A 96,208-nucleotide genomic window follows, 5' to 3' on the forward strand; every position below is an offset into this window, starting at 1 on the left:
GATCTTCGATCTGGTCGATTACGGGGTCGTGGGCGATCTGTTCACGGTCGTGCCCCAGCTCACCGAAGAGATCAACAAGCGCAAGGGCTGACCGGCCCGCACGCCGGCGCCGGGGGCCGTACGGAGACCGACTCCGTACGGCCCCCGGCCGTTTCACGGGCCGTTGACGCGGCGAACGGCCGAACGCTAGCTTCGCATGGCGGATCACCGATTCCGGTGAGCGGAACGCGGGAGGGCGTCCTATGGCGGACCGGCGGCGGGCGGCGCCCGCGCGGGAACGGATCGCGACCAGCCTCCCCGGGGCGGTCGGCGCGGAGATCGAGGCCCTGCTCGCACCGGTCGACGCCGAACTGGCCCGGCGCTACCCCGGAGACCCCGGCACCCGGCAGCCCGTCCACACCGTCTACGTACCCGCCGACGCCTTCACCGCCCGGACCGTCCGCTCCTGGGGCGATCAGGCGCTCGCCGCGCTCGACGAACACGCCCCGGACGCCGCCGCGTTCGCCGCCGTGCTCGGACTCCCGGACCGGCTCGCCGAACCGGTCCACACCCGGATGCGGGCCAAGCTGGAGCGCGAGCCCGTGGAGGATCTGCGGATCGACTTCGAGGACGGCTACCGGGGCCGGACCGGCGCAGACCACGACGCGGACGCCGCCCGCGCCGCCCGCCTCGTCGCGCGGGCGTACGAGGACGGCACGGCCGCCCCGTACATGGGCATCCGGCCCCCGTGTCTGGAAGCCGCCGTCCGCGACCGCGCCATCCGGACGCTCGACATCTTCCTCACCGGACTCATGGCGGCGGGCGGGCTGCCCGACGGGCTCGTCCTCACCCTCCCCAAGGTCAGCTACGCCGAGCAGGTCACCGCCTTCGCCCGGCTCCTCCAAGCCTTCGAGTCCGCCCATGGACTGGCCGAGGGACGCATCCGCTTCGAGATACAGATCGAGACCAGCCAGGCCGTGCTCGCCGCCGACGGAACGGCCACCGTCGCCCGGATGATCGACGCGGCGGGCGGCCGGGCCACCGGACTGCACTACGGCACCTTCGACTACAGCGCCTCCCTCGGCGTCGGCGCCGCCCACCAGGCGAGCGACCACCCGGCCGCCGACCACGCCAAGGCCGTGATGCAGGTCGCCGCCGCCGGCACCGGCGTACGGGTCAGCGACGGCTCCGCCCAGGTGCTCCCCGTCGGGCCCACCGCCCAGGTCCACGACGCCTGGCGACTGCACTACGGGCTCGTCCGCCGGGCGCTGGCCCGCGCCTACTACCAGGGCTGGGACATGCACCCCGGCCATCTGCCCACCCGCTGCGCCGCCGTCTTCGCCTTCCACCGCGAGGATCTGGAACGGACGACGGGCCGGCTCGCCGCGTACGCGGCCCGCGCCGGCGGCGACGTCCTGGACGAACCCGCCACCGCCAAGGCGCTCAGCGGTCAGCTGCTGCGCGGGATCGACTGCGGGGCGCTGGACACCGCCGAGGTCACCCGGCTCTCCGGGCTGACCCGCGCCGAACTGGAGGGCTACGCACGGCCGCGCGGGCCCGGCGGGCCCGGCTGAAGGGCCGCCGAGGACCCGGGGCCGCTACGGCGGGACCCGCCGGGGTCCCGGCCCGGATCGGTACGACGGGATCCGCCGGGGTCCCGGCCCGGATCGGTACGGTGGGATCCGCCGGGGTCCCGGCCCGGATCGGTACGACGGGATCCGCCGAGGACCTGGTCAGGGCGCGCGCGGTCCGGGCCGCGTGACCCGCTGGAGGACCGGGCGGGGCCCGAGGTCAGGACGGCGGGATCTCGCCCGAGCCCCGGGGGATCAGCGCCGTCGCCAGCGCCACCCGCACCGGCTCCTCCTCCACCCCGTCCAGCCGCCGGAAGAGCTGCTCCGCCGCCCGGCGGCCGAGGGCCGCCGCGTCCTGGGCGATCACCGTTATCCCCAGCAGATCGGCGAGTTCGATGTCGTCGAAGCCCACCAGCGCCACCGGCCGGGCCTGCTCGGCGAGGACCCGCACCGCCGTCACCGTCACCCGGTTGTTCCCCGCGAAGACCGCCGTGACCGGGTCCGGCCCCGTCACCATCTCCAGCACCGCCGGACGCACCCGCTCCGGCGCGGTCGAGCCCAGCGCGACCCAGGAGCCGGCGACCGTCAGCCCCGCCTCCGCCATCGCCGCGCGGTAGCCGCGCAGCCGCTCGACGGACGTATGGATGCGCGGCTGGTCGCCGATGAACCCGATCCGGCGATGGCCGTGCGCGATCAGATGGGCCACCCCCGCCCGCGCCCCGCCGAAACAGTCCGAGAGCACGGTGTCCGCGTCGATTCGCCCGGCCGGCCGGTCCACGAACACCGTCGCGATGCCCGCCTTGATCTCCGGCTCCAGATAGCGGTGGTCGTCACCGGCCGGGATCACGATCAGCCCGTCCACCCGGCGGGCGCAGAGCGCGAGCGCCAACTCCTGCTCGCGGACCGGGTCCTCCGCGCTCGACCCGTTGATGAGCAGCGCGCCGTGCGCCCGCGCCACCTCCTCCACCGCACGGCTCAGCGGACCGTAGAAGGGGTCGGCCAGATCCTCCAGCACCAGACCTATCGAGGCGGTACGGCCCTTGCGCAGCACCCGCGCGCTGTCGTTGCGGCGGAAGCCCAGCGATTCGATCGCCTCATGGACCCGCCGTTCCGTCTCCGGGGTCACACCGGACTCGCTGTTGACTACGCGGGAGACGGTCTTGAGCCCGACTCCGGCACGCGCGGCGACGTCCTTCATGGTGGGGCGATTGCCGTAGCGGAGTTCAGGACTCCTGGGACGCGCGGACGGGTGCGGAGAGCGATCTGTACCGGCCACAGTGCGGAATCCTGTCGTCGTACGGCGTGCAGGCGAATGTGTAGCGGCGAGCATAGAGCTTGGACAACGTTGTCAGGGGTATGAAGACTGTTCCCGAAGCCGCAGACTCGACCCAGCTCACCGGGGGATGCCACGCCGATGCACAACGACCTCGTCGCCGCCCTCGACATCGGCGGCACCAAGATCGCGGGCGCGTTGGTGGACGGCGACGGTCGGATCCGGCTGCGGGCCCGGCGCCCCACACCCGCGCGCGAGGACGCCGAGACCGTGATGGCCGCCGTCGCCTCGGTCCTCGGCGTGCTGACCGCCTCGCCCCTGTGGGCCCGGGTGTTCGCCGTCGGCATCGGCAGCGCGGGGCCCGTGGACGCCTCGGCGGGCACGGTCAGCCCGGTCAACGTGCCCGCCTGGCGCGCCTTCCCGCTGGTCTCCCGGGTCGCCGGGGCGGCCCCCGGCCTGCCGGTCGCCCTGGTGGGCGACGGGGTCGCGATGACCGCGGCCGAGCACTGGCGGGGCGCGGCGCGCGGCCGCGAGAACGCCCTGTGCATGGTGGTCTCCACGGGAGTCGGCGGCGGTCTGGTGATCGGCGGCCGCCCCCACCCCGGACCGACCGGGAACGCCGGCCACATCGGCCACATCAGCGTCGACCTCGACGGCGATCCCTGTCCGTGCGGCGGCCGGGGCTGCGTCGAACGGATCGCCAGCGGGCCCAACATCGCCCGCCGCGCCCTGGAGGGCGGCTGGCGGCCCGGCCCGGACGGCGACGCCTCCGCCGCCGCCGTGGCCGCCGCCGCGCGCGCGGGGCACCCGGTCGCCGTCGCCTCCTTCGAACGCGCCGCCCGGGCGCTCGCGGCCGGGATCGCCGCGACGGCCGCCCTGGTGGAGATCGAGACGGCGGTGATCGGCGGCGGGGTGGCGGGCGCGGGGGAGGTGCTCTTCGACCCGCTGCGACGCTCCCTCCGCGACTACGCCACCCTCTCCTTCGTCCGGGGAGTGACCGCCGTCCCCGCGCTGACCGGCGCCGACGCGGGCCTCCTGGGCGCGGCGGCCGCCGTCCTGTCCGGCGACCGCGACGGCGTGCCGTTCCGGTCGGCCGACCGCCTCTGAACCGGCCGGTGCGCGGCTCGCGTCCGAGGGTCTCGTGAGCGCGTCGTACGGAGGGGGAAGGCGGTCCCGGTCTCCGCCGCCGTCCCACGGCCGGGGGTGCGGCCGAAGAGCGCGGCGGCGGTGGCCGATTGGGCCGGGCCGTGCGGGGTAGACGTCGCGGCGGTGCGCGGAGGCGGCCGCTCGCGGTCGTCCCGGCCGCCGGGACGGTCCCGGCGCGGGTTCCGACGGCGGTCCTGACGGCGGCGCGGACGACGGTCCCGGCAGCGGCGCCGACGGCGGTCCCCGGCCGGGCCTTTCGGGCGGCCGGCGCTTTCGCACGTCCGGGGACGGGCGGGCTCCGGGGCCCGGAGACCTGCCCGTTCCCGGGGCACGGCGTTCCGGATCTCGGCCGGGACCGGCGGCGGGTTTCCGTGGCAGGGTGTTCCGGGCAATCCACTGTGGGCTAGGGAAGAGGGGGACCCGTGATCGTTTGGATCAACGGTGCGTTCGGAGCGGGCAAGACGGCCACCGCGCAAGAACTGATCGACCTGATCCCCAACAGCACGCTGTACGACCCCGAGCTGATCGGCGCGGGACTGCGCCGGATGCTGCCGCCGAAACGCCTCGCCGAGGTGAGCGACTGCCAGGATCTGCCGATCTGGCGGCGGCTGGTGGTGGACACGGCGGCGGCCATGCTGGCGGAGCTGGGCGGGGTGCTGGTGGTGCCGATGACCCTGCCGCGCCAGGAGTACCGGGACGAGATCTTCGGCGGTCTGGCCGCCCGCAGAATCCCGGTGTGTCAGGTGTTGCTGCGATCGGAGGAATCGATCCTGCGCGGATCGGTTCCGTCCGCCGGGCGGCCCGGGGACGCCGGGCCCGTGCCCCCGGCCGACGGCCCCCGTCCGCCCGAGGGCCCCTGTCCGGCCGAAGGCGCCCACCTGGCTGGAGGCGCTCACCCGACTGACGGCCCTCGCCCCGCTGGAGGCGCTCACCCGCCCGCCGGAGCCCTGGCCGTCCCCGCACCGCGGACCGTCCCCGGAGAGGAGCCGGCCGCGTCCGGAGCCCTGACCGTCCCGGCATCGCGGACCGTCCCGGGATCCCCGGCCGCCGCCGGAGCCCGCCCCCTCGCCGAGCCGTCGGCCGACCCCGCCGGCGAGGAGTGGGCCGACGACCGGATCCGGCCCCTCCCCGCCGCGCCGGAGTGGATCGCCGACGACGCCTTCGTGATCGACACCGCCGGACTCGACCCGCGCCGCACCGCCCGCCGGATAGCCGACGCGCTGCGCACCGGAGAGGCCGCCGTCTGCGCGATCGTCCAGACGCCCGAGCCGACCGCCGAGACCCTCGCCGCCGGAGTCCTCCTCTTCGACGAGGAGGACAGGGTGCTGCTGGTGGACCCCACCTACAAACCCGGCTGGGAGTTCCCCGGCGGAGTCGTGGAGCGCGGCGAGGCCCCGGCCCGCGCCGGGATCCGGGAGGTCGCGGAGGAACTGGGCATCGAGCTGGACCGAGTGCCCCGGCTGCTCGTCGCCGACTGGGAGCCGCCGCTGCCCCCCGGATACGGCGGACTCCGGCTGCTCTTCGACGGCGGACGGCTGACCGGCGACACCGCGGCACGGATCCTGCTGCCCGGCGCGGAGCTGCGCGACTGGCGTTTCGTGGCGGAGCAGGAGGCCCAGCGGCTGCTGCCGCCCCTGCGGTACGAACGGCTCCGCTGGGCCCTGCGCGCCCGGGAGCGGGGGACCGTCCTCTACTTGGAGTCGGGAGTCCCGTACTGACCCGGCCCCCCGTCACTCCGGTGACGCGGACGCCGCGCCGTGGTCCCGTTCCACCGCCGCCCGCAGCACCGCCGACGCGCCCCGCCGCACCGGATCGCCATGGCCGAAGCACGCCACCTCCGTGTCCAGGGCCGCCAGCTTCCGGAAGGACTCGACCGTCCGCTCCCGGTCCAGGTTGAACACCCCCATCAGCACCCGGCCGTCCGGCGGCACGGAGGCGACGGCGTCGCCGGTGAACAGCACACCGTGCTCGGGCAGATGAAGACCGATGCTGCCGTCCGTGTGGCCCGGCGCGCCGACGACGCGCGCGCCGCCCCCGAAGTCCAGCACCTCGCCGTCCGACACCTCCACCACCTCGGCGGGGAGCACCCGCCGGGCCGACGGCGGCGGCAGCAGCTTCGCGGCCTCCGCGTGCAGGGGCCGTTCCCAGTCCTCGAAGAGGGGCGGCGGGCCGGGCATCTCTGACCGGACGAACGGCGCGTCCAGCCGGTGCGCCAGCACGGGCGCGCCGCTCAGCGCCGCGAACTCGCCCGCACCGCCCGCGTGGTCCTCGTGGAAGTGGGTCAGCACGATCCGCCGTACGTCACGGGGGTGCAGCCCCAGCCCCGTCACCGCCTCGGCGATCAGGGCGCCCGCGCCGATCGCGCCCGCGTCGATCAGCGTCAGCTCGTCCCCGTCGCGCCACAGATAGGCCTGGCCCACGGGAAAACGCAGCAGGGACAGTTCGGGAAGCAGCTCGATGATCTCCATGGCCCGACCGTAGGCAGGGCGTACGCGCACGGGTGAGGGCGTTCGGCCCTCGGCAGAGCCCCTCCGCCGCGGGCGAAACCCCGCGCACCCCCGCCGGCCGTCGCGACCGCGACGCGCGCCGGACCGCCCGTACCTCTCTCCGGGCCGTCGCGACCGAGGCCCGCGCCGGACCGCCCGTACCTCTCTCCGGGCCGTCGCGACCGAGGCCCGCGCCGGACTCCCGCGTACCCCCGCGGCCGCCGTCGGAACCACGGCGCGGACGAACCCGGCGTACCCCCGCGGACCTTCGGAGCCGCAGAGTCCCGCCGGGGCCCGACCACCGCACCCGGAGGCTCAGCCCGCCGCGTAGTTCCGCAGGAAGAGCGCCTCGGTGACCGAGAGCCGCTCCAGCTCCGTGGGCGAGACCGACTCGTTCACCGCGTGGATCTGCGCCTTCGGCTCGCTCAGCCCGATCAGCAGGATCTCCGCCTCCGGGTAGAGCGTCCCGAGGGTGTTGCAGAGGGGGATCGAGCCGCCCATGCCCGCCGTCTGCATCTCCTCGCCGGGATAGGCGGCCCGCATCGCGTCCGCCATCGCCGTGTACGCCGGGCTGTGCACATCCGCCTGGAACGGCTGCCCCTGCCCGACCTGGTCCACCGACACCCTGGCCCCCCACGGGGTGCGCGCCCGCAGATGCGCGGTCAGCAGCTCCGTCACCTCGGCCGCGTCCCGGCCCGGCGGCACCCGCAGGCTGATCAGCGCCCGCGCGCTCGACTGCACCGACGGCGTCGCACCGACCACCGGCGGGCTGTCGATGCCGATGACGGTGACCGCGGGCCGCGCCCAGATACGGTCGGCGACCGTGCCGGACCCGATCAGCTCCACACCGTCGAGCACCTTGGCGTCCCGGCGGAAATCGGCCTCCGCGTACTGGAGCCCCTCCCAGCTCTGCTCCGCGTCCAGCCCGTCGACCGCGGTCGAGCCGTCCTCCGCGCGCAGCGAGTCCAGTACGCGGATCAGCGCGGCCAGCGCGTCCGGGGCCGCGCCGCCGAACTGACCCGAGTGCAGATTCCCTTCGAGGGTGTCCACCTGGATCCGGACCATCGTCATCCCGCGCAGCGTCGCGGTGACCGTCGGCAGCCCCTCCCGGAAGTTCCCGGAGTCGCCGATGACGACCGCGTCGGCGGCCAGCAGTTCGGGACGCGCCTCCGCGTACCGCTCCAGACCGCCCGTACCCTGCTCCTCCGAGCCCTCCACGATCACCTTGACGGACACCGGCACCCCGCCGTTCGCCCGGAGGGCGCGCAGCGCGAGCAGATGCATGATGAAGCCGCCCTTGCAGTCGGCGGCCCCGCGCCCGTACCAGCGGCCCTCGCGCTCGGTCAGCTCGAAGGGCGGCGAGTCCCAGGCGTCGAGGTCGAGCGGGGGCTGTACGTCGTAGTGCGCGTAGAGCAGCACCGTCGGCGCGCCGGCCGGCCCGGGGAGGAGGCCGTAGACCGCCTGGCTGCCGTCCGGGGTGTCGAGCACGGCCACATCGTCGAAGCCCTCGGCGCGCAGCGCGTCGGCGCACCAGCCGGCGGCCGCCTCGCACTCGCTCCTCGGGAACTGCGCCGGATCCGCCACCGACCTGAAGGCCACCAGCTCCGCCAGTTCCGCCCGGGCGCGGGGCATCAGGGCGGCGACGGATTCGGCGATCGGATCGGCGGTCATGGGCACGCTCCCGGGGGGTACGACGTTGTGCGAGGTGTGTACGGCAAATGCGTGGTCGATCCTCCCACAGCGATGCGAGAGGGCCGCGCCGTAGGATGCCGTCGAGAGCATGGGGCACGCGTCGGATCGGGAGCAGAAGCACATCGTGAGCAGCGAGAACGGCGGCACCGGAGCAGAAGAGGCAGTGGAGCACGGCGAGACGGTGTGGGACGTCGTTGTCGTCGGCGCGGGGCCCGCGGGGGCCTCGGCGGCGTACGCGGCGGCGGTGGCGGGCCGTCAGGTGCTGCTGCTGGAGAAGGCCGAACTGCCGCGTTACAAGACGTGCGGCGGAGGGATCATCGGTCCCTCCCGGGACAGTCTGCCGCCCGGATTCGAGCTTCCGCTGCGCGAGCGGGTGCACGCCGTCACCTTCACCCTGAACGGCAGGATGACGCGCACCCGCCGGTCCAAGAAGATGCTCTTCGGGCTGATCAACCGCCCGGAGTTCGACGCGCTGCTCGTCGAGCACGCGCAGAAGGCGGGCGCCACCCTGCGCACCGGCGTCACCGTCTCCCGCGTGGAGCAGCACGGCGCGGCCGTGCCCGACCGGCGCACGGTCGCCGTGGTGACCTCCGACGGGGAGACGGTGCTCGCGCGCGCGGTCGTCGGCGCGGACGGCAGCGCCAGCCGGATAGGCGCCCATGTCGGGGTCAAGCTCGACCAGGTCGATCTGGGCCTCGAGGCCGAGATCCCGGTGCCCGACCCCGTCGCCGAGGACTGGGCGGGCCGGGTGCTCATCGACTGGGGTCCGATGCCCGGGAGTTACGGCTGGGTGTTCCCCAAGGGGAAGACGCTGACGGTCGGGGTGATCTCGGCGCGCGGCGAGGGCGCGGCGACCAAGCGCTATCTGGAGGACTTCATCGCCCGGCTGGGTCTGGCCGGCTTCGAGCCGGAGATCTCCTCCGGGCATCTGACCCGCTGCCGCAGCGACGACTCCCCGCTCTCCCGGGGCCGGGTCCTGGTCTGCGGGGACGCGGCGGGGCTGCTGGAGCCCTGGACGCGCGAAGGCATCTCCTTCGCGCTGCGCTCGGGCCGGCTGGCGGGGGAGTGGGCGGTCCGGATCTCCGAGGCCCATGACGCGGTCGACGCCCGCCGCCAGGCGCTGAACTACGCCTTCGCCATCAAGGCCGGGCTCGGTGTGGAGATGGGGGTGGGTCGCCGGCTGCTCTCCGTCTTCGAGCGCCGTCCCGGGGTCGTGCACGCGGCGATCACCGGTCTGCGGCCGGCCTGGCGGGCCTTCGCCGACATCACCCGCGGATCGACCACGCTGGCGGGCATCGTCCGTACCAGCGGGGTGGCGCGCAGGGCTCTGGAGACGATGGACCGGCGCGCCCGGAGCTGATCCGGCGGTGACCCGGCGCACGGCCGGGCGCGGGGGGCCGGGCGCCGTCTGCTGACACGGCCGGTTCGGCGGAGTGGTCCGCGCCGGCTCGGCCGGGTGGTGCGCACGCCGCCCGGCTCGCGTACGAGGCCGGACTCGGCGACCCCGCCAAGTCCCCGCGCGCGACGCGGTCCTGACCCGCGCCCCGGACGGCCCGGCGCCGCTCCCCAGCCGCCGCGCGCCCGCGCGACCGGGGCCGGCTCGTCGTACCGGCCTACGAGTCCGGGCCCCTCCGGCCGGGCTGGTTGGACTGGTCGGGCCGACGCGCGGGGCGGGAGCCGGTTGAGCCTTCCGAGGCGTCGGCGGCGTACGGGGGGCTCGGCTCGTCCCCGGGGCGGGCGAAGCGCCAGAGCACCGTCACCACACGGAGCGCGAAGACGATCGCGGCGGCGGCGAGGCCCGCGAGGAACAGCCCGCGCTCGACGGCGTACGGCATGGTGAAGGCCAGTTTGGGACCGGCGACGGCGCCGAAGACCACCGCGGCCGCGAACGTGGCGCTCACCAGCGCGTACCCGATCTCGACGGTGATCGCGTCCCGATCCCTCTGATTGCGTCGTCCCATCCCCGAAGTGTCACAGGGGCGGCGGCCGCCGGGCAAGAAAGTCCCGGTCGGCCGCCGCTCCCGGCCGGGGCGCGGTCGCTCAGCCCGGTGCGGGCCGTTCCGCCGCGGCGTTCCGGGCCGCGTATCCGATCAGGGCCGCGCCCGCCGCCAGGAGGGAGACCGTGGTCAGGGCCACGGGCAGCGACAGCCAGTCGGCGAGGAAGCCGATCGTCGGCGGGCCCAGCAGCATCCCGCCGTAGCCGAGCGTCGAGGCGGCCGCCACCCCGGCGGGCCCGGCGAGCGCCCCCGCCCTGGCCACCGCCACCGGGAAGATGTTCGCGAGCCCCAGACCGGCCGCGCCGAAGCCGAGCAGCACCAGTCCCACCGAGGGCGCGAGCGCGCCGAGCAGCATCCCGGCCGCCGCCGTCGTCCCGCCCGCGACGAGAACACGAGTCTGCCCGAGCCGCTCCAGCAGAAAGGTGCCCGAGAGCCGGCCGACCGTCATGGCCAGGGCGAAGAGCGAGTAGCCGAGGGCGGCGACACCGGGCCTGGCGTCGAGGTCCTGCTCCAGATGGAGCGCTCCCCAGTCGGCCATCGCCCCCTCCCCGTACGCGGTGCAGAGCGCGATCACCCCGCAGATCAGCACGAGTCCGCGGGTGCGGCGCGTCATCCGGCGGGGCGTGGTGTCCTCGGCGGCGCGCACGGCGGCCGGGGGCCGCGCGCGCAGCAGCACCGGACCGGCGACGGCGGTCACCAGCAGCCCGGCGGCGGTGAGCAGCAGCAGATGCGCGGTGGGGGAGAGCCCGCCCGCGATCAGCGCGCCGAGACCGGCGCCGACCATGCCGCCGAGGCTGAACACTCCTTGGAAGACGGGCATCACCGGGCGGCCGAGCGCGGCCGCCACCGTCACCGCCGAGCTGTTGAGGCTGACGCTCATGGCTCCGTAGCACGCGCCGAAGACGAGCAGCACCAGACCGAGGGCGAGCGGGGAGCGGGTCAGCGGCGGCAGCGCGATGCTCAGCGACATCAGGGCGGCGCTCGCGACGACGACCGGCAGGGAGCCGACCCGGCGGCAGAGCCGGCCGGTGAGCGTCATCGTCACCACACCGCCCGCCGACAGTCCGAGCAGGGCGAGACCCAGGGCGCTCGCGGAGGCGCCGGTCTGCTCCTTGATCGCGGGAATGCGGACCACCCAGCCGGCGAAGAGGAAGCCGTCGAGGGCGAAGAAGAGGGTGAGGGCTGTGCGCAGCCGGGACGGGGAAGAGGGCGCGCCGCTCCCGCGAGATCCCCCCGAAACAGCCGTGCCAGGTTTGTTTATTTTCGGCACAAATGGAGAATAGGCATGGGCGTGCGATCGGGACAAGACTGCTGCACGACCTGCGGATCATGGGAGACTCCCCTTCATGAACGGCAAGGCGACCAGCACCAGAACAAAGCTGGAAAGGGGCCGCGGCGCACTCGGCCCCGCTCTGGAACTGGTGCACACGGGCCGTGCGCCCACCCGTGCCGTCCTCACCCAGGAACTCGGCGTCACCCGGGCCACCGCGGGCGCGGTCGCCGCCGAACTGGAGGCGCTCGGACTCATCCGGGTCGACCACCGGCCCGCCGCCTCGGCCGGCTCCCAGGGCAGGCCGTCGCACCGACTCTTCCTCGACGAGGGCGGCCCGGTCGTCCTCGCCGCACAGGTTCACGCCGACGGTTTCCGGGCGGCGCTCGTCGGGCTCGGCGGCCGGACGGTGGCCACCGCGCCCGGCTGTGTCACCGTCTCCGCCGATCCGGCCCAGGTGCTCGGCGCGGTGGTCGACGCCGGGGCCGCGCTGCTGCGCGAGAGCCGCCGCCGCTGTGTGGGCGCGGGCCTCGCGGTGCCCTCCGCCGTCGCCGAACCGGACGGCACCGCGCTCAATCCGCTGCACATCGCCTGGCCCGCCGGTTCCCCGGTACGGGAGATCTTCACCGAGCGGGTACGGGCCGCGGGCATCACCGGGCCCGTCTTCACCGGCAACGACGTCAATCTCGCCGCACTCGCCGAGCACCGGCACGGCGCGGGCGTCGGCGCACGCCATCTGCTCTGCGTCGCCACCGGCCACCGGGGCGTCGGCGGCGCGCTCGTCCTCGACGGACGGCTCCACACCGGCAGCTCCGGTCTCGCCCTCGAGGTCGGCCATCTCACCGCCGATCCCGACGGCCGTCCCTGCCACTGCGGCGGCCGGGGCTGCCTGGACGTCGAGACCGACCCGCTGGCCTTCCTCACCGCGGCCGGGCGCCCGCCCGGCCCGGAGGTCTCCCTCCTTCAGCAGTCCCGCCGGCTGCTGCGTTCGGAGTACGACGACCCGGCCGTCCGGGCCGCCGGCGAGCGGCTGATCGACCGGCTCGGCCTCGGCCTCGCGGGGCTGGTCAACATCCTCAACCCGGACCGCATCATCCTCGGCGGGCTCCACCGGGAACTGCTGGCCGCCGATCCGGAGCGGCTGCGCGCGGTGGTCGCCGACCGCTGTCTGTGGGGCCGCAGCGGGGGCGTTCCGATCCTGCCCTGCACCCTCGACCACAACAGCCTGGTGGGCGCGGCGGAACTCGCCTGGCAGCCGGTCCTCGACGATCCGCTCGGCGCGCTGGCCTGAGCCCGCGGGCCGGTCCCGGCGCCCGTGCGCGAGGTGCGCGATCCGGAACCCGCGGGCCGGTCCCGGGCGGGCGGGCCCGTGCGCTCCGGCCCGCTCCCGTACGCCCGCTCCCGTACGCCCGCTCCCGCCCGGCCCGCGAGGCGCTCGGCCGCGCGCCGCCCGGCCCGAACCGCCGCCCGGCCCCCGGGCCACCCGTCCGGAGGCACCGGGGGCGGCCCGGCGGCCGCGAACGGGTAGGCGATGCGGGTATGAGCCCTCAGCCCGCCGGGGCGGAGCCCTCTCCGCGCCGGGTCCAGCGACTGCACACCAGGCTGCTCTCCTCCTCGGCGGCCCTCGCCTGGAACCGGGCCCGGGAGATGGAGCTGCTGCACCGCGCCATGGGCTTCGCCGCGCTCGGCTTTCTCACCCTCGTACCGCTGCTGGTGGTCGTCGCGGCGGCCGATCCGGCCAGCGGCCAGGGCTTCGCCCGCTGGCTGGGACAGGCCCTCGGGGTCTCCCAGGCGTCCCAGGACGAGGTGGAACGGCTCTTCGGAGTGCCCGGCACCGCCCTCCAGCGCACCACCGCCTTCGGTCTCGCCGCGCTCGCCGTCTTCGGGCTGACCTTCGGATCCGCCGTCCAGACCGGGTACGAGAAGGTCTGGGACCTGCCCACCGCCCGCTGGCACACCATGTGGCGGCATGTCGTCTTCCTCGCCCTGCTGGTCTTCTCGCTGCTGGTGTTCGTCAACACCCCCGCCCCGTCCGACTCCGCCGCCGGCACGGCGGGCGCCGCGCTGGCCGATGTGATCGGCACGTTCGTCTTCTTCTGGATCGCCCAGCGTCTGCTGCTCGGCGGCCGGGTCCGCTGGCGCGCGCTGCTGCCCGGGGCGGTGGTGACCGCGCTGGCCATGCTCGGGCTGCGGATCTTCTCCCAATTCGTCTTCTCCCCGCTGATCGCCTCCAACGCGGTGACCTACGGGCCGTTCGGGACCGTTCTGGTCCTCCAGTCCTGGCTGGTCGGCGTCGGCGTGGTCGTCTACGGCGGCGCGCTGGTCGGCCGTCTGGTCCACGAGGAGCGCCTGCGGCGGCGGCTGGAGCGCGAACTGCTGCCGCCCGCCTGACCGGGAGCGCCCGAGCCACGCCGCCCAGGCGTACGCACGGCGGCGCGGCTCCGCGTCACCGTGCGTACGTGCGTACGACCGATCAGCCCACGGCGGTCGACCGGGCCGGGGCGTGTTCGCGCGGCGCGGTGTCCGGGTGCGGGGCGAAGGGGTGGTCCGTCACCGGCGCGGTCACGGGCGGGGACGCCGGCTCGTGTCCGGGCGGCTCCGTCTCCCGTGCGGGCGGCGGGGCCGCGAGGGAGAACCAGACGGTCTTGCCGCGCTCGCCCCGGGGCAGCACGCCCCACTGCTCGCTCACGGCCGCTATCAAGGAGAGCCCGCGTCCGGAGGTGGCGAAGAGGTCGCCGTCCGGCGCGGCCGGCGCCGCCGGAACGCGTGGATCGTGGTCGTGGACGGAGACCGTGAGCCGGTCGAGCAGCAGCTCGATGTCGACGACGCACATCTTGTCCGGCTCGGCGTGCCGGTGGACATTGGTCAGCAGTTCCGTGACGCCGAGCGCGGCCTGGTCGATCAGAGGATCGAGATGCCAGTAGCGCAGTTGCGCCGATACGATTCTGCGGACCTGACCGATCCGCGACGGCAGGGCCTGAAGCTCCACCGTGCAGTGCCTGCTTGACTCGCTGATCACGGCTGCGACTCCCCGAAGTGGTCCGGAAGAAGACGAAGGTCGGATCCAGCAGTGGCTGCCTGCTGAGTCGTGCCCGGTGGTGCGGGCGATCCGCCGCGCTGCCGCAGTGTCATCGCGCATGCACCCTGAGTGATGTGACACCAGCGTGGACCAGCGACGACGGTCCCGCAACTCGGCGCTCCGCGAAGCACTGTCGCTCGGCGGCACTCAGGTGAAGGGGCGCGCTCGGGTGAAGGGTGCGTTCCGGCGGAGGGGTGCGTCCGAACGGAAGGACGCGCTCCAGGTGGAAGGGCGCTCAGATCGGGGCCGCGTGCTCAGTCCTCGGCGACACCGGCCCCGCGGACGGCCTTCAGGAAACGCCCGGTGAGCGTCTCCGGATCCGTCCGGTGGTCGCGCTGACCGAGGGTCAGCCGGTATCTCTTGCCGTTGACCGTCAGCGCCGTGCTCGCCTCGTCGGTGAACCACGCCTTCCCCGCCCGCACCGCGCGCACCGGGGCACTGTCGATCACGCGGCCGTAGCTGGTGAGCAGTTCCAGCTTGCCGTCCTTGATCAGGACCTGGCCCGCCTTGGTGAGCGAGCGCGGCCAGCGTTCGATCCGCACGCCTGTGGCACGGAACTCGGGCTCGGCCATCGCCATAGCCCTCCACCCCCTTCTTCGCTTTGCCTCCTCGCAGTCTGCCCAACTCCCGCCGCGGATACCAGTGGGAAGAGCGGACGCCGGGGCCAACTGAACCACAAGTACCTCCTATGGATTCCCCAAGTGAACATTTGTGCAGGTGGGGGGCTTACGCTGGCGACGCGGGCCGGAGCGGCCAGCAGGGCGAGGACGGCGGACATGGACAGCGACGAGAAGCGTGTGACGCACGGGGCGGCGGCTGCGACCGCCGACGTCGACCGCAGCGACCCGGAGTACCGGGCCTGGCTGAAAGAGGCCGTACGGAAGGTCCAGGCCGACGCCAATCGGTCCGCCGACACCCATCTGCTGAAGTTCCCGCTGCCCGAGCGGTGGGGGATCGACCTCTATCTCAAGGACGAGTCCACCCACCCCACGGGCAGCCTCAAGCACCGGCTGGCCCGCTCGCTCTTCCTCTACGGCCTCTGCAACGGCTGGATCCGGCCGGACAAGCCCGTCATCGAGGCGTCCAGCGGATCGACCGCCGTCTCCGAGGCGTACTTCGCGGGCCTGATCGGCGTCCCCTTCGTCGCCGTGATGCCGCGCACGACGAGCCCCGAGAAGATCCGCCTGATCGAGTTCCACGGCGGACGATGTCACTTCGTGGACGACTCCCGGAAGATGTACGAGGAGTCCGCGGCGCTCGCCGAGCGGACCGGCGGCCACTACATGGACCAGTTCACCTACGCGGAACGGGCCACCGACTGGCGCGGCAACAACAACATCGCCGAATCCGTCTACCAGCAGCTCAGGCTGGAGCGCTATCCCGAGCCCGCCTGGATCGTCGCCACCGCGGGCACCGGGGGCACCTCGGCGACCATCGCCCGCTATGTGCACTACATGCAGTACGACACCAGGATCTGCGTCCCCGACCCGGAGAACTCCTGTTTCTTCGACGGCTGGACCGACGGCGACCCGAACGCCTCCAGCGACCGCGCCTCCCGGATCGAGGGCATCGGCCGCCCCCGGATGGAGCCGAGCTTCGTCACCGGGGCCGTCGACCGCATGATGAAGGTCCCGGACGCGGCGAGCGTGGCGGCCGTACGGGCGCTCGACGCCGCGATCGGCCGGAAGGCGGGCGGCTCCACCGGCACCGGGCTGTGGAGCGCGCTGAAGATCGTCGCGGAGATGGTCCGGGACGGGGAGCGCGGGAGCGTCGTCACCCTGCTCTGCGACCCGGGCGACCGCTATCTCGACAAGTACTACTCCGACGGCTGGCTGGAGGAACAGGGCCTGGACATCGCGCCGTACGCCCGCCAGATCGACGCGTTCCTCGCCACCGGGCAGTGGCCCCAGCACGGCTGACGACGTCCGTGCCGACGGCGTCCGCGCCGGTCGTGCGTGCAGGCCGTCCATGCCGGCCGTGCGTGCCGGGCGGGTGCGTGTCGTGCGGGTGCGTGTCGTGCGGGTGCGCGCCGACGGCCCGCGCCCGGGCCAGGAGGGCGGGGCGCGAAGGTCAGCGCCCCCGCAGCAGTCCGTCCAGCGCCCGCCCGAACACCCGTCGGCCCACCCTGGCCACCAGCGGGTCCAGCCGCCTCGGCAGCCCCCGGATCCGCAGGTCCTCGGCCCAGACCACCACCGAGCCCGGACCGCGCGGGCAGACCTCGATCTCGGCCCAGCCCAGGATCACCCGGCCGCGTTTCTCCAGACGGCAGCGCCCCGCGCGCCCGTCCGCGGGCGGCTCCCAGCGGACGACCTCCATCGGATCGTCGAAACCGGCCCGGCCGACCGACGACCGCACCGTGAACACCGTGCCCCGGCGGGTCGGCCCCGCGGTCACCGAGGCGAGCGAGGTGGCGGGCACCTGTGCCGCGTGGGCCCGCCAGTCGGTCACCCGCCGCCAGACCTCGTCGGCGGGGAGCGGCACCGCGCGCGTCACCCGGAACTCGGTCACCGGCCGCACCCCTGCCCGTTCCCGCGCACGCACCCGCGTCCGTACCCCGACCCGAGCCCGTATCCGTCCGCGTACCCGAATCGGCGTCCGGGTCCGGGGCCGTGCTCAGGTAGGTGCCCGTCCTCGTACCGCCGGCAGTCGTTCATCCGTGCGTCAGCCGTCCTGCTCGCCGTCCCGGCCCTCGTGACCGCCCCGGCCGTCCTCGGGGGAGCCCGCCACGATCAGCCCCGGCAGATGCTCGACGATCTCCTCCCGGGCCCGCGCCGACAGCCCCGCGTCCGTCACCAGCGTGTCGACCTCGGACAGCCGGGCGAAGGAACTCAGCCCGACCGTCCCCCACTTGGTGTGGTCGGCGACCACCACCACCCGGCGGGCGGCCTGCACGAAACGCCGGTTGGTCTCGGCCTCCGCCAGATTCGGCGTGGACAGTCCGGCCTCCACCGAGATGCCGTGCACCCCGAGGAAGAGCACATCGAAGTGGAGCGAGCGGATCGCCTGATCGGCGACCGGACCGACCAGCGAGTCCGACGGCGTACGCACCCCGCCCGTGAGCACCACGGTCGCCGCGCCCGGCCGGGGCGCGCCCGCGGCCCCCAGCCGCTGCGCCGAATGGAACACATCGGCCACCCGCACGGAGTTGGTCACCACCGTCAGATCCGGCACCTCCACCAGATGGTGCGCCAGCGCGAACGTCGTCGTGCCCCCGGAGAGCGCGATCGCGCTGCCCGGCACCGCCATGCGCACCGCCGTTCGGGCGATGTCCTCCTTGGCGCTCAGCTCCAGCGCCGACTTGGCCTCGAACCCCGGCTCATGGGTGCTGGCCTCCACCAGCGGAACCGCGCCGCCGTGCACCTTCTCGATGACGCCCTGACGGGCCAGCGCGTCCAGGTCCCGCCGTACCGTCATGTCGGAGACATTGAGCTTGCGGGTCAGTTCATTGACCCGGACCCCGCCGCGCCTGCGCACCTCGTCGAGGATCAGTGCGCGCCGCTGCTCCGCGAGCAGGTTCTGATTGTCGGTCACTACCGGGGCCGGTCCTTCCACGTCGTCGTCTTCCGTCGTACGCTCCGCCAGCGGCTCGGGCGTCACATCCTCTCACGGTCCCTTCCGCGCGGACTCGCGAAGATTCGGTGAGAGCCGCGCGCCGAACCGTCCGGATCCGGGACTCTGAGGCGTGAGCGCCGCGCGGTCGCGCACCGGTCGATCCTCCCATCGAGAGAGCGAGGCACAGACGTGTCTTCCGCAACTCCGGCCCCGCAGAGCGGAGGGCCGGCGCTCGAACTGCTGGTCCACGGCGTCGGCGGAGCCTTCCCCCAGGACATGCTCGGCGACCCCCGCACGGTCCGGATCTCGGGAGACGCCCAGGCCGCGGTCTTCCGGCGCACCGACGACGAGACGGCCGAGGCGGACCCCGAAAGGCGCTCGGACCAGCCCATTCCCGAGGCGTACTGCTGGTCCAACCTCACCTCGGGCAACAGCGCCCGCGCCCTGTGGCTGCTGCTGCTCCCCTTCATGGTGGTCAATCTCGCGCACTGGATGCGCCCGCGCGCCCGGGGCCGCATCCGCACCACCCGGCTGTACGGGGTGCTGGTCCGGCTGATCGCGCTGAGTCTCACCGTTCTGATGACGGCCGCGGCCGCCGAGGTGACCCTCGATCTGATGGCGTGGCAGTGCGCGGGCACCGCCGAGTGCTCCCGGGACCGGGGCTGGCTCGGATTCCTCTCCGGCGAGCGCGGCGGCTGGTGGTCGCAGCCCGGCCGCCGTCTCGCGCTCGCCTCGCTGTTCCCGCTCGCGCTGGTGATCCTGCTCTGGTACCTCTCCAACCGCACCTGGAACGCCTATGAGTCACAGCGCCCGCCGACCGGCGCGGGCGTGGTGGAGGGCGACACGGGCGCGGACGACGACGAGGGGGGAGAGGGGGAGGGCGAGGAGGACGAAGCGGCGTACCACGCGGACAACACGACGGAGGCCACAGAGCACACAGAGCAAGCGGAGCACGCGGAGCACGCGGAGGACGACGACGAGGAGGACGACGAGGACGGGGCCGACGACTGCCGGGAGCGCCGGCGGACCGTCCGCCCGGCCCGCGAGACCGTCGTACGTCCCGCACTGGGACGCCCCGGATTCTGGTACGGCCGCCGTCTCGTCGCCCGGCTGCGCGCCGCGCACACCGCCGCCGGATTCCTCGTCATCGCCGCCGCCGTCGCCGGACCCGCCGCCCGCCACGACCGTGACGGCGACAGCACCCTGCTGGACATCGCCGGCCGGACCCTGGAGACCGTGCTCGCCCTCGCCTTCCTCTTCGTGGTCTGTGTGATCGTCCGCCGGGGCCGCAGCGAGCGGCGGTTCGACGCCCGCTTCGACCGGGCCGCCGTCAGCGCCCTCCCCGGCTCCGCGCTCGCGCTGCTCGCCCTCACCCTGCTCTACGCCCTCTGGGACCGGCCAGGATGGACCTCCGCCGGGACCCTGCCCAGCGAATGGGCCTTCCGTCTGATCGTCCTCGCGCAGGGCGCGCTGACCGTGGCCCTCGCGCTCACCGCCCTCGTCCTCCAGCGGCGCGCCCGCCATCCGCGCTGCGCGCTGCGGGGACTCGCCGGACCGGCCGTGGCGATGCTCGCCTGCGCGCTGGGCGGGGTGATGAGCGGCGGCATCGCCCAGCGGGTCGCCGACTGGCTCGACGGGCCGGGCACCCCCGGCATGGACGGCGACGGCACCATCCCCGGACCTCCCGTCCTCCTCAGCTGGCAGGCCTCCGTCATCCCCGTCCTGCTGGTGCTGCTGCTGATCCCCGCCGTCTGGCTCGGAGTCAGGACCTGGCTGACGGCACGGCGGTTCGCCCGGGACGTGGAGGAGGAGTACGGAGCCGCCGAGGCGCCGCTCCCGGGGGCCGGGGCCTGGCGGCCGGACCGGATCCGCACCCGGAGGATCGCGGGCGCGAGGGCCCGCGCCGATCTCACCGACACCGCGCCCTGGCTCGTCGGCCTGGTCTCCGGCGCGACCCTGCTGCTCGGCGCGGGCTCGCTCGCCGGCTCCTGGGCGAGCGGCGAGGTCCCCGGCGAGGCGTTCGGGGAGAGCGGGTTCGACGAATCCCTCGCCGAGGCGGCGCAGTCCCTGGGCTCCTGGCTGATCGGCTTCGGCTTCATACTGTTCGTCACCTGGGGCCGCCGCGCCTACCGCGACCCCTCGGCCCGCCGCACCATCGGCATCCTGTGGGACGTCGGCACCTTCTGGCCGCGCGCCGCCCACCCCTTCGCCCCGCCGTGCTACGCCGAGCGCGCCGTCCCCGACCTCGCCTGGCGCATGTCCACCTGGACCGAGCGCACCGGCGGACGGCTCGTCATCTCCGGTCACTCCCAGGGCAGTGTGCTGGCCGCGTCCGCCGTCTGGCAGCTGCCCGCCGCCACCCGTCGCCGGGTCGCTCTGCTCACCTACGGCTCGCCGCTGGAACGGCTCTACGGCCGCTGGTTCCCCGCCTACTTCGGGCCCACCGCCCTGGGGGAGCTGCGCGGCGAGGTCGAGGGCTGGCGCAATCTGTGGCGGCACACCGACCCGATCGGCGGGCCGGTGCTGGTCGTCGGCGAGGACGGGCGCGGGGACGTCGACCACGCGGTGCTCAAGGACCCCGTGGTCTACGGCAGGTCCCGTGCCCATCCGCTGCCCGAGCCCATCCTCGGGCACTCCGACTACCAGGCCGACCCGGTCTTCGCGCTGGAGCGCCGGAGGCTGCTGGCGCGGATCGATCCGCGGATCCCCCAGCAGTCCCCGCGGAGTCAGAACAGCTCGGGCAGATCGTCCGGATAGAGCAGCGTCAGAGCGTCGGTGTCCGCGTCGGCCAGCTCGGCGACCCGGCCCGCGTGCCGCTCCACCATCGATTCGAAGGTCTGCCGCGCCGTGCGGCCGTTGCCGAAGGCGGGTCCCTTGGGCAGCGCGGTGAAGTACTTCAGCAGTGATTCGCCGGTGCCCTCGGCGAGCCGGTACTCATGCTCCTCGGACTGCTGTTCCACGATGCGCAGCAGCTCGTCGGCGCCGTAGTCCTGGAAGGTGATGGTCCGCGAGAAACGGGAGGCGACGCCCGGATTCACCGACAGGAAGCGCTCCATCTCGGCGGTGTATCCGGCGACGATCACCACGACCGCCTCCCGGTGGTCCTCCATCAGCTTCACCAGGGTGTCGATGGCCTCCTTGCCGAAGTCCCGTCCGGAGTCCTCGGGGGAGAGGGCGTACGCCTCGTCGATGAAGAGCACTCCGCCGCGCGCCCGGTCGAAGGCCTCCTGGGTGCGGATGGCGGTGGAGCCGATGTGCTCGCCGACCAGGTCCACCCGGGAGACCTCCACCAGATGACCGCGCTCCAGCACGCCGAGCGCGGCGAGGATCTCTCCGTACAGTCGGGCCACGGTGGTCTTGCCGGTGCCGGGGGAGCCGGTGAAGACCAGATGCCTGCGCACGGAGGCGGCCTTGAGACCGGCCTCCTGGCGGCGGCGGCCCACCTCGATCATGTTGATCAGCGAGCGCACCTCGCGCTTGACGCTCTCCAGGCCGACCAGCGCGTCCAGCTCGCCGAGGACGGCCTCCGAGGTGCGCCGGGGCTCGGGGGCCGGCTCCGGTACGGGCGCCGCGAGGGGCGGGGGCGGCGGGAGCACCGAGACCGCCGGGGCCGCCGCCCCGGGCGACCGTATCGCCGCCACGGCCGGGGCCGCGGAGTGCTCCACCGCGCCGCGCACCGCGCTCTCGTCGCTGGTGCACTCCTCCACGACCAGCAGGCCCGGATCCGCGAACTCGTAGCCGCCGCGCGCGCACCGCTCGGTGCGGCAGCGGCTCAGCGTCGCCCGGCAGCCGTCCATCACATGGAAGCCGTAGCCGCCGCTGCCGGTGACCCGGCAGTTCCGGAAGGTGCCGCGGCCCTCCGCCGAGACGTAGAAGCCCGCCTCGGCGGGCGAGGTGACCGTACAGCGCTCGATCACCGGGTCGGCCCCCTTGGTGACGATGACCCCGGTCTGCGCCGCGTCGATGGTGCAGCCGTTCAGGGTGCCGCCGCTGCCGTGGTCGCGGAACCAGGCTCCGGTGGACGCCTCCCTGATCCGGCAGTCGTCGAGCTGCGCGGTGGCCCCGTCGCTCACCGACACCGCCGTGTTGCGGATCTGGGACAGATCGCTGTCGACCACGTCGACCCGCGAACCCCGGTCGAGGACGAAGAGCGCGTCCGGGACGTCGTGGACGCGGCAGGAGTCCAGGACCGCGGTCGCTCCGTCGCTGATCCACACCGCCGGGTAGTCGCCCGTGCTGTCGTATATCTCGCACTGGTTGGCGTCCACCCGGGTGCCCGGGTCCCACACCGACAGACCGTTGCGCCCGAACCGCCGCACGGTGGAGCGGGTGAGGGTCAGCACCGAACGGGAGCGCAGATCGATCGCGTTCTCCGGGACGTCGTGGATGTCGCAGTCGGAGAGGGTGAGCACGGCGTCGGTGTCCAGGGTGACCCCGTCCGCCGAGGTGCGGTGGACGGTCGAGTCGGTCAGATGGGCCGAGGCGCGCGAGGCGATCTGCACTCCCGCGCCCTTGATCTCGTACACCTCGCAGCCGATGGCCTCCAGACCGCTGCCCTCGCCCGTGACCGCCAGCCCGGCGCCCGAGGCGTGGTGCACCCGGCAGCGGTCGAGGCGGGGATGGCCGCCGCCGCGCACCGAGACGCCCGCCTGGCCCGCCGAGACCACCTCGCACTCCTCGAACACCCCGCCCGCGCCGTCCAGAACGGCTATGCCGACGCCGGCGGGATTGTCGACGGTGCAGCGGCGCACGGTGGGCCGGGCCGAGCCGCGCACCTCCAGACCGGCCGCGGAGCGCGTCGAGATCCGCAGGTCCGACAGCTCCGGCGTGCCCTCCTCCACCAGCAGCGCGGGCGAGGTCGTGTCCTGCCCCTCCACATGGAGATCCTGGACCGTGGCCGACGCCCGCACTGTCAGCGGCACTCCGTCGGCGGGGGCTATCCGCACCGAACCGACCGAGCCCTCGGGACCCCGGAGCGTGACCGCCCGCTGGATCACCAGATTCTCCCGGTACGTCCCCGGGGCGACGGTGAGGACGTCTCCGTCGCCCGCCGCCTCCAGGGCGGCCGCGAGAGAGGCGTACTCACCCGTGCGGCGCCGCCACCGAGATGTGCCGGTGTGGGTCACCTGGACCGTGCCCTGTGCCATCGTGCTGCTCTGCCCCCACCTCGGGATCTGATTCCGGCGCGCCTCGGAGAAGGGGGACGCCCCCTTGGGTCCTGCCTTCCGTGTCGTGTCCGGCTCGCCGGGAATCCGGGGAGCGGGCCCGAAAGATCTGCCTCGACCGGACGGCGGGTCCCGGGGCCGAAGGCCCCAGCCCCGTGACGGGGTCGCACCACCGTAGCGCGGGTGAGGGGCGGGAGTTGACGAGTCACGAGGTCAGCTGCCCGCGCCGGTGCGTCCCCAGTCCGGACCCGCGGCGGCCCAGGCCCGGTCCAGACGGGCGAATCTGCGCTGTGAGAGCCGCCAGAGAACCAGCCGTCTGACGGCCTCCACCAGACCGGCCGAGGCGAACGCGAAGCCCGTCCCGGCCAGGACGGCGTGGACGCGCACGGCCGCCGGCTCCATCGGGCGCGCGACGACCCGGCCCGCGCGGTCGGTCCAGACGGTCAGCTCGTCGCCCGCCCGGGCATCGCGCGGCGGGGCGGCGATCCGGCCGGTGCGCCCGACCCCGTCCACGGAGGTCCAGCGGGCCCACACCGTCCGCGGTCTCTCTCGCGCGGGCGGGGGCTCGGCCTCGGACGCGGGCGACCGGGGCGGCGGCGCGGGTCTCAGCACCGTCGCCACGACCGGATGACGGTGCATACGCTGCTGGCGCGCCGCCTGCCGCAGCGAGTCCTCGGTGGCGTTCCCGGCGAACCAGCCCACGGCCGGGGCGGCGAGGAGCAGCATCAGCGCGGCGGCGAGCGCCGTCCACGCCTCGATGAGATCGGTCGGCCGGCGCAGGGGATTGTGACGCCAGCGCCAGACTCCGGCGGCCGCTCGCATGGCCCGCACCCCCTTCCGCGTCCGTCATAGCCCAGTGCGGCGCGCACGGGCACGAAGTCGCGGGAAGAGAGAGGAACGTCACCCTCCTCTCGCCACGCCCTCGACCGCTCAACGCGCGGCGCACGCCTCGGAGTTCCCACAGACCTCGTCGGGTGGGAACCCCGCGGCGCGGCGGCCGGACGGACGGGAGGGAGCCTGCCGGGGCCGGCCGCTCGGACGCTCGGTGAACCCCCGCTCAGTAACCCTGGCCCGGGTGCGGGCGGTTGTACGGGTCCTGGTAGCCGGAGGGCCCCGGGGCGGGCGCGGGCCGGGCGGCCGGGCGCATCGCCTCGTAACCGGTGGGCACGGGGCGCTGCTGCTGGGGCTGGCCCGGCTGCCCCTGGTAGCCGCGCGGCGCGGGCGGCTGCGACTGCGGGATGTACGGAGCCGCGGCCTGCTGGAGCGGCATCGGCGCGTACTGCTGCGGATAGCCGTAGCCCTGGGAGGGCTGCTGGGCCGAGGGGCCCGCCGGGAGGGCGGGCAGCGCCGCGGGGAGCGCCGGCAGATGACCGCCGGTGTCATACGCGGAGGGCACTCGGATCGGGGCGATCTGAGGCGTGCCCCGCTCTGCGACGAGGGAGTCGTAGATCGGGGTGTCGGCGAAGGACGGTGCGGAGTAATAGCCGCCGCCGTAGGTGGAGCGGGGGGAGGTCATGGGACCTAAGGTAAGCCCACGAGTGCCGGTTGGGGAGGCCGGTATGTGGGTTGTTTCGGTGGATGCGCGTACCCATGGATCCCCAAAGCGAGCGAACCCGGGAAAATCGGTCGAACCACAGGGCAAGGATCCTGTAAAGAGCGAGCTGGGAGCGGGTTACTCGCGGGTCAGCAGCACGGCCCCGGGGCAGGTGGGGGCGAGAATGGCGCACGGCGACCCGACCGGGCGCCCCGCAGCGTGACAGGAGCCAACATGTCCATGTCCAAGGGAGCCAATACCCCGGTGACGGCCCGCCAGGTCCGGCTGGAGCTGGGCTGGCGCTCCGCGCCCTCCGCGCCCGCCGTCGCGGCGGCCGCGCTCCTCCTCGGCGCGGGTACGGAGAAGGTCCGCTCGGACGCCGACTCCGTCTCCCGCGCCCGGCCCGCGCACGCCTCCGGCGCGGTCCGCCACGAGGGGGCGGGCGCCTCCCCGGACGGCGCGAGCGAGACCGTCGCGGTCGATCTGGACGCCGTCGAGGCCGACGTGGAGAAGGTCGTGCTCACCGCCACGGCCGACGGCGGCAGCTTCGGCGCGCTCTCCGGACTCCACCTCCGGCTGGTCGACGCCGCCTCCGGCGCGGAGCTGGCCCGGTACGACAGCGAGGACGCCACCGTCGAGACGGCCCTGGTCCTCGGCGAGCTGTACCGCCGTCAGGGGGCGTGGAAGTTCCGGGCCGTGGGACAGGGATACAGCTCGGGCCCCGACGGTCTTGCGACGGACTTCGGCGTCAGCCCCGCCGCCCTGCGCGGCCCCGCGCCCGCCGCCGCCCCGGCCGCGCCCGCCGCGCCGCCCGTCGCCCCCTCGGCCCCCGCCCCCGTCACGCCTCCGGCGCAGGCCCCCGCCGACGCGGCCCCCGCGCCCGTCACCCCCGTACGCCTCACCAAAGTCACCCTCACCAAGGAGGCCCCCTCCGTCTCCCTCACCAAGCAGGGCGGCACCTCCGGGGCGCTGCACGTCAACCTCAGCTGGCAGATGCGCTCGCAGCCCAAGAAGGAGGGACAGCCCAAGAAGGAGGGCTGGGGGGCGAAGCTCACCCGCGCCCTGACCGCGCCCGGCGGCGCGCTCGACCTCGATCTGTGCGCCCTCTTCGAACTCACCGACGGCCGCAAGGGAGTCGTCCAGGCCCTCGGCAACGCCTTCGGCGCGCTCGACCGGCCCCCCTACATCCATCTCGACGGGGACGACCGCACCGGCGGCACCGCCGGCGAGAACCTGACCGTCAATCTGGACCACCGCCAAAGCCTCCGCCGCGTCCTCATCTTCGTCACCGTCTACGAGGGCGCGCGCAGCTTCGCCGACCTCGACGCCACCGTCACCCTCCGCCCCCAGCACGGCGCGCCCATCGACTTCTCGCTCGGCGAGTCCACCGAGCCCTCGACCGTCTGCGCCCTCGCGCTGATCACCAACACCGGCTCGGACCTCGTGGTGCAGCGGGAGGCCCGCTTCCTCGTCCCGGAGCGCGGAGTGAGCCCGCAGCGCACCGTGGACCGCGCCTACGGCTGGGGCATGGACTGGACGCCCGGCCGCAAGTGACCTCCCGGCAGCCCGCCGGTCAGGCTTCGGGCGCGGCCCGGGGGCGCGCGTACACGCGCCCCTTCCAGGCCGCGCCCCGGCCCCGGTGGTGCTGGACCGCGGAGTCGACCGTCATCAGCAGATAGAGCAGCGCGGTGAACGGCAGCGTCACCGCCAGCGCCGCCGGCTGCCGGTAGTGGCGCAGCATCGGCAGATAGCTCGCCGCCATCACCGCCCAGGCCAGCCCGCCCGCCCCGGCCGCGACGGGGTCCCGGCCGAGCGCCCCGGCGGCCAGGGCGACCGGCGGCGCGAGATAGACCAGCGCCAGCCCGGCGACCGTCCCGGCCAGCAGTACGGGGCTGTGCAGCAGCTGGGCGTACGCGCTGCGGGAGACCATCCGCCACAGATCCGCGAGCCGCGGATACGGCCGTACGCTCGTCACGCCCTCGGCGAGGCCGAGCCAGATCCGCCCGCCGGAGCGCTGGACCGCGCGGGCCAGGGCGACATCGTCGATCACCGACTGCCGGATCGACGCCGGCACGTCGGCGCGCCCGGCCGCCGAGGTGCGCAGCAGCACACAGCCGCCCGCCGCGGCCGCCGTCCGCGCCGTGGGCCGGTTCACCCGGCGGAACGGATAGAGCTGGCCGAAGAAGTAGACGAACGCGGGCACCACCAGCCGCTCCCAGCCGCTCGCGATCCGCAGCCGCGCCATCTGCGACACCAGGTCCAGACCGTTCGTCCGGGCCGCCGCGACCAGGGCGCGCAGACTGTCCGGGGCGTGGGCGATGTCGGCGTCGGTCAGCAGCAGATACTCGGGCCCGCCTCCGTCCTCGTCCCCGCGCCCGTTGTCGCGCTCGCCTCCGTCCTCGTCCCCGCGCCCGTTGTCGCCTCCGCCCCCGTCCCCGTGTCCGCGCTCCCGCGCCAGCGCGATGCCGTGCCGCAGCGCCCACAGCTTCCCGGTCCAGCCCGGCTCCGGCTCGCCGGGAACGACCACGCGCAGCGGCAGCCCGCCGTGCCGGTCCGCCAGCGCGCGGGCCGTCGCCGCCGTGCCGTCCGAGCTGCCGTCGTCCACCAGGATGATCTCCGCCCGCCCCGGATAGTCCTGCGCGAGCAGCGACGGCAGCGCGGCGGGGAGCACGGCGGCCTCGTCCCGGGCCGGTACGACGACCGCGACATCCGGCCAGGTCTCCGGCTCCTCACGAGGCGGCAGCCGCTGGTCCGTTCGCCAGAAGAAGCCCGTGCCCAGCAAGAGCCAGACCCATGCGGCCAGCGAAGCGAGGGCGGTCCACGCGAGGGCGCTCATGCGCCGCAGTCTGCCCCACCGAAGCGTCCGTATCGCCCCTGTCGACTATGGTGACCGGGTGAAGATCGCGCTCATGGACTCCGGAATCGGACTGCTCGCGGCGGCCGCCGCGGTACGGGGGCTGCGCCCCGACGCGGATCTCGTGCTGTCGTCGGCCCCCGACGGCATGCCCTGGGGGCCGCGCACCCCGGCCGATGTGACCGAGCGCGCGCTCGCCGTCGCCGAGGCCGCCGCCGCGCACCGGCCCGACGCGCTGATCGTCGCCTGCAACACCGCCTCCGTCCACGCGCTGCCCGCGCTCCGCGCCGCGCTGGAGCCCGCCGTACCGGTCATCGGCACCGTCCCGGCGATCAAGCCCGCGGCGACGTGCGGCGGACCCATCGCCATCTGGGCGACCCCGGCGACCACCGGCAGCCCGTATCAGCGCGGCCTCATCGGCGAGTTCGCCGACGGGGTCACCGTGACCGAGGTGCCCTGCCCCGGGCTCGCGGACGCCGTGGAGCAGGCGGACCACGCCGCGATCGACCGGGCGGTGGCCGCCGCGGCCGCGCGAACGCCCGCCGATGTCAGGGCCGTCGTCCTGGGCTGCACCCATTACGAACTGGTCGCCGACCGCATCCGCGCCGCGGTCGGGGCCTCCGTGGCGCTGCTGGGCTCGGCGGGACCGGTCGCCGCGCAGGCGCTGCGCCGGATCGGGGCCGCGCCCGCTCCGGACGCCCCCGCGAGCGGCTCCCTCACCGTGCTGCTCAACGGCCGGGAGGCCCCGCTCCCCGAGCGGGCGACCGGCTATGCCGAGGGCCGGCTGCTCCAGGCGGTGCCCTCCGTCCGCTGACCGGGCACCGGGGCATGTGATCCCTTTCGTCCGTTATGTGATCCTGCCGACAGAGTCCATGCCGACCTGCCGGAAGCTGGGTACTCTGCAGACATGAGGGACCACTCCCACGACCCGCTCCTCCCCGCGGAGCCCGCGCCCGCGGTGTGGACCGGACGCGCGACCAACCGGATGCAGTGGCTGCTCGCCATCGCGGGCGTCGCCTTCATCACGCTCGGTATCGAGCTGGCCGTGAACACCTCCTGGACCTCGGGCATCGCCGCACTGCTGATGTCCGTCATCGGCTGTGTCGCCGTGGGGCTGCTGATGCTCTACGGGACTCTCGCCTTCGTCCATGTCGCCGTCCGGGTGGACAGCGACGCCGTCGAGATCCGCTGCGGCCACATGGGTCTGCCGCGCCGGAGGATCCCGCTCTCCCACGTGGTGGCGGCGGAGTTCGCGCCGAGCGTCACTCCGCGTCAGTGGGGCGGCTGGGGATACCGCTGGCTGCCCGAGAAGGGCACGGCGATAGTCGTACGCCGGGGCGAAGGTCTGATCGTCACCCTCGGTGACGGCAGAACGTTCACGGTCACCGTCGACGACGCCGAGGCCGCCGTCCGCGCCATCCGCGACCTCCTCCGTCCCCCGACCGCCGCGGGCACTCCGGCGGAGGCCTGAGCCCGCGCCCCCGCCCGTCTTCGCGCGTGCGCCCCTCGCCCCGACCGGGGACGGGGGCGCACGGATGACCGTCCGGATCAGCGGTGCGTCCGTCCTGACGGGAGCGCGGGCCCGAGGCCCGGACCGCGACCACCCGAATGCAGTAATGAGCCCCCGGCCCGGACCGGCGCCCCGGACCCCGTACCGCCCGCACGGGGCGGCCGGCCCCTCACCGTAGACTCCGGCAGGTGAGCGCCACCATCACCGCCGTCGATGCCCCCCAGCCCGCCTCCGCCGCGAGCACCTCGCCGCCGCGGCGGCTCATCCGGCCCGGGGCCGCCGCCCTCAGCGGGGTGCTGCTCTTCCTGAGCTTCCCGCCCCGGCCCCTGTGGTGGCTGGCGGTCCCCGCCTTCGCCCTGCTCGCCGCGACCCTGTACGGACGGCGGCCGCGCGCCGCCTTCGGCCTCGGCTACCTCGCGGGCCTCGGCTTCCTGCTGCCGCTGCTCAGCTGGACCGGCGAGGACGTCGGCCCGGTCCCCTGGATCGCGCTGGCCGCCGTGGAGGCGCTCTTCATCGCCTTCAGCGCGCTGGGCATCGCCGTCGTCACCCGCCTCCCGCTCTGGCCGCTGTTCGCCGCGGCCGTCTGGATCCTCGGCGAGGGCGCCCGCGCCCGCTTCCCCTTCGGCGGCTTCCCCTGGGGCAAGGTCGCCTTCGGCCAGGCGGACGGCTTCTTCCTGCCGCTCGCCGCCCTCGGCGGCACCCCCGTGCTCGGCTTCGCCGTCGTCCTGTGCGGATTCGGCCTGTACGAGACCGTCCGGCGCGTCCTCGCCCACCGGCGCACCGGCGTGCTCCCGCGCGGTCCGCTCGCCGTCGCGCTGCTCAGCCTGCTCGTCCCGGTCACCGCCTCCGTCGCCGCCCTCCCGCTGGTGGACGACTCCGCCGAGGACGGCACCGCGACCGTCGCCGCGGTCCAGGGCAATGTGCCGAGGCTGGGACTCGACTTCAACGCCCAGCGGCGCGCGGTCCTCGACAACCACGCGAACCGCACCGAACAGCTCGCCGAGGACGTGAAGGCGGGCCGGGTCGCCCGCCCCGACTTCGTCCTGTGGCCGGAGAACTCCTCGGACCTCGACCCCTACCGCAACCCGGACGCCCGGGACGTGATCGACAGGGCCGTCAAGGCCGTCGGCGTCCCCACCGTCGTCGGCGCGGTGCTCACCCCCGAGACCGGCAAGCTCCGCAACACCCTCATCGAGTGGGACCCGGAGCGCGGGCCCGTCGACACCTACGACAAGCGCCATGTGCAGCCGTTCGGCGAGTACATCCCGATGCGCTCCTTCGTCCGGCTGTTCAGCTCGGACGTGGACCGGGTGCGCCGTGACTTCGGGCCCGGCGACAAGGTCGGCGTCTTCGATCTGGCCGGCACCAGGGTCGGTCTCGTCACCTGCTACGAGGCCGCCTTCGACGACATGGCCCGGGACACGGTCGACGGCGGCGCGCAGCTGATCTCCGTACCCAGCAACAACGCGACCTTCGGCCGCAGCGAGATGACCTATCAGCAGCTGGCGATGTCGCAGGTGCGGGCGGTCGAGCACGGCCGGTCCGTCGTGGTCCCCGTCACCAGCGGGGTGAGCGCCGTGATCATGCCGGACGGCGAGGTGGTCCAGAAGACCCGGATGTTCACCCCGGACGCGCTGGTCGCCGAGGTGCCGCTGCGCTCCTCGCTCACCCCCGCGACCCGGCTGGGCGTCGCGCCCGAGATCGTGCTGATGGCCGTGGCGGCGGGCGGACTCGGCTGGGTCGCCGTCGGCTCGGCCCAGGCGTGGCGGCGCGCGCGGTCCGCGTCCGGAGGCGGCGGGGAGACCCGCACCGAGGACGTCCGGGAGGGCCGGGACGGCCGGACCGCGTGACCTGCCGGCCGGCCGGACCAAGTGACCCGCCCGCGTGACCGGTCCAGTCCCTCGCCGTCGGCCCGGACCGGTCGGGCCGTCAATTCCAGGCCGGTAATGATCGGTTAGGGTCGAAGCCATGGCGACTCCTGACTTCATCCGCGCGATCCGGGCCACCGCCGGCCATCAGTTGCTCCTTCTCCCCGGAGTCAGCGCGGTGGTCTTCAACGACCGGGGCCAGGTGCTCCTGGACCGCCGTGCCGACAGCGGCGAGTGGTCGATCATCGGCGGCATCGCCGAACCGGGCGAGGAGCCCGCCACCACCGCCGTGCGCGAGGTGTACGAGGAGACCGCGGTGCGCTGTGTCGCGGAGCGGGTGGTGCTGGTCCAGGGGCTGGCCAAGCCGGTGACGTATCCCAACGGCGACCAGTGCCAGTACATGGACATCGCCTTCCGCTGCCGTGCGACCGGCGGGGAGGCCCGGGTGAACGACGACGAGTCGCTGGAGGTGGGCTGGTTCGACCTGGACGCGCTGCCGGAGCTGCACGAGTTCGCCCGCTTCCGGATCGAGCAGTCGCTCGCCGAGGGCCCGGCCTGGTTCCAGCCCGCCCCGGCCGCCCTTCTCCCGCCCGAGTAACGCCCCGGTCGCGCCGGCCCCGATTCCCGGCCCCCGGCCCCCGGCTCCGATTGCCGGCCCCGGCGCGACCGGGGCGGACCGCCCCGCCCCGGCAGGGCGAGTCCGCGTCACCCCGCCGCGACGGCCGGATCCGGCGTACGGCGCCGTTCCGCCCGCAGCGCGGGCACCGAGGCCAGCGCGATCGCGGCGGCCACCAGCCCGGCCCCGGTCAGCAGCAGCAGGGCGGTGGGCGGCGGCAGCGCCATCCCCGCGCCGACGCCGCTCGCCCCGCCCTCCAGATCGATGAGCGGGCGCGCGGCCAGCAGCCCGGCCGCCGTCCCGGTCACGGCCGCGGCCCCCGCCGTGACCGCGCAGTGCGCCACGATCGTCCCCGCCAGCTGCCCCGGGGTCAGCCCGACGGCCCGCAGCGCGGGCAGCTCCCGCGCGTGGTGCCAGACGGCCGAGCCGACCGAGGACGCCAGCTCGGCCACGGCGATCAGCGCCAGCACTCCGATCAGCCCGGCGAGGACGCCGCCGACCAGCGGGGCGGAGGGGACCGGCGGCGGCGCGCGCCGCACCTCGCCGCCGGGCAGCGCCTTGGAGAGCGCGCTCGCGAGGGCGTCGGGATCGGCCCCGGGCCGGGGCAGTACGGCGTACGCCTGCGGCCCCCGGGCGGTGCCGTTCTCCCGCAGGGTGTCCAGCGTGGTGGTCACGACCACGCCGCCGTGCTCGGGCTCGATGGAGCGGCCCACGATGTGCAGGATGTGCGGCGTCCCGCCGACGGTCAGCCGGACCCACTGCCCCACCTCGGTCCGGGTCGCGTCCAGCATCCCCTGCCCGGCGACCGCCTCGTGGGAGGCGGACGGCGTTCTGCCCTCCACGGCCGCGAAGGGGTACGGACGGTTCGCGGTGCCGCGTCCGCGCAGGGTGACCGAGCGGGTCTGACCGGGGATGAGCGCGGTGACCTCCGCGGCCGGATACACCGTCCGCACCCCGTCGGTCCGGCCCAGCCGGTCCACCGCCGAGGTGCTGAGACCGCCCTCCTGGCGGACGGTCAGCGGGGCCGATGGACCCGCCCGGCCGCCGTCGCCGCCGTTCAGGGCGTCCAGTGTGGTGACGGCGGAGAGCGCGACGGTGATCAGCCCCACCGGCACCGCGAGCCGGACCACCCCGGCGGCGAACCGGACCCTGCGGTGGACCGCCCCGCGCCAGCCCAGCACCAGCTGCGGCGGAACGCCCCGGCGCAGCGCGGCCCGCGCCGCCCGCGACATCCGGCGCGGCGCCGGACGCGCCGCGCGCACCGCCGGGCTCGGGGAGACCCGGGCGGCCCGCCAGGCCGCCAGCGCGGTGGCCGCGGCGATCACCAGCACGGTCGCGGCGCCGGTTCTGACCGGGCCGCCGCCCGCGCCCGGCAGCGCCGCGCTGTAGACCACGGCCTCCCCGACCGGCCCGGGGACCAGCGGCCCCAGGGTCCGCACCGCGAGCGAGCCGGCCACCGCACCGGCCAGCGCCAGCGCCGTGTGCTGGCCGAAGAACATCACCGCGATCTGCGCCGGGGTCATCCCGATCGCCTTGAGCGCCGAGATGTCCCGGAGCTGGCCCAGCACCCGGCTGCCCACCCCGCCCGTGACGGCGACGGCCGCCGCGAGCAGCGCGCCGAGGCCGAAGACCCGCAGCAGCCGGCCCGCCGGCTGATGGTCGTCGGCGAAGGAGGCGCGCGCCTCCAGCCAGGTGGAGACCTGGACGACATGCTCGGGGCCGACGGCCGCGACCGCCTGCTGGACGACGAAGCCGGTGTCCGCCGGGTCGTCCAGCCGCAGTCCCGCGGTCCGCCCGGGCCGGGAGCCCGCCGACTGACGGTCCACCGTGCCGGGCGACGCCCAGGCGATGCCGGGCCGTTCGCCCGCGTCGTACCCCGCCTCGGCGGTGGCGACGATGCCCGCCACCCGCAGCGAACCCTTCCGTACGCCGCCGCCCGCCCCGCTCTCCCGTACGGTCAGCCGGTCGCCCGGCCGCGCCCACAGCGCCTCGGCGGTCGCGCGGTCGAGCAGCACCTCGCCCTCGGCGCCGCTGAGCCGGGCGCCGCTCACGAGCCGCGCGTCACGCACCCCGTCGGGGCCGGTGGCCCGCAGACTCACCGCGGCGGATCCCGCGCCCGTGCCCGCCGAGCCCTCGACCGCCACCGTGAGCGAGGCGGTGGCGTACGGCCCCGACACCCGCTGGACGCCGTCCAGCCGCGCCAGCCGCCGGGTGTCGGCGTCGTCGCTCAGCCGCAGCCAGATGTGATGGCCCCGGGTCTCGGTGAACAGCTGCTGCCAGGGGCTCGCGGCGAACTGGAGCAGCGCCGCCGACAGCAGGAGCGCGGCGGTGACCCCGGCGGTCGCGAGGGTGAGCGTGGCCGCCTGCCCCCGGTGGGTGCGGAGATCGGCGAGGGCCCAGCGGAGAATCGCGCGCACGGATCACTCCGCGAGCTCGACGAGACCGGCGGTGGCCTCGTGAGCGTCGCCGTCGCCGTCGGACATCCGGGTGTCGTCGATGATCCGGCCGTCGCTGAAGCTGATCACCCGTTCCGCCGCGCTGGCGACCCGGGCGTCATGGGTGACCAGCACGATGGTCTGCCCCTGCCGGTGCAGCCGCCGCAGCAGCCGGACGACCTCCCGGGTCCCCTTGCTGTCCAGACTGCCGGTGGGCTCGTCGGCGAGAAGCAGATCCGGCCGGTTGACCAGCGCGCGGGCGAGCGCGACCCGCTGCTGCTCACCGCCGGAGAGATCGCCCGGCAGACTGTCCCGCCGCCCCTCCAGGGAGAGTTCGGCCAGCAGCTCGCGCACCGCCTCCCGGCTCTCCCGGGCCCCGCGCCCGGCGAGCAGCGCGGGCATCTCGATGTTGTCGGCCACGGTCAGCGTCGAGACCAGATTGAAGAACTGGAACACGATCCCGATCCGCCGGCGCCGCAGCGCCGCCCAGCGCGCCTCGCCCAGCCCGTCGACGCGCCGGCCGTCGAGCACGATCGTCCCGCTGTCGGGGCGTTCGAGACCGGCCAGCAGATGCAGCAGGGTGGACTTGCCCGCCCCCGACGTTCCGGTCACGGCGGTGAACTCGCCGCGCGCCACCTCCAGATCCACGCCGTGCACCGTGCGCACCCGTCCGCCGTCGGTCGTACGGCTCTTGGTCAGTCCGGTGACGGACAGCAGCGGGACGGCGGACGGCCCGACGGGGAGCGGTACTGCGGCGGCGGTGCTCATTCCAGCTCCTCCTGGCACCGTTCCAGCCAGTCGAGATCGGCCTGAAGATGCAGGGTGGCCCCCTCTATCAGCAGGCTCGCGATCCGATTGGCCCGGCTCTCGGGCTCGGTCTGCGCGTTCTCGATCCGGGAGAGCGCCCGCATCAGATTGAGATAGTGGCGGCGCTGTTTGTTGATCAGGGCGATCTGGTCGGGCCGGCCCGTACGGTGCGCCAGCGCGAGCTTCATGAAGAAGTCGTCCCGCACCCGCGGGGCTTCGGACGGGGTCTCGTACCAGGCGTCCACCGCTTCCCGTCCCGCGTCCGTGATCTCGTAGATGCGCTTGTCCGGCCGATCGGCCTGACTGACGTGTCTGCCCTCGATGAGCCCCGACTGTTCGAGCCGGCCCAGCGTGACGTAGATCTGGCCGATGTTCGGCTGAGGGTACGCGGCTCCCAGGAGTTTCTCCAGATCCTGTCTCAGCTCGTAGCCATGGGCGGGACCGCCGGCGAGCAGCGCCAGCAGATGAAGACGCACGGTGCCGGGTTCCCTCCTGGGACGAATGGGCTGCCGAGTCACCGGCGACTCGGCACTTCGGAGCGGTGAATCCGGGCCGGGGGGAGCCGGATCGGTCCGCGAGCGTCCATGATGCCTGGTACGCATTGCATATGATGTGCCGGAGGGTGTCCGGGCGGCCCGCTCGCCCCGCCGGCCGGGAGAGGGCGGCGGATGATGCGCGGGACGACGCGTACGACGGGCCGGACCGTGCTCGTCTGCGCCGTGCTGCTGGGGGCGCTGGTCGCGCCGTCGGCCCAGCGGGGCCCCGACCCGGCGGACGGCGACCGGCGGGGGCCGCTGACCCTGGCGACCGGCCGCGATCTCACCGGCTATCTCCGCGCCGTGCTCGACGGCTGGAACCGCGAACACCCCGCCGAACGCGTCCGGCTGGTCGAACTCCCCGAGGCCGCCGACGAGGTGCACGCCCAGATGCAGGACAGCCTGCGCGCGGGCAGCGACCGCTTCGACGTCCTCAACATCGATGTGGCCTGGACCGCCGAGTTCGCCGGCCGGGGCTGGATCTCGCCCGTCGACCCGCGCGGGCTGCCGCTGGGACAGCTGCTGCCGTCCGTCGTCGAGACCGCCACCTACGACGGCAGGCTCTACGCCGTCCCCTATGTGACCAACGCCGGGCTGCTCTTCTACCGCAAGGACCTCCTGGCCCGGGCGGGGGAGCGGCCCCCGCGCACCTGGGACGAGCTGGCCCGGCTCGCCGCGAAGCTGTCCCGCGCGTACGGCATGGACGGCTACGCGGGCCAGTTCCTGCCGTACGAGGGGCTCACGGTCAATGTGACCGAGGCGATCCAGTCCGCGGGCGGCTCCCTGGTGTCCGAGGACGGCCGACGGGTGACGGTGAACTCCCCCGAGGCGCTGGAGGGTCTGTCCTTCCTCGTCCGGGGCGTCCGGGAGGGATGGATCCCCCGCAAGGCCCTCGGATACAAGGAGGAGAACTCCCGGCTGGCCTTCCAGGACGGCGAACTCCTCTTCCTCCGCAACTGGCCCTATGTGCATACGATGGCCTCGCAGCCGGGCTCGTCCGTCGCCGGAAAGTTCGCCGCGGCGCCCCTGCCCGGCCCCGGCGGACCCGGCACCGGCGTCCTCGGCGGATCCAATCTCGCGGTCAACTCCCACAGCGAACACCCCGATTCCGCCGCCGATCTCATGGCCTACCTCCTCAGCGAGCCGGTGCAGCGCCGGGTCCTCACCGAGGGCGCGCTGCCCCCGGTCTGGGCCTCGCTGTACGAGGATCCGGCGCTGATCCGGCGCTTCCCCCATCTGCCGGCGCTCGCGGAGAGCGTGAGCACCGCGCGGGTGCGCACCAAGCATGTGGAGTACGAGCAGATGAACCTCGCCGTCGCCGCCGTCGCCCACAGCGCGCTCGCCGGACGCGTCACCCCCGCCGAGGCCCTGGCCCGTCTGGAGCGGGAGCTGCGCGCCGTCGTGTCCGGGAGCTGAAGCCTCCAATCCACGGGGCCCTACCCGCTTGTTGAGTACCACACGGCCCCGACCGCTCGTCCATGACCGCTCCCCCTCTGGTCTCTCCTCGCCCACGTCTGCTCAACCATGCGGCAACTCCCGTTGATTCAACGCGATTTCGGCCGCATGGCTTGACGGCGCTCACTCGCCACTACATAACATGAATGTACGGCTGCTCGTGAAGGAGGGGGACGGATGTTCCTGACACAGAGGGCTGATTCGGGCGATCCGCGCGGCGTCCTGCCGCGGCTGGGGGACCGGCCCGCGCACGGCGCGAGGACATGGTGGCGCGATGCGGTGATCTATCAGATCTATGTCCGCAGCTTCCTCGACAGCACCGGGGACGGCATCGGCGACCTCGCCGGCGTCCGGGCCGGACTGCCCTATGTGAGCAGCCTCGGCGTCGACGGCGTCTGGCTGACCCCGTTCTATCCCTCGCCCCAGCACGACCACGGCTACGACGTCGCCGACTACCGGGCCGTCGACCCGGTCTACGGCGACCTGGAGGAGTTCGGACGGCTGATCGCCGACGCGCGCGCCCTGGGACTCAAGGTCGTCATCGACATCGTGCCCAACCACTGCTCCAGCGAGCACCCCTGGTTCCGGGAGGCGCTCGCCGCCGGACCCGGCAGCGCCGCCCGCGCCCGCTTCCACTTCGCGGACGGCCGAGGCCCGGGCGGCGCGCTGCCGCCCAACAACTGGCGCGCCATGTTCGGCGGCCCGGCCTGGACCCGGGTCCGGGAGCCCGACGGCGGCCCGGGCCAGTGGTACATGCACCTCTTCAGCCCGGAGCAGCCCGATCTCAACTGGCGCGACCCCAGGGTCGGCGCGTACTTCGACACGGTGCTCCGCTTCTGGCTCGACCAAGGCGTGGACGGCTTCCGCGTCGATGTGGCGGCGGGCCTCTTCCACCACCCCGAACTGCCCGACTCCGACGATCCGGCCGCCGACGAACGGACCCGCGACTCCGTCAATCCGCTGGCCTGGAACCAGCCCGAGGTGCACGAGGTCTGGCGGCGGTGGCGGGCGGTCTGCGAGTCCTACACCGCGCGCGACGGCGTCGACCGGCTGCTCGTCGGCGAGGTCTCCGTGCCCACCGCCGCCGACCAGGCCGCCTATGTCCGCCCCGACGAGCTGCACCAGGCGTTCTTCTTCCATCTGCTGAGCGCGCGGTGGAACGCGGACGACTTCCGCCGGGTGATCACCGAGGCGCTGCGGGACATCGCGGGCACCGGATCCACCACCACCTGGGTGCTCAACAACCACGACCAGGTGCGGACCGTCACCCGATATGCGGGGGAGGGCTGCACGACGGGCGCCTCCCGGGCCCGCGCCGCCGCCCTGCTGATGCTGGCCCTGCCCGGAGCCGCCTACATCTACCAGGGCGAGGAACTGGGCCTGCCCGAGGTCGAGTTGCCCGACGAGGCGCTGACCGACCCGATCTTCCGCAGGACCGGCAGCCGCCAGTACGTACGCGACGGCTGCCGGGTCCCGCTGCCCTGGTCCGGCCACACCTCCCCGTTCGGCTTCACCGGCCCGGACGGCTCCGCGCCGCCCTGGCTTCCGCAGCCCGGCTGGTTCGCCGAGCACACCACCGACCGCGCGCTCGGCGACCCCGGGTCGTTCTGGCACCTCTACCGCACCGCGCTGACCCTGCGCCGGGGCTTCGCCGGGGCCGATCTTCCGGACCCGGCGCCGCCGCGCTGGCTCGAAGCCCCGCCCGGCGTGCTCGCGTTCGCCCGCGCCGACGGCCTGGTGTGCGCCGTGAACTTCGGCAACCGGCCCGTACCCGCCCCCGTCGCGGACGTCCCGCTGCTCACCAGCGGGCCGTGCGACCCCGGGGTGCTCGCCGCGAACACGGCGGCCTGGTGGGGGCCCGGCGGGCCGCCCGGCGAACCGTGCTCCACCGGGGCGGGGTTCCTTCCAGGAAAGGGATCATGCGGACCGTCGGCATGAGCGCCCCCGCCCCCCGCCGCCCCGGCCGCCCCCGCGACGGAGCGCCCCGGGTGGTCATCGTCTCCCTCGACCCGGCCGCGGGCCTCCTCTGGGCCGAGCGGCTGCGCAAGGCGTGCCCGGTCCGCTTCGTCGTACGCCCCTGGGGCGATCAGCTCGGTTACGAATACCTCCGCCGGGCCCGCGGGGCGCTGGCCCTCCTGGACAGCCCGGAGCCCGAGCCGGTCGGCGAACTCGTCCAGCGCGTACGGTCGTTACGCCTGCTCGCGCCGGTGACCGTCGCGGTGGGGCACCGCACGGACCCGGAGGCGCTGCTCGCCGCCGGCGCGATCAACGTACTGAACCGGGACACGACGGCGTCGGCGCTCACGGCCCGGATCACCGCCGATCTGCGCTGGCTGCGCCGGGGGGCCGGTCCGGAGCCGCAGGGGCCGGCCCGGGGCTGCGAAGGACCGTCCGGCCCGGGCGCGCTCGCGCGTCCGGAGCGGCCGAGCCCCTCGCACCGGAGTCAGTCCCTGCTGCTGGAGATACTGCTGAGCGCGAAGTCCCCGCTCTGCTGCCACGACGCGCGCTATCTGCTGGGATCCCCGCACCGGCCGATGACCCTGCCCGCGCTGCGGGCCCGGATCCAGCGGCTGGGCCCGCATCTCGCCCGGCACGGTCTGGCCTGTCGCCGTACGGTCCGCTGGGGCGCGGACACCTTTACGCTGCACCCCGCCGAGGAGCCGGCGCGGGCGCGGAACGCGGAAGCCCGGTCGCTGCCGGCCTGAGGGCGGCGGGGCGACCGGGCTTCTGTGACCGGGCTTCCTCGGAGGGTCAGATGAATATGTAGCGGTGTGTGCCGGACTTGGCCGCGCCCGGAGTTTTGGCCGCGATCGTGACCGAGGACTCGACCGCTGTCACGCCGAACGATTCGAATGCGGCCGCGCTCGCGGGCGCGGCGGTGAGGCACAGCCCCAGGGCGACGAGAAGTGGTACTGACGGCGTGAAGAATGTGCGTCGCACAGGGACGTTCCCTTCGGGCATTCCAGTGATCGTACAGGGGAACGGTAGCCCACCAGTTCGATGCCTGAGGAATCGGGTGACGCCGAGAGGGAGTTCAGTCTGTCACTTTGGAATAGACCATTGAGTCCACCATGACAGATGAGACTTCAACCGTACAACGCTCAGCTTTGCCCGGTCCCGTGCCCGCGTTCGGATTTCATGGCGAGCAGGACCTCGGCGAGCGCGCTGCGGGCCTTGATGGCCTCGTCGACGTCGTCGGTCTGCGAGGCGAGGGCGACCGCGGCCCGCAGACTGCTGACCGCGGCGTCAGCGCGGCCGAGCGCGAACTCCGCCCGGCCCAGGCGGCGGAGCGCCTGAATCTCCTGGTGGGCCGCCCCGATCGAGCGGGCGATGGAGAGCGCCTCCAGGAGGTGTGCGACCGCCTCCGCGCCGGCTCCGGAGTTCCGGTGGACCTCGCCGATGCCGATGAGTGTGTCGGCCATGCTCTTCTGGTCGCCCAAGGAACGGAACTCGTGCAGCGTCTCCTGATAAAGCGGGAGAGCCGCCGCCCAATCACCGGTGTCGGTCAGGGTGTCCGCGAGATTCCCGCGCACGGTGGCGCGGTCCCAGCGATTTCCGGCGGTCTCCATGATGAGAAGCGACTCTTCGAAGCAGCGGAGCGCGGAATCCTTCTCATGGGTGCGGCGGAAAAGCGTTCCCATATTGCTCAGGGTCTTGGCGACGGAAAGAGTGTCGAAAGCGTCCCGGAAACCCTGCAATGCCTTGCGATAGTGTTCGAGCGCCCTTTCGTGTTCGCCGAGGAACGGCAGCACGATCGCCAGATTGTTATGACCTCGCGCTTTGTCCCACATATCGCCGATGACCGCCTTGATGGCGAAGGACTTCTGGAGCAGAACGAGCGCCGCCCGGTTCTCCCCGAGGTGCAGATTGAGCATCCCCAGCGTCCGCAGCGCCTCGGCCTCCGCCTCCGTGTCCCCCGTCCTGCGGGCGATCGCGAGCCCCCGCTCGCCGTTGGCCATCGCCTCGGGGTAGCGGCCCACGTTCGCCTGGACGGCCCCCAGCAGGATCAGGGCGTGGCAGAGCCGCGGCTCGTCGCCGGTCGAGGCCCAGTGGTCCGCGGCGCGCCGCAGCACGGATTCGGCGTCCTGCCAGTGGCACTCGGAATCGAGTAATCCGGCGACGGCATAGGCGAGTTGTGCCGCGGCTTCCCGATGGGCGCCGGAGTGCGCATGGCGTTCGGCGGCCAGGATGTTGGCCCGTTCGGCGGTCAGCCAGGCTTTTGCCTCGTCCGGACCGCTCCAGCGGTTCGCCGCGACGTCCGGGCCGGATGAGGATCGCACCCGGAGGCGGCGCGGATATGTGAGATGATCAGCGCCCCGAGCTGTCCGGAGATAGTAATCCGTGAGCCGTCCCAGTGCGCTGGACCGCTCCTCCTCGGGATCTTCGGAGATGGCCAGTGCATGCGCGTATTCCTGGATCAGATCATGCGCCCGATAACGGTCCTGGGCCGTTTCCCGCAGTAAGTGGAAGGCGCACAGCGCTTCCAGTAATCGTTCCGTTTCGCCCGGCGGCAACCCCAGGAGCGCGGCTGCCGCATCGGCCGAGAAGTCCTGTCCCGGGTGCAGTCCGAGCCGGCGGAAGGCCCGGCGCTGGGCCTCGGTGAGAGTCCGGTACGAAAGATCGAACGCCCGGGTCATCTCATGGTCGGTGTCCCGAATCTCCGCCAGCCGGCCCGGGGTGCGGGCCAGCCGCTCGCCGAGGGTCGCCAGCGTCCAGGACGTACGGACCCGGAAGCGGTGGGCGATGAGTTCGATGGCCAGCGGGAGGAAGCCGCAGAGTCTGACAATGCGGGCAGTCTCCGTCAGGTCGCCCGTGCGTTCCTCCCCCGCGAAGCTCCGGAAGAGCGTCACGGCGTCGTCCTCCGGCAGCACGTCGAGGGGCAGCGCCAGCGCGCCCGGCACCCCGCTCAGCTGGCGCCTGCTGGTGATGATGGTGAGCGACGGCGAATCGCCGGTCAGCAGCGGGCGGATCTGATCGGCCCCGGCCGCGTCGTCCAGCACGATCACCGCCCGGCGCTCCGCCAGCATCGTCCGCCACAGCGCGCTGCGCGCCTCCGGCTCCAGCGGGATGTGCGCGGCGGGCGCGCCGAGCAGCCGCAGCAGCGTCGCCAGCGCCGCCCCCGGGGTCAGCGGCTCCTGGGTGGGGGAGTGGGCCCGCAGATTCACATGGAGCTGTCCGTCGGGGAAGCGCCGGGCGAGCTGCCGGGCGGTGTGGACCGCCAGCGCGGACTTGCCCGCGCCCGCCATTCCGGATATCGCCACGACGGAGACGACCGGACCCTCTCCCTCGATCGCCGCGCTCAACTTCCGCGACTCCTCGCGCCGGCCCACCAGCGGCGGCTGGTGGGGGAGACCGCGCGGCGGAAGGGCGGCCTCCGGTGCGGCGGGCGCGGCGGGGAGCCCGGAGCGGCGCGGAGGCGGTTCGTCCGCCGAGACCGGGGCGGAGGCCCTGCGCACCAGATCGGCGGGATCCACCCGCTCCAGCACGCCCCGGTGGATCCGGTTCAGCTCCGCTCCCGGCAGCGCGCCGTAATCCGCCCTGAGCAGCTCCCGGGCCCGCTGATGGACCCTCAGCGCCTCGGTGAATCTGCCGCTGCCGTAGTACGCCAGCATCAGCTGGCCCAACAGGGCCTCGTCCCCGGGCCGCCGCTCGACCAGCGCGGACAGCTCGCCGACCGTCTCGGCGAAATGCCCCAGGCGCAGCCGGGCGGAGATCCGCGCGGCGGTCGCGTCGTCCCGCTTCTCGGCCAGGGTCCGGCGTACGGTCCGGGCCCACTCGCCGGGGAGTCCGGCGAGCGCCTCGCCCCGCCACAGCTCCTCGGCGCGGGCCAGCGCGGCGGCCCGCAGGTCGTCGCCCTCGGGCGGCGAGGAGTCCACCAGCCGCCGGAAGCGGTGCCAGTCGACGACGGCCGGGTCGGTCTCCAGGACGTACGTGTGGGACCGGCTGGTGATCCGGGGCGCGTCCGGGGCCGCGGCGCAGGCGAGACGCAGCCGCCGGCGGAGCCGGGAGACGTAGGAGTGGACGCTCTCCCGGGCCTGCCGGGGCGGTTCGTCGTCCCAGAGCCGGGCCATGAGGGTGTCGATGGGCACGGGCCGTCCCGCGTCCAGCGCGAGCGCGGCCAGTAGGACGCGCTCCTTGTCCGACCCCAGCTCCAGCCGTCCGTGCTGCCCGCCCGGGCTCTCGCTCACCCCGTCGACCTGGAGTCCCACTGGCCCCAGGAGAAGGATTTCCACCAGCGCCCCCCGCTGGTTCGTCCTGATTCATCCGGATGTTCACGCTCAAGTTTTGTGAGCATGGCATAGAGCGGTAAGGGTCGCCAGACGCCGTTCCAGACTGGCTGAATTACGCTCAGCACATCGTTTGGGGGCGGGCGGGGTAGGACCGGGGTGACCCGGCTGGGGGGCAGCCGGCGGTGAGGGGGCGTGTGGATGGCGGCGCGAGACTCGGACGGGGACCGGACCGGCCCGGACACGCCGCACGCCCGGCCCGTCCCGGACCCGGCTCCGACCCGTGAGACGCCGTCCGCTCCGGACCCGGCCTCCGCTCGGGACCGCGCGCCGGCCCCGGACCGCTCACCGGCCCCGGACCGCTCACCGACCCCGGACCGCTCACCGGCCCCGGACCCGGCTCCGGTTCCGCCCCCGGCTCCGGTCGCGCCGCCCGCCCCTGAAGCGGAGTCCGACGAGGACTCCCGCGAGGAGCGCGGCGTACCGGCCGCCGGACCGCCGGCCCGCGCGGATCCGCGGCGGGCCCCCGCCCCGGTCCCACACCACGAGCAGGGCCGGGGCCCGGGGCCTGCTCCTGGCCCGGGAGACGGGACGGCCCCGGCGGCGGTCCCGGACGTGATCCCGGGCACGGCCTCGGAGGCCGCCTCGGAGGCGGCCTCGGGCACGGCCAACTCCATCGCCGGGGCGGCCCACATCCACGGCCCCGCCATCCAGGCGCGGGAGATCCACGGCGGCATCCATGTGCACACCGCCGCCGCCCGCGCCCCCGTGCCGCGCCAGCTCCCGCCCGTACCCCCGCACATCGTCAGCCGGGACGCCGACCTCGCGGCCCTGGACGGGCTGCGGGCCGCCGGGCAGCCCCTGATCGTGGTCAACGGTCCGGCCGGGGTCGGCAAGACCACCCTCGTCGCACGGTGGTTGAGGACCCTCGCCGAGGAGTTCCCCGACGGGCAGCTCTACGCCGATCTGCGCGGGCACTCCTCGGCGGACGGCGCGGAGCGGGCCACGCAGGGCGAGGTGCTCGGCCAGTTCCTGCGGGCCCTGGGCGCGGGGGCGATCCCCGCGGACCCGGGGGAGCAGGCCGCGCTGTGGCGCTCCGCCACCGCGGGCCGCCGGATCGCGGTGCTGCTGGACAACGCCTTCACCGCCGCCCAGATCCGACCGCTCCTCCCCGGCGGCCCGGACGCCCTCGTGGCCGTGACCAGCCGCCGGATGCTCTCCGGACTCCGGATGGACGGCGCGGACTTCCACCGTCTCGAAGCCCTCGGCACCGCCGACGCCGTCGAACTCCTCCGGCGCGGCATCGGTGCGGACCGGGTCGCGCGCGAACCCGCCGCCGCCCACCGGATCGCGACGCTCTGCGCCGGACTGCCGCTCGCCGTCTGTCTGGCCGCCGCCCGCCTCGCAGCCCGGCCCCGGCAGCCGGTCCAGGCGCTGGCCGACGCCCTCACCCCCGACGCAGCCCGGCTGACCGCACTCGAAGTGGAGGGAGAGGCGACCGTGGCCAAGGCCCTGGACGCGTCCTACGCCGTGCTGAGCGAGGAGGCCGCGCGGCTCTACCGGACGCTCGGCGCGCTCCCTCTGCGCGCCTTCGGCTCCCGTGCTGCGGCGGCCGCCTGCGCCGAGACCCTGCCCTGGGCGGAACGCGGCCTCGACGAGCTGGTCGAGGCCAATCTGGTGGAGGACATCGGCCCGGACCGCTGCCGCTTCCACGACCTTGTACGGGTGCACGCCGAGGCCCGCGCCCTCGCCGACGACGGCGAACAGACCCGCGAGGACGCGCTGCGCCGGGTGTGCGAGTGGTATCTGGAGACGGCGACGGCGGCCCAGATACGGCTCACCCCGGCCCAGTTCGTCCTGGAGCGGACCCCGCTCCACCCGTCCCCGGGACTGCCCCTGCCCTTCACCGACGACCTGGGCGCGCTCGGCTGGCTGGACGAGGAGAGGCCGCGTCTGATGTCCGCCGTCCGGGCCGCCGCCGACCGGGGCTGGCTCGCGATCTGCTGGCAGCTGGTCGACGCCATGTGGCCGTTGTTCCTGCGGCTGCGGCACTACGGTCTGTGGATCGAGGCCCATGAGATCGGGGTGGCTGCGGCGCGCGGCGACGGCAACGCCCGGGCCGAGCGGCAGATGCTCAACTCCGGGGCCATCGGCCTCAGCGCGGCGGGCCGGCTCGACACCGCCGTGGAGTGGTACGAGGCGTCCCGGCGCGCGGCGCGGGACGCGGGCGACGAACGGGACGAGGGTCAGGCGCTGCTCGGCCTCGGCGCGTGTCACCGCGAGGCCGGGCGCATGGACCGGGCCCGGCCGTATCTGGAACGGGCCATCGCCGTGTGGGAGAAGTGCGGCTATCCGCGAGGGGCCGCGCTCGCCCGGATCGTCCTCGGCGAGATCGCGCTCACCGAGGACGATCCGGAACGGGCGGCCGCGTTCTTCGGGCGGGCCCGCGCGACGATGGTGGCCGTGAGCGCCCCGCACGACGAGGCCCGCGCCCTGGCCTTCCTGGGCCGGGCCCGGTCCCGCGCGGGCGAGCGCGCCTCGGGCACGGCCCAACTGGAGCAGGCGCTCTCGGTGTTCACCGCCTCGGGGGCCGTCCACTGGCAGGCCCGCACCCTGGAGATGCTCGGCGAGAGCGCCCTCGACGGCGGTGACGAGTCGGCCGCGCGGGAGTACCGGGCCCGCGCGCTGGCCCGGTACGAGACCACCAGTCCCGCCGACGCTCAGCGGCTGCGGGAGACCGCCGGCTGAGATCGCGGGACCAGTTCGCCTAGCCCGTGCCCCGCCGCCAGCCAGGCGTGCAGACACGACGGCAGCAGCGAACGGTCCGGAGCCGCCGCGCAGGGGACGAGGAAGGCCCCCGGCACGGCCCCGCCCGCCGCCGCCCAGCCGCCGCCCGTCAGCGGCAGCGCGGCCAGCCGGCAGCCCGGATGCCCGGCGAGGATCCGCGCCAGCAGCGGCAGCGCCTCATGGGCCGGGCGCGGGCGGCTCCCGTGCAGGACGTCCGCGCACTCCAGGGTCCACCGGTCCCGGCACCGGTCGGCGTCCACCGCCAGATGCTCGTCCACGGCGAAGACCCCGCCGGACGGCGGCCCCTCCCGGCCGCCGTCCGGCACCGCGACCGCGTACCGCCAGGACTCCCCGAAGGCCCGGGCGTCGAGGACGTAACCCGGCCCCGGCGGGCCCGGGGAGCGCGGGCCCACCAGGCTCAGACCGACCGTGACCAGCCGTCTCATGCCGACGCCCCCCAACGGCCCGGGGCCCATGAGTCCAGCGACGGCGGCCGGGGCAGCGGCACGGTCACCGGCTCGTGGGCGGGCTGCCCCAGGCCCAGCACCTGGTACATCAGCCGCCGCATGTTCCGGTTGAAGCGACCCGGCTCCGAGGTGATGCGCGCGCTGATCTCCGCGTACTCCTCCGCCCGGTACTCCCGCGCCGCGTAGGCCAGTTGATCGGGGAGCGGGTGAACGGCGGAGAGCGCGGGGGCCGTCACCGCGAGCGCGGCGGCGGGGGAGTCGGGATTGATCTCCTGCTCCGGGGAGGCCGCCAGCAGGAGCGGCGCGCCCGTGAGCGTCCCGTACAGGGTGACCGAACCGTGGTCGCCGATGATCCAGTCCGCCGCGATCAGCACACTGCGCCAGTCCGCCTCCGGCGGTACGAGGACGGCTCCCCGCTCGCTGCACCGCGCCAGCCACGCCCGCACCTGCCAGGCCCCGTGGCCCGACCACACATTGGGATGGACGAGCACCGCCGTACGGAACTCCTCGCCCGGCAACTCCCGTACCAGGCGCGGCAGCAGCGTCTCGAACCGGCCGAACGACGACCGGGGGCCCCAGGTGGACGCGGCCACCACGAGCTTCTGGCCGTCCGCGACGCCGAGCGCCTCGCGGTACGCGGCACGCAGCGGCAGGCTGGCCGCGATCCGATCGTGCACCGGGTCGCCGACCACCCGCACCAGGGGGAGGGCCTCCGGGCAGTTGCGGCCCAGCTCGGCCACTTCGGCGTGGTGCGGGACGACGACGGCGGCGGGCAGCCGCCCGCCGGGGGCGAGATCCTGCCGGCGCAGGCCCGCCACCCCCGCGCCGATCGTTCCGGTGATCCGTTTCAGATAGCCGGCCCCGTGCGGGACGGTGATCAGCGGCGCCCGCAGCCGCTCCACTCCGCGCGGGCCCGCCGCCAGCGCGAGATCGAAGGTCATCCGCACGGCCTCCTCCCAGGGCACCACGGCGCTGCCGAGGCGGGCCAGGAAGCGCGGCACCTCGTCGCCGAAGGCGTGCGGCGGCGCGGAGAAGACCACCTGGAGCCGGAAGTCGGCCTCCAGCAGAGCGAGTAGGTCGAGCAGTCGTTTGGTGTAGGTGACGGTGTGCACCACGGCCAGGACTCGCTTGCTCCCGACCAGCGTCAGCCACTGCCGTCCATCGGCGGGCTGCGGTGCCTCGGTCGTGCTCAACGCCGACATGGCGTTCCCCCGTTGTCTCCCCTGTGGGCTCGTCGGAGTTCCTGATGGCAGGGGCATGCCCGGCGGTTCGGACGGAAGGCTTGACCCGCCCTTGCGGAAACCTTGCAGAGCTCGGAGGCGGGGTTTTCCGCGCCCGGTCCACTTCCCGCCCTCTGTCAACCCACGGTTGACACTCCAGGGGTGTCAACCTATGGTTGACGCATGGAGAATCCGGTGCAGATGACCAATCCGATCCGCCTCGACGATCTGATCGAGGCCATCAAGAAGGCCCACTCCGGCGCTCTCGACCAGCTCTCCGGAGCGGTGGTGGCGGCCGATCACCTCGGCGAGGTGGCGGACCATGTGATCGGCCACTTCGTCGATCAGGCGCGGCGCTCGGGCGCGTCCTGGACGGACATCGGCAAGAGCATGGGCGTCACCCGGCAGGCCGCCCAGAAGCGCTTCGTGTCGAAGGACGGCGGGGAGGCCCAGGACCTCGACCCGAGCCAGGGCTTCAGCCGCTTCACCCCCCGCGCCAAGAATGTGATCGTGGCCGCCAACAACGAGGCCCACGCCGCGCGCAATGAGCGGATCACCCCCGTCCATCTCACGCTCGGCCTGCTGACCGAGCGCGAGGCGCTCGCGGCCCGCGCGATCGTCGCGCAGGGCGTCCTGCTGGACTCCGTCCGCCAGGCGGCCACCGCCGCGCTGCCCCCGGCGGCCGGCGAGCCGCCGGAGCTGATTCCGTACGACGCGGGCGCCCGCAAGGCGCTGGAGCTGACCTACCGTCAGGCGCTGCGGCTGGGGCACAACTACATCGGCACCGAGCACCTTCTGCTCGCCCTGCTGGAACAGGAGGACGGCGCGGGAGTGCTCACCGACGCCGGTGTCGACAAGTCGGCCGCCGATGCGTACATCGAGGAGGCCGTGGCCGCGCTGGCCGCCGCTCTTGCCGCGCAGCTGAAGGGCGACGCGCCCGAGGCCGGCTGAACGGCCCTTCGTCGGCGGACGATTATGGCGGCCCCGGTCCAGGGGTAGACCGAGGCCGCCGAGGGGCAGTCCGCAGGGTCGGAGCTGCCCGGGGCGGAGCACCGTGGAGGGTGACGCGAGGAGGAGAGGCGTCCTTCCCCGGACTCCGGTCTATCCGGCCCGCGAGGGCCTGCCGCCCGCCGGCGGCACGGGCGGACCCGGCCGCTCGTCGCGGCCGCTGCCGCGTAAGGCGGCGGGGCGGAGGGGTGAGTGCATGGTCGCGCGCTGCCGACTTTCCTGGAGGCGTGAGCCGGCCGGGGGTCCGGGGAATCCGGCGGTACCAGAGCAGTAAATATATATACCGTCGAGTACGCAAGGGTATGAAAAATTTCATGCATTCCCGGCCCCTTGTCCGGGCCTGGTGACGGGCCTTCGGAGCGGGCCTGGGGCGGGCCGGGGTGCGCGGGGCTTCCCGGGCCGGGGGCGTGTCCGACGGCGGGCGGTGCGCGGCTCCGGTCGGGTCACCACGCGGTGATGGTCGCGGCCGTGCCGGCTCGGGCGTCGCGACCGCAGCGCCGGATGCGCGACGGGATCGCCCGGCTCACCGCCCGGCGCGGGGAGACCCGCCGCGTGCGCTCGGGGAACGGGCGAGCGCGAGTGCCGGGCGGAGTCGGAGTGGTGGGCCGATGCGTCCACCTGCTCGGCGCGGATCCCGGTCCGGGTGACGGCCGTTCGCGGCGCGGGCGCCTGGCGCGCCGTCCTTGTGGAGCGGGCCGAGGAGCGGCTGAAGGATCTGATCGAGGTTTCACGCTCCGGCTCGGCGCGGCGGTCGTCGAGGTCGAGGTGGAGCGCCTCGGGCGCGCGGGCGGGCTGCGGCTGGTCGCCGTTCCCGGCGGGGCGTGACGGCCGGAGGGCTATTCGGCGAGGAAGAAGTTGTGGTGCTCGGCGGCGTGTTCGTAGCCTTCCAGCCGGGCCTGGGTGCGCTGCGGGTCGGCGTCGGCCATGGCCTGGAGCAGGGCGGCCGACAGCACCCCGGGCGCCGCGTACGAGTCGAAGACCAGCCGCGACCCGGTGCCCGCGGTCAGCACCGCGTCGGCCTCGTCCGGCAGCGGGCCGAGGGTCGGATCCGTGACCAGGGCGACCTTCAGCCCCGAGCCGCGCGCGGTGCGCATCGCCGCGAGGGTCTCATGGGCGTGCCGGGGCATCGCGAACGCCAGCACCCAGGTCCCGCCGGCCTCCCGTGACTGGAGCAGCGCGTCGTAGGCGACGCTCCCGCCGCGGGTCACGGCGCGTACGTCGGGGTGGATCCGGCGCGCGGCGTAGGCGAAGTACTCGGCGAGCGAGGCGGAGATCCGCAGCCCGAGGACGGTCAGCGGCACCGAGCGGGCCAACTCGCCCCCGATGTCGAGCACATGGCCGGTGTCGGCGAACACCCGGCGCAGATTCTCCAGATTCTCGATCTCGGCGTCGATCGCGGCCTGGAGTTCATTGCGGCGGGCCTGCCCGCCCGCGCCGGGCGAGGGGGCGACGGCGGAGAGCGCGATCGGCTGGAGGGCCTCCCGCAGCGCGGGATAGCCGCTGAATCCGACGGAGGCGGCGAAGCGCGTCACCGACGGCTGGCTGACCCCGACCCGTTCGGCGAGGTCGGTGATCGACAGGAAGGCGGCCTCGGTGAGGTGGTCGGTGATGTACTGCGCGATGCGCCGCTGCCCCGGCGAGAGCCGGTGGCCGCCGAAGAGGGCGAGGACCCTGTCGGTGGGGGCGGGCTCCGCGTCGGGAGACAGCCGTCCCGGCGTGATCGCAGACGCCTGGGCGCGTGCCTGCTGATCTGATGGCACCGGTGTCACTCCTTCTCGTCCCGCTGCCGCTCAAGATAGCCCAGGAGCGCGGGAGAAAAGGGGCCGGTCGCGCCCGCCGGGGCCCGCCGTCTCGGATGGCGGACGGTCCGGTGGACCGCCTGGGAGCCGGGCGTCCGCCGGGGGGCGCGCCCGCCGCCGGTCCGGGGCGTGCTCCGGGCCGAGGCTCCGGCCGGTCCGGGAGGTGCTCCGGGACATGCTCCGGGGCCGGGGCCGGGGTCGGGCCACGGACCGGCGTCCGGGTCGCGATTCGGATCGTGATTCGGATCGTGATTCGGGTTGCGCGAGAACCATCGTTCTCCCTACGCTCGCGCCGTGGAGAACGAGCGTTCTCCACGGTTCGCGTCAACGGCCCGCGTCAAGGAGACAGCCATGTCCGTGAAGCCCCTCGTGCCCCCCTTCACCCGTGAGACGGCGATCGAGAAGGTCCGGCTCGCCGAGGACGCCTGGAACAGCCGCACCCCGGGGAAGGTCGCCCTCGCCTATACGGAGGACTCCCGCTGGCGCAACCGCGCCGAGTGGGTCACCGGACGCGACGAGATCACGGCCTTCCTCACCCGCAAGTGGGCGCGCGAACTCGACTACCGGCTGATCAAGGAAGTCTGGGCCCACGGCGGCGACCGCATCGCGGTGCGCTTCGCCTACGAGTGGCGCGACGACTCGGGCCATTGGTACCGCTCGTTCGGCAACGAGAACTGGGAGTTCGACCGGAACGGGCTGATGCGCACCCGCCACGCCTCCATCAACGACGTTCCCCTCAAGGAGTCCGAGCGCCGCTGCCGCTGGCCCCTCGGCCGCCGCCCCGAAGACCACCCCGGCCTGACCGCGCTCGGGTTCTGAGCGCCGCCGGGCCCGGCGGCGCGGCTTCCGCGAGCGGCCTTCGCGCCCGGCCCGCCCCGCGACGAAGATGCGCGCGGCGGCGGCGGGGGAGCATGCTGACTGTGTGACCTGGCGCGGCGCGGCCGGGCGCACCCCGCCGGACGAGCCGGAGAACCACGGGGCGGCGTCCCGGACGCCATCGAGCGACGGGCGGGCGCCGGACGAGCTGGCACTGGTGCTCGCGCAGTCCGTGGTGAGCACGGTCGAGGCGGTCGGCGGATTCGCGGGCGGGATCTATCTGCGCTCCCGCACCGACGGACTGCTCAGACTGGCCGCGCTCTCCGGGCTGCCCGGCAAGCTCTTCCACCCCTGGTGGCGGATGCATGTGAACCGTCCGTTCCCGATCGCCGAGGCCTTCCGGCTGGGGCGCGCCGTCCATCTCGCCGACGCCGAGGAGGCCATGCGCCGCTTTCCCCAGCTGATGGCCGGACTGCCGTTCCCGTTCGGCTCGCTGTACGCCCCGGTGGCCGCGGGGCCGGAGAAGTACGGGGTCCTCGCGGTGCTGCGGCGGGCCACGCCGGGCCGCCCGGTCGGGAGCGGCGACCGCCACCGGATGCACAACGCGGCCCGTCGGCTCGGGACGGCGCTCGGCGCGCTCGCCGAGCAGGGGGCCGATGTGCGGTGGGACGCGGAGCCGCTGTTCGTCCAGTCGCCCGCCACCGCCGCGCCGCCGGTCCGCACCGGCCGCTTCACCTGGGATCTGGCGACCGGAGCGGTCGGCGCGGACGAGGGGATGCACACGATCCTCGACACCCCCGAGGGCCGGTTCCCGGGCACCGTCGGGGCGTTCACCGAGGGGCTGGCCCAGGAGGACGTCCTCGGGCTGTGGGCGCTCGCCCGCCGGCTCGCCGCCGGGTCCCGGCCCGCGACCCGCCGGATCCGGGTCCGCGGGCCCGACGGCCGCCCCTATCTGGTGGAGCTGACCGGCGGCGGGACGGGCCGGCCCGGCGAGGAGCGCGGCTCCGTGGTGGGCGGCTTCGTCCTGGACCTGGGCTCGGGCCCGGTCACCACCGAGGCCAACGACCGCATTCCGCGGGGATTTCTCTCCCTCGACCGGCTCGGCAGGATCGTCTATCTCAATCAGAGCGCCGAGACGATTCTGCGGCGGGGGCGGCCGGATGTGGTGGGCCAGGTGCTCTGGGAGGCGCTGCCCTGGCTCGGAAAGCCCCTCTACGAGGACCACTTCCGGGCCGCTCTGATCTCCCACAGCCCCGTCCGCTTCGTGGCCCGCCACCCGCCGGACGCCTGGCTCTCCTTCTCGCTCTACCCGAGCCACGACGGAGTCACCGTCGTCATGGTCCCGGCGGACGGGCAGCCCGAGGAGCCGCCCGCCGAGGGGCACGGGAGCGCGATCCGCGAGCCGGCTCCCGAGCGGGCCGAGGGCCCCGGCGAGCCCGCCGCCCCGGCGGACGACAGCGTCTCGGTGCTCTACCGTCCGGTCGCCCTCGCCATCGCGCTGACCGAGGCGGTGACCGCCCGTCAGGTGTCCGCGGTCGTGACCGAGGAACTGCTGCCCGCCTTCGGCGGCGGACAGCTCGCGATCTATCTGCTGCACGACCGGCATCTCTTCCTCGCCTGGGAGACCGGCTTCCCGCAGGGATTCCTGGACCGCTTCGACGGAGTCGCGCTCGACGCCCGGCTCCCCGGCGTCGAGACCCTCACCTCCGGCCGGCCCCTGTTCTACGAGTCGATGCAGCGCCTGGCCGCCGCCTACCCCGGCATCCCCCTGGACGCCCATGTGGGCGCCCGCGCCTTTCTGCCGCTGATCGCCTCCGGCCGCCCGGTCGGCTCCTGCATCCTCGGCTTCGACCAGCCGCGCGACTTCAGCCACGAGGAGCGCACGGTCCTCACCGCGCTCGCCGGACTGATCGCCCAGGCACTGGAACGGGCCCAGCGCTACGACTCCGAGGCCGCCCTCGCCCGCGGACTCCAGGACGCCCTGCTGCCGCACCGGCTGCCCGTCCTCAGGAACGCGACCACGGTCGGCCGCTATCTCCCCGGCACCCAGGGCATGGAGGTCGGCGGCGACTGGTACGACGTGGTCGAGACGGGCCGGGGCCTGGCCCTGGTGATCGGGGACGTCCAGGGACACGGCGTGCCCGCCGCCGCCACCATGGGGCAGCTGCGCAGCGCGGTACGGGCCTTCGCGCTGGCCGGCCACGATCCGCAGGAGGTGATGAGCGGGACCAACCGCTTGCTGATCGATCTCGACCCCGGGCAGTTCGCCAGCTGCTGCTACGCGGTGGTCGACCCCGGGACGGGCCGCACCCAGGCGGTCCGGGCGGGCCACCCCCAGCCCCTGCTGCGGCACCCGGAGGGGCGGACCGAGGTGCTCGATCTGGAGGGCGGTGTGGTGCTGGGCGTCGACCCGACGGCGACCTACCCCGTCACCGAACTGCGCCTGGAATCGGGCGCGGTGCTCGCGCTCTACACCGACGGCCTGGTGGAGCGGCCGGGCGCCGATATCGACCTCGGCGTCGAACGGCTGCGCGCCGCCCTCGCCGAATGCGGCTCCGGCCCGCTGGCCGAGACCGCCGACCGACTGATCGGCGAGGCCCGCCAGGCCACGGACCGCCCCGACGACATCGCCCTCCTACTGGCGTCCCGCCGCGACTGAGCGCCTAGCGGCGGCGTGCTCGGGGACACCCGCCGGGGATGCCCGCCCCCGCCGGACGCGTCCCGCGCGGGGCCGGGTGCGGATGCCCCGCCGGGGGCGAGCCGGTGCGCGCTGTGTGAAGGCTCCCCAGGGTGCGAGCGTCTCACCGGACGCGCGCGCCGGGTGCTGCGCGTGAACACCCCGCCGGGGGCGAGCCGGTGTGCGGTGTGTGAAGGCTCCCCAGGGTGCGAGCGTCTCACCGGGCGCGCGCGCCGGGTGCTGCGCGTGAACATGCCGCCGGTGCGAGCCGGGGTCGCCGGACGTGTGCCGGGCCGGGTGTGAGGGTCCCGCGAGACGCGACCCGGTACGCGGTGCGCGAGGACCCTGCGGTGGGCGAGCCCGGCACCGGGCGTGAGCGTCTCACCGGACGCGCGCTCCGGGAACTGCGCGTGAACACCCCGCCGGGCATGTGCCGGGCCGGCTGCGCACGTCTCGCTGAGCTTGGGCGGTACGCGGTGTGTGAAGGCCCTGCGCGGTGTGAGCCCGGTGCCGGGTACGAAGGTCTCGCCGGACGCGCGCCGGGCCGGGTGTGAAGATCCCGCGAGACGCGAACCGGCGCGCGGTGTGTGAAGGTCCCGCAGGGCGTGGCCCCGGGGCCGGGCGGGAATGTTCCGCCCGGCACGACCCGGCACGACCCGGCACGACCCGGCGCACCGGGCGTGAGCGGTCGCGCCGTCGTTCCCGCTCGCACCCGCACCCGCACCCGCGTGCGCGGCGCGGCGCTCAGCGGCGCAGCGTGACCTCCCGCTCGTGGGTGTTGAGGATGACGGGGAGCGGGACGAAGCCGTTCGACGCGTCGAGGTGGATGAGCGCGGCGCGGCCGCGCGCCGCGCCGGGCGCGAGGCCGCTGTCCGGCTCGGTGGTGTCGCGCCAGGTGTGCACCCGGTCGTCGCAGGTCGCCAGGGCCCCGTCGATCTCGGCCCGGGCGTCGCCCTGGGAGGCGTTGGAGCCGATGAGGACCGGGCCGGAGCGCAGTGACGAGCACCGGTAGGTGCCGCTGAGGGTGATGGTGCCGTCCTTGGCGATCTGACCCCGGGGAGCGATGGTGATGGTGTCCGGGGCGAATTGCGCGCCGGCGGACCCGGGAACCAGTCCGACGGCGAGGGCGGCGGCGATGCAGGCCGTGAAAATGAGCATGGTGCGTCGTGCGTTGATCATGCTCCCCCAACGAGCGAGTCGGCCGGAGGTTTCGCATGTCCATGCGAACGGGTGAGGCGACTCCTATTCTGATTGTCGGCCGACCGCCGGAACGGAGTAGTGGATGGTTCAACCAGGTAATTCTTTCGTGATGCGGGGCGCCGGAAACGCGGAGTCGGGTGTGGCCACGGCATATGCCAACTTCCGCCGAGTTCCCCCCGGGGATCCGCATTAACCCCCGCGGTGGATACTCGGACGAGTGTTTTCTCTCTCACTTGATCGTGAGTAGGGTGTGGTCCCGCTGTCGGTGATCCACAGTGATCCGGCCTGATTCGGGCTGGCGTGAATGCCCGCGGATGGTGTCGTGTCATCCGGGGGAACGGGGGAGGGGATCGTGCCTGCTGGTTCGTTCGACGGGCAGTACGTCTGGCATCCGGCGGCAGACGACCACCGACTGGCCCGCGCGTGCATCGACGTCCAGGCCGGTCGGCACTTCAGCGCGAAGGAAGTCCTCCGGGACTCCCGCGGCGATTTCGAGGTCCGCGCCCACCGCTCCCTGGTGCTCGCGTCCGAGGCCGCCGACTCCGATCTCGCCGAGCGCTGGCTCGGCGAGGAGCCCTGCCCCGAGTCGGCCCTGCTGTGGGCGCGGGTCGCGATGCTGAGGGCGCTGCGCGCTGCCGACGGCCACGACCCGCACACCGACACCCTCGTGGACATCGCCCGGGCGGCCTGCGACCGGGCCGCCCGCATGCTCCCCGAGGACCCCACGCCATGGGTGGCCCAACTCGCCCTCGCCCGTATCCGCCGGCCGCTCGACCCCGCCCCCCGAGGGCTGCTCACAGCGCCTCCGGGCCCCTGGCGGCTGCTCTCCCGCGTGATCGGACTCGACCCCTGGAACCGGGAGGCCCACCACCGCTTCCTCGCGTTCTTCTTCACCCGGTACGGCGGCACGGCCAGCGCGCGCTGGGACGTCGCCACCTTTCTCAGCCACCGGGCCCCCGCCGCCTCCGCGCTGCGGCTGCTCCCGCTCGTCGCCCTCGCCGAGGAGTACGACCCCGCCTCGCTGCTCGCCTACCGCACCTGGCGGCAGCCGCAGTGGGTGGGGACCGCCACCGGAAGCTATACCCACTGGTTTCCCCGGCTGCCGGAATACCGATTCACCCCGGTGCTGGATCTGTCCTATCTCGCGCACGCCCTCTACATGGGGCGGCGCGAACTGGAGGCGCGCGAAGTCCTTCTGGCCATGGGCCCCTATGCGGCGCGTATGCCATGGAGTGTTTTCGGGGCTCCGGACGAACAACTGACCAAGGCGAGACGCGCATGCGGGCTCCCTGTGCCGAGCAGTCACTGAGAACCCGCAGAAAGCCTCGCCCAAGACGAATGGAAAGGACGCTTCCGTGTCCGAGCGAACAGCTCTCCCCGGGCAGAGGAAACGCCGTCGCGGCGACGATTCGGTGGCCCTCGACGACGATGCGACGCTGCATGCGATGGGCTACCCCAGAAAGCTCACCCGGAGATTTCGGGGATTCGACAACTTCGCCATCTCCTTCACGATCATCAACATCATCTCCGGTATCTTCTCCGCCTTCGGATTCGGAATGGGCGCGGGCGGACCGCTCATTCTGATCTTCGGCTGGATCGGCGTCTCCGTCATGGTGCTGTTCGTCGGCGCCGCCATGGGCGAAATAGCCTCGGCCTACCCCACGAGCGGAGCCCTCTACTTCTCCGCGGGCAAGCTCGCCAAACACCACCGCGGCGCCTGGTCCTGGTACACGGGCTGGCTCAACTTCGTGGGCCAGATCGGCGGCACCGCCGCCACCGGCTACGCCGCCGCCACCTTCATCCAGGCGTTCGTCGTGATGCAGTGGCCCTCCTACACGGTGACCGGGCAGAGCACGGTGATCATCATCACGGTGATCCTGCTCTTACAGGCCCTCGCCAACACCTACACCGTCCAGCTGGTCGCCACCCTCAACCGCATCTCCGTGTGGTGGCTGCTCATCGGAATGACGGTGATCGTCCTCGCTCTCGTCCTGATCCCCAGCCACCATCAATCACCCTCGTTCGCCACGCATTTCGTGAACAGCACCGGTTTCAGCAGCGCGGTGTACGCGGCGATGCTCGGGCTCCTGGTGACCAGCTGGACCTTCACCGGGTTCGACGGAAGTTTCCACATGTCGGAAGAGACGGTGAAGGCGACCGTCAACACCCCCAAGGGCATCATGCGGGCCATCGGCGGCTCCGCGGTCACCGGACTGATCCTTATGCTCGCCCTGGTGTACGCGATCCGCGATTACTCGGCTACAGCGAGTGCTTCGGCGCCGCCTGTGCAGATTCTCATTGACGCCCTCGGCGCGGGCACCGCCAAGCTGCTTCTGCTGATCGTGATCGGCGCGATGCTGTTCTGCGGACTCGCCAACATGACCAGCAATACCCGGCAGATCTTCGCCTTCGCGCGCGACGGGGCGATGCCCGGTTCACGGTTGTGGCATTCGGTGTCACCGCGCACCCGCACGCCCGTCAAGGCGGTATGGCTGGCCGCCGCCTGTTCCTTCGTGCTGATCACTCCGGCCTGGTGGTCGCACACCGCGTTCACCGCCATTGTGAGCGTCAATGTGGTGGGCCTCTATCTCGCCTACGGCGTCCCCATCTTCCTGCGGCTGCGCCTGGGCGACGAGTTCGAGCCCGGCCCCTGGCACCTCGGCCGCTGGGGCAAGCCCATCGCGCTGACGGCCGTGGTCTGGATCGCGCTGAGCAGCGTCCTGTTCATGCTGCCCCACGCCTCCCCGATCACCCCCACCACCTTCAACTACGCGCCCATCGCGCTCGGCGTGGTCCTTCTCATCGCCACCGCCTGGTGGTTCACCACCGCCCGCAGACGCTTCCAGGGCCCGGTCAGCTACGGCAGCCCCGACGAGGTCGCCGCCATGGACCTGGTCTGACGCGAGCCCGCCGCGCCCCGCGTCGCCACCGCGCGACCCGCGCGCCGCGACGGCCCGTACGGCCGTACCGACACGACCCCGCGACAGCCCGTACCGAACAGAAGGGAATCACCGCTCATGAACGACGCTCTCGCCCGGCAGGCGGACGGACTCACCGTGACCGCCGCCTCGCCGCAGGAGTGGCACCAGGTGGCCGAGTGGGCCGCGGCGGAAGGCTGGAATCCGGGCCACGGAGATGTGGACTGCTTCCACCCCACCGACCCCGCCGGCTTCTTCATCGGCCGACTCGGCGGCGAAACCGTCTCCGCCGTCTCCGTCGTCGTCTACTCCGACCGGTACGCCTTCCTCGGCTACTACCTGGTCCGGCCCGACCTCCGCGGCCGGGGCCTCGGCCTCGCCACCTGGCGGGCCGCCTTCCCGCACGCCGGGGACCGGCTCACCGGGCTGGACGCCGTCCCCGCCCAGCAGGACAACTACCGCCGCTCCGGCTTCCTCCCGTCGTACGGCACCGTCCGCTACGCCGGCCGGCCCGAACGGAACGGAGCGCCGGCCCCCGGGATCGTGCCCGTCGCCGCCGAACACCTGGACGCGATCGCCGCCTACGACCGCGACTGCTTCCCCGCCGACCGGCGCGCCTTCGTCGCCCGCTGGCTCACCGCCCCGGGCCACAGCGCGTACGTCCGGCTGCGCGAGGGGCGGGTCACCGGCTACGGGGCGATCCGGCCCGGCCGGGACGCCCACCGGATCGGCCCGCTCTTCGCCGACACCGCCGACGACGCGGAGGCGCTGCTCGACAGCCTCGTCTCCGTGCCGGCCCCCGGGGAGAGCGTCGCCGTCGACATGCCCGAGACCCAGAAGGCGGCCGGGGAACTGGCCCTCGCCCGCGGGCTGACGGCGCAGTTCCCCACCCTGCGGATGTACACCGGACCGGCCCCCGAGGTGCGCACCGAACGGATCTTCGGGGTCACCTCGCTCGAACTGGGCTAGCGCCGGGCTCCAGCACTACGGGGAGGCGGGCGGCGGCGGTACGGCCGGGGTGCCCTCCGTGCCGTATCCCGGTGAGGCCGGGGCCTCGGTCGGCGGCGGCGGTGTGTCCACCGCCGGCGGAGGCTCCGGCGACACGGGCTCCTCCGGCGGCGGCGACACCGGAGCCTCCGGGGACCGGGGCTCCTCCGGCGGGGGCGGCGGCGAGTCGGGCGTCGGGGCCCCGGGCGTCTCGGGCTCCCCGGGCGACGGGGACTTCCCCGGCGACGGGGAGTCGCCCGGCTTCGCGGACGGCGAGGTCGGCGGGCAGGTGACCCCGGCCCCGGTCGGCGAGGTGCAGGGCGCGAGCGGATCCCGCTTCGGCGGCTCGGTCGGCTTGTCCGTCTTCCCGGTGTGCCCCGTGGGCCGCGCGATCCAGTCGTCGCTCTTCCGGTCGAAGAGGACGAACTCCTTCACCTTCTCCTTCGCGGGCTCCACCACCACCGCCGCGGCCGGGTCGTACCCCGGCCAGGCCGCGCCGATCGTCTTCACGTCCCCCGCCAGCTTCTCGGGCGGAAGCAGCGGATTGCCGCAGGCGCAGCGCACCTCGGGCACTCCGCGGTCGTCCACCAGCACCGCGGTCCCGGCCTGGAGCACCGCCTGGTACGAGGTGGCCGCGCCGTCCTTGTAGCCGTGGTTGGTCACCCGGGTGTCCAGCCGCAGCAGCACCGGGGTCAGGGACCGCAGATGATCGGGCACCGCGTCGGTGCCGATGCCCAGCACGGACGCGAACGCCTTGTTCTTCGCCGGATCGCCGGTCAGGAAGCGGATCTGCTTCTCCACATCACAGCTGGCGACGTTCTGCGTCCCGCCGTACAGACCGGGCGTCGACCCCGACACCCCGTGGGTGACCCGCGAGCCCGTCGGGTACGAGGACGGCTCGGCGGAGCGTTCTGTGGGGGCGCTGTCGCTCGCCGTCGACGGGGTGTACGGATCGGGCCCGGCCTCGCCCGCCGCCTGCAGGAACACCTCGCTCCGCGCGCCCGAACCGCCGCCCGGACGGGTGAGCACGACCGCGAGCACCACGGCCACGACCACGGCCGCGGCGATCGCCGCGACCTTGGGCGCCGAGCGCCACCAGGGCCCGCGGCCGCCCGGCTCCGAGGCCCGGCCGCCGCCCCCGCCGCCGTCGCCCGGTCCGCCCCCGCCGCCCGGTCCGCCGGGCCCGCTCGGGCGATCCGGCCCGCTCGGCCGGTCGGGTTGGCTCGGCCGGTCCGGCGGCGGCGGTACGGAACGCGGCTCCGTGCCGCCCGCCAGAGGGCCGGACGGGGGGCCGGTGGGACGATCGGACGGCGGCGGTTCGGCGCTCACGGGCTCTGCTTCCCACGGTGAGAACAAAAGCGATGGAACAAGAGAAAATCGCGCATCTCATACATCAGGCGCATCCTCGGTCATTGTGTGTCCCGCCCTCCGGCACTCCGCAAGCCGGCGGCGCATCCGGACCACTCCGGCGGGCGCGCCCGGCCGGAGCTGCTTAGCGTGGCAGCGTGAGCCAGCAGGGAACCCCGTACCGCGGCCCCGCCGCGCGCGCCCCCCACGACTGGGCCCAAGCCCTGGCCACGGTCGCCGGGGGACTCGTCGCGCTGATCGCCACCGCCGCGCTCGGCGTCTGGGCGGCGGGCGCGGACGAACTGCCCGGGAACGCCTTCCCCCGGGTGGTCGCCGCCGTCGTCGTCCTGGCCGTCGGCGGCACCGTCGACGTCTCGGCGGACGCCGGGATCCTCGGCGACGCCCGGACCGGACTCGCCGTCCTCCCGCTGTCCGTCACCCTCGCCGGAGCCCTCGCCCTCTCCGCCGGATTTCTGCGCCGGCTGCGCCACCGAGCCGTCCTGAGCCCCCGCGAACTGGCCGCCCGGGCCGCCAGGATCGCCGTGCTGTGGGCGCTCGCCCTGATCGCCCTGGCCTCCTTCGCCCGCCAGAGCTTCGCCCTCACGCCCGACGGCGCGCTCCAGGACATCGGGGAGCTGCTCGGAGCCTCCCCCCGGGCGGGCTTCCGCGCCGACGTGCCGCTCACCGTCCTCTTCGGACTGCTCTGGCTCGCGGGCCTGCTGCTGCTCACCCTCGCCGTGTCCCGCCGCGCCCCGCTGCCCGCCGCCCTGATCCGCTACCAGGAGCCGGTACGCCCCGTGGCGCACGCCATGGTCGTCCTGCTGCTGGTCTGCGTGGGCGCGGGGGTGATCGCCGGACTCGTCGTCGCGGCCACCCGGGGGCGCCCCGCCGAGACCTTCGCCGTGATCCTGCTCGGACTGCCCAATCTGGTCTGGCTCGCCCTCACCCTCGGCATGGGCGCGACCTGGGACGGCGCCGTCCGGGGCCCGTTCGGGCTGCCCGTGCCCGAACTGCTGGAACGGGTGCTGCGCACCCCCGAGGGGGGCGTCCTCAATCTGGGCACGCTCTCCGAGCGGGACGGCCGGGTCTGGTGGCTCCTGGCCGGTGCGGCGCTCCTGCTGCTGGGCGCGGCCTTTCTGGCGGCCGTGCGCTCGCCCGCCCGCACCCGGCTCTGGCAGCACGCCGTCCGGACGGCGGTGGCCCTGGTCGTCACCGTGCTGACCATCTGTCTGGTCGTCCGCGTCCAGGCCCACTACGGGCTCTCGCTCTTCGGCGTCGGAGATCTCGGCGGCGAGCTGTCCGCCGAGGTGTCGCTGAGCCCGCGCCTGTGGACGGCGCTGGGCCTCGCCGCGCTCTGGGGCCTGGTCACCGGATGCCTCGGCGCGCTGCTCGCCCGTCCGGTGCGCCGGCGCGGCGAGGTGGAGGAGCGATCGTGAACGGCGAGGCGGACGGGGCGGAGGAGCGATCGTGAACGGCGGGGCGGACGAGGTGGACGAGCGGCGGTGAACGGCGGGGAGGCCCCGGCGGCGGTACGGCGCCGGAGCCCCCGCGCCCTCAGTCGCGGGCCCGCTCGTACACGCTGATGTGCCGCCCGCTCGCGGCGGTGTACGGCTCGCCGTGCCATCCGCCCCATCGGTCGCGCAGCCGCAGACCGGCGATCCGGGCCATGAGGTCGAACTCGGGCGGATACGCCAGACGCAGCCGGATGGGGTTGAAGGCGAGGCCGTCGGCGCCGAGGCGGATGTGGTTCAGATCGAGGACCTGGGTCACCGGGTCGTAGCGGCCGACGCCGAGCCCGACGCCGTCGACGTCGAGCCGCTCGACATCGACGTACCGATGGTCCGGCCGGGCGGGGGCCGTCGGCACCCGGCACTCGATCACGAACACGCCGTCGTCGGTGAGATGGCGCGCGGCGTTCTCGAAGCAGCGGACCTGGTCGTCCTGGGTGAGCAGATTGCCGATCGTGTTGAAGACCAGATAGACCAGCCCGTACGCGCGTCCGGTGGTGACCTGGGACATATCGCCCATGGTCACCTCGATCCGGTCGCCGCCGGGCTTCTCGCGCATCCGGTCGACCATGTCCTGGGAGAGTTCCACGCCGTCGACGCGAACGCCGGCCTCCCGCAGCGGCAGTGCGATACGGCCGGTGCCCACGGCGAACTCCAGCGCGTCGCCGCCGTCCGCCAGACCGGCGAGAAAGCCGACCGTGTCCTCCTCGTCCCCGAGCGGGTGGGCGTCGTAGTTCTGGGATGTCTCGTATCCGAAGCTCGTCCTGGGGTCGAAACCCTTCATGCACGTCCTTCCGGCACGTGTCGGTCGACAGCGGCCGGGTTCCGCCCCGTCCGCCGTCTTCTGGGAGATCCGCCGCGAAGACTAGGCGGGCGGCGGCGGCGCGGCCACCGAAAAAATCGGGCCCCGCCGCCGGGCCGTCGCACCGAGGACCGGCCCCGGCGCCGCCCCGGGTGCGACACCGTCCGGCCCATCGGTCCGGAGCGGTGGATTCCGGCCGGCCGGGCGGGTCGGGGACCCGCCCCACCGGCCCAGGACCCCGCCGGGTCGCTTCGTCCGCGCCGCTAGGGCCCCCGGAAGACCGGGCGCGCCCAGGCGGGCGGTTCCGGCGGCGGGCCCCGGTCCGCTTCGGCGGCCGGGGCGGGGGCGGCGTCCGAGGGGCCGGCGGGCCGGTCGGGCCGCGGGAGCCGGGGCACGGTCGCGGCCCGAAGCGCGACGATGAACTCCCCGCACGAGTCGTACCGGTCGTCCGGCTGTTTGGCGAGCGCCTTCGCCAGTACGGCGTCGACCGCGCCCGGGAGGTCGGGCCGCAGCCGGGTCAGCGGCGGGGGAGCGTCGAACTGATGGGCCCACAGCAGCGCCATGTCGTCGTCGCGTTCGAAGGGCGGCGAGCCCGCGAGGGTCTCGTACACCACACAGGCGAAGCCGTAGACGTCGCAGCGGGCGTCGACGGGGCGTCCGGAGATCTGTTCGGGGGCCACGTAGTCGAGGGTGCCGACGAACTGTCCGACGGTGGTGAAGCCGGTCAGCGACAGGGACTTCTTCGTCAGTCCGAAGTCGGTGAGATAGACATGCTCGGGGTGGTCGCTGTCGGTGCCCTCGGCGACCAGGATGTTGCCGGGTTTGACGTCCCGGTGCACCAGATTGTGGCTGTGGGCGGCGTCCAGGGCGGAGGCGACCTGCGCGCCGACGCGGATCGCGGTGGCGACGGGCAGCGGACCCTCGCGGTTGAGGAGGGCGCGCAGATCCTGCCCGGCGACATAGCGCATGGCGATGTAGAGCAGGCCCTCGGTCTCGCCCGCCTCGAAGACCGGGACGATGTGGGGGTGGTCGATGGCCGCGGCCACCCGGGACTCATGGGTGAAGCGCTTGCGGAAGGTGTCGTTGCGGGCGAGTTCGGGGGCGAGGAGCTTCAGGGCGACGGTCCGGTCCAGCCGCAGGTCCCGGGCGCGGTAGACGACCGCCATGCCGCCTCGGCCGATCTCCGCCTCCACGCGGTAGCCCGCGATCTGGCTGCCGATCAGATCGGACGCCCGCCCGGCGGGCAGCCCGGTCTCGTGCGGGGCCCCCGCCATCAGACGTCACCCGGCCGGGAGGCGGCGCCGTCCCGGTTCTCCTCGTCCGGCTCTCCCGGCGGTACGGGGGACGCGTCCCGCCGGGTCTCCTCCGGGGCCCGCTCCCGGTCCGCCCGGCGCGCGGTCCGGGTGGGCTCCTCGGGGGGCGTCGCGGCCGTCCGGGTCGGCGGGGCGGGCGCGGGCGGGCCCTGCGGGTCGACCCGCGCCGGATCCACCGCCCGGGTCGGCTCGTACACGGCCGGCGCGGGCGCGTCGGCGGGCGCCGGCTCGGCCGCCCGGGTCGGTTCGTACGCCGCCGGAGCCGGAGCCGGAGCCGGAGCCGGAGCAGGGGCAGGGGCAGGGGCGTGCGCCGGGGCGGGCGACTGCGGCTGGGGCGAAGGAGCGGCGGCCGGTACGGGACCGTCCCCGGGGGCCGGTTCCGCCGCCCGGGTCGGCGGGGCGTAGCGCGTCAGGTCCGGGGGGCGCGGGCGGTCCCCGCCGGGATCCGCCGTCGGCGCGCGCGGCGGACCGTCCGCCGCCGCCGTGGCCGGGGCGTCCTGCCCCGGCTCGGACCGCGCGGGGCCGCCCGAGGCGGCCGTGGGGTGCGAGGGCCCGGACGGGACCACCGCCGTGGGGTCGGCGGGGGCGGGCCCGGCCGACACCGCGGGGCCCGCGGGTTCGACGTGCCCGGCGGATCCGGCCGACCCGGTGGGTCCGGCAGGGTCCGTGGGGCCCGCGGGTTCGGAAGGGCCGGCGGGTTCCGTCGGGCCCGTCGAGACCGCGAAGGTGCTCACGCTCCGCCCGTCCGCGTACACCCAGCGCCCGTGCTCGGCGTCGTACAGCCACACCGCCTCGCCCTCCACCACCGCGCCCGCCCGCAGCCCCCGGGTACGCCGCCGGAACGCCTCCCCGTCGATCCGTCCCGCCGTCAGCTCGTCCGCGGCCTGGCGGTAGCGGGCGAGCGCGTCCTCGGTCCGGGCGAGCAGGGGGCGCGGGTCGGCGGTGCGGGCGGGCGGCAGGCCGGCGGCCGGCGGGTCACGGGGCACGGCGACCAGCAGCCGGCCGTCCACCCAGGCCGACCAGCCGTTCGCGCAGAGGATCCGGGACCAGTCGCCGCGCCGGTCGATCAGCCGCACCGGGAGCAGCGGGTCCAGCGGTTCGGTCGGCCGGGAGACGTCCGGGGCCTCCCAGGCGGGGAGCCCGTCGCCCGGGACGACATGGGTCGGGTCGAAGTCCTCGCCGTCCATGGCGGACCTCGCGCTACTTCCGCATCACGGCGGGCTCATGGCGGCGCAGCAGCCACAGCACCAGCACTCCGAAGACCACCGAGAGCGCGGCCAGCATGCCCATATTGGCCAGCCACACCCCGGCCGCGTGCTCGAACAGAGGGTCGGCGGCCTGCTTCCCGGGCACGATCCTGGCCAGCCCGATGGTGCCCGCCATCGCGCCCAGCGCCCAGCGCGAGGGCACCAGCCAGGCCAGCTGCTCGGCCACCGGCAGCCCGTTCAGCGAGAGCAGCGCGCCGCAGAAGACCACCTGGACGATGGCGAGGAGCACCAGCAGCGGCATGGTGACCTCTTCCTTGCGCACCAGCGCGGAGACCAGCAGGCCCAGCATCATGGCGGTGAACGACAGCAGCGCCACCGCGAGGGTGATCTCCAACAGCGGGGGCATCAGCACGCCCCGGCCGCCCGGCGCGTCGAGATCGACGCCGGCCAGCCCGACCAGGGTGAGCACCACGGCCTGGAGCACGGTGATCGTGCCCAGCACCACCACCTTGGACATCAGATAGGCGGACCGGGAGAGCCCGACGGCCCGCTCCCGCTGATAGATCACCCGTTCCTTGACCAGCTCCCGCACCGCGTTGGCCGCGCCCGTCAGCACTCCGCCGATGCAGAGGATGAGCAGCGCGTTCATGGCGGTCTCGCCGGTGAGCCGGCCGCCGGCCAGCGCACGGGCCATCGCGCCCATGACGAACGGCAGCGCGATCATGATGATGAGGAAGGTGCGGTCGGCCGAGAGCGCCGCGGTGTACCGGCGGATCAGGGTCCACAGCTGGGCTCCCCAGCTCTGCGCCTTCGGCGGCGGCGCGGCGGCCACCGCGGCGGCCCCGGCCCCGCTCCCGGCCGGGCGCGGCTGCGCCGAGGCGTCGTACCGCTCGCGGAACGGCGAGGCGGCGTACTCCCCGGCCCAGTCCCGCTCCCGGTCGTTCTCGAACGCCTCGAAGGCCTCCGGCCACTGGGTGAAGCCGAAGTACGGCAGGGCGTCCTCGGGCGGACCGTAGTACGCGATCCTGCCGCCCGGGGCGAGCACCAGCAGCCGGTCGCAGACGTCCAGGCTCAGCACGCTGTGGGTGACGACGATGACGGTCCGTCCGTCGTCGGCCAGACCGCGCAGCATGTGCATCACCGAGCGGTCCATGCCCGGGTCGAGCCCCGACGTCGGCTCGTCCAGGAAGAGCAGGGAGGGCTTGGTCAGCAGCTCCAGGGCGACGCTCACCCGTTTGCGCTGACCGCCCGAGAGTTTGTGGATGGGCTGGTCGGCCCGCTCGGTGAGGCCCAGCTCCCGGATCACCTCGGCCACCCGCGCCCGGCGCTCCTCGCGCGCCGTGTCCTGCGGGAAGCGCAGTTCGGCGGCGTATCCGAGGGCGGCGCGCACGGTCAGCTGGGTGTGCAGGATGTCGTCCTGCGGCACCAGGCCGATGCGCTGGCGGAGTTCGGCGTAGTCGCGGTAGAGGTCACGGCCGTCGTAGAGGACCGTGCCGCGGTCGGCGGGCCGCAGTCCGGTCAGCGCGCCCAGCAGGGTGGACTTCCCGGCGCCGCTGGGGCCGACGACGGCGAGCAGGGACTTCTCCCCGACGGGGAAGGAGACCCCGTCGAGCAGCGTCTTGCGGCCCCGGTCCACGGTCACCGTCAGATCCTGGACGTCGAGCGAGATCTCGCCGGTGTCCACGTACTCCTGCAGCTCGTCGCCGACCAGGCAGAACGCGGAGTGGCCGATGCCGATGACATCGCCGGGGGACACCAGCGCGCGGGCGACGGGCCCGCCGTTGAGGAAGGTGCCGTTGTGGGAGCCGAGGTCGGCGATCTCATGGCCGCCGTCCGGCCGGGCGCGCAGTTCGGCGTGGTGGCGCGAGACGGTGAGGTCGTCGATGACGAGGTCGTTGTCGCCGCTGCGGCCGATCCGCACGGTGCGGGCGGGGAGCGGGCGGACCGTGGTGGGCTGCCGGAAGGTGCCGGTCGCCGCGGGCACGGAGACCCGGGGCCCGGGGTCGGGGGAGTGGATCACCGCGCGGGGCCCGTCGGCCGGGCTGCCGAAGCGGATGACGCTGCCGTCGGCCACATCCCACTCGTGGACGCGCCGGCCGTCGGCGAAGGTGCCGTTGGTGCTGTTCTCGTCCTCGATCGTCCAGTGGTCCCGCTCGGGCCTCAGCACCGCGTGGTGCCAGGACACCCGGGCGTCGTCCAGCACGATGTCGCTCTCGGGATCGCGTCCGACGTGATAGTCCCGGCTCGGACTCATCACCGTGGAACCGTCGTCGGTCTCCAGGACGAGTTCGGGCGCGGTCGGAGCGACGGGCCGCTCTGCCATAGTCGAATTCTAGCTATTTCACCCGATATTCGCCTGGGGAGGCCGGGGTGCCCCGGCCCCCGGGGTGCCCCAGGCCCCCCGGGCGGTCCTGGCCCCCGAGGCGGCCCGGCCCCCGGGGCGACGCCCGGCCCTACCCGCGCGCGAGGCGCAGCGTCAGGATCTGGAACGGCCGCAGCGCCACCCGCACCGCCCTCCCGTCCTCCGTCACGGCGAGCGGCTCCTCCGCCGCGGGCCGCTCCAGCAGATCCGTGACCCGGGCCCCGGACATGCGGAACCCGGTCCGCAGGGTCGCCTCCGCCCGCCCGCCCAGGCACTCGTACACCCGTACGACCACATCGCCCGAGCGGTCGTCGGCGAGCTTCACCGCCTCCACCGTCACCGCCGGACGGTCGCTGCTCACCACCGGCTCCGCGCCCCCGGCCTCCGCCACCCGCAGCGGCAGATTCAGCGCGTACCCCTCCGCGATCGCGTCCTCCACCGTCGCCCCCGGCAGCAGCGCGTAGGTGAAACGGTGCCGGCCCTGGTCCGCCTCCGGGTCGGGGACGCGCGGCGCGCGCACCAGACTGAGCCGGAACGTGGTCGTCGTACCGCCGTCCTCGCGGGTGGTCCGGCCCACGTCGTGGCCGTAGGTCGCGTCATTGAGGATCGCCACCCCGTACCCCGGCTCGCCGATGTGGACCCAGCGGTGGTGATAGGCCTCAAAACGGGCCGCGTCCCAGCTGGTGTTGGTGTGGGTGGGCCGGTGCACATGCCCGAACTGGATCTCCGACGCGATCCGTTCCGCGTGCACGTCGAGCGGGAAGGCGGCCTTGAGGATCTTCTCCCGCTCGTGCCAGTCGATCTCCGTCTCCACATCGATCCGGCGGCTCCCGGCCCGTACGGTCACCGTCTGGACGACACGCGACCCCGCGCCGAAGGCGCGCTCGACGCGGATCGCGCCGAGCAGCGGCCCGGACGCGACGACGGCCACCGACTCGGCGGCCGTCAGATCGGTGTAACGCCCCCGGTAGTGCCGGTCGATGTCCCAGGCGTCCCAGCGGTTGGGCAGATCGGCGTGGAGCCGCAGCAGATTGCCGGGACCCGCCAGCACCTCACGGCCGGCCACGAGATCGAGGACGGAGGCGAGCGAGCCGTCCTCGGCGACGGCCACCCGCACCAGGCCGTTGTCGAGCACCCGGCCGGCCGCCGACACCGTCACCGGCTCCGGGGCCGGTCCCTCGCCGAGCGGTGCGCTGCCGCCCGCGGGCACCCGGGTGTGGCAGGGCCCGCCGTCGGTCACCACCACCTCGGCCCGGTCCCGGGGACCCGCGTTGAACACCCGGGGGCCGCCGGGGCCCAGCGCCGCCAGCGCCCCCGCGATCAGCCCGCCCAGCTCCCCGGCGACCCGGGCGTACTCCGCCTCGGCCTCCCGGTGCACCCAGGCGATCGAGGAGCCCGGCAGGATGTCGTGGAACTGGTGCAGCAGCACCGTCTTCCACAGCCGGTCCAGCGCCTCGTACGGATACGCGTACCCCGGCGCGCGCACGGCCGCGGCGGTCGCCCACAGCTCCGCCTCCCGCAGCAGATGCTCACTGCGCCGGTTGCCCTGCTTGGTGCGGGCCTGGGAGGTGTAGGTGGCGCGATGGCCCTCCATGTACAGCTCCCCGGACCAGACCGGGGCGTCGGGGTACTCCGCCCGCGCGGCGGCGAAGAAGGCGTCCGGGTGCTCGACGCCGACCCGGGCCGAGCCCTCCAGATCGGCCAGCCGCCGGGCCCGCTCCAGCATCTCCCTGGTCGGACCGCCGCCGCCGTCCCCGTGGCCGAAGGGGACCAGCGACCGGGTGGCACGCCCCTTGTCCCGGTGATTGCGGACGGCGTGCGCCGTCTCCCGCCCGGTGAACTCCGCGTTGTAGGTGTCCACCGGCGGGAAGTGGGTGAAGATCCTGGTCCCGTCGATCCCCTCCCACCAGAAGGTGTGGTGGGGCAGCTTGTTCGTCTGGTTCCACGACATCTTCTGGGTGAGGAACCACTCGTGGCCCGCCAACTTCGCCAGCTGCGGATACGCGGCGTTGTAGCCGAAGGAGTCCGGCAGCCACACGCCCTTGGTCTCGACGCCGAAGTGCTCCAGGAAGAAGCGCTTCCCGTGGACGAACTGCCGGGCGACCGCCTCCCCGCCCGGCAGATTGCCGTCCGACTCCACCCACATCCCGCCCACCGGGGCCCACTGCCCGCGCGCCACCGCCCGCTCGATCCGCTCCCACACCAGGGGCGCGTGGTCGCGCACCCAGGCGTACTGCTGCGCCTGCGAACAGGCGAAGACGAACTCGCCGTACTCCTCGGCCAGCGCCGTCGCGTTGGCGAAGGTGCGGGCCGCCTTGCGCCGGGTCTCACGGACCGGCCACAGCCAGGCGCTGTCGATGTGCGCGTGGCCGACCGCCGAGAGCGTGTGCGCGCTCGCGTGGGCGGGACGCGCCAGCGACGGCCGCAGCACCGCCCGCGCCGCCGCCGCCGAACCGGAGACGTCGTCCAGGTCCAGGGCGTCGAGCGCGCGGTCGAGCGTGTGCAGGATCTCGTGCCGGCGCGGATCGTGCTCCGACAGCTCCGCCGCCAGCTCGCTCAGCACCTGGAGATCGAGCGACAGATGCCACACCTCCTCGTCCAGGACGCGCAGATCGGCGGCGGCGAAGACGTGCAGCGGCGCGTCGCCCGCCGTGGACAGGTCGCCCAGCGGGGTCGGCAGAAAACCGCGGCCCAGGATGTCCGGATTGGACGCGGCCTCCAGGAGGAGATCGACCCGCTCCCCGCCGGCGGCCGGCCGGGCGAGGGGGACGTACCGGTTCCGCGGATTGACCGCCTTCAGCGGGGTCCCGTCGGCGGTGTGCACGAGCGCCTCGGCCTGGAAGCCGGGACCCGCGTCGGTGAAGCCGAGATCGAACACGGCCTCCACCCGGCTCCCCGCCCAGCCGGCCGGCACCTCGCCGCGCGCCCGGAACCAGGTGGTGCCCCACGGCGGGCCCCAGGCGGAGCCCGTCGTGAACGTCTCATAGCGCTGCGCCGCGGCCTCGGCGAAGGGCACCGGCTCGCCGGGAGCCTGCCAGGACGCGAGTTCGAGAGGGAGGGACCGGGAGTGGACGGCAGGCTGGATGCGCTGGACGAGGACGCGCTCGACACGGTCCTCGATCCGGCGTCGTTCATCGTGCATACCCAGCTGTCTACCCCTCGGGCGGGGCTTCTACCTCAGGTGGGCGAGCCCCGGATGGGCGGCGGTGTACGCGTCCACCAGCCGGCGCGCCACGCTCACCGAGTCCACCAGCGGATGCAGCGCGAACGCCGCCACCGCCCGGGCGCGCGAGCCGCTCCGGGACGCCGCCAGCACCTCCCGCTCCACCGCCTTGACCGCGCACACCAGCCCCGTGGCATGGTCCGGCAGCGGGCTCACCGCCACCGGGTGCGCCCCGTTGGCGTCCACCAGACAGGGCACCTCGACCACCGCCTCCGCGTCCAGCGCGGAGAGGGTCCCCCGATTGCGGACGTTGAGGATCAGCGTGGCGCGCCGGTCGTGGGCGATCGCGCGCATCAGGGCGAGGGCGACCTGCTCGTACCCCCCGGACTCCAGGTCCGCCGCGTCCCGCTCGCCCGCGCCCGCCGCCTCCCGGTTGTGCGCCATGTACGTGGCCTCGCGCTCCGCCCGGGTCCGGTCCCAGGCGGCGAGGGCGGGGGTGTCCGGCCGCTCCATCTCGGTGTAGAAGCGGGCCTGCTGCTCGTGGAGGAAGGCCCCCCGGGTCCGCTCGGCCTCCCGGTAGGCCCGAACCGTCTCCCGGTTGAAGTAGTAGTAGTGCAGATACTCGTTGGGGATCGCGCCCAGCGACCGCAGCCAGTCCGGGCCGAAGAGCCGCCCCTCCTCGAAGGAGCCGAGCAGCTCCGGATCGGCCAGCAGCCGGGGGAGTTCGTCGCGGCCCGCCACCCGCACCCCCCGCAGCCAGCCCAGATGGTTGAGGCCCGCGTAGTCGAACCAGGCCGTGTCCGGATCGACGCCGAGCACCCGGGCCACCCGCCGCCCCAGCCCCACCGGGGAGTCGCAGATCCCGATCACCCGGTCGCCCAGATATCGGGCCATCGCCTCGGTGACCAGACCCGCCGGATTGGTGAAGTTGATGACCCAGGCGTCGGGCGCGATCGCGGCCGTCCGGCGCGCGATGGACTCGGCCACCGGAACCGTCCGCAGCCCGTACGCGATGCCGCCCGCGCCCACCGTCTCCTGGCCGAGCACGCCCTGGGCCAGCGCGAGGCGCTCGTCGGCCGCCCGGCCCTCCAGCCCGCCCACCCGGATCGCGGAGAAGACGAAGTCCGCCCCGCGCAGCGCCGAGTCGAGATCGGTGGTCACGGTGACGCTCGGGGCGTCGGGGACCTGAGCCGCCTGGTCGGCGAGAACCCGGGCGACGGCGGCGAGCCGGCCCGCGTCGACGTCGTACAGCACCACCTCGGTGATCCGGCCCTCCCCGCGGTCGCCGAGCAGCGCGCCGTACACCAGCGGCAGCCGGAAACCGCCGCCGCCCAGGACCGTGAGCCTCATGCCCCCATCACCTTCTCCTCCTGTGTCGGGTCGCCCGGGCGCGACACGGCCCGGTTCACGCTGTCGTTCACCGGTCCGGCCGGTCCTGACCGTCCGGCAGGCCGCGGACCGCCGCCACCCGGCGCGCCAGATCCGGATAGTCGACGACGAATCCGTCCGCGTCGAAGCGGACGTCGCTCCGGAAGTCCCCGGAGGCGTAACGGATCACCGCGCCGCCGTCCCCGTCCGGACCCCGCCCGGTGTACGTCTGCGGGGAGGCGTGCACCGTCAGCTCCGGCACCCGCACCCAGGCCATCAGGAACCGGTGCTCACCGGCCCGCCGGTGCAGACCGTGCCGCAGCACCGGCATGGTGTTGGTCAGCGGGCAGAGCCCCAGATCGCAGTCGAGCGCGCCGGTCAGCTCCGGCAGCGGCGCGCCGTCCGCGCTCCACCGGCCGTCGCCGTCGCGCCGCAGCACCAGCTCCCGCGCCCCGGCCGCCGACTCGGCCCGCACCCGCAGCTCCCGGGTGACGTACGCCTCCCCGGTCTCCAGCGCGTACGAGATCCAGTACGGCTCCGGGTCCGTCCCGACGGCCCGGCCGCGCGCCCGCAGCAGGCTCCGGCCCGGGTCGAGATCGACCCAGGCGGTCTCGTACCCGCGGCTCCCCGTCACTTCCCAGGTGAGCGTCGACGACTCGATCATGCCCGCAGGCTATCGACTGGCCGGTCGCGGTCGAAACACCTCCCACCCCCGCATCGACTTAGGTTTGCCTAACCTACACTGGCGCTCCATCGGCGAAGCTCCGCCGACCCGTACATCCAGGAGAGGTGACCATGGCGCACCGGGACAGTCGACCGCCGGAGTCCGAGGACGTCCAGGAGGCGGCGCACGCCCCGCGCCGCGCCCGCGCGGCGGGGTCCCGTCCGCGCGGCGGCGCGCCCGGGGCTCCGCGCCCCGCCGATCCGGCCGATTTCCCGGACCGCGACCTCACCCGCCTCGACGGCGCGCGCGGACTGATCGGATCCACCATCCGCACACTGCTCTTCGACACCTGGACCGAGGAGTTCCTCGACCGCCACCCCCACGGGACCGTCGTGGAGCTGGGCGCCGGCTCCGGGACCCGCTTCGAGCGGCTCGACAACGGCACGGTCCACTGGTTCGACGTCGATCTCCCCGAGGTGAGAAGGCCGGCGCGGACCGTCTCCGCGGACACCGACCGCCGCCGCTCCCTCGCCGTCTCGGCGACCGACCCCGGCTGGATCGACGCCGTGCGCCGCAGCCCGGGGCCGTACTTCCTGGTCGCCGAGGCGGTCCTGATCCAGCTGGAGCGGACGCAGGTCCGCGAGGTCTTCCGGCTCGCCGCCGAGGGGCTGCCGGGCGCGCGTCTCGCCCTGGAGACCGCCTCCGGGCGGATGGCGGGCCGGCCCGACGGCCACGACGTCCTCGGCAAGGTCGCCGCCCGGATGCGCTGGGGCTGCGACGACCCGGCGGAGCCCGAGGGCTGGCACGACTCGGTCTCCCTCGCCCAGTCCTGCACCCTGGCCCGGCTGCCCGCCGCCGTCAGCTCCCGGATGCCCATGGCGCAGCGCGGAATGCTCCGCGCCATGGCCACCGTGATGCGCCGTCAGATCCAGGACTGCCGCTTCAACCTCTACACCATCGGGGAGCGCGACCCGGAGCGGATGGCGGTCGCGGCGGGCTAGGGAGGGCCGGCGCGCGCCCGCCGCTTTGGGACGCAGCGCCCCAGAAGCCGCACGCGTCCACGGGCCGGCCGGGCCCTCGGGCGAGATCGGCCCCGCGCGTCGGCCGCGCCCCACTGGCTCAGCTCAGCTCAGCCGCGCCCGTCCGGGAGCCGGAACGCCTCCAGGATGCGTTCGGCGGCCAGCGTGGCCGTCAGCTCGCCGTCGCGGACCTGCCGTTCCAGCCCGGGCGCCAGCGCCCGCACCCCCGGATGGCCGTGCAGCCGGTCGCGCAGCTCGTCGTGGACCATGGACCAGGTCCAGTCGATCTGCTGGTCACGCCGTTTGGCGGCCAGCCGGCCGGTCGACTCCAGCAGCGCCCGGTGCTGTTCGATCCGCTCCCAGAGGGTGTCCAGACCGGTGGACTCACGCGCGCTGCAGAAGAGCACCGGGGGAGTCCACGCCGCGTCCGCCGGATGCATCAGCCGCAGCGCGCCCGCGAGTTCCCGGGCCGCCGAACGGGCGTCGCGCTCGTGCGGACCGTCCGCCTTGTTCACCGCGATCACATCGGCCAGCTCCAGGACGCCCTTCTTGATGCCCTGGAGCTGATCCCCGGTCCGCGCCAGGGTGAGCAGCAGAAAGGAGTCGACCATCTGGGCGACGGCGGTCTCCGACTGGCCCACCCCGACCGTCTCCACCAGCACCACGTCATAGCCCGCCGCCTCCACCACCACGATGGTCTCGCGGGTCGCCTTGGCCACCCCGCCGAGCGTGCCCGAGGTGGGCGAGGGCCGGACGTACGCCGACGGATCGGTCGCGAGCCGCTCCATCCGGGTCTTGTCGCCGAGGATCGAGCCCCCCGTCCGGCTGGAGGAGGGATCCACCGCGAGCACGGCCACCCGGTGGCCGAGCGAGGTCAGCATGGTGCCCAGGGCGTCGATGAAGGTGGACTTGCCCACCCCCGGCACCCCGCTGACGCCCACCCGCCGGGCCGTGCCCGCGTACGGCAGCAGCTCCGTCAGCAGCCGCTGCGCGAGGACGCGGTGATCGGCCCGGGTGGACTCCACCAGGGTGATGGCCCGGGCGATGTACGCCCGTGACCCGTCCCGTACGCCCTGGACGTACTTCTCGATGTCGATCGTCTGTGGCATTGGGGGCACGGTCTCACAGCTCGTGGCCGAGCGAGGCGGCCAGGGTCCGGACCAGATCGTGCGCCGCGTCCGGGATCACCGTGCCCGGCGGGAACACGGCGGCGGCTCCGGCCTCGCGCAGCGTCGCCACGTCCTGCGGCGGGATCACCCCGCCCACCACGATCATGATGTCCTCCCGGCCCTCCGCCGCCAGCTCCTCCCGCAGCGCGGGCACCAGCGTCAGATGCCCCGCCGCCAGCGAGGAGACCCCCACCACATGGACGTCGGCCTCCACCGCCTGCCGGGCCACCTCGCCCGGGGTCTGGAACAGCGGGCCGACGTCGACGTCGAATCCGAGATCGGCGAAGGCGGTCGCGATGACCTTCTGGCCGCGATCGTGCCCGTCCTGGCCCATCTTGGCCACCAGAATGCGCGGACGGCGGCCCTCCGCCTCCTCGAACCGTCTCACCAGCGTCCGGGTGCGCTCCACGGAAGGGGATTCACCTGCCTCGTTCCGGTACACACCGGAGATCGTACGGATCTGACCCGAGTGCCGCCCGTACACCTTCTCCAGGGCGTCGGAGATCTCTCCCACGGTCGCCATCGCCCGCGCGGCGTCCACCGCGAGCGCCAGCAGATTGCCCTCCAGGCCGGGGCCGGGACCGCGCTCGGCGGCCGCCGTCAGCGCCCGCAGCGCGTCCTGGCAGACGGCGTCGTCCCGCTCCTCGCGCAGCCGCCGCAGCTTGGCGATCTGCTGGGCGCGCACCGAGGAGTTGTCGACCTTCAGCACCTCGATCTGCTCATCGGTCTCGACGCGGTACTTGTTGACCCCGATCACCGGCTGCCGGCCCGAGTCGATCCGCGCCTGGGTCCGGGCCGCCGCCTCCTCGACCCGCAGCTTCGGGATGCCCGCGTCGATGGCCTTCGCCATCCCCCCGGCCTCCTCGACCTCCTCGATGTGCTGCCAGGCGCGCCGCGCCAGATCGTGGGTCAGCCGCTCCACATAGGCGCTGCCGCCCCAGGGGTCGATGACCCGGCAGGTCCCCGACTCCTGCTGGAGCAGCAGCTGGGTGTTGCGGGCGATCCGCGCCGAGAAGTCCGTGGGCAGCGCCAGCGCCTCGTCCAGCGCGTTGGTGTGCAGCGACTGGGTGTGCCCCTGGGTCGCCGCCATCGCCTCCACACAGGTGCGGGTGACGTTGTTGAAGACGTCCTGCGCGGTCAGCGACCAGCCCGAGGTCTGCGAGTGGGTGCGCAGCGACAGCGACTTCGCGTTCTTCGGATCGAAGGTCTTCACCAGCCTCGCCCACAGCAGCCGGGCCGCCCGCAGCTTGGCGACCTCCATGAAGAAGTTCATGCCGATCGCCCAGAAGAACGACAGCCGGGGCGCGAACGCGTCCACGTCCAGCCCGGCCCCCAGCCCCGCCCGCAGATACTCCATGCCGTCGGCGAGCGTGTACGCCAGCTCCAGATCGGCCGTGGCGCCGGCCTCCTGGATGTGATAGCCGGAGATCGAGATCGAGTTGTAGCGGGGCATCCGCTGCGAGGTGAAGGCGAAGATGTCCGAGATGATCCGCATCGACGGGGTCGGCGGATAGATGTAGGTGTTGCGGACCATGAACTCTTTGAGAATGTCGTTCTGAATGGTCCCGGCCAGCTTCTCCGGCGGTACGCCCTGCTCCTCGGCGGCCACGATGTAGAGCGCCAGAACGGGCAGCACGGCCCCGTTCATCGTCATCGACACGCTCATCCGGTCCAGCGGAATGCCGTCGAACAGCTGACGCATGTCGTAGATCGAGTCGATCGCCACACCGGCCATGCCGACATCGCCCGTCACCCGGGGGTGGTCGCTGTCGTACCCCCGGTGGGTCGGCAGGTCGAAGGCGACCGAGAGCCCCTTCTGACCGGCGGCCAGATTGCGCCGGTAGAAGGCGTTGGACTCCTCGGCGGTGGAGAATCCGGCGTACTGGCGGATGGTCCACGGCTGGTTGACGTACATCGTCGGATACGGGCCGCGCAGATACGGCGCGATGCCCGGATAGCCGCCCAGGAAGTCGAGTCCGGCCAGGTCCTGCCCGGTGTAGAGCGGTTTCACCGGGATGCCCTCGGGCGTCTCCCACACCAGGTCGGCGTCGCTCCGTCCGCTCGACTCCTTGACCGCCGCGCGCCAGCGGTCCGCCGAGCCGGTCCCCGATACGGGGCCCAGCGCGACGCCCGTGAAGTCAGGAACACCCATCACGCCACTCCGATCCGGTCGAGGGCGGAGGTCAGTACGGCGACCGCGTCGCCGCCCGCGACGACGAACTCGTCCACCCCGGCCCGTTCAAGGGTCTCCCGCGACTCGCCCGGCCGGCCCGCGAGATAGACCCGTCCCGCCCCGGCCGCCTTGAGCGCCTCGGCGACCGGGGCCGCCTGCTCCGCGTAGAGCGCGTCGCTGGAGCAGACGCACGCCACGGCGGCCCCGCTGGCCCGGAACGCCTCGCCGGCCGAGGACGCGTCGACCGACACCGGGTCGTGGACGGGCTCGATGCCGCCCGCCTGGAAGAGATTGGCGGCGAACGAGGCGCGCGCGGTGTGCGCGGAGGCCGGGCCGATCGCGGCGATGAAGACGCGCGGCCGGGCGCCGGTGGCGTCCAGATGCGCGTCCGAGCGGGTGCGCAGCGCCTCGAAATCCTCGTCGCGGCGCACTCTCGGCAGTCCGCCGGAGGGCGTCTCGGGCGCGGGGTCGCGTGCCACCGGGGCCTGGGCGAGCAGCGGGAACTCGCTGACGCCGGTGATCGGTTCGCGCCGCCTGGCGATCCTCGCGCGCCGCTCGCTCCAGGCCGCCCCGATCCGCTCGGAGACCAGACCGGAGCGGAGCGCGGCGAGCTGACCGCCCGCGCGCTCGATCTCCTGGAACCACGCCCAGGCCGCCTCGGCCAGCTCCTCGGTGAGCCGCTCCACGTACCAGGAGCCGCCCGCCGGGTCGACGACCCGGCCCACGTGCGACTCCTCGACCAGGATCGTGGAGGTGTTGCGGGCGATCCGGCGGGAGAAGTCGTCGGGCAGTCCGATGGCCTGGTCGAAGGGGAGCACGGTCACGGCGTCCGCCCCGCCGACCCCGGCCGCCATCGAGGCGACGGTCGTGCGCAGCATGTTCACCCACGGGTCCCGCCGGGTCATCATCACCGGCGAGGTCACCGCGTGCTGGCGCTGCGCGCCCGCGTCGGGCGCTCCGCAGACCTCGGCGACCCGGGCCCAGACCCTTCGGGCGGCCCGCAGCTTGGCGATCGTCAGGAACTGGTCGGCGGTGGCCGCGTAGCGGAACTCCAGCTGGCCCAGGGCCGCTTCGACCGGCAGCCCGGCGGCGGTCAGCTCGCGCAGCAGGGCCACACCGGTCGCCAGCGAGCAGCCGACCTCCTGCGCCGCGGAGGCGCCCGCCTCGTGGTACGGCAGGGCGTCGGCGGTCAGCGCCCGCAGTCCGGGCCGGGCGTCCCGGCAGTGCCGGGCGAGCCGGACGGCGGCGGCGAGGTGCTCCGCGACCTCGTCGTACGCCCCGGTCCTGGCCGCGTGACCGAGCGGGTCCGCGCCCAGGCTCCCGCCCGCCGCGCCCGGGACGCCCCGCTCGTCCAGGATCCGCAGGAACTCCTCGGCTGCCGCCTCGAATCCGGCGCCGGCGTCGAGGGCGACGGGGGCGAGATCGAGATAGACGCCCTCCAGGGCGGCGGCGAGAGCTGAGACCGGGATCCCGGCCGGGCCGACGGAGAGCCAGAGCGAGCTGACGCCGTTCTCCAGATCGGCGAGCACGGCCTCATTGGTCCGCCGGGGATCCGGCCGCTCGTGCCGCTGGCGCACGTCCCAGCCGGAGACCGCCCCGCCCTCGGCCGTGCCGCCCCGGACGAAGGGGGCGAAGCCCGGGAAGCCGTCGGCGGCGGTGGCGTCGGCGGCCGTGTAGAGGGGGCCGGTGCGCAGGCCGTCCTCCAGGACCGTGGCGAGCAGGTCCTCGGGCGCGTCGTCGGGAACGTCCTTGCCGGTCTTGCGCAACACGCCGGCGACCAGTCGCCGCCACTGCTCGTGCGAGGCGTCCGGGAACTCGGCGGCCAGGGGGAACCCGTCGTCGGGGAGGACCGTCATGGTCGGATGCTAGGGCACGTGTGCGACGGTTCAGCAGGGAATCACCCTGTGATCTTGTCTACGTGTGGCCCGCCTTGATTTCGCCCTCCCGGATGCACTACAACCCGGGAGAAACCGGACCCCGCGCTTCCGGGCGGGTCCCGGGTCCCGCCGTCCCCCGGGACCCGCCCCGGACCCGCTCGCCGGGCCCCTGATCAGCCGATCGGCTCGGGCATCGGCACCACGTCGTAGGCCAGTTCGATGGCGTCCCCGGTCCCCGGGTCCGCCAGCTCCACCCGCCAGCGCTCGGCGAACTGGTCCACGCCCTCCGTCATCGGAATCGTCCCCGAGATCAGCACCGTGCCGGGCCGCAGCTCGCCGCGCTCCCGCAGCACCCGCGCCCAGTACCCGGGCGTGAGCAGCTCGGCCAGGGTGCCGTCCTGGATGACGCTCTCGGCGCCGTCCTTGGTCACCCACGCCCGCAGCGTCAGCTCGTCGAGCCGCTCCTCCACATCGGCGAGCCGCCACGCCCTGCGGGCCAGCACATCGGGCCCCGCGTTCTTGCTCCACGCCACCCCGTGCACCTCCAGCGCCCGGTCCGTGTGGTCACAGGCCGCCGTCAGCAGCAGCTCGCCCCGCGCGTCCACCACCAGCGCCCACTCCGCCTCGCCCGAGGTGCGGCCGTGCTGGGCGCTGACCCGCTCCGTCTGCTGCGCCAGATAGGGCGAGACCGGATACAGCGCCGGGGTCACCGAGGGCGCGGGCACCCCCAGCTCCGCCAGCTCGGCCACATGCGCGGCCACGTCCTCCTGGCTGCGGCCGGCGTATCCGGCGTTCAGCACCCGGACGACGTCGACCTCCCGGGTCGAACCGTCGGGAAGCTCGAAGCTGAGCAGCGCCATGATCTCTCCATGTTCCTGTGATATCGGAGCGGTTAACTTTGCGCCGGGGGGTTGCGCATACGTTCTGTATACAAGAAGTATGCCGAAAGGTCGACAGCACGCCCCCGTACAAGGACGGACTACGTGAAGCGCAATCCCCCGAGCACCGGCACACCCCCGCCCGCCGGCTCCGCGGTCCGCCGCGCCTTCTTCGCCAGCCTCACCGGAACCGCCCTGGAGTGGTACGACTTCGCCATCTACTCGGTGGCCGCCGCCCTGGTCTTCGGCGATCTCTTCTTCCCCTCCGAGGACCCGACCACCGGCACCCTGCTGGCCTTCTCCACCTACGCGGTCGGCTATGTCTCCCGCCCGCTCGGCGGCTTCGTCTTCGGCCGCCTCGGCGACGTCATCGGCCGCAAGAAGGTCCTCATCGCCACCCTCGTCCTGATCGGCGTGGCCACCCTGCTCATCGGGCTGCTGCCCACGTACGCCACCATCGGCGTCGCCGCGCCGATCATGCTGGTGCTGCTCCGCTTCGCCCAGGGCGTCGGCGTCGGCGGCGAATGGGGCGGCGCGGTGCTGCTCTCCAGCGAGTTCGGCGACCCGCGCCGCCGCGGCTTCTACGCCTCCGCCGCCCAGGTCGGCCCGCCCGCCGGAAACCTCCTCGCCAACGGCGTGCTCGCCGCCCTCGGGGTGATGCTCACCGAGGAGCAGTTCATGTCCTGGGGCTGGCGGGTCGCCTTCCTGCTCTCCGGGGTCCTCGTCCTCTTCGGCCTCTGGATCCGCGCCAAACTGGAGGAGACCCCCGTCTTCAAGGCCATGGAGGCCCAGCAGGACCGCCCCTCCGCGCCCCTCAAGGAGGTCTTCACCACCCAGCCCCGCCCGCTGATCGCCGCGATCCTCAGCCGGGTCGCCCCCGATGTGCTTTACGCCCTCTTCACCGTCTTCGTCCTGACCTACGCGGTCAACGAACTCGACATGGACCGGGGCTCCGCCCTCACCGCCGTCCTCATCGGCTCCTCCCTCCAGATCTTCCTGATCCCGCTCGCCGGAGCCCTCTCCGACCGGATCAACCGGCGGCTGCTGTACGGGCTCTCCGCCGTGGCCGCCGGAATCTGGCCCTTCGTCTTCTTCCCGATGGTCGGCGGCGGCAGCTGGCCGCTCCTCACCCTCGGCATCGTCGTCGCCCTCGTCCTCCACTCCCTGATGTACGGCCCGCAGGCCGCCTTCATCGCCGAGCAGTTCGACCCCCGGCTGCGCTACACCGGCTCCTCGCTCGCGTACACCCTCGCCGGGGTCATCGGCGGCGCGATCGCCCCGCTGCTGTTCACCGCGCTCCTGGACGCCTACGACTCCTGGATCCCGCTCGCGCTCTACCTCGGGCTGACCGTCGTCGTCACCGTCACCGGCCTCCTCCTCGGCCGCGACGCCCCCGAGGAGGAGCACCCTGGCGCGCCGGCGGGCGGTACGGGGAACATGGACCACCCCGACACCGGCGCCCGGCCCTCATCGACCGCCTCACACACCTAGGACCGCCATGCGCATCGCCCTGAGCCAGCTCACGACCGGCCCCGACCCCGTCCGCAACCTCGCCGACGTGCGGGAGCAGGCCCACCGCGCGGCCGGGGCCGGCGCGAGCCTCGTCGCCTTCCCCGAGGCGACCATGGCCTGCTTCGGCACCCCGCTCGCCCCGCTCGCCGAACCGCTCGACGGCCCCTGGGCCACCGAGGTGCGGCGGATCGCCGAGGAGGCCGGGATCGTCGTGGTCGCCGGGATGTTCACCCCGGCCCCCGACGGCAAGGTGGCCAACACCCTGCTGGCCACCGGCCCCGGCGTCGAGGCCTCCTACGACAAGATCCATCTGTACGACGCCTTCGGCTTCGCCGAGTCGGTCTCCGTCGCCGCCGGCTCCAAGGTCGTCACCATCGATGTGGAGGACCTCCGCATCGGCCTCGCGATCTGCTACGACGTCCGCTTCCCGGAGCTCTTCCGGGCCCACGCGGACGCCGGGGCCCAGCTCACGCTGCTCCCCGCCTCCTGGGGCGACGGCCCCGGCAAGCTCGACCACTGGGAGCTGCTCATCCGGGCCCGGGCGCTCGACGCCACCCTCTGGGTCGCCGCCGTCGACCAGGCCGACCCGCTCGCCTCCGGCCGGCAGGCGCCCCCGAAGGCCCCCGCCGGAATCGGGCACAGCGCCGTCATCGGCCCCGACGGCACCGTGCGCGCCCGGCTGGAGTCCGCCCCGGGGCTGCTGATCGCCGAGGTGGACGCCGCCGAGGTCGACGCGGTGCGCGCCACCGTGCCGGTCCTGGCCAACCGCAGGCTCTGACGCCCCGCCCGGCCCGCCGCGCCGAGCGGCGGGCCCGGGTCAGCCGGCGAGCAGCACGCGGAGCGTCGTCTCCAGATGGGCGTCGATGGCCGTGTACGCCGCCTCCGCGTCGCCCGCCGCGATCGCCGTCAGAATCGCCCGGTGCTCCTCCAGCACCGCCGACTGCCGCCCGTGCTGATTGAAGAGCGCGACCACGCCCGCCCGGATCTGCCGGCTGCGCAGCCCGTCGTAGTGCCGGTCGAGCAGGGCGTTGCCCACCGCCGAGATGATCGTGGCGTGGAACGCGTGGTCCACCTCGATGAACTCCTTGGCCAGCTCCGGGCCGCTCAGCTCCCGCTGCCGCTCCAGCAGCGCGGTCAGCTCCGCCAGCGGGGCCCGGCCGTCCGCGATCACCCGTCCGGCGGCGTACCGCTCGACGACGCCGCGCAGCTCCATCAGCTCGGTGATCTCACGGCCCGTCAGCGGCACGACCTGCGCCCCGCGCTTGGGCACCAGACGCACCAGGTCCTCGGCGGCGAGCAGCAGCAGGGCCTCCCTGATCGGGGTGCGCGAGACGCCGATGCGATCGGCCAGCTCCTGCTCGGAGAGGAAGGTCCCCTGGAGGTCGGGATCGGTCAGGACGTGTTCCTTGAGGAACGCGTACGCCTTGTCCCGTCCCGATGCCGCCACGGCGAACCCCCTGAGATTGCATACAACGCGTATACAGAAAATACCACGCGGAGTGACGGCACGGGGCGAACACGGCGGCCCGGACCAGGGCTTTCGGCGGCGGCGGGGCCGCCAGGACCTGCGCCCCGGCCTCCGCCACGGGCCGGGGGGCCGTACGCCGTCCCCTCGCGCGGTATCGCGACGGATTCCGCGGGGCCCGGCGGACGTCCGCCCGCGCCGCGCCCAGGACCGATGGGGACACGAATCCCCGGTACGACCATATTCCCGGGAAAGCCGGGTACCCGACGCCACAGCCGAGTCCCGCGGACCGAGGAGGAACCATGACCACCGGCGGCAGCACCGCCCTTCGGCCACCCGGGGGACGGACCAGGACGGACCGGGACCGCCACCCCCGGGGAGAGGAGTGATCGTATGCGCCAGCCACCACGGCACCGCGCCCCCGGGCCCGGCGGCCGGGACACCATGGAGTGGCAGCGGCGGGCCGCCTGCGCCGACCAGGACCCGGAACTCTTCTTCCCGGTCAGCACCTTCGGCCCCGGCGCCGATCAGGTGGCCAGGGCCCGCGAGGTCTGCGACCGCTGTCCGGTGGCCCAGGCCTGCTTCGACTGGGCGGTCCGCACCGGCCAGCGCACCGGCGTCTGGGGCGGAGTCCCCGCCACCCAGCGCCGTTCGGTCCGGTACGACGAGGGCCGCGCCCGGCGCGCGGGTGCGCGCTGACCGCCCCCAGGCCGCGGCCGGCCCGGCGCACCCCCGATTCCCCGCCCGGCGGGCGCCGCTGACACCCCGCCCCGCGGAAGGCCGGGCCGGCCCCGGCGTCCCTTTCCGCGTTCCACCTCCCCCGCATCCCCGGCCGTCGCTCCCCGATCGCCGGCCCGCCTCCCGAAAGGAACCGTCATGACCCGTCACGACCCCGCCCCGCCCGTCCCCAGGGACCCGCCCGACCAGCAGGCCCCGCAGGAGAACGATCCCCTCGACCTGCCCCGGCCCGCCGCCCCGGACGGCGGCGAGGAGTCCGACCTCCCGGAGGCCGACGAGGCGGGCGCGGGCCAGGGCCGCGAGGGCCGCAGCGGATCGGTCCACCCCGAACAGCCGGTCCCGGACGAGGCATCCGGCTGAGCCGCCCGGCGGCGGCCGAGGTGCACCCGGCGCGAGGCCGGGTGAGCCTGGTAGGGACACCCCGCCCGCGACGCCGGACGCGCTCCGGCGCAGGCCCCGGCGGGCCCGCGAGGACATGCGCCCTGACGGAGAGCGAGGAATCACGGTGAACAGCAGCGAACAGACTGCCTCGCCGGTCGTGGTGACGATCGCGGGCTGCAGCAAGGAGGACGCCGACACGGTCTTCCACGTCCTGGGCGAGAGCTACGCGTCCGACCGCGCGGCCGACGACGCCCCGCAGTACGTCTCCGAGGGGCACACCACGGTGTGGACGGCGACCTTCGAGGTCACCGGAGCCCGCCCCGCCGCCGGACCGGTCCGGCTCGCCTCCGCCGTCGAGGCCGAGGTCCAGGGCGGCTACTGGGCGGTCGACCGGATGCGGGAGACCCTCGCCGCCGCCTTCGTCGTCCACGACGAGGGAATGGCGGCGGGCGACCAGGAGAAGGACGTCCAGCTCCGGCTGGAGAGCGGAGCCGGAGCCCGCGCGTAGGGCCCGTACCGGCCCTCTTCGGCTCCCGGACCGAGGACCCGGGACGGGGCCTGTGGTGAGCCGGACACCGGGCCGCGCACCCGGCACGACCGCGGGTACGTGACCCGTGGAACAGGAACCGGACAAGACCTGTGGGACAGGCCCCGGACCCGGCGGCCCGAGAGCGCGGCCGCCGGTGCGGACGGGCCCGGACGAGAGGAGCCGGCGATGCCCATCGCCACGGTCGACCCCACCACGGGGGAGACCCTCAAGACCTTCCAGCCGCTGACGGCCGCGGAGACCGACCGGCGGATCGCCCTCGCCCGGCACGCCTTCGCCGAGCACCGCACCACCGGCTTCCCCCACCGCGCCCGGCTGCTGGAGCGGGCCGCCGATCTGCTGGACGAGGACGCGCCCTCCATCGCCCGCACCATGACCACCGAGATGGGCAAACCGGTCGCCGCAGCCCGCGCCGAGGCCGCCAAATGCGCCAAGGCGATGCGCTGGTACGCCGCGCACGCGGCCGATCTCCTCGCCGACGAGCACCCCTCCGCCGCCGACACCGAGGACTCCGGCGCGGCCCGGGTCGTCGTCCGCCACCGCCCGCTCGGCGTGGTCCTCGCCGTCATGCCCTGGAACTTCCCGCTCTGGCAGGTCGTCCGCTTCGCCGCCCCCGCCCTGATGGCGGGCAACACGGCGCTGCTCAAACACGCCTCCAACGTGCCGCAGACCGCCCTCTTCCTGGAAGACCTCTTCCGCCGCGCGGGCTACCCCGAGGGATGCTTCCAGACCCTGCTGGTGGGCTCGGACACGGTGGAGGGCGTCCTCCGCGACCGCCGGGTGGCCGCCGCGACCCTCACCGGCAGCGAGCCCGCCGGGCGCGCGGTCGCCTCCGTCGCGGGCGACGAGGTCAAGAAGACCGTGCTGGAGCTGGGCGGCAGCGATCCCTATCTGGTGCTGCCCTCCGCCGACGTCGAGCGCGCGGCCGACACCGCCGTGACCGCCCGGACGCAGAACAACGGCCAGTCCTGCATCGCCGCCAAGCGCTTCCTCGTCCACACCGACGTCCACGACGCGTTCTGCGCGCGCTTCACCGAGGGCATGCGGGCGCTGGTCGTCGGGGACCCGCTGGAGGAGTCCACCCAGATCGGCCCGCTCGCCACCGAACAGGGCCGCGACGACCTCGAAGAGCTGGTGGACGACGCCGTACGCCAGGGCGCGACCGTCCTCACCGGCGGCCGCCGCCCGCCCGGCCGGGACCGGGGCTGGTTCTACGAGCCCACCGTCCTCACCGGGATCCGCGACACCATGCGCATCCACCGCGAGGAGACCTTCGGACCGGTCGCCACCGTCTACCGGGTGAGCGGGACCGACGAGGCGATCGCCCTCGCCAACGACACCCCGTTCGGGCTCAGCTCCAACGTATGGACCCGGGACGAGGACGAGACGGGGCGCTGCGCCCGGGACATCGAGGCGGGCGGGGTCTTCTTCAACGGGATGACGGCCTCGCACCCCGCGCTCCCGTTCGGGGGCGTGAAGCGCTCCGGCTACGGCAGGGAGCTGGCGGCGCACGGCATCCGCGAGTTCTGCAACGCCACCACGCTCTGGTACGGCCCCTGAGGGCCCTCGGGCGAGCACGCCCGGCCGCCTTCGCCGAAGTCAGCGGCGGGGCGCGGCCACCGGCGCCTGGAGCGGGGCCCGCGCCGCGGACTCCGCCGGCGTCTCCAGCGCCCCGGTGCGCGCCTGCGGATCGATCCAGCGCACCGGCACCGGATCGAGGAACGCCTCCGCGTGCGAGACATGCCCGCGCGGGCGCAGCGACGACGGCTGCGGATCCCGGATCAGCGCGGCCGGCGGCAGTCCGTTCTCGTACAGCAGATCGGCCGTCTCCTGGACGAATCGCACCGGTCCGCAGAGGTAGACGCTCTCGTCGGCCCAGTCGCGGCGGCCCCGCAGATGGGTGTGGAGCCGGTCGGCCGCCCGCATCCGGCCCTCGCCGCGCTCCTGGTACCACCAGTAGGCGCTGAGACAGGGGTGGTCGCGCAGCAGCCCGTCGAGCCAGGCCCCGTCGTAGAAGTGCGATTCGCCCCTGGCCACCGCGTCGATCCTGACCCGGGGCGCGGGTCTGCGGGCGAGCAGTTCGTCGAGGACCGGTTTGACGGGGGCCCAGCCCGTGCCCGCGGCGATGAGGGTGACGGCGGGGGTGCCGGGCGGCGGGGCGAGCGCGGAGCCGGAGGCCGCCCCGAGCCGCAGCAGCCGGCCGGGCGCGGTGTCGTCGCAGAGCGCGGTGCTGAGCAGCCCGCCGCGCACCCGGCCGACATGGAACTCCAGTAACCGTTCCCGGTCCGCCGCGTTCCCCGTGCCGCCCGCCAGGGAGTACGGCCGCCACACGCCCGGCAGCCCGGAGTGCTCGACGGTGGCGTACTGGCCGGGCAGCCAGGGGTACGGGGTGCGCACGGCGGCGCGGACGACGGCGGTGTGGTCGCCGTGCAGCCGGTGGGAGACGACGGTGGCCTCCCAGAACGCGGGCTGGCGCGCGGCCACCGACCGGCGGGCGCCCGCCGTCATGGATTCGGCCATTCCGGCGTAGACCCGCCGCCAGGCGGCTTCCGTCGGCTCGTCCCAGGTGTGCGGGGAGTGCTGCCTCATGGCGGCGACCAGGCTGTCCCCGACGGCCGCGTAGTCCTCGTCGACGACCCCGAATCTGCGGTGGTCGCGGCCGAGCCGCTCCAGATGGGCGGGGAGGCCGGGGTGGCCGAGATGCTGCACCGCGTGGACCAGGGCGGCGAAGAGCCGCTCGTACTGGTCGGCCATCACGGCGGGGAACAGGGCCCGTAAATGAGGGTGGTGGCTAAACAAATGGGCGTAGAAGTACCGGACGGCATGGCCTGCCCGCCGTGCGACACGTTCCAGGCTCTGCTTGACCACAAGAAGGTCGTGGGCGCTGCCGTCGTCCATGAAGATCCCCCGGGGCTGCACGGTTGCCCGTCAGTTCGACGGGCGACAAGTGCCGAGCGAGCGCACCGTATCAACTCGACGGCGGAAAAGAGCCGTTGGGCGCGGAATATGTTTCGACCGGAGCGAAATCGGGGCCCGGCCGGTGCGCGAGCGGCGGCCGCCCGGCCCGCCGCCGTCCGCGGGGATCCGGGCCCCCGCTGTCGGAGGGGGCCCGGTCCGCGTGTCCTCAGATGCCCTGCCAGTCGGGCTTGGAGGCGAAGGTGGCGCGGAAGTAGTCGGCCAGCTTCAGCTGCGACGCGGCCGCCTCGTCCACGACGACCGTGGCGTGCGGGTGGAGCTGGAGCGCCGAGGCGGGCACCAGGGCCGAGAGCGGACCCTCGACGGCGAGCGCCACGGCGTCGGCCTTGGCCTCCCCGGTGGCCAGCAGCACCAGGTGGCGGGCCTCCAGGATGGTGCCGATGCCCTGGGTGATCACGTGATGGGGGACCTCGTCGAGACTGTCGAAGAACCGCGCGTTGTCGGTGCGGGTCTGCTCGGTGAGGGTCTTGATCCGGGTGCGCGAGGCGAGCGAGGAGCACGGCTCGTTGAAGCCGATGTGCCCGTCGGTCCCGATGCCCAGCAGCTGGAGGTCGACGCCCCCGGCCTCGCTGAGCGCGCGGTCGTAGGCGAGACAGGCGGCGGCCACGTCCTCGGCGGCGCCGTCGGGGCCGATGAAGGACTCCTCGGTCAGCCCGAGGGGCTCGACCACCTCGCGCAGCACCACCGAGCGGTAGGACTCGGGGTGTCCCGCGGGCAGCCCCACATACTCGTCCAGCTGGCATATCCGGGCCTTGGACGCGTCCGCGCCGCCGGAGCGCACCTTGGCCGCGAGGGCTTCGTAGATCGGGAGCGGCGTCGACCCGGTGGCCACCCCCAGCAGGGCGTCGGGCTTACGGCGCAGCAGGTCGGCCATGGCCTCGGCGATGAGCTCGCCGCCGGCGGCGGCGTCCGGAACGATGACAACTTCCACGAAGATCCCTGTCTCTGTGTGCGTCTCGGTATGCGCAATGGTGTAGACCAATCTACCGGTTGGGTGGGCCATCTGTCGCGTACCCGCCACAGGACGGACCGCCCCGGCGCGGTGGCCTACGCAACGGCCGCCGGGCCCGGACGCGGCTGCCCCCGGGCCCGGCGCGCGCTAACGCCTCAGAACAGGGGGAGCTGACCGGGGAAGACGGGCACCGGGGAGCCGTCGAGCGTGGGCTGGAGCGCGGCTTCGTACGGAGCCTGCCGCCGCGAGCCGGGGCAGGAGACCAGTTCCGCCGCGACCCGGGCGCCTGCCGGGTCGTGCCGGGCGAACCGGCCCGCGACCACGGCGATTTCACGACGGCAGACCGGGCAGGGGCGACGAGGAGCGGACATGCGCCCAGTCTGCCAGCCGGCCGCCGGGCGGCCGCCCGGCGGGGCCGGAGCCGGTGACACGTCTCAGCGCACCCCGGTCAGCCGGGCGAAGACCACGACATTGCTCTCGTACCCCGACCCGGCGGAGTACCGGCCGCCGCAGGTGATCAGCCGCAGCTCCGCGCCGGGGCCGTCCCGGTAGACGCGGTCCGCCGGGAAGCCGCTCCGGGGGAACGTCTCCACGCCGTAGACGGTGAAGACGGCCGTCCTCCCGTCGTCGCGCGGAACCTCGACCCGGCTGCCCCGGGCCAGCGAACCGAGCGGATAGAAGACGGCCGGCCCGGCCGCGTCGTCCACATGGCCGACGACGACGGCGGTGCCCCGCTCGCCGGGGGCCGCCGCGCCCGTGTACCAGCCGGCCCGCTGGGCGTCCGCCGGGGGCGGGGCCGCGATCAGACCGTCGGGGCCGAGCCCGACCCGGATCAGCGGGGCGTCCAGCCGGAGCGACGGCACGGCGATCCGCCGGGGCGCGGCACGGGGGAGCGGCTCGGGCGCGGCGGGCCGCGCGCCGGCGGACGCGGTCCGGTGCGGCACCGCCGCCTCGGCACGCGGCGACGGCGGTCCGGCCGCCGGTCCGGCCGTCCCGGCGCGCAGCAAAAAGATCCCGAACAGTAGCACAGTCAGCAGGGCGAACCAGGCGCTGTGCCGGGCGGCCGGATGGTGCGCGGGCCGGGCGGGATAGGGCAGCGGGTGCCGTACGCGTACGGGGTGCGCAGGCGGTGCTGAGTGCGCTGGGTGCGCGGGGTGTGCTTTGTGCGCCGGGTGCGCCCGGTCAGGCACGGGTCGTGGCGCGGCGGCGGTGGGCCAGGACCGCGCCGCCCCCGACCGCGCCCGCGACCAGCGCCGATCCGAGGGTCAGCCACGCCGGGCCCAGTCCGGCCGTACTGCCGCCGGAGCCCGCCCCCACCCCGCCGCCGGGCTTGTCGGGACCGGTCGGGTCCACGCCCGCGCCGTCCGGCGGGCGCGCGCCCGTGCCGGTGTGGCCGGCGGAGTCCTGGTCCGCGGTGCCGGTGTGGCCGGCGGAGTCGTCGTCCGTCGTGCCGGTGTGGCCGGCGGAGTCCTGGTCCGTCGTTCCGGTGCGGCCCGCGGTGTCCTCGTCCGCCGTGTCGTCCGTCGTGCCGGCCGCCGGGTCGTCCTCGCCGAGAGGACTGTCGAGGGGGACGTCGAGGCCGCCGGGCGCGTCGTCGTCGCCGAGGGGAATGTCGACGGCGGGCGCCTCGTTCCCGGGACCCGTCGGCGGTTCGACGCCGGGAGCCACGGGAACGGGCGCCGGCGCCCGTGCCTCCCGGGAGATCGCCGGGTCGTCGCCCGGGAGCGGCTCCTCGTCGGCGAGGGCGGCCGGTGCGCCCAGAGCGAGCGCGGCGACGCCGGCGAGGGCGAGGGACACGACACGTCCGGCACTCAGGGCACGCATGATCAGCTCTCCGATGGTAGGAAATGCACCACAGGAGACCGACGCTAGGAGGGCCGGCGGGCCCCGGCCACTTCGCGGGGGCCGAACGGCTGCCCCTCCCCCGCGAGCCCCGTCGGGCCCTGGGTCAGGACTTGCGGTAGTCGTACGCCTCCGACGCGGCGCTCTCCACCGCGTCCAGATCGCCCCCCGCCGAGGCCGTGACGAGGGCGGCGACCGCGCCCTCCAGGAAGGGCGCGTCCACGAGCCTGGTGCCCGGGGGCAGCTCGTCGCCCTCCGCCAGAAGCGACTTCACCGTCAGCACCGCACTGCCGAGATCGACGAGCACGGCGACTCCCGCGCCCCCGTCGACCTCCCCGGCCGCCCGGGCGATCAGCTCGGAGCTGGTGCCGAGACCGCCGTCGGGGGTGCCGCCCGCCGGGGCGACGGGGGCGGTCGCTCCGCCGCCCGCCAGCCCCCTGGCCAGCGCGGCGACGGCGGCCGCCACCTCGGCGCTGTGCGAGACCAGCACGATGCCGACCTGCCCGCCCCCGCTCACGCCGCCACCTCCGCGAGCGCGCCGATGATCAGCGCCGAGGAGGTCGCCCCGGGATCCTGGTGCCCGATGCTGCGCTCGCCCAGATAGCTGGCCCGCCCCTTGCGGGCCTGCATCGGCACGGTCGCCAGCGCGCCCCGCTCGGCCGCCTCGCCCGCGGCGGCGAAGGAGGCCGTGGTGTCCCCGAGCGCCGCCACGGCCGGATCGAGCGCGTCCAGCATCGTCTTGTCCCCGGGCTTCGCGCCGCCCAGCTCCGCGACGGCGCTCACCCCCATCCGCAGAGCCTCGGCCAACTGGGCGGGGGTGACCTCGGCGACATCGCCCAGGGCCTTCCCCGTACGCCGCAGCAGCGTCCCGTACAGCGGCCCGGAGGCTCCGCCGACCGTGGAGATCAGCAGCCGGCCGGCGAGCATCAGCACCGCTCCGGGCGCGGAGGGCGACTCCTTCTCCAGGGCCGCCGTCACCGAGGCGAATCCGCGCTGGAGATTGCTGCCGTGGTCGGCGTCGCCGATCGCCGAGTCCAGCTCGGTCAGACGTCCGGCCTCACGGTCGATCAGCGCGGCACAGGCGATCAGCCAGCGGCGGAAGAAATCGGCGTCGAGCACATGAACTCCCTCTGATCGTTGGATCCCGGTCGGTTCAGCGGCCCCAGCGGAGCGCGGCGGTCTGCACCGGAGCGTCCCACAGCCGCAGCAGCTCCTCGTCGACCTGGCAGAGCGTCACCGAGCACCCGGCCATGTCGAGCGAGGTCACGTAGTTGCCGACGAGGGTACGGGCGACCGCGACGCCGCGCTCGGCGAGCGCCCGCTGCACCTCGGCGTTGAATCCGTACAGCTCCAGCAGCGGAGTGGCCCCCATGCCGTTGACCAGCACCAGCACCGGACCGGTCGGCCGGCGGTCCTCCAGCACCGCGTGCACCACGAAGTCCGCGATCTCGTGGGAGGTCATCATCGGACGGCGCTCCCGCCCGGGCTCCCCGTGGATCCCGATGCCCAACTCCAGCTCGTCGGAGGGAAGGTCGAAGGTCGGGGTGCCCTTGGCCGGGGTGGTCACCGCGCTGAGGGCCACCCCGAAACTGCGGGAGCCCTCGTTCACCCGCCGGGCGACGGCCGCCACCTCCGCCAGGGGCGCGCCCGCCTCGGCGGCGGCCCCGGCGATCTTCTCCACGAAGAGCGTCGCCCCCGTGCCGCGACGACCCGCGGTGAAGAGGCTGTCGATGACCGCGACATCGTCGTTGACCAGCACTCTCTCCAGACGTACGCCCTCCTCCTCGGCGAGTTCGGCGGCCATCTCGAAGTTGAGGACGTCGCCCGTGTAGTTCTTGACGACGAACAGCACCCCCTCGCCCCCGTCCACGGCGAGGGCCGCCCGCACCATCTGATCCGGCACCGGACTGGTGAAGACCTCCCCCGGACAGGCCGCCGCCAGCATCCCCGGCCCGACGAACCCGCCGTGCAGCGGCTCGTGCCCCGAGCCGCCCCCGGACACGATCCCGACCTTCCCGGCGACGGGGGCGTCCCGCCGTACGATCACCCGGTTCTCCACATCCACGGTCAGCTCGGGATGCGCGGAGGCCATCCCGCGCAGAGCGTCGTCGACAACGGTCTCCGGGACATTGATGAGCATCCTCAAGGGTCTCTCCTCGACGGGCTGGCAGACGGCATTCCGCGCAGTGTTCACGCGGGTCGGGCAAGGCGTGCGGGGCAAGGAGGGCCGAGGCGGTTCACAGGGGCCGGGCGGGGCGGCGGTGCGGGCGCCGACCCGGCCGGCTCCCCTGCTGACGCCTCAGGCCCTCGCGGTCGGATTCGGGTCTTCCTGGGGGAGCGCTCGAACCAGTATCGGACGAGAGGGGCCCTCGCGCGGGGGACCCGACGACGGGTCGTGGCCCCGAGGGCGTGTCCGGCCGGGGCCTCTCCCGCCCGGGTGCGGGCCGTCCGGGTGTATCCCCGGCGGGTCCGGCAGCGCCCGGGATCCGCCGGGCGACTCTCCGTCACACCGGCCGTGCGACGGCCTCATCACGGTGGAGCCGCCTTTCGGGTGAAGGGGGGCCTGCGCGCGGTGATGCGGCGATGTCCGGCGGCCCGCGCCGGAGGGATCCGGTCGTCTCCGCCGGAGGGCGCGGGCGCCGGGCCCGGGTGGGGAGAGGGACGCGTGCGGCCGGAGCGGCGACGGCGTGCGGACGATGACCAGGGCTGGGGCCAGGGCCAGACCGGGACCAGACCGGGACCAGGCCAGGGCCAGGGCCGGGGCGAGCCCGGTCACCTCGCCGTGACGGCCGGCCGCCGCGTCCGAGCGGGTGCCGGGGCCGTTCCGCACCACCGCCGCCTCGGCGGACGCCCGGAGGACGGCGCGGGCCGCCGGGGCGACGCCGAACGCGGCTCCGTACGCCCTCGGGTACCGGCCCGCGGCCGGGGCGTTGCCGGCCCGCGACCGGGTCTCGTGGGACTCCACGGCCCGGGGACATGCGTCCGGCCACGCTCCGACCTTCACCCGACCACCCAACTGACGTGATTCCAGAGCCGGTTCACATCATGCCCGGGCGGCGGGGACCTTGACCCGGCCCGGCGGGGAAAGCGGGCGCGGAGCGCGGGAGGGCGGACTCATCCGCCGTCGTGGCGGACGGCGGCGGCGCGCGCCGGGGCGGGGGCGTTCGGTCCGCGCGCCGGTGGACGGCCGGGCGGGGAGCGCCGGGCGGGCCGGGGCGTCAGCGGAAGGGGATGTGGTCCGGTCGGCGGGTGACGCCGGGCCGGGTGTCGAGGGACCACGTGTGGGTGCAGCCGGGGCACTGGAGATGGACGACCGGGCCGGCGTTGGAGATCAGATAGCGCCAGTGCTCACGGCAGTTGCGCCGCTCGGCGCAGGTCGCGCAGGTCCGGGCGTCGTCGCAGGCGGGACAGGCCACCCAGGCGCGGCGGGCGCTGTCCGCCTGCGGGTCAATGGGCAGCCGCACGGCCCGGCTCCTCTCCCGGCAGGACCCCGGCGGCGACGAGCCTGTCGTAGGTGCGCCGCTGCTCGGCGTCCAGGCCCGAATAGAGCAGCGCGTACGCCTCGTCCTCGCCCCGGACGACGGCCGCCGGGTCCCAGTCCGGCCCGAGCGCGGCCATGACCTCGGCCCGCCGGCGGGCCTCCTCGAAAGAGAGGTCGATCACGAAGGGTAGGTGATCGACTGTTCTGTCGTGATGCATGGCGATACTTCCGATGTGCCGACGGGACCGTCAACCTGTACCAGAGCCCCCGCGTCACAGGGAAGGGTTGCCTAAGTAGCCGCGTCCCGGGCTCTGGCCGGGCGATCTCCGCGCCGCCGGTGAAAGCCCTGCCCCGCCGGGGTGATTGCCCGCCCCGGCGGGGCAGGGCCGGGGTGAGCGGCTGTGACGCACCTCATGGCGGACCCGCCTCTCGGTCCGCCCGGCGGCGGGCGGAGGGCGGAGGGGTGTGGTCGGGGTCGGCCCGTACGGGTGGGGTGTGGTCGGGAGCGGTCCGTACGGGCGGGTGCGGCGTGCGTCCGGCCCGCCTCGGGGAATAGGGCCCAACTCTGCGAGGTTATTCGTTGCGCAATCAACGAAATCTCTTGGACGGGGCTCCCCTCATGGCCTTTGAACTCGGCATCTACCACTTCGGTGAGCTGACGCCCGACCCCACCACCGGAATCCCGCCCGCCCCCGGGCGCCGGCTGCGCGAACTGGTGGAGCAGGCGAAGGCGGCCGACGAGGCGGGGCTCGACATCTTCGCCGTGGGCGAGCACCACCGTACGGACTTCGCCGTCTCCAGCCCCGCCGTCGTGCTGGCCGCGATGGCGGAGAACACTCGCGACATCAAGCTCTCCAGCGCCGTGACCGTGCTCAGCTCGGACGACCCCGTCCGGGTGTTCCAGCAGTTCGCCACGCTCGATCTGCTCTCCGGCGGCCGTGCCGAGATCATCGCCGGCCGCGGCTCGTACATCGAGTCCTTCCCGGTCTTCGGCTACGACCTGGCCGACTACGCGCAGCTCTTCGCCGAGAAGCTCGATCTGCTGCTCAGGCTCCGCGAGGAGAACCCCATCACCTGGCAGGGCTCGCTGCGGCCCGCGCTGTCCGACGGCGACATCACCCCGAGGCCCGACCGTGAGCTGCCGGTCTGGGTCGCGGTGGGCGGCACCCCCGCGTCCGTCGTCCGGGCCGGCCGGCTGGGGCTGCCGCTCTCGCTGGCGATCATCGGCGGCGGCTACCGCCAGTTCGCCCCCTTCGTCGACCTCTACCGCCAGGCCGCGGCCGAGGCCGGGCACGATCCGGCCGGGCTGAAGGTGTCGATCAACTCGCCGGGCTTCGTCGCCGCCACCCACGAGGAGGCCGTCGACGTCTCGCACCCCTACTTCCAGGCGGGCTGGATGGCCAACCACCACCAGCGCGGCCAGGGGGTGCCCATGCCCAAGCGCGCGTACGAGGCGCAGGCGACCGCCGGGGGAGCGTTCTTCCTGGGCAGCCCCCAGGAGATCATCGACAAGATCATGGCGCAGTACCGGCTCTTCCGCCACGACCGCATGATGATCCAGCTGGGCTTCGGGAATCTCCCCCAGAAGGACGCGATGAAGGCCATCGAACTGCTCGGGGGCGAGGTCGCGCCCGTCGTGCGCAAGGAGATCGCCGCCCTGCGCGCCTCCGCCGCCGAGGTGACGTCATGACCGCGCCGCTGCGGGTCGTGGCGGTGGTCGGCGCCCTGCGCAGCCCCTCCAGAACCACCGCGCTGGTGGAGCTGATGCTCGAAACCCTGGCGGCGCGCACCGAGATCGAGTCCCGGCTGATCGAACTCCACACGCTCGGGCCCGGATTCACCGGCGCCGCCGAGCGCGATCAGCTCGGCGCGGAGGCCGGGGAAGCGCTGAGGGCGGTGGAGGAGGCCGATCTCGTCATCGCTGCCACCCCGGTCTTCCGGGGCTCCTACACCGGACTCTTCAAGCACTTCTTCGACCTGGTCGACCAGTACGGCCTCGCGGCGAAACCGGTGCTGCTCGCCGCCACCGGAGGCAGCGACCGGCACGCTCTGGTGATCGAGCACGCCCTGCGCCCGCTCTTCGCCTTCCTCCAGGCGTGGACCGCGCCCGCCGGGGTCTATCTCAGCTCGGGCGACTTCGACGGGACGACCATCCTCAACCCGGAGGTGTACGAGCGGGTCGAGATGGCCGTCGCCGACGTCGTGCCGGTGGCCCGGGCGCTGACCGCCGTCCGGGCCGGCGCCCCGGTGTCCTGACGGCCGCGCTGCGGACGCGGGGGCGGAGCGCGGCGGCGGACGACGGGTTGTCGGCCGGCGTCCGCCGCCGCGTCGCGCCGAGCGCGGGCCGGCGCCGGGCCTTTCGGCGGTTTCAGCAGGTGGCGGTGTTGTCGTCGAGGCCGACGGTGGCCCAGATGTCGGCGAGTGCGGTGAGCTGTTGGTCGGTGAGGCGGTCGAGGAACTCGGCGCGGAGGTTGGTGAGGTGGACTCTGCGGGCGCGGCGGTAGGCCTTGCGTCCGGTGTCGGTGAGGACGG

Annotated in this window: 78 protein-coding genes; 33 read left to right on the forward strand and 45 right to left on the reverse strand. The window is 74.2% G+C overall.

All coding sequences use genetic code 11. The annotated features are described in order from the left end of the window. Positions 1–242 precede the first annotated feature (242 nt). Positions 243–1,553 carry a DUF6986 family protein gene (locus ACF089_RS33600; protein WP_392035215.1) on the forward strand — a complete coding sequence of 437 codons (1,311 nt, stop codon included), beginning with the start codon at positions 243–245 and terminating at the stop codon, positions 1,551–1,553. A 217-nt stretch (positions 1,554–1,770) separates the two neighbouring features. Here the strand turns inward: ACF089_RS33600 and ACF089_RS33605 are convergent, their stop codons facing one another. Further along, on the reverse strand, positions 1,771–2,748 hold the full coding sequence (locus ACF089_RS33605) for a LacI family DNA-binding transcriptional regulator (protein ID WP_392035218.1): 978 nt from the start codon (positions 2,746–2,748) through the stop codon (positions 1,771–1,773). 216 nt (positions 2,749–2,964) lie between these two features. On the opposite strand from ACF089_RS33605, the gene ACF089_RS33610 reads away from it, so the two are divergent. Then, positions 2,965–3,930 (forward strand): ROK family protein, encoded by a 966-nt coding sequence (locus ACF089_RS33610; RefSeq protein ID WP_392035221.1) that lies wholly within the window; start codon positions 2,965–2,967, stop codon positions 3,928–3,930. Between the two features lie 461 nt (positions 3,931–4,391). Then, positions 4,392–5,687: an NUDIX domain-containing protein gene (locus tag ACF089_RS33615; protein ID WP_392035224.1), complete on the forward strand. Its 1,296-nt coding sequence runs from the start codon at positions 4,392–4,394 to the stop codon at positions 5,685–5,687. A 12-nt stretch (positions 5,688–5,699) separates the two neighbouring features. On the opposite strand, the gene ACF089_RS33620 is transcribed toward ACF089_RS33615, so the two are convergent. Both ACF089_RS33620 and ACF089_RS33625 read right to left on the reverse strand, forming a co-directional pair. Next, positions 5,700–6,437 (reverse strand): MBL fold metallo-hydrolase, encoded by a 738-nt coding sequence (locus ACF089_RS33620; RefSeq protein ID WP_392035227.1) that lies wholly within the window; start codon positions 6,435–6,437, stop codon positions 5,700–5,702. Positions 6,438–6,770: 333 nt separating this feature from the next. After that, a complete protein-coding gene (locus ACF089_RS33625) occupies positions 6,771–8,126 on the reverse strand; it encodes a dipeptidase (protein ID WP_392035230.1) in 1,356 nt (451 codons plus the stop codon). 109 nt (positions 8,127–8,235) lie between these two features. On the opposite strand from ACF089_RS33625, the gene ACF089_RS33630 reads away from it, so the two are divergent. Continuing rightward, positions 8,236–9,507 (forward strand): geranylgeranyl reductase family protein, encoded by a 1,272-nt coding sequence (locus ACF089_RS33630; protein ID WP_392035232.1) that lies wholly within the window; start codon positions 8,236–8,238, stop codon positions 9,505–9,507. Positions 9,508–9,760: 253 nt separating this feature from the next. On the opposite strand, the gene ACF089_RS33635 is transcribed toward ACF089_RS33630, so the two are convergent. After that, entirely contained in the window at positions 9,761–10,108 is a 348-nt protein-coding gene (locus tag ACF089_RS33635) for a DUF6332 family protein (RefSeq protein ID WP_392035235.1), read from the reverse strand. 79 nt (positions 10,109–10,187) lie between these two features. Beyond that, positions 10,188–11,414 (reverse strand): MFS transporter, encoded by a 1,227-nt coding sequence (locus ACF089_RS33640; RefSeq protein WP_392035238.1) that lies wholly within the window; start codon positions 11,412–11,414, stop codon positions 10,188–10,190. A gap of 76 nt (positions 11,415–11,490) precedes the next feature. On the opposite strand from ACF089_RS33640, the gene ACF089_RS33645 reads away from it, so the two are divergent. Beyond that, positions 11,491–12,705: an ROK family protein gene (locus ACF089_RS33645; RefSeq protein WP_392035241.1), complete on the forward strand. Its 1,215-nt coding sequence runs from the start codon at positions 11,491–11,493 to the stop codon at positions 12,703–12,705. A gap of 248 nt (positions 12,706–12,953) precedes the next feature. Then, positions 12,954–13,805 carry a YhjD/YihY/BrkB family envelope integrity protein gene (locus ACF089_RS33650; RefSeq protein WP_392035244.1) on the forward strand — a complete coding sequence of 284 codons (852 nt, stop codon included), beginning with the start codon at positions 12,954–12,956 and terminating at the stop codon, positions 13,803–13,805. 82 nt (positions 13,806–13,887) lie between these two features. Here the strand turns inward: ACF089_RS33650 and ACF089_RS33655 are convergent, their stop codons facing one another. Then, positions 13,888–14,433: an ATP-binding protein gene (locus tag ACF089_RS33655; RefSeq protein WP_392035246.1), complete on the reverse strand. Its 546-nt coding sequence runs from the start codon at positions 14,431–14,433 to the stop codon at positions 13,888–13,890. Positions 14,434–14,747: 314 nt separating this feature from the next. Next, positions 14,748–15,071, reverse strand: coding sequence for a hypothetical protein (locus ACF089_RS33660; protein WP_392035249.1), 324 nt, complete (start codon positions 15,069–15,071; stop codon positions 14,748–14,750). A gap of 198 nt (positions 15,072–15,269) precedes the next feature. Between ACF089_RS33660 and ACF089_RS33665 the strand changes: the two genes are divergently transcribed. Beyond that, complete coding sequence (locus ACF089_RS33665) at positions 15,270–16,412, forward strand: PLP-dependent cysteine synthase family protein (protein ID WP_392035252.1); 1,143 nt, start codon at positions 15,270–15,272, stop codon at positions 16,410–16,412. A 151-nt stretch (positions 16,413–16,563) separates the two neighbouring features. Here the strand turns inward: ACF089_RS33665 and ACF089_RS33670 are convergent, their stop codons facing one another. Together ACF089_RS33670 and ACF089_RS33675 are read right to left on the reverse strand one after the other, a co-directional pair. Then, entirely contained in the window at positions 16,564–17,001 is a 438-nt protein-coding gene (locus ACF089_RS33670) for an SRPBCC family protein (protein WP_392035255.1), read from the reverse strand. A gap of 153 nt (positions 17,002–17,154) precedes the next feature. Then, complete coding sequence (locus ACF089_RS33675) at positions 17,155–18,024, reverse strand: DeoR/GlpR family DNA-binding transcription regulator (RefSeq protein WP_392035258.1); 870 nt, start codon at positions 18,022–18,024, stop codon at positions 17,155–17,157. Between the two features lie 210 nt (positions 18,025–18,234). On the opposite strand from ACF089_RS33675, the gene ACF089_RS33680 reads away from it, so the two are divergent. After that, the gene (locus ACF089_RS33680) at positions 18,235–20,802 is read left to right on the forward strand and encodes a hypothetical protein (protein ID WP_392035261.1); all 2,568 of its coding nucleotides are present in this window, start codon (positions 18,235–18,237) and stop codon (positions 20,800–20,802) included. Here ACF089_RS33680 and ACF089_RS33685 read toward each other — a convergent pair. The 3 genes from ACF089_RS33685 to ACF089_RS33695 form a co-directional block, all read right to left on the reverse strand. Next, entirely contained in the window at positions 20,772–23,192 is a 2,421-nt protein-coding gene (locus tag ACF089_RS33685; protein WP_392035263.1) for a right-handed parallel beta-helix repeat-containing protein, read from the reverse strand. The genes ACF089_RS33680 and ACF089_RS33685 overlap by 31 nt on opposite strands. 231 nt (positions 23,193–23,423) lie before the next feature. Next, the gene (locus ACF089_RS33690; protein ID WP_392035266.1) at positions 23,424–24,032 is read right to left on the reverse strand and encodes a hypothetical protein; all 609 of its coding nucleotides are present in this window, start codon (positions 24,030–24,032) and stop codon (positions 23,424–23,426) included. A gap of 235 nt (positions 24,033–24,267) precedes the next feature. Next, positions 24,268–24,726: a DUF6643 family protein gene (locus ACF089_RS33695; RefSeq protein ID WP_392035269.1), complete on the reverse strand. Its 459-nt coding sequence runs from the start codon at positions 24,724–24,726 to the stop codon at positions 24,268–24,270. A 252-nt stretch (positions 24,727–24,978) separates the two neighbouring features. On the opposite strand from ACF089_RS33695, the gene ACF089_RS33700 reads away from it, so the two are divergent. Further along, entirely contained in the window at positions 24,979–26,298 is a 1,320-nt protein-coding gene (locus ACF089_RS33700) for a TerD family protein (protein ID WP_392035272.1), read from the forward strand. A gap of 19 nt (positions 26,299–26,317) precedes the next feature. Here ACF089_RS33700 and ACF089_RS33705 read toward each other — a convergent pair whose 3' ends face one another. Continuing rightward, entirely contained in the window at positions 26,318–27,580 is a 1,263-nt protein-coding gene (locus ACF089_RS33705; protein ID WP_392035275.1) for a glycosyltransferase, read from the reverse strand. Here ACF089_RS33705 and ACF089_RS33710 point away from each other — a divergent pair. From ACF089_RS33710 to ACF089_RS33725, 4 genes are all read left to right on the forward strand, one after another. Next, positions 27,579–28,412 (forward strand): glutamate racemase, encoded by an 834-nt coding sequence (locus tag ACF089_RS33710; RefSeq protein WP_392035278.1) that lies wholly within the window; start codon positions 27,579–27,581, stop codon positions 28,410–28,412. The two genes, ACF089_RS33705 and ACF089_RS33710, sit on opposite strands and share 2 nt — an antisense overlap. Before the next feature lie 93 nt (positions 28,413–28,505). Then, a complete protein-coding gene (locus tag ACF089_RS33715) occupies positions 28,506–29,069 on the forward strand; it encodes a hypothetical protein (protein ID WP_392035280.1) in 564 nt (187 codons plus the stop codon). A gap of 227 nt (positions 29,070–29,296) precedes the next feature. Beyond that, positions 29,297–30,958, forward strand: a complete 1,662-nt coding sequence (gene lnt / locus ACF089_RS33720; protein WP_392035283.1) for an apolipoprotein N-acyltransferase — start codon at positions 29,297–29,299, stop codon at positions 30,956–30,958. Between the two features lie 118 nt (positions 30,959–31,076). Beyond that, complete coding sequence (locus tag ACF089_RS33725) at positions 31,077–31,574, forward strand: NUDIX domain-containing protein (RefSeq protein WP_392035286.1); 498 nt, start codon at positions 31,077–31,079, stop codon at positions 31,572–31,574. 107 nt (positions 31,575–31,681) lie between these two features. Here the strand turns inward: ACF089_RS33725 and ACF089_RS33730 are convergent, their stop codons facing one another. Genes ACF089_RS33730 through ACF089_RS33740 form a run of 3 tightly spaced genes read right to left on the reverse strand, consistent with a single transcriptional unit; the run spans position 31,682 to position 35,310 of the window. Next, entirely contained in the window at positions 31,682–34,009 is a 2,328-nt protein-coding gene (locus ACF089_RS33730) for an FtsX-like permease family protein (protein WP_392035289.1), read from the reverse strand. Positions 34,010–34,012: 3 nt separating this feature from the next. Continuing rightward, complete coding sequence (locus ACF089_RS33735; protein WP_392035292.1) at positions 34,013–34,795, reverse strand: ABC transporter ATP-binding protein; 783 nt, start codon at positions 34,793–34,795, stop codon at positions 34,013–34,015. After that, a complete protein-coding gene (locus tag ACF089_RS33740) occupies positions 34,792–35,310 on the reverse strand; it encodes a PadR family transcriptional regulator (protein ID WP_392035294.1) in 519 nt (172 codons plus the stop codon). Before ACF089_RS33740 ends, ACF089_RS33735 begins: the two co-directional genes overlap by 4 nt. A gap of 195 nt (positions 35,311–35,505) precedes the next feature. Between ACF089_RS33740 and ACF089_RS33745 the strand changes: the two genes are divergently transcribed. The 3 genes from ACF089_RS33745 to ACF089_RS33755 all read left to right on the forward strand — a co-directional run bounded on the left by ACF089_RS33745 (position 35,506) and on the right by ACF089_RS33755 (position 39,530). Next, on the forward strand, positions 35,506–36,786 hold the full coding sequence (locus tag ACF089_RS33745; RefSeq protein ID WP_392035297.1) for an ABC transporter substrate-binding protein: 1,281 nt from the start codon (positions 35,506–35,508) through the stop codon (positions 36,784–36,786). Positions 36,787–37,002: 216 nt separating this feature from the next. Next, the gene (locus tag ACF089_RS33750; protein ID WP_392035300.1) at positions 37,003–38,763 is read left to right on the forward strand and encodes an alpha-amylase family glycosyl hydrolase; all 1,761 of its coding nucleotides are present in this window, start codon (positions 37,003–37,005) and stop codon (positions 38,761–38,763) included. Further along, entirely contained in the window at positions 38,745–39,530 is a 786-nt protein-coding gene (locus ACF089_RS33755) for a hypothetical protein (protein WP_392035303.1), read from the forward strand. Before ACF089_RS33750 ends, ACF089_RS33755 begins: the two co-directional genes overlap by 19 nt. Positions 39,531–39,576: 46 nt before the next feature. On the opposite strand, the gene ACF089_RS33760 is transcribed toward ACF089_RS33755, so the two are convergent. Both ACF089_RS33760 and ACF089_RS33765 read right to left on the reverse strand, forming a co-directional pair. Continuing rightward, complete coding sequence (locus ACF089_RS33760) at positions 39,577–39,786, reverse strand: hypothetical protein (protein ID WP_392035306.1); 210 nt, start codon at positions 39,784–39,786, stop codon at positions 39,577–39,579. A 140-nt stretch (positions 39,787–39,926) separates the two neighbouring features. Continuing rightward, positions 39,927–43,034: a tetratricopeptide repeat protein gene (locus ACF089_RS33765; RefSeq protein ID WP_392035309.1), complete on the reverse strand. Its 3,108-nt coding sequence runs from the start codon at positions 43,032–43,034 to the stop codon at positions 39,927–39,929. Between the two features lie 633 nt (positions 43,035–43,667). On the opposite strand from ACF089_RS33765, the gene ACF089_RS33770 reads away from it, so the two are divergent. Beyond that, on the forward strand, positions 43,668–45,800 hold the full coding sequence (locus ACF089_RS33770; RefSeq protein WP_392035312.1) for a tetratricopeptide repeat protein: 2,133 nt from the start codon (positions 43,668–43,670) through the stop codon (positions 45,798–45,800). On the opposite strand, the gene ACF089_RS33775 is transcribed toward ACF089_RS33770, so the two are convergent. After that, a complete protein-coding gene (locus ACF089_RS33775) occupies positions 45,773–46,285 on the reverse strand; it encodes a hypothetical protein (protein ID WP_392035315.1) in 513 nt (170 codons plus the stop codon). The genes ACF089_RS33770 and ACF089_RS33775 overlap by 28 nt on opposite strands. Beyond that, entirely contained in the window at positions 46,282–47,508 is a 1,227-nt protein-coding gene (locus tag ACF089_RS33780) for a hypothetical protein (RefSeq protein ID WP_392035318.1), read from the reverse strand. Before ACF089_RS33780 ends, ACF089_RS33775 begins: the two co-directional genes overlap by 4 nt. Positions 47,509–47,709: 201 nt before the next feature. On the opposite strand from ACF089_RS33780, the gene ACF089_RS33785 reads away from it, so the two are divergent. Next, entirely contained in the window at positions 47,710–48,477 is a 768-nt protein-coding gene (locus ACF089_RS33785; RefSeq protein ID WP_392035321.1) for a Clp protease N-terminal domain-containing protein, read from the forward strand. An 893-nt stretch (positions 48,478–49,370) separates the two neighbouring features. Here the strand turns inward: ACF089_RS33785 and ACF089_RS33790 are convergent. Continuing rightward, positions 49,371–50,294, reverse strand: coding sequence for a MurR/RpiR family transcriptional regulator (locus ACF089_RS33790; RefSeq protein WP_392035324.1), 924 nt, complete (start codon positions 50,292–50,294; stop codon positions 49,371–49,373). Positions 50,295–50,684: 390 nt separating this feature from the next. Here ACF089_RS33790 and ACF089_RS33795 point away from each other — a divergent pair, with 390 nt between their 5' ends. Further along, a complete protein-coding gene (locus ACF089_RS33795; RefSeq protein ID WP_392035326.1) occupies positions 50,685–51,152 on the forward strand; it encodes a DUF1348 family protein in 468 nt (155 codons plus the stop codon). A gap of 67 nt (positions 51,153–51,219) precedes the next feature. Further along, positions 51,220–53,808 (forward strand): SpoIIE family protein phosphatase, encoded by a 2,589-nt coding sequence (locus tag ACF089_RS33800; protein WP_392035329.1) that lies wholly within the window; start codon positions 51,220–51,222, stop codon positions 53,806–53,808. 762 nt (positions 53,809–54,570) lie between these two features. Here the strand turns inward: ACF089_RS33800 and ACF089_RS33805 are convergent. After that, on the reverse strand, positions 54,571–55,005 hold the full coding sequence (locus tag ACF089_RS33805; RefSeq protein ID WP_392035332.1) for a DUF6299 family protein: 435 nt from the start codon (positions 55,003–55,005) through the stop codon (positions 54,571–54,573). 373 nt (positions 55,006–55,378) lie between these two features. Between ACF089_RS33805 and ACF089_RS33810 the strand changes: the two genes are divergently transcribed. From ACF089_RS33810 to ACF089_RS33820, 3 genes are all read left to right on the forward strand, one after another. Next, complete coding sequence (locus ACF089_RS33810) at positions 55,379–56,335, forward strand: hypothetical protein (RefSeq protein ID WP_392035334.1); 957 nt, start codon at positions 55,379–55,381, stop codon at positions 56,333–56,335. 136 nt (positions 56,336–56,471) lie between these two features. After that, a complete protein-coding gene (locus ACF089_RS33815) occupies positions 56,472–57,926 on the forward strand; it encodes an amino acid permease (protein WP_392035435.1) in 1,455 nt (484 codons plus the stop codon). A gap of 117 nt (positions 57,927–58,043) precedes the next feature. Beyond that, complete coding sequence (locus ACF089_RS33820; protein ID WP_392035337.1) at positions 58,044–58,913, forward strand: GNAT family N-acetyltransferase; 870 nt, start codon at positions 58,044–58,046, stop codon at positions 58,911–58,913. 15 nt (positions 58,914–58,928) lie between these two features. Here the strand turns inward: ACF089_RS33820 and ACF089_RS33825 are convergent, their stop codons facing one another. Beyond that, positions 58,929–60,260, reverse strand: coding sequence for a DUF6777 domain-containing protein (locus tag ACF089_RS33825; protein WP_392035340.1), 1,332 nt, complete (start codon positions 60,258–60,260; stop codon positions 58,929–58,931). A gap of 176 nt (positions 60,261–60,436) precedes the next feature. Between ACF089_RS33825 and ACF089_RS33830 the strand changes: the two genes are divergently transcribed. Further along, positions 60,437–61,714, forward strand: coding sequence for a streptophobe family protein (locus tag ACF089_RS33830; RefSeq protein ID WP_392035343.1), 1,278 nt, complete (start codon positions 60,437–60,439; stop codon positions 61,712–61,714). Between the two features lie 118 nt (positions 61,715–61,832). Here the strand turns inward: ACF089_RS33830 and ACF089_RS33835 are convergent, their stop codons facing one another. The 7 genes from ACF089_RS33835 to ACF089_RS33865 form a co-directional block, all read right to left on the reverse strand. After that, entirely contained in the window at positions 61,833–62,570 is a 738-nt protein-coding gene (locus tag ACF089_RS33835) for a class I SAM-dependent DNA methyltransferase (RefSeq protein WP_392035345.1), read from the reverse strand. Positions 62,571–62,851: 281 nt separating this feature from the next. Further along, complete coding sequence (locus tag ACF089_RS33840; protein WP_392035348.1) at positions 62,852–63,862, reverse strand: serine/threonine-protein kinase; 1,011 nt, start codon at positions 63,860–63,862, stop codon at positions 62,852–62,854. Continuing rightward, positions 63,862–65,088, reverse strand: coding sequence for a hypothetical protein (locus ACF089_RS33845; RefSeq protein ID WP_392035350.1), 1,227 nt, complete (start codon positions 65,086–65,088; stop codon positions 63,862–63,864). The genes ACF089_RS33840 and ACF089_RS33845 overlap by 1 nt, the downstream gene beginning before the upstream one ends. A 13-nt stretch (positions 65,089–65,101) precedes the next feature. Continuing rightward, positions 65,102–67,432 (reverse strand): FHA domain-containing protein, encoded by a 2,331-nt coding sequence (locus ACF089_RS33850; protein WP_392035353.1) that lies wholly within the window; start codon positions 67,430–67,432, stop codon positions 65,102–65,104. A gap of 130 nt (positions 67,433–67,562) precedes the next feature. Continuing rightward, a complete protein-coding gene (locus tag ACF089_RS33855; RefSeq protein ID WP_392035356.1) occupies positions 67,563–70,613 on the reverse strand; it encodes an alpha-mannosidase in 3,051 nt (1,016 codons plus the stop codon). A 30-nt stretch (positions 70,614–70,643) separates the two neighbouring features. Further along, positions 70,644–71,984 (reverse strand): 6-phospho-beta-glucosidase, encoded by a 1,341-nt coding sequence (locus ACF089_RS33860; protein ID WP_392035359.1) that lies wholly within the window; start codon positions 71,982–71,984, stop codon positions 70,644–70,646. 67 nt (positions 71,985–72,051) lie between these two features. Continuing rightward, positions 72,052–72,666, reverse strand: coding sequence for a putative glycolipid-binding domain-containing protein (locus ACF089_RS33865; protein WP_392035362.1), 615 nt, complete (start codon positions 72,664–72,666; stop codon positions 72,052–72,054). A 131-nt stretch (positions 72,667–72,797) separates the two neighbouring features. Between ACF089_RS33865 and ACF089_RS33870 the strand changes: the two genes are divergently transcribed. After that, entirely contained in the window at positions 72,798–73,667 is an 870-nt protein-coding gene (locus tag ACF089_RS33870) for a class I SAM-dependent methyltransferase (protein ID WP_392035365.1), read from the forward strand. Between the two features lie 128 nt (positions 73,668–73,795). Here ACF089_RS33870 and meaB read toward each other — a convergent pair whose 3' ends face one another. The 4 genes from meaB to ACF089_RS33890 form a co-directional block, all read right to left on the reverse strand. Further along, on the reverse strand, positions 73,796–74,794 hold the full coding sequence (gene meaB, locus ACF089_RS33875) for a methylmalonyl Co-A mutase-associated GTPase MeaB (protein ID WP_392035368.1): 999 nt from the start codon (positions 74,792–74,794) through the stop codon (positions 73,796–73,798). 13 nt (positions 74,795–74,807) lie between these two features. Next, on the reverse strand, positions 74,808–77,006 hold the full coding sequence (gene scpA / locus ACF089_RS33880; protein ID WP_392035370.1) for a methylmalonyl-CoA mutase: 2,199 nt from the start codon (positions 77,004–77,006) through the stop codon (positions 74,808–74,810). Next, a complete protein-coding gene (mutA, locus tag ACF089_RS33885) occupies positions 77,006–78,883 on the reverse strand; it encodes a methylmalonyl-CoA mutase small subunit (RefSeq protein ID WP_392035373.1) in 1,878 nt (625 codons plus the stop codon). The genes scpA and mutA overlap by 1 nt, the downstream gene beginning before the upstream one ends. Before the next feature lie 194 nt (positions 78,884–79,077). Beyond that, positions 79,078–79,764, reverse strand: a complete 687-nt coding sequence (locus ACF089_RS33890; RefSeq protein WP_392035376.1) for a DUF2848 domain-containing protein — start codon at positions 79,762–79,764, stop codon at positions 79,078–79,080. Between the two features lie 123 nt (positions 79,765–79,887). Between ACF089_RS33890 and ACF089_RS33895 the strand changes: the two genes are divergently transcribed. Next, the gene (locus tag ACF089_RS33895; RefSeq protein WP_392035379.1) at positions 79,888–81,273 is read left to right on the forward strand and encodes an MFS transporter; all 1,386 of its coding nucleotides are present in this window, start codon (positions 79,888–79,890) and stop codon (positions 81,271–81,273) included. A 7-nt stretch (positions 81,274–81,280) separates the two neighbouring features. Beyond that, complete coding sequence (locus ACF089_RS33900; protein WP_392035382.1) at positions 81,281–82,072, forward strand: carbon-nitrogen hydrolase family protein; 792 nt, start codon at positions 81,281–81,283, stop codon at positions 82,070–82,072. Between the two features lie 39 nt (positions 82,073–82,111). On the opposite strand, the gene ACF089_RS33905 is transcribed toward ACF089_RS33900, so the two are convergent. Then, positions 82,112–82,741, reverse strand: a complete 630-nt coding sequence (locus tag ACF089_RS33905; protein ID WP_392035385.1) for a GntR family transcriptional regulator — start codon at positions 82,739–82,741, stop codon at positions 82,112–82,114. Positions 82,742–83,152: 411 nt separating this feature from the next. Between ACF089_RS33905 and ACF089_RS33910 the strand changes: the two genes are divergently transcribed. From ACF089_RS33910 to ACF089_RS33925, 4 genes are all read left to right on the forward strand, one after another. Then, a complete protein-coding gene (locus ACF089_RS33910; protein WP_392035388.1) occupies positions 83,153–83,458 on the forward strand; it encodes a WhiB family transcriptional regulator in 306 nt (101 codons plus the stop codon). Between the two features lie 177 nt (positions 83,459–83,635). After that, the gene (locus tag ACF089_RS33915; RefSeq protein ID WP_392035390.1) at positions 83,636–83,857 is read left to right on the forward strand and encodes a hypothetical protein; all 222 of its coding nucleotides are present in this window, start codon (positions 83,636–83,638) and stop codon (positions 83,855–83,857) included. Between the two features lie 145 nt (positions 83,858–84,002). Next, complete coding sequence (locus tag ACF089_RS33920; RefSeq protein ID WP_392035393.1) at positions 84,003–84,386, forward strand: hypothetical protein; 384 nt, start codon at positions 84,003–84,005, stop codon at positions 84,384–84,386. A 207-nt stretch (positions 84,387–84,593) separates the two neighbouring features. Beyond that, a complete protein-coding gene (locus tag ACF089_RS33925; protein ID WP_392035397.1) occupies positions 84,594–85,985 on the forward strand; it encodes an NADP-dependent succinic semialdehyde dehydrogenase in 1,392 nt (463 codons plus the stop codon). A 39-nt stretch (positions 85,986–86,024) separates the two neighbouring features. On the opposite strand, the gene ACF089_RS33930 is transcribed toward ACF089_RS33925, so the two are convergent. From ACF089_RS33930 to ACF089_RS33975, 10 genes are all read right to left on the reverse strand, one after another. Then, positions 86,025–87,323, reverse strand: a complete 1,299-nt coding sequence (locus tag ACF089_RS33930; protein ID WP_392035400.1) for a globin domain-containing protein — start codon at positions 87,321–87,323, stop codon at positions 86,025–86,027. 226 nt (positions 87,324–87,549) lie between these two features. Continuing rightward, positions 87,550–88,332 carry a glucosamine-6-phosphate deaminase gene (locus tag ACF089_RS33935; protein WP_392035403.1) on the reverse strand — a complete coding sequence of 261 codons (783 nt, stop codon included), beginning with the start codon at positions 88,330–88,332 and terminating at the stop codon, positions 87,550–87,552. 176 nt (positions 88,333–88,508) lie between these two features. After that, positions 88,509–88,724 (reverse strand): hypothetical protein, encoded by a 216-nt coding sequence (locus ACF089_RS33940; RefSeq protein ID WP_392035406.1) that lies wholly within the window; start codon positions 88,722–88,724, stop codon positions 88,509–88,511. A 63-nt stretch (positions 88,725–88,787) separates the two neighbouring features. Then, entirely contained in the window at positions 88,788–89,381 is a 594-nt protein-coding gene (locus ACF089_RS33945) for a class F sortase (protein WP_392035408.1), read from the reverse strand. A gap of 154 nt (positions 89,382–89,535) precedes the next feature. Further along, entirely contained in the window at positions 89,536–90,177 is a 642-nt protein-coding gene (locus tag ACF089_RS33950; RefSeq protein WP_392035411.1) for a hypothetical protein, read from the reverse strand. Positions 90,178–90,301: 124 nt separating this feature from the next. After that, entirely contained in the window at positions 90,302–90,712 is a 411-nt protein-coding gene (locus ACF089_RS33955; protein WP_392035414.1) for a PTS-dependent dihydroxyacetone kinase phosphotransferase subunit DhaM, read from the reverse strand. After that, positions 90,709–91,314 (reverse strand): dihydroxyacetone kinase subunit DhaL, encoded by a 606-nt coding sequence (gene dhaL / locus ACF089_RS33960; RefSeq protein WP_392035417.1) that lies wholly within the window; start codon positions 91,312–91,314, stop codon positions 90,709–90,711. The genes ACF089_RS33955 and dhaL overlap by 4 nt, the downstream gene beginning before the upstream one ends. A gap of 34 nt (positions 91,315–91,348) precedes the next feature. Then, complete coding sequence (gene dhaK, locus ACF089_RS33965; RefSeq protein ID WP_392035420.1) at positions 91,349–92,341, reverse strand: dihydroxyacetone kinase subunit DhaK; 993 nt, start codon at positions 92,339–92,341, stop codon at positions 91,349–91,351. Positions 92,342–93,413: 1,072 nt separating this feature from the next. Next, entirely contained in the window at positions 93,414–93,659 is a 246-nt protein-coding gene (locus tag ACF089_RS33970) for a hypothetical protein (RefSeq protein WP_392035423.1), read from the reverse strand. Next, entirely contained in the window at positions 93,643–93,894 is a 252-nt protein-coding gene (locus ACF089_RS33975) for a DUF6400 family protein (protein ID WP_392035426.1), read from the reverse strand. The genes ACF089_RS33970 and ACF089_RS33975 overlap by 17 nt, the downstream gene beginning before the upstream one ends. Before the next feature lie 401 nt (positions 93,895–94,295). Here ACF089_RS33975 and ACF089_RS33980 point away from each other — a divergent pair, with 401 nt between their 5' ends. Further along, on the forward strand, positions 94,296–95,366 hold the full coding sequence (locus ACF089_RS33980; RefSeq protein ID WP_392035429.1) for an LLM class flavin-dependent oxidoreductase: 1,071 nt from the start codon (positions 94,296–94,298) through the stop codon (positions 95,364–95,366). Next, entirely contained in the window at positions 95,363–95,932 is a 570-nt protein-coding gene (msuE, locus tag ACF089_RS33985) for an FMN reductase (RefSeq protein ID WP_392035432.1), read from the forward strand. Before ACF089_RS33980 ends, msuE begins: the two co-directional genes overlap by 4 nt. Positions 95,933–96,208: the final 276 nt, after the last annotated feature.

The organism is Streptomyces sp. NPDC014894, from assembly GCF_043080985.1.
Classification (GTDB): Bacteria; Actinomycetota; Actinomycetes; order Streptomycetales; family Streptomycetaceae; genus Streptomyces.

Coding starts and splice junctions, on each gene's coding strand:
- ACF089_RS33600 (WP_392035215.1), top strand. CDS start 243: ATGGCGGACCGGCGGCGGGCGGCGCCCGCGCGGGAACGGATCGCGACC.
- ACF089_RS33605 (WP_392035218.1), bottom strand. CDS start 2,748: ATGAAGGACGTCGCCGCGCGTGCCGGAGTCGGGCTCAAGACCGTCTCC.
- ACF089_RS33610 (WP_392035221.1), top strand. CDS start 2,965: ATGCACAACGACCTCGTCGCCGCCCTCGACATCGGCGGCACCAAGATC.
- ACF089_RS33620 (WP_392035227.1), bottom strand. CDS start 6,437: ATGGAGATCATCGAGCTGCTTCCCGAACTGTCCCTGCTGCGTTTTCCC.
- ACF089_RS33625 (WP_392035230.1), bottom strand. CDS start 8,126: ATGACCGCCGATCCGATCGCCGAATCCGTCGCCGCCCTGATGCCCCGC.
- ACF089_RS33630 (WP_392035232.1), top strand. CDS start 8,236: ATGGGGCACGCGTCGGATCGGGAGCAGAAGCACATCGTGAGCAGCGAG.
- ACF089_RS33635 (WP_392035235.1), bottom strand. CDS start 10,108: ATGGGACGACGCAATCAGAGGGATCGGGACGCGATCACCGTCGAGATC.
- ACF089_RS33645 (WP_392035241.1), top strand. CDS start 11,491: ATGAACGGCAAGGCGACCAGCACCAGAACAAAGCTGGAAAGGGGCCGC.
- ACF089_RS33650 (WP_392035244.1), top strand. CDS start 12,954: ATGAGCCCTCAGCCCGCCGGGGCGGAGCCCTCTCCGCGCCGGGTCCAG.
- ACF089_RS33660 (WP_392035249.1), bottom strand. CDS start 15,071: ATGGCGATGGCCGAGCCCGAGTTCCGTGCCACAGGCGTGCGGATCGAA.
- ACF089_RS33665 (WP_392035252.1), top strand. CDS start 15,270: ATGGACAGCGACGAGAAGCGTGTGACGCACGGGGCGGCGGCTGCGACC.
- ACF089_RS33685 (WP_392035263.1), bottom strand. CDS start 23,192: ATGGCACAGGGCACGGTCCAGGTGACCCACACCGGCACATCTCGGTGG.
- ACF089_RS33690 (WP_392035266.1), bottom strand. CDS start 24,032: ATGCGAGCGGCCGCCGGAGTCTGGCGCTGGCGTCACAATCCCCTGCGC.
- ACF089_RS33695 (WP_392035269.1), bottom strand. CDS start 24,726: ATGACCTCCCCCCGCTCCACCTACGGCGGCGGCTATTACTCCGCACCG.
- ACF089_RS33700 (WP_392035272.1), top strand. CDS start 24,979: ATGTCCATGTCCAAGGGAGCCAATACCCCGGTGACGGCCCGCCAGGTC.
- ACF089_RS33710 (WP_392035278.1), top strand. CDS start 27,579: ATGCGCCGCAGTCTGCCCCACCGAAGCGTCCGTATCGCCCCTGTCGAC.
- ACF089_RS33705 (WP_392035275.1), bottom strand. CDS start 27,580: ATGAGCGCCCTCGCGTGGACCGCCCTCGCTTCGCTGGCCGCATGGGTC.
- ACF089_RS33715 (WP_392035280.1), top strand. CDS start 28,506: ATGAGGGACCACTCCCACGACCCGCTCCTCCCCGCGGAGCCCGCGCCC.
- ACF089_RS33725 (WP_392035286.1), top strand. CDS start 31,077: ATGGCGACTCCTGACTTCATCCGCGCGATCCGGGCCACCGCCGGCCAT.
- ACF089_RS33735 (WP_392035292.1), bottom strand. CDS start 34,795: ATGAGCACCGCCGCCGCAGTACCGCTCCCCGTCGGGCCGTCCGCCGTC.
- ACF089_RS33745 (WP_392035297.1), top strand. CDS start 35,506: ATGCGCGGGACGACGCGTACGACGGGCCGGACCGTGCTCGTCTGCGCC.
- ACF089_RS33750 (WP_392035300.1), top strand. CDS start 37,003: ATGTTCCTGACACAGAGGGCTGATTCGGGCGATCCGCGCGGCGTCCTG.
- ACF089_RS33755 (WP_392035303.1), top strand. CDS start 38,745: ATGCGGACCGTCGGCATGAGCGCCCCCGCCCCCCGCCGCCCCGGCCGC.
- ACF089_RS33760 (WP_392035306.1), bottom strand. CDS start 39,786: ATGCCCGAAGGGAACGTCCCTGTGCGACGCACATTCTTCACGCCGTCA.
- ACF089_RS33775 (WP_392035315.1), bottom strand. CDS start 46,285: ATGAGACGGCTGGTCACGGTCGGTCTGAGCCTGGTGGGCCCGCGCTCC.
- ACF089_RS33780 (WP_392035318.1), bottom strand. CDS start 47,508: ATGTCGGCGTTGAGCACGACCGAGGCACCGCAGCCCGCCGATGGACGG.
- ACF089_RS33785 (WP_392035321.1), top strand. CDS start 47,710: ATGGAGAATCCGGTGCAGATGACCAATCCGATCCGCCTCGACGATCTG.
- ACF089_RS33795 (WP_392035326.1), top strand. CDS start 50,685: ATGTCCGTGAAGCCCCTCGTGCCCCCCTTCACCCGTGAGACGGCGATC.
- ACF089_RS33800 (WP_392035329.1), top strand. CDS start 51,220: ATGCGCGCGGCGGCGGCGGGGGAGCATGCTGACTGTGTGACCTGGCGC.
- ACF089_RS33805 (WP_392035332.1), bottom strand. CDS start 55,005: ATGATCAACGCACGACGCACCATGCTCATTTTCACGGCCTGCATCGCC.
- ACF089_RS33815 (WP_392035435.1), top strand. CDS start 56,472: ATGGGCTACCCCAGAAAGCTCACCCGGAGATTTCGGGGATTCGACAAC.
- ACF089_RS33820 (WP_392035337.1), top strand. CDS start 58,044: ATGAACGACGCTCTCGCCCGGCAGGCGGACGGACTCACCGTGACCGCC.
- ACF089_RS33835 (WP_392035345.1), bottom strand. CDS start 62,570: ATGAAGGGTTTCGACCCCAGGACGAGCTTCGGATACGAGACATCCCAG.
- ACF089_RS33840 (WP_392035348.1), bottom strand. CDS start 63,862: ATGGCGGGGGCCCCGCACGAGACCGGGCTGCCCGCCGGGCGGGCGTCC.
- ACF089_RS33845 (WP_392035350.1), bottom strand. CDS start 65,088: ATGGACGGCGAGGACTTCGACCCGACCCATGTCGTCCCGGGCGACGGG.
- ACF089_RS33850 (WP_392035353.1), bottom strand. CDS start 67,432: ATGGCAGAGCGGCCCGTCGCTCCGACCGCGCCCGAACTCGTCCTGGAG.
- ACF089_RS33855 (WP_392035356.1), bottom strand. CDS start 70,613: ATGCACGATGAACGACGCCGGATCGAGGACCGTGTCGAGCGCGTCCTC.
- ACF089_RS33860 (WP_392035359.1), bottom strand. CDS start 71,984: ATGAGGCTCACGGTCCTGGGCGGCGGCGGTTTCCGGCTGCCGCTGGTG.
- ACF089_RS33865 (WP_392035362.1), bottom strand. CDS start 72,666: ATGATCGAGTCGTCGACGCTCACCTGGGAAGTGACGGGGAGCCGCGGG.
- ACF089_RS33870 (WP_392035365.1), top strand. CDS start 72,798: ATGGCGCACCGGGACAGTCGACCGCCGGAGTCCGAGGACGTCCAGGAG.
- meaB (WP_392035368.1), bottom strand. CDS start 74,794: ATGCCACAGACGATCGACATCGAGAAGTACGTCCAGGGCGTACGGGAC.
- scpA (WP_392035370.1), bottom strand. CDS start 77,006: ATGGGTGTTCCTGACTTCACGGGCGTCGCGCTGGGCCCCGTATCGGGG.
- mutA (WP_392035373.1), bottom strand. CDS start 78,883: ATGACGGTCCTCCCCGACGACGGGTTCCCCCTGGCCGCCGAGTTCCCG.
- ACF089_RS33890 (WP_392035376.1), bottom strand. CDS start 79,764: ATGGCGCTGCTCAGCTTCGAGCTTCCCGACGGTTCGACCCGGGAGGTC.
- ACF089_RS33900 (WP_392035382.1), top strand. CDS start 81,281: ATGCGCATCGCCCTGAGCCAGCTCACGACCGGCCCCGACCCCGTCCGC.
- ACF089_RS33910 (WP_392035388.1), top strand. CDS start 83,153: ATGCGCCAGCCACCACGGCACCGCGCCCCCGGGCCCGGCGGCCGGGAC.
- ACF089_RS33915 (WP_392035390.1), top strand. CDS start 83,636: ATGACCCGTCACGACCCCGCCCCGCCCGTCCCCAGGGACCCGCCCGAC.
- ACF089_RS33925 (WP_392035397.1), top strand. CDS start 84,594: ATGCCCATCGCCACGGTCGACCCCACCACGGGGGAGACCCTCAAGACC.
- ACF089_RS33930 (WP_392035400.1), bottom strand. CDS start 87,323: ATGGACGACGGCAGCGCCCACGACCTTCTTGTGGTCAAGCAGAGCCTG.
- ACF089_RS33940 (WP_392035406.1), bottom strand. CDS start 88,724: ATGTCCGCTCCTCGTCGCCCCTGCCCGGTCTGCCGTCGTGAAATCGCC.
- ACF089_RS33950 (WP_392035411.1), bottom strand. CDS start 90,177: ATGCGTGCCCTGAGTGCCGGACGTGTCGTGTCCCTCGCCCTCGCCGGC.
- ACF089_RS33975 (WP_392035426.1), bottom strand. CDS start 93,894: ATGCATCACGACAGAACAGTCGATCACCTACCCTTCGTGATCGACCTC.
- ACF089_RS33980 (WP_392035429.1), top strand. CDS start 94,296: ATGGCCTTTGAACTCGGCATCTACCACTTCGGTGAGCTGACGCCCGAC.
- msuE (WP_392035432.1), top strand. CDS start 95,363: ATGACCGCGCCGCTGCGGGTCGTGGCGGTGGTCGGCGCCCTGCGCAGC.